Origin of the sequence: Galbitalea soli (genome assembly GCF_010686725.1) — a bacterium.
GTDB lineage: Bacteria > Actinomycetota > Actinomycetes > Actinomycetales > Microbacteriaceae > Galbitalea > Galbitalea soli.
Window position 1 is genome coordinate 1,033,657 of record NZ_JAAGWZ010000001.1, and the last position, 112,109, is coordinate 1,145,765.

A 112,109-nucleotide genomic window follows, 5' to 3' on the forward strand; every position below is an offset into this window, starting at 1 on the left:
GGTGCGCCCAGTGTAATAGTGAAGCCGTTTCGCAATTGACTTTCTTGGCGTGTCTCTACAACGCGACTATACAAATCCCCCGAGCCACAGCCCGAGTGCCCCCGCCGCAACCGCCAGGACGAGCACGCCGAACAGGTTCAGCGCCCCCGCCGCGTACCGCCGCGCCTGAATGAGGCGCACCGACTCCACGCTCGCCGTGCTGAAGGTGGTGTAGCCGCCCATGAGGCCGGTGCCGAGCACGAGCTCCCAGCCGGGCGGCAGGGCGCCGTGGCCGAGGAGTCCGGCGACGAAGCCGAGCACGAGCGATCCGGAGACGTTGATCAGGGCGGTGCCCACGGGAAACCCGGCGGGCCAGCGCGACCGCACCAGACCGTCGACGAAGAAGCGCAGCGCGGCCCCGACGCCGCCGGCGACGGCGATGCCGAGGAAGAGGAGGGGGGTCATCCGCGCTCCCCCGTCGAGCGGGCGGGTTGGTTCGACGGTGCGGCGACCCGGGCGCGCCGATGCCACGCACCACCGATCACGATCCCCAGCGTGGTGGCCAGGGCACCGAGGATGACCGAGCCCAGCGCATAGCCGAGCCCCACCGCCGCGCGCCCCTCCCCGAGCAGCCCGGCGGTCGTCACCGCGAGGGTGCTGTACGTGGTGAACCCGCCGAGCACCCCGGTGCCCACGAAGAGGCGGATCGCGCGGCGGCGCCCCTCGTCGGGCCCGCTCCGCACGAGGGCCTCGAGCAGCACGCCGAGGGCGAGGGCGCCGAGCAGGTTGATGCCCACGATGACGACCGCGACGCCGTCGATCGCCGGCACCAGGAGGCTGAGGAGTTCACGAAGCGCGGTGCCGAGGGCGCCGCCGACGGCCACGAGAGCGAGAAACCGCTTGTGCCGGTGGACCGGCCGACTCACTCTTCTCCCCACGTCAGCTCGGTGTCGACCGGCTTCAGCGGGATCACGACGACGGGACGGTGCTGGCGGTGCGCGAGGTGCAGCGCGGTCGAGCCGTTGAAGAACTCGCGCGCGGATCCACGCAGGCCCGCCTCCCGCGTGCCGACGACGATCATGTGCGCGCCGAGACGGTCGGCGAGGCGACCGAGGGCGTGCGCCGGGTCGCCCGCGAGCTCGCGCGTCGACCAGCGCACGGGCAGCGGGTCGAGGAGTCGCGTGAGCTGGTCGAGCACGCCCTGCGGGATGCCTCGGTCGCTCGTGTCGGAGAAATCCGGGTCGAGTGGGAGTGAGACGACCGAGCCGTCGGGGTTCTCGGAGACGCGGTACCGGCTGCCGTCGACCCAGGCGCAGACGAGCTCGGCGTCGAAGTGCCCGGCGAAGACCGCCGCGCGCTGAACGACCGCGTCGGGCTGGCCCGGTGTCACACCGACGACGATCACGGACGCGTGCGGGCTGGTCATGGGTCTCCTCGACGACAGAGCGCTCCCCTCATTCTGGCACGCGGCTCACGGCGGCGACAGGCGCGCGGGGCGTCACATGCTGTTCACCGATGGTTCACTTCGCTAGAGTTGTCGCGCGTCGCCACTCACTGGAGAGTGGAACCAACGACGAAGGGAGGCCGTACCATGCAGGGATCATCCACGATCACCCGCACCCGCCGGCCCGCCCTCGATGCGCGCGGAAGCCGCAGCTCGGCCGGTGACGGCGACAGCGACCTGCCCATGATCGCCGTGATCCTGTTCGCCATGACCGTGAGCGTGGGCGGACTCATCGTCATCACGCTCTCCCACTCCATCGTCGAGACCGTGCTCGCGAGCGTCATCAGCGTGTGCGCGGGCGCTCTCGCCGTCTTCGGCGTTCGCGACCTCAGCCGCCGGCCGAACGAGCCGCGGCAGCGGCGCCGCTGACCCGGGAGACGGGCGCTCCGCGCGGTCGCCCCGTGCTCGCGGCAGCACCTCACCGCGGGCTTCCGCAGCCGTGAGTTCTTTGTTACTCCCGCGTCGCTGAACGCGCGCCCCCGGGAAACATCGTGGCCCTAGCGTCACTGTCATCCGCATTCCCCTCACGCAAGGAGAAGTTCGATGACCACGACAGAGACCGCTCCGCCCGTCGCCCTCGTCGACGAGGCCCCCGCCCCATCCCTTCACTACCGCGCCCACAACTGGATCGACGGCTGGGACCCCGAGAACGCCGCGCAGTGGCAGCACGAGGGAGCCCGGATCGCGGCGCGCAACCTGCGCTGGTCGATCTTCGCCGAGTTCCTCGGCTTCATCGTCTGGCAGCTGTGGAGCATCGTCGTCGTCTCGCTCCCGAAGGCCGGCTTCACCTTCGACACCGGCCAGATCTTCTGGCTCATCTCGATGCCGAGCCTCATCGGCGCGACCCTGCGCTTCCCCTACACCTTCATGGTGCCCCGCTTCGGCGGGCGCAACTGGACGATCGTGTCGAGCCTGCTGCTGCTCATCCCCGCTGTCGGACTGGGCTTCGCGGTGAGCAACCCGGCGACGCCGTTCGGGGTCATGCTGTTCATCGCGGCGCTCGCCGGATTCGGCGGCGGCAACTTCGCGAGCTCGATGGCCAACATCACCTCGTTCTACCCCCAGTCCCGCAAGGGCTGGGCGCTCGGGCTCAACGCCGCGGGCGGAAACCTGGGCGCCTCGGTGGCCCAGCTGGTGGTGCCCATCGTGATCACGGTGGGGGCGGCGGGCTCGCTGAACCTGCCGCTGGCCGGGTGGATCTGGGTGCCGTTCATCCTGCTCGCCGCCTTCGGCGCGTCGAAGTACATGAACAACCTGTCGAACACGAAGGCCGACGTCGCCAGCTCGCTCGCGGCGCTGCGGGAGCCGCACCTCTGGATCCTCGCCTTCCTGTACGTGGGCACCTTCGGCTCGTTCATCGGCTTCTCGGGCGTGTTCCCCAAGCTCATCGCCGACCAGTTCCCGAGCTTCTCCACCTTCGCGGTCGGCGCCTCCACGCTCTCGCTCGCCTTCCTCGGCTCGCTCGTCGGCTCGGTCGCCCGACCGTTCGGGGGTCGCCTCGCCGACCGCTTCGGCGGCGCGCTCGTGACCATGAGCGCCTTCGTGGTGATGGGGCTCGGCGCCCTCGCGGTCATCGGCACCCTCCCGCTCGGCAACTTCTGGATCTTCCTGGGCTGTTTCCTCGTGCTCTTCGCCGCGGCGGGCATCGGCAACGGCTCGACCTACCGGATGATCCCCACCGTGTTCGCGCTGCGCGCCGGTTCGCACGACCCGCACACGCACGCCGGCGACGTCAGCGCGCGCCGCAAGACCTCGGCCGCGCTCGGCATCATCTCCTCGGTGGGCGCCTACGGCGGATTCGTCATCCCGCAGCTGCTCGGGCTCTCGAAGACCGGCTTCGGCAACTACACGACCGCGCTCGGATGGTTCGTGATGGCCTACGCGGTCATGCTCGCCGTGACCGGAGTGTTCTACCTCCGCCGCACCTCGACCGGCCGTCGCGTCTGAGCCGGCGGGACCGACGCCGAGGATGGACCGCGTGACCACAGCGACCCACTGCCCCTACTGCGCGCTGCAGTGCGGCATGTCGCTGGGCGCGCCGGCCGCCGACCACCCGGGGATCCCGGTGGTCGGTGGCCGCGACTTCCCGACCAATCGCGGCGGGCTGTGCAAGAAGGGCTGGACCTCGGCCGAGGTGCTCGGCACGCCGGGCCGCGTGACGCGACCGCTGCTGCGCGGCGCCGACGGTCGCCTCGCCGAGAGCGACTGGGACACCGTGCTCGACCTGATCGCCGACCGGTTGCGCGCGAGTCGCCGTGAGCACGGGGCCGACTCGGTCGCCGTCTTCGGCGGCGGCGGGCTCACCAACGAGAAGGCCTATCAGCTGGGCAAGTTCGCCCGCCTCGCCCTCGGCACCAGTCGCATCGACTACAACGGCCGGTTCTGCATGTCGTCGGCCGCCGCGGCGGGCAACCGGGCGTTCGGCGTCGACCGCGGACTGCCCTTCCCCGTGACCGACCTCGACGATGCCGACACGGTGCTCATCCTCGGCTCGAACGTCGCGGCGACCATGCCGCCCTTCGTCGCGCATCTCGCAGGCGTCCGCGAACGCGGCGGGCTCATCATCGTCGACCCGCGCCGGTCGGCCACCGCCGCACTCACCGACGACGGCGCGGGAATCCACCTGCAACCCACCCCGGGGAGCGACCTCGTGCTCCTGCTCGGGCTGCTCCACCTCGTCATCGCCGAGGATCTCGTCGACCACGACTATCTGGCGGAGCGCACGAGCGGCTGGGAGGGGGTGCGCCGAAGTACCGCACCGTGGTGGCCGGAGGCGGTGCAGGCGCGGACGGGGGTTCCGGTCGAGCAGCTGCGGGCGGTGGCACGGCGGCTGGCGCGCGGGCGGGGGACGTTCATCCTGACCGGTCGCGGGGTCGAGCAGCACGTCGACGGCACCGACACGGCGACCGCGGCCATCAATCTCGCGCTCGCGCTCGGACTCGTCGGGCGCCCCGGGTCGGGCTATGGCACGATGACCGGCCAGGGCAATGGGCAGGGCGGCCGCGAGCACGGGCAGAAGTGCGATCAGCTGCCCGGGTACCGCTCGATCAGCAACCCGGCCGCGCGCGAGCACGTCGCCGCGGTCTGGGGCGTGGACGCCGCCACGATTCCGGGCCCGGGCGTGCCCGCCATCCGACTGCTGCGGGAGCTCGGGGAACCCGGCGGGGTGCGCTGCCTGCTCGTGCACGGCTCCAACGTCGTGGTCTCGGCTCCCGACGCGGCCGCGGTGCGCACCGCGCTGGAGCGGCTCGACCTCCTGGTGGTGTGCGACTTCGTGCTGTCGGAGACCGCCGCGCTCGCCGACGTCGTGATCCCCGTGCCGCAGTGGGCCGAGGAGGAGGGGACGATGACCTCGCTCGAGGGGAGGGTGCTGCGCCGTCGCCGCGCCCTCGACGCCCCGGACGGGGTGCGCAGCGAACTCTGGATCCTGCGCGAGCTCGCCGCTCGGCTCGACGCGCCCTCGGTCTGGTCGACCGAGCCGTCCGTCGTGTTCGACGAGCTCGCCCGCGCCTCCGCCGGCGGACTCGCCGACTACTCGGGGCTCAGTCACGAGCTCCTCGACACCGGGGTCGCCGCCTACTGGCCCTACCCCACCGGCTCCACCGGCACCCCGCGGCTCTTCCTCGACCGCTTCGCCCACGACGACGGGCGAGCGCGGCTCGTGCCGGTGCGCGCCCGCGCGGCCGACGACCCCGCCCAGCGCGACGGAGTGCTCACCCTCATCACGGGACGGCTGCTGGAGCACTACCAGTCCGGGGCCCAGACCCGTCGCGTGCCCGAGTTGCAGGACGCCCAGCCGATCGCCCGCCTGCAGATCCACCCCGCGACCGCCGACCGTCTCGGCATCGCCGACGAGGCACCGGTCGAGATCAGCACCACGCGGGGCACCGTGCGCTGCGTGAGCCAGCTGAGCGCCGACATACGGCACGACACCGTGTTTCTCCCCTTCCACTACGCGGGTGCGGAGAGCGCCAATCTGCTCACCGAGGGCGCGGTCGACCCGATCTCCGGTATGCCGGAATTCAAGCGAACCACCGTGACGGTGCGACCCGTGGGAGGAGTGAGATGAGGATCGTCCTGATCGGCTACGGGCCCGTCGGTGCCCGCTTCGTCGAGGAAGTGCTTCCGCTCGTGCGGGAGGGGCGCGCGCGGCTGACCGTCGTCGGCGCGGAGGAGCACGAACCCTACAACCGCGTGCTGCTCGCGGAGTACGCCGTGGGGCGGGCCGACCGTGAGCGACTGGAGCTGGGTGACGCGGAAGCCGCGCGGGAGGCGGGGGTGGTGATCCGCCTCGGTCAGCGGGTGCAGGGCATCGACCGCACCCGCCAGCTCGTGCGGCTCGGCGACGGCACGACCGTGCCCTACGACCGGCTCGTGTTCGCGACGGGGGCGCGCGCGAACATTCCGACGCTCGCCGGGCTCGAGCGCCCGCGCATCGGGCGGGCTGCCGCGCGCGCCGATGCCGCCCTCGACGGCCACAGCGCGGGACTGCCCGACGGGGTCGTCGTGCTGCGCGATCTCGCCGACGCCGACACCGTGCGGGCGGCCGTGCGCGAGCGGCGGCGCGTCATCGTGCTCGGCGCCGGGGTGCTCGGAATGGAGTTCGCGCTCGCCGCGCGCGAGCAGGGCGCCGAGGTCGTCACGGTCTACCACGGTGACGCACCCATGGAACGGAACCTCGACGCGGGGGGCGGGCGGATGCTCGCGGCGGCCGCGCGCGCCGCGGGCGTCATCATGACGAGCCACTCGCGCGCCGAGAGCGTCGTCCTGTCGACGAGCGACGACGGACACCGCCACTTCGACGCCCTGCTCTGCGCCGACGGCAAGCAGATCGACGGCGACCTTCTCGTGCTCTCCTGCGGCGTCGCACCGCGGGTGGAGCTGGCCGATCGTGCCGGCCTCGCCGTCTCCACCGGGATCCTCGTCGATGAGGAACTGCGCAGCTGGAGCGACCCAGACGTCTATGCCATCGGCGATTGCGCCCACATCGCGACCCCGGTCGCCGCGACCGACCAGCGCGGCGGGGGCTCGACCGTCGCGCCCGGTCAGCACCCGCGGGTCACCGGCGCCCCGAGCGGCCTCATCGGGCCCGGCTGGCGGCAGGCGGCCTGGCTCGCCGGGGTCTTCGCCGCCGAATTGCGCGCCGGGGAGCGGCCCGCGCTGCTGCCCGCCGAGCGCCGACCCGTCGTGATGCTGAAGGCGGAGGGCGTATCCGTCTGCGCCGCCGGGGAGCTCGGCGCCGACCCGTGGGCGTCAGAGCCCGGCGTCGAGGTCACCCAGTGGGTCGACCCCGCGCGAGGCCGCTACGCGACGATGACGACGCGCGACGGCGTGCTCACGGGCTTCGTCTGCGCCGGGCTCCCGCGCCTCGCCGCCGAACTCACCCTGCTCTTCGAGCGCGGCAGCGAGCTCCCGCCCGACCGCTCTGCCCTGCTCGCCCTCGACGGCAGCGCGCCGGGCCACGGTGCCCTCCGGTCGGCCTCCCCCGACGACGTCGTCTGCAGCTGCAACGGGGTGACCGGTCGCGCCATCAGCCACGCGATCGCCTGCGGCAGCGCGACCGTCCGCGAGGTCGGGTCCGCGACCCGCGCGGGCACGGGGTGCGGCGGATGCCGCGATCGGATCGTGGCCCTCCTGGATCAGGCGGCCGAGTCGGTGGCAGACGTACTGCCGGCACCGGTCGGCTGACCGCCCCTCAGGCGCGTCGAACCACGATGTCGTGCGCGGCCGCGTCCTCGAAGGTGTCGATGTCGGCGCAGAGCAGCTCGCCGAGCGGGACCGCGACCGCGGAGAGCCGCCCGATCAGTGCCCGCATGGGGATCCCGTCGAGGGGTCCCGCGGCGGCGACCGCCGCAGCGAGGCGCGCGGTGCGGTAGAGCGCGGTCAGGGGCTGCAGCTCCCCCGCCTCGTCCCTGGCGATGAGGGCGTCCGCGGCGGGGAAGCGGCGGCGCTCGTCGAGCAGTGTGCTGAGCGCGAGACCGATGTGCGGCTGGTCGGCGGCGATCACGGCGGTCCACACCGAGGCCGGCAGCGGCAGCGACTCGAGCCCGCGCGCGACCGCGCAGCCGGGACCGCCGAACCGCGGGTGCTCGGTGGCGAGAGTGAGGCGTCCGCGCGCCGCGACGCGTTCGAGGCGCGGGCGCAGCTCGAGGGGGCCGATGACGGCCACGGCACGGGCATCCGTCACGGCGGCGAGTGCGTGGTCGAGCAGCGAGTGCCCCCGGTAGACGAGGGCCGTCTTGTCGAAGCCGTCGAGGCGCGTCGAGCGACCCCCGGCGAGAATGATCGCGTCCCAGTCCTGTGCCTCGTCGCGTGCCATGGGGTCAACCCTAGGCACGCGGGATGACAGTCGGGTGACGGTCTCGTGACCGCTCGTAACGAACAGCTCACAGAGTGCTGAGCGCGATGTGAAATCCGGCGCGTCAGCCGCGCTCAGACGTTGAGCCGGTACCCGCGCTTCACGACCGTCGAGACGAGCCCGGGGGCGCCCAGCGAGGCGCGCAGCCGGCTGAGCGCGACCTCCATGGCGTGGTCATCCTGGATGCCCGGCAGGGCCACCGCGAGCTGACTGCGCGACAGCACTGCACCCGGCGTCTCCATCAGCTGGCGGAGGAGGGCGACCGAGGTCGGCGCGAGCGGAACCCGCGTGCCGCCGACCACCGCGACGGAGCCGCGCAGCACGAGTTCACCGCTGTGGGTGGAGACGCGGGCGACCCGCTGCGTCTCCAGGTACTCGCAGACGAGGCGGATGAGGGCGCCCATCCGGAAGCGGTCCGGCTGGATGGGCGTGATGCCGAGCGCGAGCAGGGGGCCCGCCGTGACCGGCCCGACCACGGCGGCGAGCACGTCGCCCTGCAGGGCCGCGACCACCGCATCCAGTTGGCCGAGGGCCTCGGCGGCGATGAGGAAGGCGTCGACGGAGGGGGCGCTCGTGAAGGTGACGGCGTCGAGCTGGCGCGAGCAGGTCGCCTCGATGAGCCGCTGGACGCGGTCGTTCGTCTCGTCGATGCGCGACCAGCGGTAGGGCGCGACGGTGAGCACCTCGTGGTTCACCCGCAATCTCGCGAGCTGCGCCTCGTCGGTGTAGCCGTGCAGCTGCACCGCGATCGTGCGCGCGTCGGGGTACTCGCTCATCGCGAGCGTCACGAGCGATGCCGTCGTCTCCACCTCGCTCATGCCCGAGTCGTTGAGTCCGGCGGCGCGGATGCCCCCGCGCGCCTTCGGGCCGCGCACGAGGATGGTCGCCCCGGAGAGCGCCTCGAGCAGGGCATCCCCGAGGCCCGCGGCGTCGGCCACCTCGAACCAGCGGCGGATCCCGTACCCGGTGCTGGCGAGCAGGATCTCCGGCCGGGCCGCGATCACCGCGCGGGTGTCGTCGAGAATGGGGTCGTCGTGCTGGGCGTGCGCGATCCGCAGGGTGGGCGCGTGCAGCACGGTGGCCCCGCGGCGCTCGAAGGCGTCGATCAGGTCCTCCGAGCGTCGGTCGGAGGTCACGCCGATGCGGAACCCGTCCAGTTGATCGGGTCGGAACGCCGCGACGGTGGGGTCATCCATCGGGGACTACTCGAGGGTTGCGAAGAGTTCGGCGCGGGCCATGAGCTCTTCCGCGCTCGCCTCCCCGTCGTGGGCGAGGCGCACCACCTCACCGAGGACGATCACGGCGGGCGAGTCCACGCCGGCCCGCGCGGCATCGGCGAGAATCGAGCCGAGCGTCGACACCGTCGTCTTGCGCGAATCACTGAAGCCGCGCTCGATGATCGCGACCGGCAGCTCCATCGACACGCCCCACCGCTGCAGCCCGTGCACGGTGTGCGGCAGGGTGCCGATGCCCATGAGGATCACGATCGTGCCGCCCAGCTTCGCCAGGCCCTCCAGCTCCGCCTCCGTGAGCGGCACGTGCCCGGAGACCACGGTGAACAGCCGGCTGACTCCGCGGTGGGTGAGCGGGATACCCGCGCTGGCGGGAACCGCGACCGCACTCGTCACCCCGGGGATGACCGTCACGGGTACCCCGGCGGCGTGGCAGGCCAGCACCTCCTCGCCGCCGCGGCCGAACACGTAGGGGTCGCCGCCCTTGAGTCGGACCACGCGCTCGCCCGCGAGGGCGCGCGCCACGATCGCGGCCTCGATCTCGCGCTGCGAGAGCGCGTGGTAGCCGGGCCGCTTGCCCACATCGACCAGCTCGGCCTTCGGTGCACGCTGGGCGAGGGTGCGGTGCGGGGCGAGACGGTCGAAGAACACGACGTCGGCGGCGGCGAGCGCGTCGGTGGCGGCGACCGTGAGCAGGTCATCCGCCCCCGGGCCGCCGCCCACGAGGGTGACGCTGCCGACCGTCGTCGCCCGGAGTTCGTCGGTCATCGCGCACCTCCTCTCACGGGGATCGTCGGACCTGATACCAGTACCGTAGCGGGATCGGCGAGTTCCTCCGTCGTCGGAGGACGCAATTGGCCACGTTCCTCCACGCGCGGGAAGCCGAGGTCGGGCGATTCGGGCGCGTTCACGAAGCTGCGGAAGCGCCGGAGTCGCTCCGGGTCGCGCAGTGTGGCGGCCCATTCGTCCTCGTAGCCCTCGACATGGGCCGCCATGGAGGCCTCGAGCTCGGCGGCGAGGCCGAGCTCGTCGTCGATGATGACGCTGCGCACGTGGTCGATTCCTCCGGGCAGCTCCTCCATCCAGCGCGCGGTGCGCTGCAGTCGGTCGGCGGTGCGGATGTAGTACATGAGGTAGCGGTCGATGTAGCGCACGAGGGTCTCGTCGTCGAGGTCGGAGGCGAGCAGCTGGGCGTGCGCGGGCTGGAAGCCCCCGTTTCCCCCCACGTACATGTTCCAGCCGAGCTCGGTGGCGATCACCCCGACGTCTTTGCCCCGCGCCTCCGCGCACTCGCGGGCGCACCCCGACACGCCGAACTTGAACTTGTGCGGCGCGCGCAGCCCGCGGTACCGCAGCTCCAGGTTGATGGCCATCGCCACGGAGTCCTGCACGCCGAAGCGGCACCAGGTCGATCCGACGCAGCTCTTCACGTTGCGGAGGGACTTGCCGTAGGCCTGCCCGGACTCGAATCCGGCGTCGACGAGGCGACGCCAGATGTCGGGCAGCTGATCGAGGCGCGCGCCGAACAGGTCGATCCGCTGGCCGCCGGTGATCTTTGTGTACAGACCGTAGTCGGACGCGACCTGCGCGATGACGGCGAGCTTCTGCGGCGTGATCTCGCCGCCGGGGATTCGCGGAACGACCGAGTAGCTGCCGTCTTTCTGCATGTTGGCGAGCGCCCGGTCGTTCGTGTCCTGGAGGCCGCCGAGCCCTCGGTCGAGCACGTAGGCGCTGTGCTGGCTGGCGAGGATGGATGCGACCGCCGGCTTGCAGATGTCGCAGCCGTGCCCGCTGCCCAGTCGCCCGATGATCTCGTCGAAGGAGGTGAGGCCGAGCACCCGGACGGACTCGAACACCTCCTGGCGGCTGATCGGGAAGTGCTCGCACATCGCGCGGGAGACCTCGATCCCCGCCGCGGTGAGCTCCTGGGTGAGGATCTTGCCCACGAGCGAGACACAGGACCCGCACTGGGTGCCCGCCCGGGAGCAACTCTTCAGGCTCGCGAGGTCGGTGCAGGCGTCGCCGTGGTCGCCGCGAACGTATTCGCGGACGGTTCCCACCGACACGTTGTTGCACGAGCAGACGAGCGCGTCGTCGGGCAGGGCGAGGTCGGCGGGGGACGCTCCGGTGGCGGCGGTCAGGTAGGAACTCGGTTCGCCGCTGAGTTCGCGCCCGAGCAGGGGACGCAGCGCGGAGTAGGGCTCGGCGTCGCCCACGAAGATGCCGCCGAGCAGCGTTCGCGCGTCATCCGAGACGACGAGCTTCTGATAGAGCCCTCGCGCGGGGTCGGCGAAGACGATCTCGAGCACGTTCTCGCCCTGCCCCTTGGCGTCACCGAAGCTCGCCACATCGACGCCCGAGAGCTTCAGCTTGGTCGCGTCGTCGACGCTCGTGAACTCGGCGTCGCCGCCCAGCAGACGGTCGGCGACGACCTCCGCCATCGCGTTCGCGGGCGCGACGAGGCCCGTGCAGCTGCCCTCGAAGTTCGCGACCTCGCCGATCGCCCAGACGTGCGGGGCGGATGTCCGGCAGTCGGTCCCGATGACGATGCCGCCGCGCTCCCCTGTCGTGATCCCCGCCGCGACGGCGAGCTCGTCGCGCGCCCGGATGCCGATCGAGAAGACGACGAGATCGCTCGGCAGGGTGCGTGTGTTTCCGAGCCGCACCGCGGTGACGCGCCCCGCGGCGTCGGCGAGGACCTGCTGCGGTCGGGTGCCGAGGTGCAGCGTGATTCCGGTCTGCGCGATGAGGCGACCGAGCGCCTGTCCGGCTCCCTCGTCGAGCTGCGCCGACATGAGCCAGCCGCCCGAGTGCACCAGGTCGACCTCCGCCCCCAGCGTGGCGAGACCCCCGGCCGCTTCGAGCCCGAGCAGGCCCCCGCCCGCGACGGCGACCCGCGCGGGACGCCCGTGCAGCTCGGCGAGGCGGATGACCTCGGCGCGCAGGTAGTCGACGTCCTCGATCGTGCGGTACACCCGGGCGTGCTCGGCGCCGGCGATCTCGGGCACGGGCGCGCTCGACCCGGTCGCGAATACGAGCTCGTCGTAGCCGATGCTGCTGCCGTCCGCGAGCGTCACCCGGCGGGCCTCGGTGTCCACCGCGGTCGCGCGCTGACCCGTGCGCACCTCGATGCGGTCGGAGGCCCAGGGCGAACGGGGCTGAAGGGTGAGATCGTCGTCGCCGGTGAGCCGCCGGCTGAGCGCGACGCGGTCGTACGGTTCGTGCGGCTCCTCCGCGATCACGGTCACGTCGAAGCGCGGCCCGCCGCCCTGAGCTGTGCCGGTGTCGCGCGAGTGGATGGCATCGACGAGGCGGTGCGCCGCCGGTCCTCCACCGATGATGACGAGCTGGCGGCGCGACGGGCCGGCGGCGGACGGGAGGGACGGGTTCATGGGCATGGACGGGTCCTGACGTGTCGGCGGAATCTCGTAGCCGCAGCCTATGCAGTCGCGATTTCTCCTCCATTTCTCCCGTGTAACCCGTGCGTGACCGTCGCCGCACAGGGGAAATATGACGCTGTGAGTCAGGATTCACGCCCCGGAAACACTGTTCCCGAGCATCCGAAACACGACTCGCTTACGGTGGATTCACCGGCCCGAGAGGAGATGACCATGACGCTGACCGCCACCACAGCCGCGCACGCGGACGCGACCTCGACGGTGTGGTTGCGCGCGTGCCCCGTCGACGAACTCGAGCCGGCCTTCGGCGAGGCGGTTCTGCTCCGCGGGCGCCAGATCGCGCTGTTCCTCATCTCGCCGGAGGAGATCTACGCGGTCAGCAACATCGACCCCGTGGCGTCCGCCCCGGTCATGGCCCGCGGCATCGTCGGATCGCGCGGCGATCGCCGCACCATCGCCTCGCCCCTCCACAAAGAGGTCTACGACCTGTCGAGCGGGGAGTGCCTCACCGAGCCGGGCGTGATGCTCGAGACCTTCCCCACCCGCGTGGTCGGCGGCGTCATCGAAGTCGAGGTCACCGGATGACCGAGCCCGCTCCCGCGCTCGCGGCGATCTCGCACGGCACCTCCTCCCCCACCGGTCAGGCCGCCGTCGCCGCGCTCGTCGCCGCCGTGGCGGCCCGGCGCCCGGAGCTCCGGGTCGTGGGCGGCTTCGTCGACGTGCAGCAGCCCGACGTTCCGGCCACGCTCGACAGCATCGGCGATGGCCGGGGCGCCGTCGTCGTTCCGCTGCTCCTCTCCGCCGGGTACCACGTGCACGTCGACCTCAGCGAGGCGGTCGACGGCGCGACCGGTCGCGACGCAGCGCTCGCGAACGCCCTCGGCCCGGATGACCGGCTCGTCGCAATCCTGGCGCGCCGCCTGCGCGAGGCCGGCCTCCGCCGCCGCGACCGGGTCGTGCTCGCCTGCGCCGGCTCGAGCGATGCGCGCGCGGTCGCCGACTGTCACGAGATGGGCAGGCGCCTCCAGCTCGCGCTCGGCCGACCCGTGCGGGTCGGCTTCATCTCGGCGGCCACCCCTCGGCTGGGCGACGCGATCGCCGCCGAGCGCGAGGGCATTCCTGCCGCGCGGGCAGCATTCGGCCGCATCGTCCGCCTCTTCGTTCCCCCTGCACGCGTGGTCGTCGCCAGCTACCTGCTCGCCCCGGGCTACTTCGCCGACCTCGCCCGCGATGCGGGGGGCGATGTGGTGACCGAGCCCCTGCTGCCGCGATCCGCGACCTCCCCGCGCGAGCTCGTCGACCTCGTGCTGGACAGGTACGACGCGGCGGTGCGGGCGGAGGCCGGGCATCCGCGCGAGCTCCAGCTGGGCGTCGCCGCCTCCTGACCCGGGCATACGCACGGGGTGGCCCACCCAAGATGCGCCAGCCACCTACCCCACTTTTCGTCTCATCCTCTGCGCTGTCGACTCAGTGCGGCACCGTGGATTCGACGCAGAATCGCCGGGTCAACCGCCTGGGACACGCGCTGACCCTGTGCCAGTGGGAACAGGCGTCGCCGCTGCTCGAGAATGTCGGAATTGGTGAAGTCCCCGATCGACTTCTGATGCAAGTGAAGCTTGGACTCGAAGGTGAACGAACGCCTCAGCACGCCCAGCTCTCCCGTAACCCAGCTGTAGGGAGAATCCTCAATCAGCTGATAGTCGATCGCCCGGGTGACCGCTGCCGCGACCCAGTCGGCGAACTGAATGTTCGCACTCAAGACGCTGTCGACATGCATGGGCGGCTCGACGATCCGAAGCATTTCCTGGCGCTCGGCCGCGCGCCCGAGGATGTGTCTATACATGTTCGGTAGTCGCTTCGCGCGCTGCGATTCGTTGATTTGGTCGATCAGAACCATCAGGCTGTCATTCTTGGAATCCGCGTGTCGACACAGCCGATTGAGGGTTTCCCGCATGGCCGCGGTCTCCCGCTCCTCGGGGTCGAGCTGCGTCTGTTTTGGAGTTCCCAGAGGTTTTTCGTCCGCGTAGAAGAAGCAGCGCGCGCCCAGCGCGACTGCCTTCCTCACCAGCGCCGTGAAGACTCGAATCTGCTGGGGATAGTTGATGTGAGTGTTCGGTCGAAAGATATCGGCACCCTTGCGCTCCCACTGCCCGGGATTGGAGACTCCCGTCATTTCCGCGGCGAAAAGCGTGCACTTTTCTTTGACGAAGACCGATCCGACGTGTCGGGCCTCCTCGGCGGGAATGATGAAGCCCGCGTAGCCGAAGGCGGGGATGGTGTTGAAGCGGGCATCCCGCTTCGAGACAAACGCCCCGGTTTCGCCGATCTCATCGATGTAGGCCAAGAGCATGATTTATTATCGCTTAACGCAGAAACCCACGCTCAAGGCGTGGGCTTCTCGAATTGGCGCTCTGAGAACTGTTCCATCCCCGCTACCGGTTCGAGAATAGCATCCCGCCACGAGCGGTCAAATGCTCGAGCCAGTCCGGTCGGCCTATTCATCGCACCCCAAGCCTCTGAGACGCCTGGTCGGCGGCGGTGTGCGCGGCGAGCGGTCTGGTGGCTCTCGACGAGGTCGTGGCGTGGTTCGGATGGGACGACGGACGAGCCGCCTCACGGCCACGACATCCACGCGTCGCACCCTCGTACCCCGACAGGGACTCGAACCCTGACTCGGACGATTTTAAGTCGTCTGCCTCTGCCAATTGGGCTACCGGGGCGTAGTGCTCCCACAGCCTAGCGCCGCGGAGTCGCGCCACCGCGGCGGGCGACGACGCCGCGCCATCGCGGGGAAATCCGGCGATGGCGCGGCGAGACGCTACTCAGCGGCGGGAGCCGCTGCCTTCTTGGCCGGCGTGCGGCGGGCCGGCGCCTTCTTCGCGGGTGCCTCCACCGCTGCCGCGGCGGCGGGCGCAGCAGGGGCCGCGGCCACGGCCGCGACGGGGGCTGCAGCGACGGCTGCGGGCTCAGCGGCCGGCTTCGGGCGCGAGGCGAACTCCTCGAACGCAGCGCGCGGGGTGTCGCGGGCGATGATGCCGACCATGTCGCGCTTCCACACGAAGTTGAGCAACCAGTTCGTGAACACGCGCGCCTTGCGCTCCCACATGGGGATCGCGAGTCCGTGGTAGCCACGGTGCGCGAACCACGCGATGAGTCCCTTGATCGCGATGTTTCCCGACTGGAACACGCCGATACCGAGACCGAGGCTGGCCACCGCACCGAGGTTCTTGTGCACGTACTCCTTGGGCACTTCGCCACGGATGACCGCCACCAGGTTCTTCGCCAGACGCTTGCCCTGGCGCACCGCGTGCTGCGCGTTGGGCACGCAGAACCCGCCGACGCCGCCACCGGTGAGGTCGGGTACCGCACTCACGTCGCCGGCGCCCCAGGCGCCGTCGACGACCTCGTCGCCGTTGATCACACGCAGGTCGGCCTGCACGGTGAGGCGGCCGCGTGCCTCGGTGGGGAGGTCGGTGTTGCGCAGCATCGGGCTGGCCATGACGCCGGCCGTCCACACGATCAGGTCGGACTCGAAGGTCTCGCCGGTCGAGAGCTCGATCTTGCCGTCGACGGCGGAGGTGAGCTGGGTCTCGAGGTGCACGATCGCCTCGCGCTGGGCGAGGTTCTTGAGTACCCAGTAGCTGGTCTTGAGCGACACCTCGGGCATGATCCGCCCCATCGCCTCGATGAGGTGGAAGTGGGTGTCGTCAATGGTGAGGTTGGGGTAGTTCTGCAGGAGCGCGCTCGCGAGGCCGCGCATCTCGCCGAACACCTCGATGCCGGCGAAGCCGCCGCCGACCACCACGAAGGTGAGGAGACGGTCGCGCTCGGGGCCCTCGGGGAGGGTGGAGGCGCGCTCGAAGTTGTCGATGATGCGGTCGCGGATCGCGGTCGCCTCTTCGATGGTCTTGAGGCCGATCGCGTTGTCGGCGACGCCGGGGATGGGGAAGGTGCGCGAGACGGATCCCGCGGTGACGACGATGGTGTCGTAGTCCTCTTCCCACGGCTCGCCCTCGGCGGGCGTGATCGTCACGGTCTTGGCGGCGTGGTTGATGCCCGTGACCTTGGCGGTGACGATGCGGGTCTTGCGGAGGTGACGACGGATGCCGACGACCGCGTGGCGCGGCTCGATCGATCCCGCGACGACCTCCGGCAGGAACGGCTGGTAGGTCATGTACGGCAGCGGCTCGACGACGGTGACCTCCGCCTCGCCGGGTCGCAGCCACTTCTCGAGCTTGAGAGCGGTGTAGTAACCGGCGTAACCGCCGCCGACGATGAGAATCTTGGGCACGAGGGAAAGTCTCCTAGAGGTGGGGAAGTCCCCTTTAATCTAGTCCCTCCGCCGAAGTGACCTGAAATTGCGGACGGCCGCCACCATCATGAGGAGCGCGGCCACGCCGAAGACGCTCACCACCCCGAGCGGAAGCCCCACGTCCCTCAGCTGATTGGCCGTCGGGTACAGGATTCCGAGCGGGTTCTGCGGCCCGGTCACCGCGGCTGCGCCGCTCGCGGCGGAGGTGGGCTGCGCGGTGGGCGGAACCGTGGGGGTCGCGGTCGACTGCGCGCGGCGATTGAGGTGAATCCACGCCGCGAGATTGCCCATGGGGTTGGCGGCCACCTTCGGCACGGTCGCCGTCACCGCGGCGTTGGCGTTGACGAGGCCGAAACCGTAGATGGGGTCGACGCCCGGCGCACCCGCGGGAGTGGCGGTCGCGACGATGCGGTTGATCACGTTCGCGGCGTCGAGGGTGGGGTGAGCGGCCATCACGAGTGCGACGATCCCGGAGACGATCGGTGTCGCGCCGCTCGTTCCCGCCCATTCGACGTAGCCGCCGCCCGGCACCGCGCCGAGGAGCTGCTCGCTCGGTGCGGAGACGCCGATCGTGATTCCCTGCGACGAGGCGTCGAGGCTCGCGGTGCGGTTTCGATCGACGCCCGCCACCGTGAGCACCCCGGGCATCGTGGCGGGAGCTCCCACCTCGGTCGTGCCGCTCCCCCGGTTGCCGGCGGCCGCGACGATGACCACGTTGTGCTTCATCGCGTAGAGGAACGCCGTGTCCCAGCTGGTCGGCCAGGAGAGCGTGTTGCGGGTGAGCGACATGTTGATGACCCGCGCGCCGTGGTCCACCGCCCAGGTGACCGCCTCGGCGACCTGGGTGTCCGAGTCACGAGAGCCGGCTCCGAAGCCGATGGAGATCGAGAGGATGCTCGCCTCCGGTGCCGAGCCGATGACCCCGGAGTCCGCTCCCGTGCCGCGCCCCGCGGCGAGCGACGCCACCATGGTCGCGTGGTCGCTGTCGCCGGTTCCCACGGGCAGCTGCCCGTTGCTCGCGCCGAGCCCGGAGAAGTCGACCCCGCCCACGACCGCACCGGTCAGGTCGGGCACACTTCCGTCCACCCCGGTGTCGATGACGGCGATCGTGACGCCCTTGCCGCGGGTGGTCGCCCAGGCCTGTCGGATCCCGTACTGATCGAGCCAGTACTCCCCGTCACGGATGTAGTCGGTACGCAGGACACCCTGACCGACCGCGGCGAGGTGACCGACCGCGACGGGATGCCCGACCGCGGCCTGAGCGGGCGGCGCCGCCAGCACCGGCGCCGCCACGAGCGCGACGATCGCGGCCGCCCGCGACCAGCGGGTCACTCGACCGTCTCCCCGTCCAGCCCGTAGTCGAGACAGTCGCAGACCTCGGGACTCCAGTTCGCCCGGGCGAGTGCGAGGTCTCCGATCGGATTCACCCCGGGCCCCGCGGCGAGCGCGTGCCCGACGAGCGCGTGCAGGCACTTCACCCGGGTCGGCATTCCCCCGGCCGAGATCCCCGCGATCTCGGCAACGACCTCGATACTCTCGCGGTCGGCGAGGTAGGCCTCGTGGGCTGAGCGGTAGGCGGCGGCCGTGTCGCCCTCGAGCAACGCGGCCAGTTGGGGCATGACTCCGTTGGCCTCGAGACTCGACACCGCCGCGGTGGCCGCCGGGTGGCTGAGGTAGTAGAAGGTGGGGAACGGTGTTCCGTCGGCGAGACGCGGGCGGGTGGAGACCACGGTGGGCGCTCCGCACGAGCAGCGGGCGGCGATGCCGACCACATCCCGGGCCGGCCGGCCGAGCTGCGCCGAGACGGTGGCGATATCGCGCGCGCTCGGCGCGGCGAAGGGGGGACGGGTCATTGCGACCCGCTCACCGGCGACTGCAGGGTGGCAGCCGACTTGTCGGAAAGGCCCGCGGTCAGCACCGAGGAGAGCATCGACTTCACCCAGTCCACCTGCGTGGTCTGGATGCTCGTGCTGATGGGTGCCCCGTCCTTCGTCGTCTTCTTCTGGCCCGTGTCCACGACGATGTAGCTGTACTCCCCCGGGTAGACGAACAGCAGGCGCTCCCGCGCCTGCGCCTCGATGTAGGCGGGGTCGTCCCAGCGAGCGACCTCACCCTGCAGATGCTTGACCTGGGCCTGGCGCTGCGCGACGTCCCGCTCGAGGCTCGCGATCTGCGCGCGCTGCTCGATGAGGAGCTTGAGGGAGGGCGCGAGAACGATGATGGCGAGGACGACGATCCCGAGCATCATGACCGTGAAACCCGAGATCCGGATGTTCGCGATCCAGCGCTGCGAGGCCGCCTCCTCCGGCAGCACGACCGGAACTCTCGTCGTGCGCCGCCTCACCATACGAACGATGCTAAGCGCTCAACCCTTGAAGCGCGGGAAGGCGCTGCGGCCCGCGTACACCGCGGCGTCGCCCAGCTCCTCCTCGATGCGCAGCAGCTGGTTGTACTTCGCCACGCGCTCGCTGCGGGCGGGCGCACCCGTCTTGATCTGGCCGGAGTTCGTCGCCACAGCGAGGTCGGCGATCGTGGTGTCCTCGGTCTCGCCGGAACGGTGCGAGAGAACCGCGGTGTACCCGCTGCGCTGCGCGAGCGACACAGCGTCGAGCGTCTCGGTGAGCGTTCCGATCTGGTTGACCTTGACGAGGATGGAGTTCGCGGCTCCGGCCTCGATGCCGCGGGCGAGGCGCGTGGGATTGGTCACGAAGAGGTCGTCGCCCACGATCTGCACCTTGCCCCCCAGCTCGCTCGTGAGGTGGGCCCAGCCCTCCCAGTCGTCCTCGTCGAGCGGGTCCTCGATGGTGACGAGCGGGTAGGCCGCGACGAGCTCGGCGTAGTACGAGGCCATGTCGGCGGCCGACTTGGCGGCACCCTCGAAGGTGTACGAGCCGTCGGAGTAGAACTCGCTCGACGCGACGTCGAGGCCGAGGGCGATGTCCTTGCCGGGCGTGAAGCCGGCGGCGGCGATCGCCTCCATGAGGAGGTCGAGCGCGGCGCGGTTGCTCGACAGGTTAGGCGCGAAGCCGCCCTCGTCGCCCAGTCCGGTGCTCAGACCCTGCTTGTGGATGATGCTCTTGAGCGCGTGGTAGGTCTCCACACCCCAGCGCAGACCCTCGCTGAAGGTCTCGGCGCCGAGCGGCAGGATCATGAACTCCTGGATGTCGACGTTGGAGTCGGCGTGCGAGCCGCCGTTGATCACGTTGAGCATCGGCACCGGCAGCGTGTGCGCGTTCGCGCCGCCCACATAGCGGAACAGGTCGAGGCCCGCGGACTCGGCCGCGGCACGCGCGACCGCGAGGGAGACGCCGAGGATGGCGTTGGCGCCCAGCTTGGACTTGTTGTCGGTGCCGTCGGCCTCGATGAGGGCGGCGTCGATCGAACGCTGGTCGGAGGCCTCGAAGCCCTCGATGACCGGGCCGAGCACGTCCTCGACGGCGGCGACCGCCTTCTGCACTCCCTTGCCGAGGTACCGGCTCTTGTCTCCGTCGCGGAGTTCGTAGGCCTCGAACGCGCCCGTGGAAGCGCCGGACGGCACCGCGGCGCGCGCCACCGTCTCGTCGTCGAGGACGACCTCGACCTCGACCGTCGGGTTGCCCCGGGAGTCCAGGATTTCGCGAGCAATGACGACGTCGATGAGGGCCACGGAAGATCTCCTTCAGGGGGTGGGGCAGGAAGTGTGGTGGTGGATTGTCCGAGGGAATCCTACTGCGGTCAGGCGATCCGCTTCGCGCGGGCCCCCTCGCCGGGCGCCCGGTAGAACATCTCCGGGTCGCCATCGTCGAGGCCGCGCACGGTGCCGACGTTCTCCCACCCCAGCGAGTCCAGCAGCAGGCGCATGGGATAGTTCGACTCGGTCGTCGAGGTGAAGACCTTCACCGTGGATGACCGTTCCGTCAGTGCCCGCACCATCCCGCGCGCGATCCCCCGCCGACGGTGCTCCTCGTGCACCACGATCCACCGGATGAAGGTGTTGTCGAAGAACGAACGGTCGAAGATCGCGAAGGCGATCACCTCATCGGCCTTCTTCGCGACGACGATGCAGCCCGCGTCGTACCAGTTGCGCAGGCGGATCCGCTTGCGGTGGGCGAGCTCCGGGTCCGGCCAGGCGAGTCGGCTGATGCCCTCGAGGTCGGCCTCGATGGGCAGCGTGATCACAACGTCGGGCACTCTCTCACCCTAGGCCGCGATCGCGACGGCCGGAAACCCCGCCACGCTCAGTCGATCGAGCGCAGTTCCAGCTCGCTCGCCTCGGTCGTCGCCGAGGTCACGAAGGCGAATCGCCCGAAGCCCGCGGCGCGGAGCTGATCCAGTTGCGCGCGCTGATTGCGGGTGCGTTTCTCCAGGCGCACACGCGAACCACCAGCGACCAGCGCGGCCTTGAGCCGTGCCAACTGCGAGGGCTGAACGTCGATGTCGTAGATGAGGGCGATCTGGTCCTCGTCGTCTCCGTCGCGCAGCGCGACGAGATCGATGAGTCGCTCGAAGCCGAGCGAGAAGCCGACCGCGGGCACCTCGGTGCCGAGGAAGCGACCGATCATCCCGTCGTAGCGCCCGCCGCCCGCGAGCGAGTATCCGAAGTCCGGGTGCGCCACCTCGAAGATCGTGCCCGTGTAGTAGCCCATGCCGCGCACGAGATAGGGGTCGAACTGGAGGAGCCGACGGTCGACCCCCGCCGCCTCGACGGCGTCGCCGAGACTGACGAGGTGCTCGACCGCCGCCTCGTCGACGCCCGCCGGCAGTTCCCGACGGATCGCGCGCTCGCCGTAGGCGACGAACTCGAGCGTGCGCGGGCGGGTGAGGAACGCCTCCAGCGCGTCGACCGCTCGCGGAACGCCGTCCTCCTCCGCGAACGGGCTCGATCGCAGCTCGGCGACCACGCCCGCCGCCTCGATCTTGTCGAGCTTGTCGAGGGTGATGAGAACGGCGGCGTGCACCGCGGCGGGGAATCCGAACGCCTCGAGCATGCTCGTGAGCAGCCGACGATCGCCCACGCGGATCGTGCAGCCCTCGAGACCGAGGGCTGCGAGCGTGTCGACGGCCGCGACGATGAGCTCGACCTCGGCGAGCTGACCCGGCTCGCCGATGATGTCGATGTCGCACTGCACGAACTGGCGGTAGCGCCCCTTCTGCGGTCGCTCCGCCCGCCACACCGGCGCCATCTGGATGGCGCGGAAGACCGGCGGGAGCTCGGCGCGGTGCGAGGCATAGAACCGCGCGAGCGGCACGGTGAGGTCGAAACGGAGACCCAGATCGGCGAGGTCAAGCGCGTCGGTCGCCCGCGCGAAGTCCTCCTGGGTGAGACCGCGCTTCAGGATGCCGAACGCCAGCTTCTCGTTGTCTCCCCCCAGCCCCGCGTGCAGACGGGCGCTGTCTTCGACCACCGGGGTCTCGATCTCGTCGAAGCCGTGGGCGCGGAAGGTGTGGCGGATCACGCCGAGCACCCGCTCCCGCCGGGCCTTGTCGGCGGGAAGGAAGTCGCGCATCCCGCGCGGGGGGTTCACCTGGCTAGCCACCCGACGATTGTTCCACGAGCGGGCGACCCAGCAGTCTCTCGAGCCGCTCGCGGTGGGCATCCAGCAGGGAGCGGAAGGCCTCGGTGCATCGCCCCGCGTCGCCCGAGACGACGAAGTCGTACTGGATGCCGAAGAAGCAGTCGACCATGAGCCGTCCCTCGGCGCGCGCATCCTGGGGATCGAGACCGAGCGCCTGCAGCGCCTCGATCGCGTAGTGCCGCCAGTTCTCGTGGAGCGCGCGGGAGAAGGTGTATCGCCCCGGCTCGATCGCCTCCAGCATGCCGGCCTCGAATTCGAGGCGTTGGAGCTGACGGTTGCGCGGATCGACGGTCCACTGCCACGACGATTCGAGGTTGCCGAAGTAGACGTCGACCTCGCCCGGGTTCGTGCGCAGGCGGTCGTTGACCTCGACGATGCGCGAGGAGATGGCGGAGACGATCTCGGTGATGAGCTCCGCGCGCGAGCCGAAGTGATAGACGAGCGTGTAGGTGCTCACTCCGAGCGCGCTCGCAATCGTGCGGAACGACAGCGTGGAGAGCGGCTTGTCGAGGAGGTAATCGAGAATCTCCCCGATGAGCTGGGGTTTTCGCGACGGATCGGGTTGGCGCGGCATGGCGTTATCATAACGAGTGTTGTCATAACGATGGTTATTTTGTTACAGTGTCTCCTGCGTGTTGCGCCCGGGCATGAAACAGAGGGTCCGCCGGGCCGCGCGCCGCTCAAATCATGGACGTCCTGCCGGGGGGCAGACTTGTCCGACTAACAGGAACGTCGACGTGGGTAAAGCCGACGTTCCGAGACCGCCGCCGCGAGGCTGAAGCTCGTCTTTCGCGTGCCGGCGCCGGTCTGGTGCCCTTCCCTATTCGGGTTAGGGAAGGGCACCGCCCCACCCCGTGCGGTGCGTCATCCCTGAGGAGGACTCGACTCACCCCGCGAGGATGACGCCCTCCGCCGGTCGCGCCCGCTACGGTGGGCCTCATGAGCCCCTCCCCCTCCCCCGGCGTCGTCGTCGACTCGGTGGCGCGCTCCTTCGGCTCCGTGCACGCCGTCCGCGATGCGTCGCTGGAGGCACCCGCGGGCCAAGTCACCGCGCTCATCGGCCCGAACGGCTCCGGCAAGACCACGCTGTTGCTCATGCTGGCCTCCCTGCTCCGGCCCGACGCCGGCACGATCAGCATCGCGGGCTTCGACCCCGTGACGCAGACGGAGGAGGTCCGCGCCCGCCTCGGCTGGATGCCCGACGTGCTGGGGTCGTGGAACGTTCTCACCGTGCGATCCGCGCTCGAGACCACGGGGCGCCTGTACCGGATGACCGCCGCTCAATCATCGCGCCGGGCATCCGAGTTGATCGAGCTCGTGGGGCTCGGCCCGATCGCCGACCAGCCGGCCCGTGTGCTCTCGCGCGGTCAGAAGCAGAAGCTGAGCCTCGCCCGGGCGCTCGTGCACGACCCGGAGGTGCTGCTGCTGGACGAGCCGGCATCCGGGCTCGACCCCGTCGCACGGAACGATCTGCAGCTGCTCATCCGCGACCTCGCCGCACGCGGAACGACGGTCCTGATCTCCAGCCATGTGCTCGCCGAACTCGATGAGATCGCCGACCGCGCCGTCTACCTGGAGGCGGGCGTGACGGCCTCGGCGGACCGGGTCGCGGCGGCGCAGGGCACCGAGCGACCCTGGCGGATCAGGGCGCGCGACCTTCCGGGGCTCGGCGGTGCGCTCGTCGCCGCCGGGGTCCACCCCGACGACATCCGCACCGACCGGGACGAACTTATCGTCCCCGTCGCCGGCGAGGACGCGGCGGCGGAGCTCCTCACCCGCCTCGTGCGCGCGGGCGTCGCGATCAGCACCTTCGCGCCCGCTCTCGGCGACCTCGAGCACACCTTCCAGGGGCTCGCCCGAGACACCCACCGACCGACCGGGAGCACACGGTGAACGCCTATCTGACCGGAATCGGGGTCATCTTCTCGCTGGAGATGCGGCAGCGCGTGCGCAGCCTCGCCTGGTACATCCTGCTCGGGGTATATGTCGTACTGATCCTGCTGGTCACGGTTATTCTGGCCCTGACTCTGGGTGCCTACCAGTCGCGCGGTTCGAATGAGGCCGGCAACGCGATTTACTCCACCGTCATCTATTTCGTCCTGCTCCTCGGCACCCTCGTCGCGCCCGCGCTCAGCGGCAACTCGATCAACGGCGACCGCGATGCCGGCACCCTGGCGACCACGCAGGTGACTCTCGTCACGACCGGCCAACTCGTGCTCGGCAAGTTCCTCGCCGCGTGGGTGACGGCGCTCGCCTTCCTCGCGGCATCGGTGCCGTTCCTGATCTACGCGGGGTTCGCGGGGCACCTCACGGTGGGTGCGACCGCCGTTTCGCTGCTCGTCCTGGCCGTCGAGCTGGGGGTCGTCGCCGCGATGGGAGTCGGTCTCTCGGGGCTCATCTCGCGGCCGCTGTTCTCGATCGTGACGACCTACCTCGTCGTCGCCGCGCTCACCGTGGGCACGCTCATCGCCTTCGCGCTGGGCGGGCTCGTGGTGCAGTCTCGACAGACGACCATCTACACCGGCGGCACCGATACCGCCCAGTACGACGACCAGGGGCGGGCGTCGGCCTGCAACCCTCCAGTCACCCAGGTTCAGACCATTCCGCGCTACGACCGTGTGTGGGGCCTTCTGGTCGCGAACCCGTACGTGCTGCTGGCGGATGCGGTGCCGACGAGCTACGACACGAGCGGTGAGCAACCCGTCGACCTGTTCGGCCAACTGAAGTTCGCGGAGCGGAGCGCGCAGATCGCCCCTCGGGTGCAGCAGACGATCGACGAATGCTCGGCGGGATACGGCGCCAGCCAGGCGAGCCCGACGCCCCGACACGTCATCGACTCGACCACGCCGGGCTGGGCGGTCGGGATGCTCGCCCAGCTCGTGCTCGCGGCGGAGGCGCTTCTCGGCGCCTGGCGGCGGCTGCGCACCCCCGCGGGACGACTCTCGAAGGGAACGCGGATCGCCTAGTCGGCGACCGATTCGGCGGCGCGGATGTCCTCCTGGAGGCCGCGCAGCGCCCCGCGCAGGGCGCGTTCCGGGTCGAGGCCCGCGAGCCGTGCCCGCGCGACGATCGCCAGGAGCCCCGCCCCCAGCTCCTCCTCGGTCGAGGCGTCGGCGGTCGCGCCGAGCCCCACCGCCGGGGTCGCGGCGGACTCACCCGCGACCGTGACGCCCAGGGCCTTCGCCTTGCCGACGAGCTTGTCGGCGAGCGCGAGGGCGGGCATCCCCTGCGGCACGCCGTCGAGCGTGCTCGTGCGATGCGGCTTCTCGACCCGCTTGAGATCATCCCAGACGGCGGCGACCTCGTCCGCGGTCTTCACCCCGGCGTCGCCGAAGACGTGCGGGTGACGACCGACCATCTTGGCCGTCATATGAGCGGCGACGTCGTCGATCGTGAACGGGTCGACCGGGTCGTGCGCGGCGATGTCGGCGTGGAAGAGCACCTGATACAGCACGTCACCCAGCTCCTCGATGAGCTCGGCGCGCCCGCCCGCCTCGATCGCCTCGATCAGCTCGTGAGTCTCCTCCACGAGGTAGCGCACGAGCGACTCGTGCGTCTGCTCCGCGTCCCACGCACAGCCGCCCGGTGCGCGCAGGCGGGCGAGTACCGCGACCAGTTCCTCGAGCTGCGGGTGCGACGTCGTCATGCGACCATCTTGCCGGGTGCGGCGGGATCCGTCTCGAACTCGGTGACCACGCGGGGCATCGCGACCCCCGCCGCGACGGTCGCCACGAGCACGACCACCACGGCGAGGAACACGGCCGCCGTCGCGGCCTGCAGGCTCGCGGGGTCGGCCAGCGCCGTCGCACCGGCGCCACTGCCGCCGGCGAGGTGGCTGTTGCCGATCGCGCCGAAGATCGCGACACCGACCGCACTTCCCATCGACCGCGCGAAGAGGTTGGTTCCGGTCACGACTCCGCGCTCGCTCCACGAGACGCTCGTCTGCGCGGCGATCAGGGAGGGCGTCGCGACGAGCCCCATGCCGAGCCCGACGACGAAGCAGGAGACGGCCGTGAGCCAGAGCGACGGGGTGTACACGACGACCGCCAGCGCGACCGCGCCCGCGAGCGCGACCACCATGCCGATCAGCACCGTCGAGCGGAAGCCGATCCGCAGATAGAGGCGACCGGACTGCGACGCGGCGATCGGCCAGCCGATCGCGAGGGACGCGAGGGCGAGACCCGAGGCGATGGGGGACACGTGCGACACCCCCTCCAGGAAGGTCGGCACATAGGAGGTGAGGCCGAGGAGGGCCGCGCCGACACCCACCGAGATGAGGGTCGTGGTGAGCAGCAGCCTGCGCGAGAGCACCCAGAGCGGGAGGACGGGCTCCGCGGCCCGGCGCTCGGCCAGCACGAAGGCGAGCAGGAGGAGGGCACCCAGCGCGAAGGCGCAGATGCTCACGGGGGCGGTCCATGGCCAGGCCTGTCCGCCCTCGAGAACGGCCACGATGAAGACGGTCAGCGCCGCCGTGAGGAGAACCGAGCCGACGTAGTCGACGCGGTGGCGGGTGCGCTCGATGTTCTCGTGGAAGGTGCGTGCGATCATCCACGCGGCGATGAGGCACAGCGGGATGTTCACGAAGAAGATCCAGCGCCACGACACGAACTGCGAGAACAGCCCGCCCAGGGTGGGGCCGACCACCGAGGAGATCGCCCAGACGCTGGCGAGGTAGCCCTGCACCTTGGCTCGTTCGGCGAGGGTGTAGATGTCGCCCGCGATCGTGATCGCCATCGGCTGAACCGCGCCCGCACCGAGCCCCTGCAACGCCCGGAAGGCGATGAGCGCGGGCATGCTCCAGGCGAAGCCGCAGAGCACCGAGCCGGCGAAGAACAACGCGATCCCGAACAGGATGATCGGCTTGCGCCCCACGGTATCGGCGAGCTTCGCGTAGATCGGCACCGACACCGCCTGTGCCAGCAGGTAGATGGAGAACAGCCACGGGAAGGAGGTGAGGCCCCCGAGATCCTTCACCACCGAGGGAACGGCGGTCGCCAGGATCGTCGAGTCGATCGCGACGAGCCCCGTCGTGAGCATCAGGGCGATGAGGATGGGACCCCGCTCGGAGCGGAAGCCGACGTCGGCGGTGGTCACGGTCATTACAGGGAGAAGGCTCGCTGGCCCTCGGTTATTCCAGTCGAAGCTCGATCCGACCGTCGGCGGTGAACGTCGCCTCGAGTCCGCGGTAGTCGGGGATGCCCGGCAGCCCGTGCGCGTGCTCCCCCGCCGCGCGCCCTACGACCACGACCTGTGCTCCCGCGGCGAGCCCCGAGGCGATTCCGGCGGGGGCATCCTCGAAGACGAGGAGCTCCGCGGGGTCGATGCCGAGCCGCTCCGCCCCCAGGAGATAGGCGTCGGGAGCCGGCTTGCCGCGCTCGATGTCCTCCGCGAACACCCGGACGGCGGGGGTGTCGAAGCCGGCGGCGCGCATCCGCAGCAGCGCGAGTCCGCGCGGCGCAGAGGTGACGAGACCCACCCGGTCCTGCGGCAGGGAGCGGACGAAGTCCACCCCGCCCGGGATCTCGACGATCCCGGCCAGCCGCTGCTCCTCCTTCGCGACCATGCCCGCGGCGATCGCCCGCGCATCCGCACCCTCGGGCAGGAACTCCCGGATCGTGTCGACCGCCTGCCGCCCGTGCGACACCGCGAGGATGTCGGCGACCCGCAACCCGAACTCCGCCGCGAACTCGCCCCAGACCTGCTCGACCACCGCGCTCGAGTCGACGAGGGTGCCGTCCATGTCGAAGAGGATGCCGCGGGCCGAGAGCAGAACAGTCACCGTGCCATCCTGCCGCAGTGGCACGGGACAATGGGTGCATGAACCTCGCGCTGGTGTCGTTGCTGCTCGTGATCGCCGCCGTCCTCCTCGTGCGGGCGGCACGCCGCGAGAAGCGCGACTACCGCCGCTTCAAGCGGCTCACGAGTACGCGCAAGCGCCAGCGGGTCTTCGCTCGATGGCTGCGAGACGCGTTCTTCCTGTTCGGCGGACTCATCGTGGTGGTGCTGCTCGCCGCCTGGCAGTACGTGCCGCTCGTGCTGAATGACACGCGGGAGTGGGCACCCGTCGCGGGGCTCACCGGGCTGTTCGAGGGAGGCATCGGGGTGGGCTTCGGCATCGGCGCCGGAATCGTCGTCGTCGCGCTACTGCTCGTCCCCGTGATCCTCCTGCGCAGCAGGGTCGACGAGGTGCCCGCCCTCGGCGACATCGGCGCACTCCTGCCGCGCACCCGTGGCGAACTGGTCTACGGGGCCGCGCTCGCCCTGAACGCGGGTGTGCTGGAGGAACTCCTGTTCCGGCTCGCGATGCCCGCCCTGCTCTTCGGAATCACCGGCAACGGGCCGCTCTCCTTCCTGATCGCGGCGCTGCTGTTCGGTCTCCTGCACCTCTACCAGGGTCTGCCGGGGGTGGCGGGCTCGACCGTGCTCGGGCTCCTGTTCACCGTCGTCTACGTGCTATCGGGATCGATCGCCGTGCCGATCGTGCTGCACGCCCTGATCGACCTGCGGTCTCTCGTGCTCATCCCGGTGGTCATCCAGAAAGTGCACCGGGTGGAGGCATGAGAAGTTTCTGAGAGATCGGCGACGGCCTCTCAGACTGCACCGGATTGTCAGGAACGCGGGGAGATACTGACCCCGTGGAACCCGCATCGAAGACCTTCGAGGCCGAGCTGGTCGAGCACCGCCCCGGCGGCGTGCTGCGGCTCGCGCCGCCCATCGCCCCGTTCGAGCTCGTGGTGCGGCGGCGAGCGGATGGCAGCGAACTCATCCGCACCCCCGCCGAGCTCGACGCTCCCGAACTCCTCCTCGACACGGTGCGCCGCGACCTCGATGAGATGACGGTCGACGAGTTCATCGCCGAGTGGAAGATGCCCGACAGCCTCTAGGCTGGCGCCCCAGTTTTCGCCCCAGTTCGCGCCCCAGGGGCGCCCGGTGGATGCCCCAGTTGGGTGAATGCGCTCCGGCACGCTTGCCCGGCCTCCCGGTCTCAGCCCACCATGGGGCCATCGGAGCTCCCCCGGCTCCGAGGTCAGCGTCGACGAAGTACCCGAGCGATGCCGAACGCGTTTCCCGAGCGAGCGCGATCCCGCGGCATCCCGACCCCCGGAGCGCGACATGACCACGACCGAACAGCCACGCGCAGCACTCACCGGGCCCGCCCGGCCGACCCCCTCGGGGGTGCACCCGCACCTGCCGACACCGCCGAGCGATGCCGAGAAGTACAGCTATTTCGGGGTGCAGCGCCGCTGGCCCTTCGTCTGGCTGTTCCTCGCCCAGCTGTTGCTCACCTCCTGCTTCGCCCTCGTCATGGCGCACAACCCGGCCGCCTCACTCGGGCTCATCCTCCTCACCTTCCTCGTGCCGCCGATGGTCGTGAACCTGTGGCTGCGGCTGCGCCGCCGGCGCGTCGGCCTCGAGGACCACGTCGTGCGCATCGAGGACTGGCGTCGCGGCCGCACCTCGTTCCCCAGCGTCGACGTGTTCCTGCCGAGCTGCGGCGAGGATCCGGCCGTGCTCGACAACACCTTCCGCCACGTCAAAGCGCTCGACTGGCCGGGCAGCCTCACCATCCACGTGCTCGATGACGCGGATGATCCGGCCACCCGCGAGCTCGCCGCGAGGTGGGGGCTGCGCTACGTCGTGCGCCCGAACCGCGGCGAATGGAAGAAGGCCGGCAACCTCATCCACGCCTTCGAACACAGCCAGGGTGACTTCATCGCGGTCTTCGACGCGGACTTCGCGCCGCGGCCGGACTTCCTGTGGGAGACCGTGCCCTATATGGCGGAGTCGGAGACGGGCGTGGTGCAGACCGCCCAGTACTTCGACGTGGACGGCCGGGTGAACGAGTTCGCGCGCTTCGCGGGATCGCTGCAGGAACTGTTCTTCCGGTGGATCCAGCCCGCCCGCGACACCTACGAGGCGGCCATCTGCGCGGGAACCAACGTGGTCTATCGGCGCGCGGCGGTCGTCGCGGCGGGCGGCTTCGCGCGGGTGCCGCTGGGCGAGGACGTCCACTCCGGCGTGAAGATCTGGGTCGCCAACTACCGCACCCGCTATCTGCCGCTCGTGCTCGCCAAAGGGCTCGCGCCCGACACCTGGGCGGCCCTGACCAATCAGCAGTACCGCTGGTGCCGGAGCTCCATGCTGCTCATGGTCAGCACGTTCTTCCGGGAGGCGCCCTTCAGCCTGCAGCAGCGCATCTGCTTCTGGGCGGCCTTCCTCTACTACATGTCGTCGGCCGCCATGGTGCTGATCGCCGTGCTGCCCACGCTCGTGATCGTCTGGTTCTACCCCGGTGAGATCCGTCCCGCGCTGTACCTCCCGATGCTCCCCGCGATCGCGGCGACGCTGCTCGTGTTCCCTCTGCTCGCCCGCGGCTGGCGGCCGACGATCTTCCGGGTCTGCATGATCAACACCTTCTGCCACGTGCAGGCCGTCTACGACGCCCTCCGCGACCGGGTGCAGGCGTGGGTGCCGACGGGAGCGGCCGGACTGGCGCCGGTGCGGAAGAAAGGGGATGTGCCGAGGCGGACCGCCCTCATCGCACGGGTCTGGTTCCTGACCACTCAGGCGCTGCTCTGGGCCGGCATCGTGCGGGACTGGTCGCTCGGCGTCGATCCGCTGCGGATGTGGCCGACCATCGCACTCGGCGCGGTGCAGTTCGCCATGCTCGCGCCGACCCTGCTCACCCTCAAGCCCGCGCACGACTGAGCCAGGAGGGGAAACGCCATGACGACCACCACCCTCTCACCGGCACGACCGGCCGCGCCCGCCCTCCCCGCGCGGGATCCGTCGCTCACCCCGCGCGGGGACCGCCGATTCCGGCCCGACATCCAGGGGCTGCGCGCGATCGCGGTGCTTCTCGTCGTGCTCTACCACGCCGGGGTGCCCGGAGTCCCCGGCGGCTACGTGGGCGTCGACGTCTTCTTCGTGATCTCCGGATTCCTCATCACGCGGCAACTGCTGGAGGAGGCACTCGGATCGGGTCGCGTTCGCCTGGCGCGATTCTGGGCGCGCCGCATCCGTCGCCTGCTGCCCTCCGCGCTCCTCGTGGTCGCGGCCACCGTCGTCGCCGCACGCATCTGGGGTCCGCCACTTCAGGCGACCGCCACGGCGCGCGACGGGGTCGCGGCGGCCCTCTACTCTCTCAACTACCTCCTCGCCGGGGAGGGCGTCGACTACCAGCACGCGACCGCCGCTCCGTCACCGCTCCAGCACTTCTGGTCGCTCGCGGTGGAGGAGCAGTTCTACCTCGTCTGGCCCCTGCTCATCGCCATGGTCGCGCTCGTTACGCGCGGCCGGTTGCGGCCGGCGCGCCTTCCCCTGCTTCTCACGGTGATCGCCGCGGGGAGTGCGCTGAGCCTCCAGTCCTCCGTCGCCACCACTGCGGTGAACGCACCGCTCGCCTACTTCGCGCTGCACACCCGCGCCTGGGAACTCGGCGTCGGCGCCCTCATCGCGGTCGGCGTGCCGCTGCTCGTGCGCCTTCCCGCGGCGCTCGCCGCCGCGCTCCCCTGGCTGGGACTCGTGGCGATCGTGGGATCGAGCGTCAGCTACACCGATGCGACTCCCTTCCCGGGGATCGCGGCGCTCGTCCCCGTGCTCGGAGCGGGCGCGGTCATCACGGGCGGGCTCGCGGAGCGACCGCGGGGCGTCGACGCGCTCATCGGCGGACGCGTGACGCGGTTCCTGGGGACGATGTCGTACGGCTGGTATCTGTGGCACTGGCCGGCGATCATCCTGGGGCCGGCCCTGTTCGGGATCGCCTTCGGCTGGCCCGAGAAACTCGAGCTGAGCGTGCTCGCCCTGTGGCTCGCCGTGCTCGGGCACCTCGTGATCGAGCGGCGCACCATGAACCGCCCGCTGCGCACTCGTCGCTGGATCGTCCGCGGCGGGGCTCTGTCGGCCCTCGTCGCCCTGCTCTGCGGGGGGCTCGCCGTTGCCTCCCCCAGCGTCGCGACCGGCGGAGGCACCGTCGCATCGCTCGACCTGCGCGCGGCGCAGAGCTCACTCGCGACACTGCTCTCGGTAGGTGAGCGCACGCGCGTGCTGCCCGCGAATCTCACCCCCTCGCTCGTGCGGGCCGCGCGCGACACCCCGCCCACCACGGCCGACGGCTGCCACCTCGACTTCAGCCAGATCGACGAGCCCGCGTGCGTCTACGGAGACACGACGGCGCGGCGCACGATCGTGCTGTTCGGCGACTCGCACGCGGAGCAGTGGTTCGGCGCGGTCGATGCGCTGGGCATCCACGGGGGCTGGCGCGTGGTTGCGTGGACCAAGGCGGCCTGCCCGGTCGCGGCGGTCGTGCTGCGCAACCCCCAGCTCAAGCGCACGTACACCGAGTGCGGGCGGTGGCGGGAGCGGACCCTGCGCCGCATCGCCGAGCTCCACCCCGAGGTGGTGATCGCGAGTCAGGCCGACACCCTCGCCGGACCGGGGTACGCGAACGCCGAGTGGGGTACGAAGACCGCGGAGACGTTGCACTCGCTGCAGCGCGCGGCCGGCAGCGTCGTCCTCCTCGGCGACACCCCGCACCCCCTCCAGGACGTGCCCGGCTGCCTCGCCGGGCACCCCACCGCCGCGACCGAGTGCGCGGTGCCGATCTACTCCAAGACACCGTACGACTACCTCACCCCCCGACGAGCGGCGGTCGTTCACGCGAGCGCCGCGATCGGAGTGCCCGTCATCGACCCCACGCCGTGGTTCTGCACCTCAAGCGCCTGCCCGGCCGTCGTCGCGAACACGCTCGTCTACCGAGACGACAGCCACATGACCCAGCACTACAGCCGGGCTCTGGAACCCATGCTCAGCTCGGCGCTGGAGGGAATCCTTCCGGCCGCCACCCAGCCATCCGGGGAGAAGAAATGACCCGAGCGGAACGCGCCTGCTACCGCGTGCTCATGACCCTCGGGGGCGCCACCGGGCTCGCGTTCTACGCGTGGTGGCTGCAGCCCGAGCACCTGCCGCACAACGCGAGCGGTCTCGGGCACCTGCTCGACGTCGGGATCTTCGCGGTGCTGACCGCGGTGCTGAGCCACCGGGCGTTCATGGAGCTCTACACCTGGGTGGTCATCCGCCGGATCGAGCCGCGGCGCGCCGCACCCCGGCCCCAGGAGGGGCTTCGGGTGGCGTTCATCACCACCTTCGTGCCGGGCGCGGAAGGGCTCGACCTCCTGGCGCGCACCCTGCCGGGAATGCTCGCGGCCGATTATCCGCACGACACCTGGCTGCTCGACGAGGGCGGCGACGAGGATGCCCGAGCACTGTGCGAGGCGCTCGGCGTGCGGTACTTCAGCCGCCGCGGCATCCGCGCCTACAACCTGGTCGCGGGCCCGTTCACCGCGAAGACGAAGGGCGGCAATCACAACGCCTGGTACGAGGAGGTGGGTCACGAGTACGACGTCGTCGCGCAGATCGACACGGACTTCGTGCCGCGACGCGACTTCCTCACCGCCACGCTCGGGTACTTCCGCGACCCCCGCATCGGCTGGATCGGGACGCCGCAGATCTACGGCAACACCGACTCGTTCATCGCGCGCGGGGCCGCGCAGCAGCAGTTCGGCTTCTACGGTCCGGTGATGCGGGGGCTGAGCGGACGGCGGACGGCCAACATGATCGGCGCGAATCACGTGGTGCGGGTCGCCGCGCTAGCCGACATCCGCTTCTACGCGGGCCACCTCACCGAAGACCTGCTCACGGGGATGCGGCTGCACGCCGCGGGCTGGCGCAGCGTCTACGTGCCGGAGCCGCTCGCCATCGGGGAGGGACCGGAGACGTGGCAGGCCTACTTCAGCCAGCAGATGCGCTGGGCATCCGGCTGCATGGATGTGCTGCGCTGGCACTCGCCCCGGCTCGTGCGCCGAATGCCCCGCGCGCAGGCGCTGCTCTCGCTCGCGCTGCAGCAGGGCTACTTCAGCGGCCTCGCGAGCGCACTCGGCATCGCCCTGCTCGCCGCCTACTTCTTCGGCGGAATCGAGATCTCGCGGGTGCCGCTGCTCGGGCTCATCGAGTGGGGCGGACCCTTCCTCGCGATGCGCGTGCTGATCCTGCTCTGGATGCAGCGCTTCACGGTGCGGCCGACGCTCGAACGCGGACTCCACCTCGCCGGCCACGTGCTCTCACTCGCGGCCTGGCCCATCTACCTCCTCGCCTTCGTGGGCGTGGCCCGCAGCCGACCGCTCGCCTTCCGGGTGACGCCGAAGGGCGGCGTCTCCCAGCGCTCGGTCGGGCTGCTGCGGCTGTTCCGGCCCCACCTCGTGCTCGCGCTCGTGAGTCTCGCGTGCGTCGTCGCGGGCCTGCTGCGGCCCGAGCCCTCAGCGGTGCTCATGGCGTGGGCGATCATCAACACGGTGACCCTCGGCTCCTTCGTCGTGATGGCCACCCTCGCGACGATTCGACGGCGCGGGCGCGGGCGCGCACGCGGGCACGAGCATCCTCCCGCCCTGTCGCGGCCCGACTCCGGCGCGACCGCTCCCGGAATGCCGGTCTCGGCGACGGCGCCCTGATGCCGTCGGCGGGCCGAGGGGCATGGATCGCGCGCGCCGGGCGCCGGCTGCGGCGCGCTCCTCGGGTCGGAGCGATCCCGGCAGCGGGTCTCGTCGTCGTCGCCATCGCCGCCGCCGCTCTCCTCGGCGGAGCGCTCATCCGGGGCGTCCCGCCGCCCACGGGTCCCGCGGCTCCGCATCCCGCGCTCGCGCGCGCGCCGCTGGGAGCGACCGCGCGATGGGGCGCGACCTTCGACCCCGATGCTCCCCTCGCCACTGCGATCACCGAGGCCGAGTCCGCCGTTCATCGGCACATCGACATCGTGGGTCGATTCATCTCCTGGACCTGGCCGACTCCCGTGCAGAAGTCGGTGATCGATCGACTGCGGGCGATCAGCTCACCGACCCGCACGGTGATGATCACCTGGCAGCCGGGCGAACACGCGGGTGTCGGCCCGGGAACGACGCCCGGCACGGGGCTCCTTCAGCGCATCGCGGCCGGGCGCGAGGACGCGGCCGCCATCGGGTTCCTGCGCCAGCTCGCCGACTTCCGCGGGCCGGTGGTGATCCGCTTCGCACACGAGATGAACGGGTCGTGGTACCCGTGGTCGGGCGACCCGGCGCACTACGTGGCCGCCTGGTCGCGCATCCACGGCCTCGTCGCCCGCTTCGCGCCGGCCGCACGCATGGCCTGGAGCGTCAACAACGTGGATCAGCCCGCGGCGAACCGGTTCGAGCGCTACTGGCCGGGGGCCGCTCAGGTCGACATGATCGGGCTGGACGGCTACAACTGTCTCGCCGGCTGGCAGAGCCCCGCCCAGGTGTTCGCGCGCGCCTACGCGCGCCTCCTGGCTCTCGCCCCGACCACTCCCCTGTGGATCACGGAGACCGCGAGTTGCGAGTCCTCGCCCGCGGTGCCGGGATCGGCGGATTCCTCCAAGGCGGCGTGGATCACGGGCCTGCTCGGCAGTCGCGAGCTGCCGCGAGTGACCGCGGTGGTGTGGTTCGACCGCGACAAGGAGTACGACTGGCGGATCTCCTCGACCCCCGCTGCCGCCGCCGCCCTCCGACGGGCGCTCGCCGTTCAGCCGTAGACGCGCACGTAGTCGACGACGAAGCGCTGGGGCGTTCGGGTGGCCGGCGAGACGGGCCCGGGGAAGTCGCCGCCGATCGCGAGGTCGAGGATGAGGAAGACGCGATGGCTGAACACCCAGCGGCCACCGGCACCGACCACCTCGGCGCGGGTCACCGTACCGTAGCGACGGCCGTCGATCGAGAAGCTGACCGAGCCAGGAGACCAGCTCGCGGCGTACACGTGGAATCCACCGGAGAGTGGTGCCGCGGAATCGTGCGTGACCCCGTGCTGATAGGCGGAGCCGTCTGCCGCGGGTCCGTGCAGAGTGCCGAACACGGTCCGCGGCCGGTTGCCGCCGACCTCCATCACGTCGATCTCGCCGGCCGCCGGCCAGTCGACCCGGCGCAGGTCATCCCCGAGCGCCCAGAAAGCGGGCCACACGCCGGGGGTGGTGGGCACCTGCGCGCGCACCTCGAGCCGACCGTAGCCGGCGGTGACCCGGCCCTCCGTGGTGAGCCGCGCCGAGGTGTAGTCGTTCCTCGATCCGTCGGAGCACACGTGACCGGGCTGGTGCAGGGCCGTGATCACCAGATGACCCGCGCCGTCCGTCGCCGCATTGCCCGGCACCCGGGTGTAGCACTCGAGCTCGTGATTGCCCCAGCCGGCGCCCCCCGTCTCGGCGACCCAGCTCGCCCGGTCGGGCGGTGCGCCCGCGGCACCCGAGAAGTCGTCGCTCCACAGCAGGTGCAGCGGCGCGGGCGCGGGCAAGGGAGGGGCGGGGTGACGAGGTGCGCCCGCGCAGCCGGACAGCACGAGCACGAGCACGAGCACGAGGCCCAGCAGGGCGAGAAGTCGGGTGCCCGGCGCGCGCACGGCGGCTCCCGTCAGCCCGCGGGGGCGTCGACGGGCGCCGGGAAGATCGCGCCGAGCAGGGTCGCGGTCCAGTCGACGAGCGCCGCATCGTCGAGGGGCTCGCCCCCGATGCGCGGCATCGGGACGGTGAGCGCCTTCGCCTGAGCGAGGTAGCGCGACCCCGGGTACATGCGCTGCAATCGCACCTGGATCGAGTCGGGGAGGTCGGCGGGGGCGACGCGGAGGTTGGACCCCATCGCGACCACGTCGCTCAGCCCCGCCTTCTGCGCCAGGCGACGCAGCCGGGAGACGGCGATCAGGTTGAGCACGGGAGCGGGCGGCTCGCCGTAGCGATCGGTGAGCTCCTCGAGAACGTTGTCGATCTGCTCGGGCGCCGAGGCGGGGGCGGATGCCGTGGAGAGCTTCTGGTAGGCCTCCAGCCGCAGGCGCTCGCTCTCGACGTATTCCTCGGGAATGTGCGCATCCACCGGGAGTTCGAGACGGAGCTCGGTCTGGCCCTCGGCGACATCACCGCGGAAGGTCGAGACGGCCTCGCCGATCATCCGCAGATAGAGATCGAAGCCGACTCCCGCGATGTGGCCCGACTGCTCACCGCCCAGGAGGTTGCCCGCGCCGCGGATCTCGAGGTCTTTGAGCGCGATCTGCATACCGGAGCCGAGATCGTTGTTGGCCGCGATCGTGGAGAGCCGGTCGTGCGCGGTCTCGGAGAGCGGCTTCAGCTCGTCGTAGAGGAAGTAGGCGTAGGCGCGCTCGCGACCGCGACCGACGCGCCCGCGGAGCTGGTGCAGCTGGGAGAGCCCGTACTTGTCGGCGCGATCGATGATGAGGGTGTTCGCGTTGGCGATGTCGAGGCCGGTCTCGATGATGGTCGTGGAGACGAGCACGTCGAACTTGCGCTCCCAAAAGTCGACCATGACCTGCTCCAGAACGTGCTCTGAGAGCTGACCATGGGCGACCGCGATGCGGGCCTCGGGAACGATCTCGGCGATCTGCGCGGCCACCCGGTTGATCGAGGAGACCCGGTTGTGCACGTAGAACACCTGACCCTCGCGCAGCAGCTCGCGTCGGATCGCGGCACCGATCTGCTTGTCGGAGCGCGGGCCGACGAAGGTGAGGATGGGGTGCCGATCCTCGGGCGGGGTGGCGAGCGTCGACATCTCGCGGATCCCGGTCACCGCCATCTCGAGCGTTCGCGGGATGGGGGTGGCCGACATCGCGAGGATGTCGACGTTGGTCTTGAGCTTCTTGAGCGCGTCCTTGTGCTCCACGCCGAAGCGCTGCTCCTCGTCGATGATCACGAGGCCGAGGTCTTTGAAGGTCACCGACTGCCCGAGAATGCGGTGGGTTCCGATGACCATGTCGACCGAGCCGTCGGCGAGGCCGTCGATCGTCTCCTTCGCCTCCCGATCGGTCTGGAACCGGCTGAGCGCCTTGAGGTGCACGGGGAACCCGGCGAAGCGCTCGACGAAGGTCTCCAGGTGCTGTTTGACGAGCAGCGTGGTGGGCACGATCATCGCGACCTGCTTGCCGTCCTGAATCGCCTTGAACGCGGCGCGCACCGCGACCTCGGTCTTGCCGTAGCCCACGTCGCCGGAGAGCAGCCGGTCCATCGGGATCGGCGACTCCATGTCGCGCTTGACCTCCTCGATGGTCGTGAGCTGGTCGGGCGTCTCGGCGAAGGGGAAGGCCTCCTCCAGCTCGCGCTGCCACGGGGTGTCGGGCGGGAAGGCGTGCCCGCGCGAGGCCATGCGGGCCGAGTAGAGCTTCACGAGCTCGACGGCGATGTCGCGCACCGCCTTGCGCGCCTTGCCCTTGGCGGCGGCCCAGTCGCTGCCGCCCATCTTGCTGAGCGCAGGTGCCTCGCCGCCCACGTAGCGGGTGAGCAGGTCGAGCTGGTCGGTGGGCACAAAGAGTTTGTCACCGGGATACCCGCGCTTGTTGGGCGCGTACTCGACGACGAGGAACTCGCGGGTGGACTTGACCGGGTTGCGCCCGCCGCTCGACACCTCGCGCTGCGTCAGCTCGAGGAACTTGCCGATGCCGTGCGTCTGGTGCACGACGAAGTCGCCGGCCTTGAGCTGCAGCGGGTCGACGACGTTCTTGCGCCGGCTGGCGAGCTTCTTCACCTGCCGCGAGTCGTAGCCCGCGGTGCGCCCGTAGAACTCGCCCTCGCTCAGGAGGGCGAACCGGGCCTCGGGCACTTCGAAGCCCGCCTCGACGGCGCCCTTCACGAGGTAGACGACGCCGTTGTCGGGATGCTCGGGCAGGTCATCCACGATCCGCCCGGCGATCCCGTGCTCGCCCAGCACGTCTGCGGCGCGTTCGACCAGGCCGGTGCCGAGGGCGGCCACCACGACGGTCCATCCCGCGCGGGTGAGCTCGCCGACATGCTCGATCGCCCCGCCCAGCTGCCCCGCGAAGCTGGGAACAGCGGTCGCCTCGATGCGCACGTACTCGCCCGCGCCCTCGATGAGCTGCGCGACCGAGGCCACGTCGTCACTCAGCGCGGCGAGTCCGGAGTCGAAGCCGCTGAAGGTCCACCACGGACGGTCACCCGCGCTCGCCCGCAGACCGCCGAGCGTGAGGAAGTCGCCCGCGTCGAGATCGATCGGTGCCTCCGCACCCGCTGTGGCGGCGCTCCAGGCCGCGGAGAGGAACTCGCGGTTCGTCTCGAGCAGGCTGACCGCCCGGGTCGCGACGCGCTCCGGCGACAGCACGGCGATCGCCGCGCTCGCCGGAAGATACGAGGTGAGGGGCACGAGTCGGTCGACGAGGGCCGGCGCCAGCGACTCCATGCCCTCGACCGGAATGCCCTCCGAGATCTTGGCGAGCATCTGCCCGATGCTCGGGAACTCGTGCTGCATCTCGCGCGCCCGCTGCCGCACCGCCTCGCTGAGCAGCATCTCGCGGCTGGCCGGGAAGCTGGCCTCCGGCAGCGGATCGCCGAGGCTGCGCTGGTCGGCGACCGAGAAAAACCGCAGTTGTTCGACCTCGTCGCCGAAGAACTCGATGCGCACGGGGTGTTCGGCGATCGGCGAGAACACGTCGAGGATGCCGCCGCGAACCGCGAACTCGCCCCGGCGGGTGACCATGTCGACCCGTGAGTAGGCGAGATCGACGAGCCCGTGGGCGATCGCGGTGAGATCGTAACCGCGGCCGCCCGCGGCGAGCCGGATCGGCTCGAGTTCGGTGAGGTTGTCGGCGAGGGGCTGCAGCGCCGCCCGGACCGACGCGACGATGATGATGTCGCCCTGGGGGTCGGCCTCCCAGGCCTTCAGCCGACGCAGCGCGTCGATGCGCTTGCCCACGGTCTCGGCCGAGGGGCTCAGGCGCTCGTGCGGCAGGGTCTCCCAGGCGGGGAACTCGATCACGGCGGCGTGCGGCGCGATGGAGGCGAGGGCGCCGCGCAGGGCCTCCGACTCACGACCCGTCGCGGTGATCGCGAGAAGCGCCTGCGGGGTTCCTCGCCGGTGCAGGAGCGCCGCGAGGAGGGGGGCGCGAAGCCCGTCGACGAGGGAGAAGTCGACACTGCGGCCGCTGTACGAGAGGGCGTTCTCGAAGGACTGGGCGCGCGAAAGCCCCCCGATTATTCGTTCGAGTACCACCCGACAAGTGTAGGCGAGCGCGCCGACACCCGGCCGCGCGGGGCGTCAGCGGGCGGTGTGCCAGCGCAGCTGGGCGGGCGCGAGCCCCTCACGCGTGATCTGCTCCACCGCGTCGGCCGCGTCGGAGATGAGGCTCGGCAATGCCTCGCGCTCGGCACCGGAGAAGTTCTGCAGCACGAAGTCGGCCGCCTGCTGGCGCCCGGGCGGACGGCCGATGCCGACGCGCACCCGGGTGAACTCGGGGGTGCCGGCACGAGCAGCGATGTCGCGGATGCCGTTGTGGCCGCCGTTGCCGCCGCCGACCTTCAGCCGGAGGGTGTCGAAGGGGATGTCGAGCTCGTCATGCACGACGATGAGGCGCGAGGCATCCAGCTTGTAGAAACGCAGGAGCGCCTGCACCGGACCGCCGGAGAGGTTCATGAAGGTGGCCGGCTTGGCGAGGATGAGGCGCGGAGCATCCGGCCCACTTCGCCCCTCGGCCACGAGGGCGTTGCTGCGATGGGTCGTGAAGCGCGAGCCGATGCGCCGTGCGAGCTCGTCGACGACCATGAAGCCGATGTTGTGGCGATTGCCGGCGTAGCCGGGCCCGGGATTGCCGAGCCCGGCTACAAGCCACTGGTTTGTGTCCACTGGCAGTCGCGCGCGAAAGAGCCCGATTATTCGGCGGATTCCTCGGCGGCGGCATCCTCGGCAGCCCCCTCGGTCTCGCCCGCGGACTCTTCTTCCTCACCGAGGTCGGCGGCGACCTCACCCGTGATGCCCACGACGAGCAGCTCGGGGTCGGAGACGAGCGTCGACCCGGAGGGCAGCTCGACCTCGGCCGCGGTGATGTGCGTGCCCTCCTCGAGGCCCTCGATGGAGACGACGACGCGCTCGGGGATGTGGGTGGCCTCGACCTCGATGGAGATCGTCGTCGCGTCCAGGTTCACCGAGGTGCCGGGAGCCGACTCGCCCTCGAGGTGCACGGGGATGTCAACGATGACCTTCTCGCCCTTGCGGACGACGATCAGGTCGAGGTGCTCGATGATCTGGCGCACCGGATCCTTCTGCACATCCTTGACGAGGGCCAGCTGGCTCTTGCCCGAGATGTCGAGGTCGAGGATGGCGTTCGCCTTGCGGATGATGAGCGCGACCTCGTGGCCGGGCAGCGTGACGTGCTGCGGCTCGGTGCCGTGGCCGTAGATGACGGCCGGGATCTTGCCGGCAGCGCGGATCTTGCGGGCCGCGCCCTTGCCGAACTGGGTACGCGCTTCGGCGACCAGCTTGTTGTCGTCAGACATTGTGGATTCTCCTTGTGAGCCGTCTCGCGGCCCAGATCGTTATCTGTTGTTCAACTCGAACGCATGTCAGCGTGAGGACCAGCCGGAAAGCTTCGCTCCACCGCGTCGATCACGGATACCGCGGTCGCAACCGCGTCTCCCTCGCCGAAGTTCGGCCCCTAAAGGACCAGTCGTCGAGCCTATCAGTAGAACTCCCGGGTGTTAACCGGGTTCAGGAGGGGACGTCCGTCGAGCAGGCGCGTCGCGTTCTCGGCGAACAGTTCCGCGATGCGGCGATCCTCGAGGGAGCTGAGCGCCGCCGAGTGCGGGCTGATGAGCACGTTGGGGAGATCCCAGAGCGGGCTCGACGCGTCGAGCGGCTCGGCGTAGACCACGTCGAGGGCGGCGAAACCGATGCGGCCGTCCTGCAGCGCCTCCACGAGCGCCTCCTCGTCGACGGTCGTGCCGCGGCCGACGTTGACGAGAGTGAGGCCGGGCTTCACGGCGGCGAGCACCTCGCGGCTGAGCATCCGGTGGGTCTGCTCGGTGCCGGGGAGGGCGAGCACGACGGCGTCGGCGACCGCCACGACCTCGGCGAGCTGCTCGGGCGAGACGATCCGTGAGACCCCCGGCGCGTCCACCTCCCGGCGATGCACGCCGATCACGGTCGCGCCCAGCAGCGCGAGCGTCTCGGCGACCCGGCGGCCGATGCCGCCGAGGCCCACCACGACGACGGTCTGCTCGGAGACCTGTCCCATCGCCCAGCGGTCATCCCACTGGTGGGCGGCCTGGCGCTCCCGCAGCCGGGGCAGCTCCTTCGCGCCCGCGAGCACGCCAAACACGGCGAACTCGGTGAGCGGCTGGGCGTGGGTGCCGCCCGAGGTGGTGAAGCGGATGCGCGCCAGCTGCTGCTCGCTCAGCCGGGCCACCCGTACCTGCGCTCCCCCGCCCGCCGCCATCGTGTGCACCCAGCGCAACCCCGGGTTCGCCTCCGCCGTGCGCCGCAGGGCCCGTGCCGACTCGTCGGGCAGGCCGTAGAGCGCGTCGGCGGAATCGACGAGCGCGTCGAAGCGCGCCTGCTGCTCGGGCGTGCGCACGAACGCCGGATCGCCGCGGTGGTCGCCCGGGTGGCGCTGCGGCGGGAGCAGCGATTGGTCGCGGACGAGCTCGACGCGGGGCTCGCGCTCCTCGATGAGCCGGCAGAGCTCCTCGCTCAGGGGGCTCGACACGACGACGCGCAGGCTTTCAGACACGGGACGACACTCCAACGGCGGGGACGGGCAGGGACGGTGGCGAGACGGGGCGGGGATCGGCGGACGGCAGGGACGGGGACGGAGCGCACGGCTGACGCCCGGACGGGGGGATTGCGACCCCGCACTCACCCTAACTAGCGTGAGGCCACATCCGTCGATCGGGCGAGGGATGCGCACCACCCCACCGACGACAGGGGGCTCCGTCGGAATGAGCACGACCGACCTCGTCGCGGCGTCCATCGTCGCGCCCCACGGCCGCCAGTACTCGAGTTTCTCGAAGGCGGCGAAGGCCGCGCATCCGGCCCCCTCGATCTTCTCGGCGCGCGACCACCGCGCCCACCTCCTGCGGCGCGCCACCTTCGGCGCGAGCCCCGCTGATGTGAAGTCATTGGCGAAGCTCGGCGTGAACAAGTGGCTCGCGAAGCAGCTGAAGCCCGAGACCCTCGCCGACCCGCAGGGCGACGCGGCCTGGCGGGCGTTCCCCCTGGCGGGCGCCTCCGCGGCGACGATCACGCGGTCCATTCCTCGATACAGCTGGGAGGCGATGTTCCAGACCAGCCAGGCGGCGCTCGCGCGGCAGATGTTCTCCTCGCGCCAGCTGTACGAGGTGGTGGTCGACATCTTCGCGAACCACCTGCACGTCGCGATCCCGGGCGAGCAGTGGAACACCTCGCCGGACTACCTGCGAACGGTCATCCGCGCGCACGCCTTCGGCCGCTACTCCGACATGCTCGTGGCGGCCATGCGCCACCCCGCGATGCTCACCTACCTGGGCAACGACCAGTCGCGCAAGGCGGCGGTGAACGAGAATCTTGGACGGGAACTCCTCGAACTGCACACCGTGGGCGTGACGGCCGGGTACACCGAGGCCGACGTCAAGGCGAGCGCCGCCATCCTCTCCGGCCGCACCTGGAACTGGCAGACCGGCCAGTACGTGTTCGACGCGAGCCAGCACGTGACCGGCCGCGTGCGCGTCATGGGCTTCACCCACTCGAACGCCGTCGCCGCCCAGGGGCACGCGGTCGGCGACGCCTACCTGCACTACCTCGCGATGCATCCGGCGACGGCACGGATGATCGCCCGCATCATCGCGACCCGCTTCGTCTCCGACACCCCCAGCGCCGACCTCGTGAACCGGCTCGCCCGCGTCTACCTGGCCCACGGCTCCGATATCCGCCAGGTCGTGAAGGCGGTGTTCCGGAGCAGCGACTTCTGGGCATCCGTCGGCACCCGCATGCGGCGCCCCCTCGAGGACGCGGTCGGCGCGGTGCGCGCGATCGGGATCAGCTGCGGACCGCACATGGCGGCCGCCGTCGCCAACATCTACTGGTACCTCGACAGCTCCGGCCAGACGCCGTTCGGCTGGAACCCGCCGAACGGCTACCCCGACGTGGCCGACGCCTGGCTGGGGGCGGGTTCGATGATCCAGCGATGGAACCTGCACCGCGTGCTCGTGTACGGCTGGTGGAGCGGCCTCGGGTATCGCGACCCCGCCACGCTCGTGAAGCGCGTGCCCGGGATGACCGCCTCCGCCTGGGCGCGCGCCGCGGCCAAGCGCCTCCTGCACACCACCCCGAGCACGCGTCACCTCAGCGCCGTGCTCGTCGGCGCGGGGCTCCGCGCCTCGGCCCCCGCGCCCACCTCGAGCTGGGAGTGCGGAAAGGTCGCCTCCCTGCTGCTCGACTCCGCCTACTTCCAGCTGCGCTGACCCGCCGAACCGAGGAGCAGACCAGATGAGCGACACCGCAACCGTGACCGTCGCGGACGACGCGATCCTCCGCTCGCTGCACCCCGACTGCCCCGACTGGGAGCGGCTCGGGCCGACCGCGCGCGACGCCGCCCTGCGCGCTGCCGCGACCGCCGCCACCCTCGAGGCCGACCAGCGCGACGAGCAGTGGTCGCGCGGATTCAACCGCCGCACCTTCCTCAAGGGCGGTCTCGGCGTCGGCGTCGCAGCGCTCGGCGCGCAACTCGTCACGAGTCGGGTCTCCTACGCGGCCGCCGACGTGCCCACGACCGGCACGCTCGTCGTCGTCTTCCTGCGGGGCGGGATGGACGGCCTCTCGCTGCTCGTGCCCGCCGCCGACGATGCGGCCCTCGCCGCCGCCCGGCCCGGTGTCGCGGTGCGCGCCGCCTCAGCCCTGCCCTTCGACACGGCCCGCGGGTTCGGGCTGCACCCCGCGCTCGCGCCGCTGCAGCCGCTCATCTCGGCGGGCAAGGTCGCGGCGGTCCCCGCGGTCTCGACCCCCGACCTGTCGCGCAGCCACTTCCAGGCTCAGGACTGCCTCGAGCGCGGATCGAGCTCGCGCCTCACCTCCGGCTGGCTCGACCGCGTGCTCGCCGTCTCCGGGCCGGGCACCACCTTCCGCTCGGTCGCCGTGGGAGGACTGCTGCCGCGATCGATGATGGGCAGCTCCCGTTCGATCGCGATGTACGACCTGCAGTCGATCGCCCTCGACGGGGTGGACGACGTGCCCGCGACGAAGAGCGCGCTGATGGCGCTGTACACGGGGGTCGATCATCCGATCGCGACCCAGACCGGCCTCGCGATCGGCGCCCTGAACACGATGGCGCAGGTGCGTGCCACCCCGCCCGCGGGGCCCGCGACCGTGTACCCGAAGGGCAATCTGGGCGATGCGCTCGCCTCGCTCGCCACCCTGATCAAGGCGCAGGTGGGCGTGCGCGTCGCCTGCATCGACGTGGGCGGCTGGGACACCCACACCGGCATGGGCACGGTCGACGCCGGCGACATGAGGCGCCACCTCGGCGACCTCGCGACCGCGCTCGCCGCGTTCACGAGCGATCTCGGCACCGCGCTCGACTCCACGACGATCGTCGCGATGAGCGAGTTCGGGCGCCGGGTGGAGCAGAACGCGAGCGGCGGCACCGACCATGGTCACGGCGGCGCGGTGCTGGTGCTCGGCGGCGGCGTCAGCGCGGGGGTCCACGGCACGTGGCTGGGGCTCGACCCGACGCTGCTCGACCAGGGCGACGTGCCCGGCTGGAACGACTACCGCGACGTGCTCAGCGACGTCGTGACGAAGCGGCTCGGGCTCAGCACGGGCTCGATGGGCACGGTCTTCCCCGGCTGGACGCCCACGCCCGTCGGCATCATGGCCTGAGCTCGCGGATGATCGTCCCCACGATCTCCTCCAGCGACTGGTCGATCGCCACCACGATGCCCGGCTCGTCCACGGCCAGCGATTCCAGCGTGGCGAGCTGCGAGTCGAGGAGGCTCGTCGGCATGAAGTGGTCGTGGCGGCCGCGCATCCGCTCCTCGAGCAGTGCGCGCGAGCCCTCCAGCTCGACGAAGCGCACACCCGGCGCACCGGCGCTGATGCGCTCACGGTAGACCCGGCGCAGGGCGCTGCAGGCGACCACCATGCCGGTCGAGGCGCCCCCGGCGAGCGTCGCGGCGACGCGGTCGAGCCACGGCCAGCGGTCCTCATCGGTGAGCGGGTGCCCGGCCGCCATCTTCGCGACGTTGGCGGCGGGGTGCAGATCGTCGGCGTCGACGAAGGGCACGCGCAGCCGCGACGCGAGGGCCGCGCCGACGGTCGACTTACCGGAGCCCGAGACCCCCATGACGACGATGAGCTGGGGCACGATCATCCCTCTCGTTCCACCGATGGAACTCCACCCTAGCGAGCGGTTCCCGTCTCACCCCTCCACCCACCTCGGGCCGCTAACGTTGGACCACGTACTTCAACCCCTGGGAGATCTTCCGTGAACGCAACACCCACCGCCGCTACAGCAAATATCGGAGTCGTCGGATTGGCGGTGATGGGATCCAACCTCGCCCGCAACCTCGCCAGCCGCGAGGGCAACACGGTCGCGGTGTACAACCGCACTTGGGCCAAGACCGAGACGCTCATCACCGAGCACCCCGAGGCCGGCTTCGTCGCATCCAAGACGATCGAGGAGTTCGTCGCCTCGCTCGAGAAGCCGCGCGCCGCCCTGATCATGGTGCAGGCGGGTGCCGGAACCGACGCGGTCATCGATGAGCTGTCGGCGCTCTTCGAGGAGGGCGACATCATCATCGACGGCGGCAACGCCCTGTTCACCGACACGATCCGGCGCGAGAAGGCGGCCCGCGAGAAGGGCCTCAACTTCGTCGGCACTGGCATCTCCGGTGGCGAGGAGGGCGCGCTCAACGGTCCGTCGATCATGCCCGGCGGCTCGGCGGAGGCCTACGAGAAGCTCGGCCCGATCTTCGCCTCCATCGCGGCGGTGGCCGAAGGCGAGCCCTGCGTCACGCACGTCGGAACCGATGGCGCCGGGCACTTCGTGAAGATGATCCACAACGGCATCGAGTACGCCGACATGCAGCTCATCGCCGAGGCGTACGACCTCATCCGCCAAGGCACCGGAGCGGCCCCGGCCGAGATCGCCGACATTTTCGCGGAGTGGAACAAGGGCGAGCTCGAGTCGTACCTGATCGAGATCACCGCCGAGGTGCTGCGCCAGACGGACGCGGAGACGGGGAAGCCCCTCGTCGACGTCATCCTCGATCAGGCCGGCTCCAAGGGGACCGGCGTCTGGACCGTGCAGAACGCGCTCGACCTCGGTATCCCGGTCTCCGGCATCGCCGAGGCGGTGTTCGCCCGCGCGCTCTCGTCGAAGCCCGCTCAGCGCGCCGCCGCGAGCAGCCTCCCCGGGCCGGCCGAGCCGTGGACGGTCGACGACAAGGCCACCTTCGTCGAAGACGTGCGACGCGCTCTCTACGCCTCGAAGATCGTCGCGTACTCGCAGGGCTTCGACGCGATCATCGCGGGCGCGGAGAAGTACGGCTGGGACATCAAGAAGGGTGAGATCGCGAAGATCTGGCGCGGTGGCTGCATCATCCGCGCCCAGTTCCTCAACCGCATCACCGACGCCTACAACGACGACCCCGAGCTCGTCGCCCTCCTCACCGCGCCGTACTTCCGGGCCGCGATCGAGGGTGCGCAGGAGTCGTGGCGCCAAGTCGTCGCGCACGCGGCGAAGGCCGGGATCCCCTCCCCCGCGTTCTCCTCCTCGCTCGCCTACTACGACGGGATCCGCGCCCCGCGCCTTCCCGCCGCGCTCGTGCAGGGCCAGCGCGACTTCTTCGGCGCCCACACCTACCAGCGGGTCGACAAGGAGGGCACCTTCCACACGCTGTGGTCGGGCGACCGCACCGAGATCGAGAGCGCCGGCAGCAGCCACTAGCGTGAGCTCAGGGTGAGGGCGGGGTCGTTCGCGGCCCCGCCCTCACGTCGTTACCGATTCGGGATGCGCGGGCGGGGGTGAGACGCCGGGTCCCGCGGGTTTAATGGGCGGGTGAGCATGTACGACGACGAGCCGGAGCTCGCGGGCTACGAACCCGGCGACGGGCGCCCGCTGCGTTCCGCGCGGACCCTGCTCGCGATGCGGCTCGTCGTGATCGTGGGGCTCATCGGGTTCATCCTGCCCGGCATCGTCACGATCGTCAGCGTGAGTGCCGACACCGCCCGTCGAAGCTGCGCCCGCTGGGTCGGCTACGAACGGCCCGACGCACCCGCATCGGATGCCCGGCTCGAGCTCTTCGGCTACGGCGGCCCCGGCTGGCAGTGCTACACGAAGAACGCGTTCGGCGGCGACAAGTGGATCGCGCCGCTCGGGCTGATCCCCGCGATGCCGGTGCTGCCGAACGAGCGGCCCGCCAGCAGCTGAGCCGCAGCGACCGGTGCTTAGGCCGCGCCGTCGAACATCGAGGTGACCGAGCCGTCGTCGAAGACCTCGTAGATCGCGCGCGCGATGAGCGGCGCGATGGGCAGGATCGTGAGGGTCGGGAACCGCTTCGACTCCGGCACCGGGAGGGTGTCGGTGACGACCACCGAGTCGATGAACTCGCTCTGCAGGAGCTCGGTGGCGGGGTCGGAGAACACCGCGTGGGTGGCCGCGACGACGACACCCGTGGCCCCGTTGTCTTTGAGCGCTTGAGCGGCCTTCGCGATCGTGCGGCCGGTGTCGATCAGGTCGTCGACGATGAGGCAGACGCGACCGTCGACCTCGCCGACGATCTCGTGCACCGAGACCTGGTTGGGAACCAGCGGGTCGCGTCGCTTGTGGATGATCGCGAGCGGTGCCCCGAGCTTGTCGCTCCAGATGTCGGCGACGCGAACGCGGCCCATGTCGGGCGAGACGACGGTGAGGGTGGACGGGTCGAGCTGGCGCTGGAAGTGCTCCAACAGCACCGGCATCGCGAAGAGGTGGTCGACCGGGCCGTCGAAGAAGCCCTGGATCTGCGCGGCGTGGAGGTCGACGCTCATGATGCGGTCGGCCCCGGCCGCCTTGTACAGGTCGGCGACGAGACGGGCGCTGATCGGCTCGCGGCCGCGGCCCTTCTTGTCCTGGCGCGCGTAGGGGTAGAAGGGCGAGACGACCGTGATGCGCTTGACCGAGGCACGCTTGAGGGCGTCGATCATGATGAGCTGCTCCATGAGCCACTCGTTGATCGGGAAGGTGTGCGACTGGATGACGAACACATCCGCCCCGCGCACGCTCTCGTCGTAGCGCGCATAGATCTCGCCATTGGCGAAGGTGCGCGCGTCGGTGTGCACGACGCTCGTGCCGAGTTCAGCAGCGACCTGGTCGGCCAGCTCCGGGTAGGCCCGGCCCGACACGATGACCAGTCGTTTCTGTCCGCTGATTTTGATCTCGGACACGTGTCCCGCTTTCTGCCGGCAAACCGACGGTTGTCACTCGGAGTCGGGTGCCGCCTCCGCCGCCGCGGCTGCGTCCGCAGCTGCAGTGCCCGGACGTTTGGCCGCGACCCAGCCAAGCATGTTGCGCTGCGGAGCCACTGATATCGCCAGGGCACCGGCGGGGACATCCTTGCGGATGACGGCTCCGGCGCCTGTGTACGCTCCGTCACCGATTCTAACGGGGGCGACGTACACCGTGTGCGAGCTCCCTCGCACGTGGGAGCCGATGACCGTCTTGTCCTTCTTGACCCCGTCGTAGTTGGAGGTGATCGTGCCCGCGCCGAGGTTGGAGTCCACGCCGATCGTCGTATCGCCGATGTAGCTGAGGTGGGGCACCTTGCTCCCGGCGCCGATCGTGGAGTTCTTGGTCTCGACGAAGGTGCCGATCTTGCCGTCCTCGCCCAGCACGGTGCCCGGCCGCAGGTAGGCGAAGGGCCCGACGGAGGCGCGCGCGCCGATCACGGCGAGCGTCGCGTCCGTGCGCCGCACCACGGCGTCCTCGCCGATCTCGCAGGCGTCGAGACTCGTGTCCGGTCCGATGATGGCACCGCGGGCGATGGTCGTGGGCCCGTGGATGCTCGTGCCCGGAAGCAGCTCGACGTCCTCCGCGATCGTCGCCTGCAGGTCGATCCACGTCGACTGCGGATCGCGGATCGTCACGCCGGCGAGCTGCCACCCGCGCACGATCATGTCGTTGAGGCGCCGCGCGGTCTCAGCGAGCTGCACCCGGTCGTTGACCCCACCGACGATCCAGCTCTCGCGCACCGTCACCGCCGTGACCTCCTGGCCCGCCGCCCGCAACAGCGCGACCACATCGGTCAGGTACTTCTCGCCCTGCGCGTTGTCGGCGCCCACCGCGGCGAGCTGCTCGCGCAGCGGCCTGACGGCGAAGACGTAGCTGCCCGAGTTGATCTCGAGCAGGTCGAGCTCGGCGGGGCTCGCGTCGCGCTGCTCCACGATGCGCTCCACACTGCCGTCTGCCGCGCGGACCACCCGCCCGTAGCCGGTGGCGTCGTCGAGCAGGGCGGAGAGCAGAGTGGCGGCGGCCCCGCCCGCGCGGTGAGCGTCGATCATCCCACTGAGGGTCGCGGCGTCGAGCAGGGGCACGTCGCCGCTCACCACGACCACCTCGCCCTCGAAGTCGGCGGGCAGGGCGTCGAGGGCGACCTCGACCGCGCGACCCGTGCCCGGCACCTCGTCCTGGTCGACGATCGTGGCCTCCGGCAGCAGCGAGCCGACCACCTCGGCGACTCGCTCGCGCTCGTGCCGCACGACCACCACGACGTGCGCCGGGTCGAGTTCGCGGGCGGTCGCGAGCACGTGACCGACGAGCGGCACGCCAGCGAGCGGGTGCAGCACCTTCGGCAGGGCGGACCTCATGCGGGTGCCCTGCCCGGCGGCGAGGATGATCACGGCGAGCTTGCGGTCAGTCATGAGTCCATCATCCCGCGCTTCTCCCCCGGGTGCGGGTCAGCCCCGGCCGTGCGCCGCCCGCGAACGCCGGGAGAGCGCGTCGAGCACGACGGCGAGCACGAGGACTGCCCCCGTGATGATGCTCCGCACCGAGGAGTCGAGACTGAGGAGGGTGAGCCCGCTCGAGATCGACTGGATCACGACGATGCCGAGCAGCGCGGAGAACGCGCTGCCCCGCCCGCCGAACAGGCTCGTGCCGCCGATGACCGCGGCCGCGATGGCGTTGAGGTTGGTGTCGCCGCCGCCGCTGGAGAGCCCCGCGGAGGTGAGCCGGCCCGCCGCGAGCAGGCCGCCGAGCGCGGCGAAGACGGAGCACAGCACGAAGATGCCGACGTAGACCCGGCCGACACGGATGCCCGCGCGGCGGGCGGCCTCGACGCTGCCGCCGACCGCGTAGACGGAGCGCCCCCAGCGCGTGCGGGTGAGCACGTAGTTCATCGCCACGACGAGCGCGAGGAAGAACAGGAAGGAGGCGCCGATACCGCGATCGGTTCCCAGGTACCAGACCACGACGAGCAGCACGACGAGCAGCGCGAGGGGACGCACAATGACCGACAGCGGCGACGGCGCGGAAAGGCCCGCCGCGACGCGCTTGCGCATGGAGAGCCAGCCGGTGAGCGCGATGACCACGGCCGCCGCGACGGCGAGACCGTAGGCGATCGGCGTGGGCAGGAACCACACCTGCGCGAACTGCACGATGAAGGAGTCGTACGGCAGGTTCACCGTGCCGTCCGGGCCGAGCACCTCGCGCTGCAGCCCGGAGATCGCGAGGAGGCCCGCCAGGGTGATGACGAAGCTGGGCACGCCGAACCGCGTGAATAGGAACCCGTAGAGCAGCCCGACGAGCGCGCCGGCGACGAGGGCGCCGAGGATGGCGAGGGGCAGGGGCCAGCCGCCGCTGGTCATCCCGATACCGACGATGGCCGCGGCCAGCCCGCTCGTGGAACCCACAGAGAGGTCGATCTGGCCGACGAGCGCGACGAGCACGATACCGATCGAGATCGTGCCGACGGAGGCGCACTGCAGGGCGAGATTGACGAGGTTGCCGGCCGAGAGGAACGCCGGGTTGAGGATCTCGAAGACGATCCAGATGACGACGAGGCCGACGACGACGGGAACAGAACCGAGCTCGCCGGAGCGCAGCCGGAACAGCGGGAGGCGGGGTGCCAGCTCGGTGGTGGCGGGCGGATGGCTCATCGCGACTCCTCCCCGCGGCGCGAATCCCGCGCGGTGATCGCGGTATCGGTGGCGCCGGTGATCGCCGCGATGATCTCCTCGTAGGAGACGTCGGGCACCGTGAACACCCCGTTGTTGCGACCGAGGCGCAGCACCACGACCCGGTCGGCGACGGCCTGCACGTCGGCCAGGTTGTGACTGATGAGCACGACGCCGAGGCCGCGCTCGCGCAGCCGCTCGACGAGGTTGAGCACCTCCGCGGTCTGCGCGATGCCGAGGGCCGCCGTCGGCTCGTCGAGAATCACTACCGTCGGCTCGCCGATGAGCGAGCGCGCGATCGCCACCGTCTGGCGCTGGCCGCCGGAGAGGGAGGCGACCGGCACCCGCACCGAGGGGATCTTGGCCGAGAGCTGGCGCAGCAGCTCCCACGACCGCTTCTCCATCTCCACCTCGTCGAGTGCGGCCGCGCCGATCTCACGGCCGAGGAAGAGGTTCGAGACGACGTCGAGGTTGTCGCAGAGCGAGAGCTCCTGAAACACGGTCGCGATGCCGAGCTCGCGCGAGGCGGCGGGCGAGGGGATGCTCACGCGCTTCTCATCGAAGGTGATCTCGCCCGAGTCCTGCGCGTGCACCCCGGCGAGGATCTTCACGAGAGTCGACTTGCCCGCGCCGTTGTCGCCGACGAGCGCCACGACCTCCCCGGCGTGGATATCGAGATCGACGTCGGTGAGGGCGCGGACCGCCCCGAAGCTCTTGTTGATGCCACGCATCGTGAGCACGGGTCTGGCACTCTGGTGGCGGTCACCCGACACCTCGGTTACGAGTGTCACGCGGTCTCCTTGCGGTTGTTGTCGGTGCGGTGTGCGGTGTGCGGGGATGCCCGGCCTCAGCCGAGACCGTTCGCCCGGCAGGCCGCGGCGTAGGTGGGCGTGCAGATCTGGGCGGCGGTGTAGAAACCATCCTTCACCACGGTGTCGGCGATGGTGCCCGCCGTCACGGAGACGGGCGAGAGCAGGAACGAGGGTACCCCGTCGACCGTGGTCTGGCCGGCGGGCTTCTGGTGCCGACTCAGGGCGATGGCGAGTTCGGCGGCCTTGTCGGCCTCCGGCTTCAGGTCTTTGAAGACCGTCATGTATTGGTCGCCCACCAGAATGCGTTGGAGGCCGGCGAGTTCGGCATCCTGTCCCGTGACCGGCGGCAGTCGCCTCAGCCCCGCGGCCTTGAGCGCGGCGATCACCCCGCCCGCCACGCTGTCGTTCGCCGCGAGCACGCCCGTGATTCGGTCTCCGTACTTCGTGATCTGGCCGCTGACCCAGTCCTGGGCCTGCGACGGGATCCACCCGGGAGTGTCGAACTCGGCGAGGGTCGTGTATCCGCTCGAGGCGAGCACCCGGTGCGCACCCGCCTTGAACTGGATCGCGTTGGCGTCGGTGGGCGAGCCGTTGACCTCGAGGATGCCGCTGCCGCTCGGCACCCCGGAGGAGTGCAGTTTCTCGATCAGGGCCGTCGCCTGCATCTCGCCGACCCGCTCGTTGTCGAAGGAGATGTAGTACGCGGCCTTGCCGCCCGCGATGAGCCGGTCGTAGGAGATGACGGGGACGCCCCGCGCGAGCGACTCGGTGACGATCGCCTGCGCGGCCTTGCTGTCGAACGGCGAGAGCACGAGCACCTTGGCCCCCGCGGTCAGCATCGACTCGGCCTGCTGCTGCTGGTTGGCGGCGTCGCCATCCGCGTTCGCGTAGAGCACGGTCGCCGAGGGGTCGAGCTCGTGGATCCGCTTCTCGAAGAAGGGCCGGTCGGCCGAGTCGTAGCGGGTGGTCACCGAGTCGGGCAGCAGGAGCCCGATCTTGAGGCCGGTCGACGCGGTTCCGAGCGAGCAGGCGGCGAGCATCCCGGCGACGAGGGCGAACGTCACGGCGGCCAGAACCGCGCGGGTCGTGGCGATCTTCATCGATTGCCTTCCATACGTGTGTGCGAGGGGGTCACGAGAGCGGGATCGAGTAATCGTCGCCGCCGATGGTGGCGCGGTCGATCGCATAGAGCACGGCGCCCATGAGTTCGGCGCGCTCGCCGAGCTGGCCCTGAACGATGTCGGCGACCTTGTCGGTGCTCATGACGACGGAGCGCTCCAGGCTGTGCCGGAGGGGGCCGAGCAGCAGCTCACCGGCGCGGGCGAGCTCACCGCCGACCACGATGCGCTCCGGGGCGATCAGGTTGACCACGTTCGCGGCGGCGATGCCGATGTGTCGGGCGGCGTCGGCGATCGCGCGCGTGCAGAGCGGGTCGCCCGCGATCGCGTGCACGATGACGTCGGAGAGCTTGCCCGGCCCGTTGCCCTCGCGCAGGGAATCGAGAATGGCGGGGCCACCCGCGATCGCCTCGAGACAGCCGCGGTTGCCGCAGCGGCAGAGCGGGCCGTGCTCGTCGATCGTCATGTGACCGAACTCGCCCGCGCCGCTCGAGAACCCGCGGAACACCGCGCCGTTGATGATGAGCCCGGCGCCGATACCCTGGCCGAGGCGCAGATAGGCGACGTTGGTGCGGCCGCGGGCCGCACCCAACCGGAACTCGGCGAGCGCGCCCAGGTTCGCCTCGTTGTCGACGTAGACCGGCCGCTTGATGCGACGGTGCATGAGGTCGGCGATGGAGATGCCATCCCAGCCGCGCATGAGACCGGACCGGGAGATCTCGCCCGTCGCGATGTCGACGGGGGCGGGGACGGCGATCCCGACGGCGAGGATCTCGTCCATCTGGGCATCCACGGAGTCGAGCATGTCGGCGATCAGCCGCGTCGCCTTGTCGAGCTCGTTGTCGGCGCGATGATCCTTCGCGAGCGGCATGTTGTGCTCGGCGACGACCGTGTTCGCCACGTCGGAGAGGGCGACCCGCATGTGACGCTGCGAGAAGTGCACGCCGGCGACGATGCCGAGCGCGCGGGCGAGGGTCACGTGCTGCGCGCGGCGACCCGAGCGGGTGCTCGGGGTGGTGTGCAGCACACCCGAGGCGGTGAGCTCCTTGACGATGTTGGAGACGGTGGCGGGCGAGAGGCCCGTGGCGCCCGCGAGTTCGACCTGGGTGAGTCCGCCGTGGCGCTTGATGGCATCGACGATTCGCGCCCGGTTCGCCTCCCGGAGCGAAGTCTGCGACCCGGGAGTCGCCCTCGTCATGCTCACGTGATCAAGATACCCCGGCGGGTGCGGGGCGGGCGGCGGGGCGGGGGCGGTGCTGCGGCCGGCACGGGGGCCGGGCCGGTGCGCCGGCAGCGGCCGCCGGGTGGGCGCGCTCGCGGGCCGCGGCGGGGCGGCCAGTGTGTCGCGGCGCTGGCGGCGGGTGCGGTGCGGTCGCCGGGTAGACGCGCTCGCGGGCGGCGGGCGGATGCGGCGGCCGGGCCCCGCGCTCCGCCTCCAGGACTCGAACCTGGACCTAACAGCTCCAAAGGCTGTCGTGCTGCCATTACACCAAGGCGGATCGCGACCTTCGTCGCGCCGACAAGTCTGCCAGATGCGTCCGTCGCGGGGTCGCGAGTGGCCGGGGCCGGCCGCGCGACCCGCGGTGAGGTCGGGCCCGGCAGCACCCGCGGTTCACTTTGCAGGGCCCGAAGCAGAGAAGAGACCGCACCCCACGGTGCGGTGCCCATTTTCCGGGCCTCGGCGCGAGCTCCGGCGGGGTGACGGGCGACCGGCCCTGCGTTGTGAACCGCGGGGTGCACGAGCTGCGCGGGTGGCAGCCGGCGTCGGGATGGGCCGGATAATGGGTTCATGCCCGCTCACGACGAAGTCGACCGCGTCGTCGACGCGTGGACGCGCGAGCGTCCCGACCTCGACTTCGCCCCGCTGCAGGTGCTGAGCCGGGTGGGTCGCCTCGCCCGTCACCTGGAGCGTGCGCGCCGTGCGGCCTTCGCCGCCTCCGACCTGGAGCTCTGGGAGTTCGACGTGCTGTCCGCGCTTCGCCGCGCGGGCGCCCCCTACCAGTTGAGCCCCAAGGCGCTGCTTCAGCAGACGCTGGTGAGCAGCGGCACGATGACCAACCGCATCGATCGGCTGGTGGAACGCGAGCTCGTGGAGCGCCGCACCGACCCCAACGACGGGCGGGGCATCCTCGTCGTCATGACACCGCGCGGCCGGGAACGGGTCGATGCCGCCATCAGCGAGCTGCTGCGTGGCGAGTCCGAGCTTCTGGATGCCCTTTCCGGCCCCGACCGCGAGCGGCTCAGCGCGCTCCTGCGCAAGCTCAGCCTCGACTTCGACTGAGCTGTGCGCTCACCGGTTGCGTCGTGCGTTGACCGGCATGCCGCGGCACCGCAGCCCGGCACGACCCGCGCTCACCAGTCGCGCGCGCCGTCCAGTGTGGTCGGCGTCGGGCGGTAGTCGAGCAGCTCGCGGGCGCGCGACAGCTCGAGGGTGCGCTCGAGCCCGAGCTGACTCACCGCGTAGCGCGTGACCGGCGGTCGCAGCCGGGTCAGCCGCGACAGTCGCTCCGCCGCCCCCGCCGCGAGGTAGGCGGTGCGGTACGGCACGCTCTCGATGCGCGCGCCGGTGATTCCGCGCCGCACGAGCAGCTCGCGCAGCACCGGCCCCAGCACGACGGCCGAGTCGTCTCCGACGTTGTAGACCCCCGTGGGCGAGGCGGGGTCGAGGGCGCGGCGCACCGCGTGCACCAGGTTGTCGATGTGCGTGAGCGTGTGCAGCACCTCGCCGCCCGAGGGCAGCCGCAGCACCCCGCCCCGCGCGGCCCTCAGCAGCCGGGGCAGCAGCGTCGTGTCGCCGGGGCCGTAGACGGCGTGCGGGCGCAGGATGACCGCCCGCACCCCTTTCGCCCCCATCCGCCCCATCAGCTCCCGCTCCGCCGCCGCCTTGGACGCCGCGTAGCTCCCCAGGTAGCGCGCGACCGGCGCCTCCTCTTCCCGCGCGCGCACGGTCGGCACGGCCGGGTCGTAGACGCTCGCGGTGGAGAGGTGCACGAGCCGGGCATCCCCCAGCCGGTCGAGCACGGCGCGGGTGCCGCCCAAGTTGGTGGCGAGGGCGCGGGATCGCGGCGCCCAGTCGTCGGCGAGCGCCGCCGCGTGCACGACCGCGTCGACGCCGTCGAAGAGGCCCTCGGGGGGCTTCTCGCTGAGCGCCCAGCGTCGGTAGACGGCGTGCGCGAACTGCACGTCGTCGCGCCGCCCGGTGCCGGTGACGTCGTGACCGTGCTCCGCGAGCGCGCGGGTGACGGCCCCTCCGACGAAGCCGCTGGCCCCGGTGACGACGATCCGCACCAGCGGCTACCCGAGCCGGGCGCGCACCAGTTCGGCGAGCGCGGCACGGTCGAGTTTGCGGGCGCGCCCGCTGCGGGGAAGCTCGGGCTCGACGAGGATGCGGTCGGGCAGCACGGCGGCGTCGATGAGCCCGGGGAGAGCGCGCCGCACCGCGGCGATGAGCGGATGATCGCCCGCCCCCCGCACGTACTGCTCCTCCGGCACGAGCACGAGCACGATCGCGTCGTCGCCGATCGCGTTCGGCACGCCCACGAGCGCGGCCTCGCGCACCCCGGGCAGGCCCGCGATGATCGGCTCGTAGAGGCCCGGGTAGACGTTCGTCTCGCCGCGGATGAACATGTCTTTGCTCCGCCCCGCGAGCACCAGGCGGTCGCCCTCGATGCGCGCGAGGTCGCCCGTGGCGACCTCGCGCTGGGGTTCCTTGCCGAGGTAGCCGAGCATGAGACCGGGGCCGGCGACGACCAGCTCGCCGTCGACGATCCGGGCGTGGACCGTGCTCGCGAGCTGCCCGACATAGTCGCCCTCGCCCGTGTAGGCGAGCTTCTCGTCGCCGTCCGCGAGCGCGACCGGCAGCATCTCCGTCATCCCGTAGATGGCGGTGATGCGGGCCCCGGGCAGCTGCGCGCGCACCCGCTCCAGGAGGGGGCGGAGGACGGGGGCGCCGCCGATGATGACGGTCGAGATGGTCGGGGTGCGCTCGGGGTGGGATTCGAGGAGGGTGAGCAGGGCATCCATCGCCGCGGGGACGGCGAAGAGCACGTCCGCCCCCGGGAGGAGGTCGAGGTAGTTGGTCGGCTGCGCGCCCGGCGCGGTGCCGACCGCGGGCAGCACCCAGTGCGCTCCCGCGATGAGGGCGGGCACCCCGACCATGAGCTGGTCGGTGAGCACGCGCTGGCCGGGCAGGATTCCGGTGTGGCGCACGAAGTCGCCGAGGCCGGTGCCGAGCGAGAGCCGTGAGTGCACGACGGCTTTGGGGTCGTCGGTGGTTCCGCTCGTGAAGATGACGAGCGCCTCGGCGGTGGGGTCGCCCGGCTCGAACTCGGGCGGGATGGTTCCCGGCGCGGAGAGCGTGTGCACGTGCACCGACCCGCGCGGCACCCCCGGCAGCCAGGGTCCCGAGTAGAGGTGGCGGGCGTCGGGCACGACGCGGGCGTAGGGCGGCAGCACGAGTCCGCGCCCGCGCGCGAAGCGACGCAGCGGCGCGGAGCTCGCGAGATACAGCACCGACTCGGCCGCGACCCAGCGTGCCGCGGCGAGCTGGGCCCGCGCCCGGAAGGTGGCCTCCCCCGCCCCGGGGTCGGCGAAGACGACGGAGCCGCCCGCGGCGATGATGCCCAGCACGAGTACGGTCGCGTCGGCGCCCGGCCGGATGGAGAACAGCACGCGGTCGCCGGGCTGCATGCCGAGCAGTCGCAGAGCGGCAGCGGTGCGCAGGATGCTCCCCCGCAGCTCGCGGTAGCTGAGGCTGTGCCGCCCGAAGGTGATCGCGGGCGCGGGCCCGTAGGTCTCGCCCGCCTGCAGCACCGCCGCGAGCAGGTCGGTGCCGGGCTCGGCCGGAGGCGCGTCGGTCGGGTCGCTCATCGTGTGATCACCAGTGAACGGTAGCCCGGAAGCAGAGTGCGCCGGGCCGCCCCGCGCGCAGCGACGCGCAATCCGGCCGGGGCGTCGAGCAGCGCGCCGAGCACGAGCCGCACCTGGGCCATCGCGAGGGGGGCGCCGATGCAGAAGTGCGGCCCGGCCCCGAACCACAGCTGTTTGAGCCCCGCCGCCGGGTTGGCGATCGGGTCGAAGGGCCCGAGGGCGCGGTTCGCCGCGAAGGTCGCGAGGATGACCCGCTCCCCGCGCCGCACCCCGACCCCGCCTATCCTGCCGTCCCTCAGCACCGAGCGCAGCATGACGGGCGTGGGCGTGGTCACGCGCATGCCCTCCGCGATCGCCGCCTCGACGCGCGTGCGGTCGTCGCGCAGCCGATCGAGCCAGCCGGTGTCGAGGAGGAGGGCGACCAGCCGCGGGATGAACGCGACGAGCGTCTCGGTGCCGGTGAGCACGAAGGCACCAGCGGCGCCGAGCGCGTCCCGCTCGCCGAGCCCGAGCTCGCGCATCCGCCCGGGCACGGTGCTGGCGTCGCCCGCCCAAGCGGCCGAGGCGGCGGTGTCGAGCTCGGCGATCACCCGGCGCGCGGCGAGGATCTGCCGGGCGGTGAGGCGCGGGCGGGCGAGGTTGACGTAGGCGCTGATGGCGGAGATGCGCCGGAAGAGTTCGTCACCCACGACGTCGTCGCCGAGCCCCACGAGCTGCGCGATCATGATGCTCGCGTAGTGCCGCACCTCGGTCACCAGATCGACGGGCTCGCCGTCGCGCAATCGCCCGGTGAGGGCGGCGAGCGCGTCGGCGAGGGTGCGTGCGGCGAGGTCATCCACCCAGGCCGGGGTGAACAGGGGGGCGAGCTGGCGACGCAGGGCGGCGTGGTCGGCGCCATCCATGTTGACGAGCACGGTGGGGCCGAGCACGGGCGTCCACAGCTCGCTCGACGCGCCGGGGCCGTTCTTGGTGAAACCGCGACCGTCGAGGAGGACGCTTCGCAGGAGGGCCGCATCGGTGACGACGATGCCGAGGCCGGGGATGCGGCGCACGGGGCTCCGCACGGCGGTCAGCAGCGGGTAGGCGATCGGATGCGCGGCGCGATACAGCCGCTCCTCCCACGCCGCCGCGCTCATCGGATATCCACCCGCTCCGGCCGGTACTCGTGATCCTTGTACCAGAGGAGGGTGTTCTTCAGGCCCCACGCCCGGACGCGCCGGCTCGACCCGTACACCACGATGTCGCGGCGTCGCGCGTAGTCGCCGGTGATGCGCCGCACGGCGTTCACGAGGGCGCGGTCCTCGTGCAGTTCCTCGATGGCGGTGCGCGGGAAGCCGCCCGCGGCGAGATAGGTCTCGGCGCGGATCCCCAGATTGCAGCCCGCCGCCATCATGTAGGGCCCGCGGTAGGCGGGGTCGCGATTGGCGCGTCGCACCCGGCCGTACGCTTCCGCCAGGAACACCGCCCCGCGCAGCAGCGCGCGCGTGGGGAGCGGGAGGCCCTCGTCGCGGCGGGGCACGAGTTCGCCCCCGACCAGCTCGAGGCCGAGCCCGTCGTCGCGGTCGAGGGCGTGACGGATGCGCGCCGTCCAGTCGGCGCGCGGCAGGCAGTCGGCGTCGGTGCGGGCGAGCAGTTCGGCCCCCGCGTCGATCGCGGCGCGCATGCCCGTGTCGGCGGCGGCTCCCGTGCCCTTCACGGGCTCGTGCACGATCCGCCAGCGCGGCCTCCCCCGGAGGAAGTGCTCCAGAATCGCCACGGACTCGTCGGTGCTGCCGTTGTCGACGAAGACGACGTCGATGTCGGCGTCGGTCTGCGCGGCGAGCGCGGCCAGTGTCGTGTGGATGCCCGCCGCCTCGTTGTACACGGGCACGACCACCGCGAGCCGCCCGCTCACACCCGCACCAGCATGAGGCCGAGACTGATGCCGCCGGCCAGCCCGATCAGCAGCACGAGACTGCCCGGCGCGATCATGCCGCGCTCGCGGGCGCGCAGCAGTTGCAGCGGCAGGCTCACCGAGGCGAGGTTGCCGTGCTCGGCGATCGTGATCACGGTGCGGTCGGCGGCCACGCCGAGCCGATCGAAGATCGGCGGGAGGTAGGGCAGGGCGACCTGGTGGATGGCCACGAGATCGACGTCCGCCCACTCGAGCCCCTCCCTCGCGAGGAGGTCGAGCACCGGCTCCGGCCCCAACTCGAGGAAGGCCTGCTGCAGGGCCGCGCCGTCCATGTCGAAGAACACCTTGTCGGGGTCCCGGGGGTTCATGGAACCGCCGGACGGCAGGGTGCCGATCGACCAGTGGCGCGAGACGGCGAGGAAGGTGGAGGCCAGGATGCCCGTGCGCCGGTCATCCGACGCCTCGACGATGACGGCCGCTCCCCCGTCGCTCATGGTGTAGCCGGGGAAGGAGCGGGCGAACTGCTCGGTGTCGGCGAGCCGCCACCGCACGGCATGGGAGGGCTGCTCGCCGCTCGCCACGAGCACCCGGTGATACTGCCCGGAGGCGATGAGCGCGTCGGCGACCTGAATCGCGTTGATCACGCTGTTGCAGGCGTTCTTGATGTCCATGACGGGGCAGTCGAGACCCAGCTTGGCGGCGACGATGTGGCTCGTGGCGGGCTCGATGAGGTCTTGGCTCGCGCTCGCGAAGAGCAGCAGATCGATCTCGCCCGGGGCGTCGGCGAGGGCATCCCGGCTCGCGGCGACCGCCAGATCGGAGGTCTGCCAGCCGTCGGGGCGCACGTGCACCGACTCGACCCCGGTGAGGCGATGGATGAGCCCGGTCGCCAGGTTGAGCCCGGGATTCGCCTCGCGCAGCCGCGCCTCCGTCTCCCGGGTCGAGCGCGTCGACTCGGGCAGAAACACCCCGAGACCGGCGATGCGGGAGGAGGGGACGGCCACGCAGTCACCCTAGCGGTGCGGGCGGTGCCGTGGGGGTGGGGCCGAAGCGGGTGCGGAGGGTCTCCCGCTCACGGGATCGGCAGGGCCCGGCTCGGCGCCCCGCGCCAATCCTCCCTCGCTCTGAAGTCGCGCGAGTTCGTGCATGACGTCGACGGTTTTCGGGTAGAGCGACGTGAACAGCTCGTACAGAGCATCGTAGCTCGCGCGATTCTCCGGGCGCGGTCGCACGATCGACTCCTCGGTCGCCCAGTCGGTGGCGGGGGGAACGCTGCCCGTTCCGATGGCGGCGAGCAATGCATCGCCATAGCTCGCGCCGATCGTGACTCGGGGAATTATCTGTTCCACGCCCGCGATGTCGGACACGATCTGGGTCCAGAGTCCGCCCTGCGTTCCGCCGCCCACGGCCACGACGCGCGCGGCCGGTCCGACGAACTGCGCCACCTGGTCGAGCACCTGTCTGATCGCGTACCCGATGCCCTCGTAAGCCGCACGAAACAGGTGGCCCCGATTGTGGTCGAGGGTCAGACCGATGATCGTGCCGCGTGCGTTCGGGTCGTGGATGGGGGATCGTTCGCCGGCGAAGTACGGCAGCATCAGCAGGCCGTCACTGCCAGGGGTGGTCGCTTCGGCTTCCTCGATCAGCGTCGGGAAGTCAGCACCCGAGGTCAGATCGCGGACCCAGGCGGTGAGGCTCCCCGACGTCGACATCCCGGCGGCGAGAGTGTGCGACTCCCTCTCGACCCCGGAGGTGGTCCAGAGTCCCGGGTGCGACACCGGCGCGGGCAGCACCTGCACCATGAACATCGTCGACCCGTACATCACCATCAGATCGCCCGGGCGACGAACGCCCGCCGAGAACGCTTCCGCCCACGCGTCGACTGTGCCCGCGATGACCGGCAAACCCACCGGCAAGGTCGTCTCTCGTGCGGCACGGACAGTGACCGTGCCCACGATGTCGGCAGGCCACACGAGCCTCGGCAGCCGTGCATCCGGCAGTATTTCGTCGCACCACTCCCGCAACCAGTCCTGCGAGCGGATGTCGTAGAGCGGGTCGAATTGGCTCGCGGTGTGATGATCCAGATACCACTCCCCCGTGAGTCGGAATCCGATCCAGCTGTGACAGCTGAACCACATCGACGTCTGGCGCCAGATCTCGGGGCGCCGATTTCTCAACCAGAGCAGTTTCGCGCCCGCGGCCTGGGAGCCGAGCTCTGTGCCGCAGCGTTCCAGGATCGACCCGCGACCGAGCCGCTCCTCAAGCTCCGCGACTTCGTCGGTTGCTCGCGAGTCGATCCCATACAGAATCGCGGGCGCGAGGGGCGCCCCGGCGGAATCCGTGGGAAGCACGCACGGGCCGATCCCCGACACGGCGACTCCCGCGAGTCGACCCTCCGCTCGTGGCACCACCTCGCGGCACAGCGCAACGACCGGATCCCACCAATCGGTGCCCGCATCCATTTCAGCGAATCCCGGGCGTGGCCTCCGGATGGAACTGGGTCGCGACCCCTGCGCGATGATCCGACCCGCCGATGTCGCCACGACGGCCTTCACGGATCCGGAGCCGATATCGATTCCGAGGAAGAGGGGGGCGCGAGGAGTCATGCGGGTGCGGGCTCCACGGCTCGCCGAAAACGCCGTCGTCGGAACAGCGGCACGACTTGGCCGCCGTAGACGTTCACGGCAAGCATCGCGATCAGGAACGCGCCCTGGGCGATGCTGACCACGTCGGAGCTGACCCCGACTGCGGTCAGGCCGGTCGACAGTGTCTGCAGTGCGATGGCGGCGACGATCACGCCCGTGATGGTGATGTGGCCGCCGTCCGGATTGACGCCCGCCAAGACTGCGACGACGATGCCGAGAAGGATGTACGAACTCCCGTAATTGGTGTCTGCGCTGCTCGCCCGCGAGGAGATGATCAACCCGGCGACTCCCGCGAGGCCGCCAGTCAGCGCGTAGGTGCTGATCGTGACGCGCCTCGCACTGATTCCCGAGTACTCAGCCGCGACCGCGTTTGCACCCAACAACCGGATGCGAACGCCGACCGGGGTTGCGGTCACTACGAACGCCACGAGGCCGGCCAGGAGCAGGGTCAGTAGGAAGATGAGCGGAACCCCCGCGAAAGTGATGTTCGCGAAGTCGGTGAACGCTGTCGGCAGGGCCGACACCGCCGTTCCCCCCGAGAGCACCAGCCCGATACCGCCATACAACTGGGACGTGCCGAGTGTCGCGAGAATCGGCGGGACACGCAGTCCCGCGATGAGAGTGCCGTTGATGACGCCGCAGACGACCGCGACGGCGACTCCGAGCAGAATCGCCAGCGCGAGCCCGCCCCCGGTGGCACCGATTGGCGTCACCATGACGAGACCGGATGCGATGCCCGCAAGGTTCGCGATCGCGACGACCGACAGGTCGATTCCTCCGGCGAGCATCGCCAGCGAGATGCCGAGGCTCAGCAAGGCGACCTCGGGCGTCGCCTGGGCGAGGAATTCGAAGTTGCCGACCGTGAGGAACGAAGTCGGTGCGAGCGCGGAGAACGTGATCACGATGGCGATGCTCACGACCAGCAGACGCACGAGGCTCCCGCGACTTCCCATTGCGCTCAGGATTCGCGCCGTGATGTGGCGCCCCATCCTGGCGCCTTGATTCTGGTCGTTCATACTGTTTCTCCGATGGGTACGGACGACGCCGGCGGGGCGAGGATCGCCCGAATCGGCCTGACCCGGTTGGCGATGGTTTGCAGGCTGACACCGAGGATGAGGAGGAGCCCGATCACCGCTTGTTGCCAGATCGCAGGAATTCCGAGGGGAATGAGGGCCGAGTTGATGATCTGGATCACGATGACGCCGAGGAGCGTTCCCCGGACTCGACCGCGGCCGCCCGTGATCAGCGCCCCACCGAGCACCACTGCGGCAATGACATTCAACTCTCCGCCGATGAAGGTGGTGGGGTCTGCGCGTCCCGACTGCGCCACTTGCACGATCCCGGCCAGGCCGGCGATTCCGCCGGCGATAGCGAACACGAGCACTCGGGTTGCTCGGATCGGGATACCGACTCGTCGCGCGGCCTCCTCGTCACCGCCGACGGCGAACACCCACCGACCCGCGATCGTGCGCCGGAGGAAGAGCGCCACGAGGACGGCGAGGACCACTCCGATGATCACGAGCGCCGACAGCCTTGTGGTCCCGCCGTTGGCAAGCGGGATCCGCACCAGGCTGACCGAGTTCATGCCCACCAGTCCATGGGGGATGTCCGAAATAACGGTGCCTCCGATGAACGCGAACAGCGCTCCGAGGAATATCGCCGAGGTAGCCAGCGTGGCGATCAAGGTCGAGAGTCGGGCACCGAGAACGACGACCGCGTTGACCAATCCCAGGAGTACACCCACCCCGACCGCCACCGCGATGGAGAGAAGGGCACCGGGGGCTCCGTCGGCCTGCGGGAAGAGCCTGCAGGACAGGTACGCGGCGAAGATTCCCACGGTCAGAAACGAGACGTCGATCCCCCCGGCGATCAGCACGAGTGTGACCCCGATTCCAAAAATGAACGGGACGAGGGCGCTCGTAAGGATATTAAAGAGGGTGTCGACCCCGAGGAAGCCCGGATTTCGTACCGACACCGCGCCGACGATCACGAGCGCGATGACGAGCAGGAGGACTTCCTGGTTGCCGATCGCCCGCCTGATTCGCGGGTGCGTGGACAGCAATGACTTCACGCTGAGATCGCCTCCAGAATGGTGGCCTCGCTCAGATTGGCGGAGTCGAGTTCATCGACCAGTCGGCCGCCGCGCATCACGAGAACACGGTGACAGGTCGCCACGAGCTCCGGAAGGTCATCCGAGATGATGAGGATCCCCAGGCCGCGGAGGCTTTCGGCGTTGAGGATGCTCAGGATGTCGAACTTCGAGCCGACATCGACCCCCACCGTTGGACCGTTGAGTACCAGCACAGCGGGCTCGCGCAGGAGCCACTTGCCGATGAGTACTCGCTGCGCGTTACCCCCCGACAGACTTCGCACCGGCGCCGCCAGAGATCGCGTCTTGATCCGGAGTGTGGCGCTCATCGTGCGGCTCGCCTCGCGAAGTGCCCGCGCGCGGATTCGACCGGCTCTCGAGAACTTCGACAGGATGGTGACGCTCAGGTTGTCGCCGATCGGCTGATCGAGAAACAATCCCTGCGTCAGCCGATCCTCCGGAACGTAGGCGATGCCCGCCGACACCGCGCCTTCGACGGAGCGAATGTCGCATTCTTCTCCGAGAACGGAGATGTGCCCGGTATCGGCGGGATGAACGCCGGCGATCGCCTCGGCGACTTCGGTGCGCCCTGAACCGAGGAGCCCGGACAGGCCGACGACCTCGCCCTGCCCCACCGTGAAGGAGATCCCCTCGAACAGCTGGGACCGGCCCAGCCCCGTCACGCGAAGGGCGGCAGGCTTTCCCGCCCAGACAGCGCTCGACCGCGGGAACGACGTACTCTTCCTGCCCGTCATGCCCTGACTCAGCGATTCGTGGGTGTACTGACTGGGCACCCCGGTTTCCACAATTCGTCCGTTGCGCAGCACGGTGACCCGATCCGCTACATCGAACACCTCCTGGAGCTTGTGGCTGATGAAGGCGATGGCGACTCCCTGCTCCCGCAGCCTCCCCACGGCGTCGAAAAGGGAATCCACCTCACGCCACGTCAGCGCCGTCGTGGGTTCGTCCATCGCCAGAAAGGTCGAGTTGTGTGCGAGTGCCCGGGCAATCGCACACAACTGCCGATCCGCGACCGTCAGGTCTCCCACCGGTGTGGAGAGGTCGAGGCGGATGCCCGCTCGACCGATCGCCTCCTCGGCGATCTTCATCGCCCTCTTCCGGCTCGCGACGCGTTTCCCTTCAAGTGTCAGCAATGGCAGAGCGATGTTCTCCGCGGCGTCGAGATTCGGAAGCAACGAAAAGTCCTGATAGATGACTTCCACGCCGAGCCGAATCGCCTGCTGCGGGCGGAGTGACGGATACGCATGCCCGGAGATGCGGATGGACCCCGCGGTCGGCACCTCAGCACCGCTGATGATCTTGATCAGCGTCGACTTCCCGCTTCCGTTCTCCCCGGCGAGGCAGTGCACCTCGCCGGGAAGGAAGCGGACGGTCACGTCGGTGAGGGCGTTCACACCGCCGAAGGTTTTGCTGATGGACTCAGCTTCGACGACGGGTCGGACCGATCCGTGCTCCGGGTCGCTTGTCATTGTGCTCATGGCTCTCTCGCGGAATCGTGGACGGCGCAGCTCTTAGAACGTGTAATTGTCGATATTCGCCTTCGTGATGGAGAGGATTGCGTCGCCGTAGAACTCCAGCGGGTTCGTGGCCGACTGATGCATGGATGTGTATCCCGGAACCTTCAGATCTACACCGGCGGAAAGCTTTTTCCCGCTGGCCAGAATCTTGCCCGCCTGGAGCATCGCCTCGCCCGCGAGTTTTGGATCCCAGAGGAAGATTCCGTCGGCGGAGCCGTCTGCAATGTACTGCTTCGTCTCGGACGGGACTCCCGTGCCGAAAACGCAGATCTTGTCCTGAAGGCCGGCCTCCTGAATCGCGCGGGCGATGCCGGGAACATCCTGCGACGAATCGCCGAAGAAGCCCTTGATCCCGGGATTGGACTGCAGGATCTGCTTGGTCTTCGTGTACGACGTCGCCGCGTTGTCGTTCGACTCGAAGGGCTGAGCAATCCGGTGCATGCCCGGATACTTCTTCTCCTGCATCGCGAGGCCGGCATTCGCCCAGTCCATGTGAGTCTCCGAAGTGAGCGATCCGACGAACTGCGCGTAGTCGCCGGAGCCGTTCATGCACTTCGCAAGCGAGCTCATGATCTGCTCGCCATAGCTGGCATTGTCGAACGCCTCGATGTCGGCATCCGCGTTCGTGATTGTGGGCGCCTCGTGCGTGACGACAGTGATTCCCTTGCTCCGTGCCTGCGCCAGCGCCGTCTCCACCGATGCGGGGTCGATGGGGATGACGGCGAGCACTGTCGGGTTCTGCGTTATCGCTGAGCGAAGCAGATTTGCTTCCAACTCGGGACTCGCCGTGGTCGGGCCGATCTGGCTGGCGTTGATTCCCGTCTTCTTCGCGAAATCGGCAACTCCGGCCTTCATGCGATCGAACCAGGCGATTCCCGAGATCTTCACGACCTGGATGTACTTTCCGGTGCCGGCGGCGGGCTTGCCGCTTGATCCGGCGCTGACCGTAGAGCACCCGGCGAGCGCGAGGGTTGCCATGAGGGCCCCGACGACCGCGATTTTTCTGGACATGTGCATGCTGCTCCCACTCTTCATTGAATGTTCGTCCTCGACTCTGCGCGATATCGAGCAGAGGCTTGCACGAAATCGTGCAGCGCGAGTATTGCAGGGTCTGCCTTCTGAGCGCAAGTGCCAGCCAAACCTCCATTGCGGTCGGGTCGCGCTACAGTTGGGAAAAACCGCAAGAGAGTTGGGCATCATGGATTTATCCCCGCGACAGCAGGGAATACTGGCCGAACTCCGTCGGGGCGACTACGTCGAGGTGAAGGCGCTTGCACGCCGCTTCGGTGTCGACGGATCGACAATTCGACGAGACCTCCAGTCGCTCCGTCGGCTGCACGAAATCGAGCGCTTCCACGGTGGGGTCAGAATTCGACAGCCCAACGCCACCGGACACGCCTCCCGCACCACCCATCTCGCGATCGCTTCAGGCGCTCGCCGACTCCTCGGTCACGGCCAGTCGATCGCTCTCGGCAGTGGCCCCATCACTGAGCTCCTCGTGCCCCTCCTGTTCGACCTCGAGGGGGTGCACGTCGTGACGACCAACGCTCGGGTCGCGGAGCACCTGGACTCGGGCGGGGTGGCGGTGCGACTCACCGGCGGCGATCTGGTGCACGGCACCGGGGAAATGACCGGTGACTCCGTCCTGCACGCGTTCGAGAAAACCCAAGTGGATTGGGCCATGGTCGAGGTGGATGGGGTCCACCCGTTCGCAGGATTCACGGTCGATTCACCGTGGCGTGTTGCCAACCTGCGCGCGGTCATGGGCGCGGGTGAACGCCGATGCGTTCTCGCCGGGAGTTCGGCCTTCGATCGGCGTCGCATCGGCTTCGTCGCCGAGATCAGCGTCGCAGACCTGCTCATCACCGACGAGCTTCTCGACGACGGGAGCCTGCCCGCCTATGAGGGGCGCGTGGTCAGAACCCCCATTGATACGCGAGAGTTTGTGCCAGAAGGGGGCGCCTGAGACGCTGATCGATCACGCGAGCGGCTTCGCGTCACTGGGCTCCATAGACATCTGCTCGGTGGGCAATCCTCATGACAAAGAGCGTGTTGGTCGCTTTGTCGAGCGAAAACAACACGCGGTAGTCACCGCGTCGCGCGGTCCACAGACCGTCTAGCTCACCCCTCAGGGGCTTGCTCATGGGTGCGGGATTGGTCGGCAGGGTTGCGGTGACAAATTCGACCACGGCGACGGCGACGCGGGGCGGCAGTTTCTCAAGCCCGCGGATGGCGCTGGGCGCGAGTTGAACGTCCCAGCTCACGATTCAGGCAGGCCGTACCCGGTGCGGAGATCCTTCGCACTCACTGTCTGCCCGTTTTCGATAGCCCTGCGGCTCTCGGCCACTTCCTCACGGATACCGGGCTGCGAGAGCCAGAACAGTGTCTCGTGGAGCGACTCCAGGTCGTCCTCGCTCATGAGAATCGCCGCCCCATGCCCGTGGCGGGTGATCCGGATGATTTCATGTTCGCGATCGGCTTCGTCGACGAGTGCGGATAACTTGTCATTCGTGGACGCGTAGGCTCTGCACCCACGTTGGAGAGCAGTCGTGCACGAGAGCGCACTCCGACCGGCAGCCTCACCGGGTCGATGCACAGCGCGAGCCATCGGGGACGACTTCCCCGTCGACGCGAATGCCGATCGTTGTGGGTGTCTCCCGCGCGACCCCGTACACGAGCGCCCGGCGGTCTCTGGAGTTCGACTTCGGTGTCGCGCTGAACCCCTCGGCGATGTGCGCGGCCGAGCCGTCTTGAGTCTCGGTCACGGCGCTCGACACGGTGTAGCCGGTGGCGAGGTGCTCGAGGATGTACGCGGTGACCCCGCCCACTGTTCCCCCGTCGACGGTCCAGTATCGTGTGACGTCGACGGCGCCGCTGCAGGTCGCGGGGCCGATCGCCGGTCGATCGAAGTACGGCGAGGCGAGGTCGGGTACCTCGACTGCTCCCGGTGGGAGCACAGGCTGCGAGACCTCGGCCTCGGCGGCGTGAGTGGAGGCTGCGCGACCGGGGGCGCTGAATGCACCCGACGCCACGGCGGCCGTGCCCCACGCAGCTCCGGCGATGAGCACTCCTATACCAATCCCGGCCCCCACGGCCCGCTTCCTCGCGAGACGATGGGGCCTCGAATTCCCGAGTTCGACCAGCTTCTGCCGCAGGCGGCCGTGAAAGTCGTCAGTCACCGAGGCACCTCCATCGCGTCGATGTCGCTGTGCTGATCCGCGCGGACGGCTGCCAGATCACCGCGGAGTTTGCGGCGGGTGCGGTGAAGGCGAACCCGTGCCGAGCCTTCGGACAGCCCGACGGCGAGCGCGGCTTCCCTCACCGAGAACCCCTCCACGACGGTGAGCACGATGAGCCCTGCCTCCACCGGGTTGAGGCGCGCCAGTGCATCCAACACCCGTTCATTTGTTTCGTGAATCGGCTCACCCTGTGCCCGTTCGAGTCCCCCAGCGGCGAGTTCGTCGAGCATCGCCCGATAGCGCCGCGCGGCCCGCTTCTGGTTGCGCGCGACGTTCGTCGTGACGACCAACAACCAGGGGAGGATCGAGCCGTCGACCAGACGAACGCTCGACTGGCGGCGCCACAACTCGAAGAACGCGGTCGCGACCACCTCGTCTGCATCCGCGTTGTTGCCGCACAGGCGCGCAGCGTGGCGAAAAACCCGCGGGGCATGGAGGTCATACAACTCGCCGAACGCCCGCCCATCCTGGTTGAGCGCGCGAGCCCAGAGCTGCTGCTCCTCGCTCCGCGTGTTCGCCATATCTAGGATTGTCCGGCCGCCGCCGATTTGTTACACCACCCCGCGATGGCGACTATGCCGCCGGGCGCTCTTCGGCAGGCGGCGGCGTTCCCGGCGCACCGCGAACGACGGCGGATCCGCCGCCCCTACCCGAGCAGCTCACTCAGCTCCAGCCAGCGGGTCTCCACGGTGGAGAGCTGCTCGTCCAGCTCGCGCAACTGGCCGCTCAGCGCACCCAGCCCGGAGTAGTCCGACTGGTCGTGCTCGGCCATCTCCAGATGCACGGCCTCGACCTGCGCCTGGAGCTTCTCGATCTTCCGGCCGGCGGCCGCGAACTCCTTCTGCGCGTTCCGAAGCTCGGCGCCCTTCAGCCCCGCGCCCGCGGCCGATTGGCCCGAAGAACCCGACTTCGGCGCCTTGGCGGCCGCGGCCAGTTGACCCGAGCGCAGTTCGAGGTACTGCTCCACCCCGCGCGGCAGGTGCACGAAGTTGCCGCCGATCACGGCGTACTGCTGGTCGGTGACGCGCTCGATCAGGTAGCGGTCGTGGCTCACCACGAGCAGGGTGCCCGCGTAGGAGTCGAGCAGGTCCTCGATCGCGGCGAGCATGTCGGTGTCGAGGTCGTTGGTCGGCTCGTCGAGGATGAGCACGTTCGGCTCGTCGAGGATGATCAGCAGCAGTTGCAGCCGACGCTTCTGCCCACCCGAGAGCTCCTTCACCCGCGTCGACAGCTGGGCGCTCTGGAACCCGACCCGCTCCAACAGCTGCGTGGGGGTCATCTCCTTTCCGCCCGCGACGTAGGACGACTTCTGCCGACCGAGCACGTCGCTCACGCGCTCCTCCCAGATGTCCTCCAGCTCGGCGAGCTGCTGGGTGAGCGTGGCGACCTTGATCGTCTTGCCCCGCTTCACGCGGCCGGTCGTGGGGCGCACGGTTCCGGAGACGAGCCCGAGCAGGGTGCTCTTGCCCGCGCCGTTCACCCCGAGGATGCCCGTCCGCTCGCCCGGCGCGACCAGCCAGGTCACGTTCTTGAGCACCGTCTTGTCGCCGCCGTTCTGCGCATCCGGGTAGGTGACGGTGACACCCTCGAGGTCGACGACGTCTTTGCCGAGGCGCTGCATGGCCATGGAGGCGAGGGAGACGGTGTCGCGGGGCGGCGGCTCGTTCTCGATGAGCTCGTAGGCGGCATCCATTCGGAACTTCGGCTTGCTGGTGCGCGCGGGAGCACCGCGGCGCAGCCAGGCGAGCTCCTTGCGCATGAGGTTCTGGCGCTTCGCCTCGGAGGCGGCCGCCATGCGGTCGCGCTCCACCCGCTGCAGGATGTACGCGGCGTAGCCGCCCTCGAACGGCTCGATGAGTCGGTCGTGCACCTCCCAGGTGTCGGTGCAGATCTCATCGAGGAACCACCGGTCGTGGGTGACGACCACGAGCGCGCCCGCGTTCGCCGACCAGCGACGCTTGAGGTGCTGCGCGAGCCAGGCGATGCCCTCCACGTCGAGGTGGTTGGTGGGCTCGTCGAGGAAGATGACGTCCCAGTCCCCCACGAGCAGCGCGGCGAGGGCCACCCGGCGGCGCTGGCCACCGCTGAGGTCGCCGAGCCGGGCCGACCACGGGATGCCCGCCACAAGCCCCTCGATCACATCGCGCACTCGCATGTCACCGGCCCACTCGTGCTCGGGCCGGTCGCCGACGATGGCGTGCGAGACCACGAGGTCGTCGGGCAGTTCGTCGGCCTGATCGAGCATGCCCAGGAGCACTCCGCCGCGCCGCGTGACGCGGCCCGCGTCTGGTTCCATACGCCCGGCGAGCAGCCGCAGGAGAGTCGATTTGCCGTCGCCGTTGCGGCCGACGATGCCGATGCGCTGGCCCTCATCCACCCCGATGGTGACGCTGTCGAAGATGATGCGCGTCGGATATTCGAGGTGAAGAGCTTCTGCTCCCAGGAGATGTGCCACGGGGTTCGAGACTACCGGCTAGCGTTGCGACGTGGATGCGTCGGCCGTGCAGACCCCCTTCCAGCGGGAGGTCGAGATCGTGATGCTGCTCGCCAGCCAGACGCACCGCTACAACGGCCGGCCGGGCGACGGCCCGGATCCGGCCATCGGGCGCGAACTGCACCACGAGATCGAGGTGCGGGCCGGGCTCGGAATCGTCGGCGACCGCTACTTCGCCGAGGCGGCGCACCAGCGATTCTCGGTGACCGTGATGGCCGCCGAGTCGCTGGAGAGACTCGCCGAACAGCTGCAGCTGCCCGAGGTGCCGCACGCGGCGCCCACCCGACGCAACATCATCCTGCGGGGAGCCGACGTCGACTCGCTGCGCGGGGTCACCTTCAGCCTGGACTCCGGCGACGGCCCGGTGCTGCTCCTCGGCACCACGCCCGCGAACCCGTGCGCGTGGATGAACGAGATGATCGCGCCCGGCGCGCACCAGGCGCTGCGCGGCCACGGGGGCATGCGCTGCGAACCGCTCGGCAGTGGCTGGCTGAGGCTCGGCGCGGCGGTGCTGCGGTCATCCGCCCCCATCGGCCCCGCCTGACCGGATGACCGGCGCCCGGCCCCGTCAGCCGAGCGACCCCACCCACTCGCTCGTGCCGTCGGTGAAGCGCTGCTCCTTCCAGATCGGCACGGACTCCTTGACGGCGTCGACGAGGCGACCGCACGCGGCGAAGGCCTCGGCGCGATGGGCGGAGGAGACGGCCGCGGCGAGCGCGACGTCCCCGATCACGAGCGCTCCCACGCGGTGCGAGACGGCGATGGTCACCCCGGGGAACTGCTCGGCGACAGCGGCGGCGACGCTCGCGATGACCTCGCCGGCCTGGGGGTGCCCCTCGTAGTCGAGCGCGAGCACGCCGCGGCCGCCGTCGTGGTCACGCACAACCCCCTCGAAGGTGACGACCGCACCCGCGGCCGCGTTCGCGACGGCGTCGGCGCAGTCGCGAACGGCGATCGGGGTGTCGACGACGGTCGCGAAGACGACCCGGGAGGCGGACGGGTGCTCAGGCATCGTGGCCTCCCCCGGCGAGCTGGTCGAGCACGTGGTCGATGACCTCGCCGAGCAGCTGCAGGCCGTCGCGCACACCGCCCGTCGAGCCCGGCAGGTTCACGATGAAGGTGCGGCCCGCCACGCCCGCGACCCCGCGGCTCATGAGGGCGAAGGGGGTGACGACGGAGCCGCGGCGACGCAGCTCCTCCGAGAACCCGGGCAGCGGGGCGGTCAGAAGCTCGGCCGTCGCGTCGGCGGTCACGTCGCCCGCGCCGACCCCCGTGCCGCCCGTGGTCACGATGAGCTGCACGCCCGCGTCGAGGGCCGCGCGCAGGGCCGCGCCGACGGCCGGACCATCGGCGACCACCACGGGCTCGCCCGGCGCGAAGTCACGCCCGCCGACCGCGACGGCGGCACCCGCGAAGCCGTGGTCGTCGAGCCACTCGGCGATGACGGGGCCGGTGCGGTCGGCGTAGACGCCGGCGGCGGCGCGCGTCGAGGTGACGATGACGACCGCGCGCCGCTCCGCGGCGTCCGGCGTGGGGGCCGCGGCGAGGTGCGCTCCGTGCGCGCCGGGCGCCAGGTGGGTGCCGGTCATGACCGCACCCAGTCGCCCGACTTGCCGCCCTGCTTCTCGAGCACCTTCACCCCGGTGATCTCGGCGAGCTTGTCCACCGCCTTGATCATGTCGTACAGCGTGAGGGCGGCGACGGTGGCGGCGGTCAGTGCTTCCATCTCGACGCCGGTGACGCCGTTGGTGGCGACCGTGGCGAGCACGGTGAGGCGGTCATCCGCCCCCGTAATGTCGACGGCGACCTTCGTGATCGGCAGCGGGTGGCACAGCGGAATGAGGGTGGAGGTCTGCTTCGCGGCCATGATGCCGGCGATGCGCGCGGTGCCCACGGCCTCGCCCTTGGGCAGCTCGCCGGTGAGCACGGCAGCGACGACCTCGGGGCGCGTGACGAGCACCGCCTGCGCCACGGCGCGACGCGCGGTCACCGGCTTGGCCGAAACGTCGACCATGTGCGCGGAGCCGTCGGCGCGCAGGTGCGTGAGCTGCGGGTCGGTCATGGTCTCTCCCTCGCGTCGGGCGTCAGATCGCCCACGCGTCAACGGTAGCGCCGGCCGGCAGCTCGTGGACGCCGACCGGCAGGTGCACGAGCAGATCCGAGGCGGCGTAGCTGTGCAGGAGGTGCGACCCCGGCCCGCCGACGAGTTCGATCGAGCCGTCGGGGCGCAGTCGGCCGCGCCGCACCTGGTGCTTCGCGACGGGCGACTCGACGGCCGCGACGAGCGGGCCGCGGATGACCGGCCGCTGTGCGGGCAACCCGTGCAGCCCGCGCAGCACGGGTCGGAGGAACATCTCGAACGACACGAGGGCGCTCACCGGATTGCCGGGGAACGCGACGACGGGCAGATCGGCCCCGTCGAGGCGCGCGACACCCTGACCCTGCGGCCCGCCCGGCTGCATCGAGACACTCGTGAACGCGACCCCCGCGCTCTCGAACACGTCGCGCACCACCTCGTAGGCTCCGGCACTCACGCCGCCGGTGCTGAGAATGAGGTCGACGGGCGTGCTCGCGAGCACTTCCGCGAGCAGCGCGCGGGCGGCGACCGCGTCGTCGCGCACCACCTCGGCCCGCACGACCTCGGCGCCCGCCTCCTCCAGGGCGGCGGTGAGACTCGCGCCGTTGGCATCGTGAATCGTCGCGGGGTCGAGGGGTGCCTCGGGAGCGCGCAGCTCGTCGCCAGTGGAGATCAGGAGCACGCGTACACGTCGCAGGAGCGGCACGCGCGTCACTCCCGCCGAGGCGAGCACCCCCCAGTGCGCCGGCCCGAGCACAGTGCCCGCTATGAGCAGCATCTGTCCCGCCGCGAGGTCGCTGCTGCGCCTCCGCACGAACGCGCCCGGCTCGACCGGCCCTGCAAAGCGAACCGAGTGACCGGGCTCATCGGGCAGGAAGGAGTTCGGATCGCTCGCCTCGATGGGGATGATCGCGTCGGCGCCCAGCGGAACCGCCGCGCCCGTCATGATCGGGGCCGCCGTGCCCGGCTTCAGCCGGGCGAGGCCGGCACCGGCCGCGATGTGCGGGGCCACCGCGAGGGCGGAGCCGGGGTGCACCTCCGCCGCGCGCACCGCGTAGCCGTCCATCTGCGAGTTGTCGAAGGGCGGCAGGTCGAGCGGGTTCGAGACGTCGGCCGCCAGCACCCTGGGGGCGGGGGCGGCGGGGGGACGGGGATCCGTCCACCACTCGGGCTCGCGGGCCGCGAGCGGGCTGAGGAGGGCCCGAATCGCGCTCTGGTATTCGGAGACCGACGGCATGCCCCCATCTTCGCAGGCCGCCGGTTCAGGCGGCGATGGGAGGATGGGCGCATGACCACTCCGCGCGCCACCGTCGCCGTCATCGGCGGCTCGGGCCTGTACCGCCTGTTCGATCCGGCCGACTCCACTGTCCACACCGTCGACACCCCCTACGGCCCGGTCGCGGTCACCGTCGGCGAGCTCGGCGGCCGGCCGGTCGCGTTCCTCACCCGTCACGGGGCCGATCACTCGGTGCCGCCGCACCTCATCAACTACCGCGCGAACATCTGGGCGCTCGCCTCGATCGGGGTCACCACCATCCTCTCCAGCTCGGCCGTGGGCGGGGTAAGCGCCGACTACCCGCCGGGCACGCTCGTGCTCACCGACCAGTACATCGACCGCACGCACGGCCGGCCCGACACCTTCTACGACCGCGGCCGGGTGCAGCACCTCGCCTCCGCCGACCCCTTCGACCCCGAGCTGCACGAGATCGCCGCACGCGCGCTCGACGCGGCGGGCGAGACCTTCGCGCGCAGCGGCACGGTCGTCGTCGTGCAGGGGCCGCGCTTCTCCACCCGGGCGGAGTCGCTGTGGTTCGCCGCCGCGGGCGCGCACACCGTGAACATGACCATGGTGCCGGAGGTTCCGCTCGCCTCGGAGCTCGGCATCGGCACGGTCAACCTCTCCTTCGTCACCGACAGCGATGCCGGGCTCGCCCCCGCCCACGACCCTGAGAACGCGGTGAGCCATGAGCTGGTTCTGCGACGGCTGCGGGATGCCCAGCCCCGCATCATCGCGGCCCTCGAGGTGATCATCCGCGCGCTGCCCGCCGACTACGCCGGTCTGTCGATCATCCCCGCCGATGCGGTGGCCGAGGTGCTGGCGCGACCCGTGCTCTCCGCGGGGGCCGACGCGTGACCCTGCTGGTCACGGGCGGCGCCGGATTCATCGGCGGCGCGATCGTCGACGCGGCCCTGGCCCGTGGCGAGTCGGTGCGCGTGCTCGACTCGCTGCGAGCCGACGTGCACGGCGGCGAGCCGCGGCTCGACCCGCGGGTGGAGTTCGTGCGCGGCGACGTGCGCGACGCGGCCGTGGTCGGCGAGGCGCTGCGCGGGGTGGAGGCGGTCTGCCACCAGGCCGCGAAGGTGGGCCTCGGCGTCGACTTCTCCGACGCGCCCGACTACGTGTCGTCCAACGAACTGGGCACGGCCGTGCTGCTCGCGGCGATGGCAGCGGCGGGCGTGCACCGGCTGGTGCTCGCGAGCTCGATGGTGGTCTACGGCGAGGGCGCCTATCGCGGCGCGTCCGGCCGCACCCGCCCCGCGCCCCGTCGGCTCGCCGACCTCGACGCCGGCCGCTTCGACCCCGTGGGCGCCAACGGCGAACCCCTCGCGCCCGAGCTCATCGACGAGGATGACCCGCTCGACCCGCGCAACGTCTACGCCATCAGCAAGCTCACGCAGGAGCACCTCGCCACCAGCTGGGCGCGCAGCACCGGCGGCCGCGTGGTCGCCCTCCGCTACCACAACGTCTACGGGCCGGGCATGCCGCAGAACACGCCCTACGCCGGCGTCGCGTCGCTGTTCCGCTCGGCGATCGAGCGCGGTGAGGCGCCGCGGGTGTTCGAAGACGGCCGCCAGCGACGCGACTTCGTGCACGTCGCCGATGTCGCCTCGGCGAATCTGGCGGCGCTCGACGCGACGCGGGCCGAGGGGGGCGAGGCGGGCGTCTCGCGCGCCTACAACGTGGGCAGCGGCGAGGTGCACGCGATCGGCGAGCTCGCCGGCAGCCTGAGCCGGCACGCGGGCGGGCTCGCCCCGATCGTCACCGGCGAGTACCGCCTCGGCGATGTGCGGCACATCACGGCGTCCTCCGCCCGGCTGCGCGCGGAGCTGGGCTGGCGACCGGCGATCGCGTTCGACGACGGCATGCGCGAGTTCGCCTCCGCACCGCTGCGGGCGGCGGTGCGCGCTCAGGCCACCTGAACCGTGATGCTGTGCAGCCCGGTCGACCCGTTGGGCGCCGGGTCGGCGTAGGCGGCGGTCTGCACGAGCCCGTTCGCGTCCGTCGCCCGCACGGTCAGGCGGTGCTGGCCCGCGGTCGCCTGCCAGACGTAGCTCCACTGCAGCCAGGAGTCGACGGTGACGAGCTCGGCGAGCGCAGCGTCCTGCCACGGACCGTCGTCCACGCGCAGCTGCACCCGCGAGATGCCGGTGTGCTGGGCCCATGCGACGCCGGCGACGACGACCCGACCGGCGCTCACCGAGATCCCGTTCGTGGGCGTGTCGATGCGCGAGGAGAGCTTGACCGGGCCGAGCGCCGACCAGCCGCGCGGGGTCCAGTAGCCCTGGTCCTTCGCGAAGGTGGTGACCTTCAGCTCGACGACCCACTTGGTCGCGGAGACGTAGCCGTAGAGCCCGGGGACGACCATCCGCACGGGGAAGCCGTGCTCGAGGGGAAGCGGCTGGCCGTTCATCCCCACCGCAAGCAGTGAGTCGCGGGCCGGATCCTGCAGCACCTGCAGCGGGGTGCCCGCGGTGAAGCCGTCGACGCTCGTGGAGAGCACCATGTCGGCGCCGGCGGTCGGCCGGGCGCGGGCGAGCAGCTCGCGGATGGGATACCCCAGCCAGCGGGCGTTGCCGATCAGGTCGCCGCCGATCTCCTGCGAGACGCAGGTGAGCGTGATGATCCGCTCCTGCAGGGGCAGCGCGAGCAGTTCGGCGAAGGTGATCGTCACCTCGTTCTCCACCATCCCGGTGATCCGCAACGACCACTTCTCGGCGTCGACGGTGGGCACCACGAGGGCGGTGTCGATGCGGTAGAACTGGCCGTTCGGCACGAGATACGGCGTGAGGCCGTCGATGGCGAGGTCGGCAGCGGCGGGCACGGGCGGTGCCGGCGAGGCGGGCGCGGGCAGCTGGATGGCGCGGCGCACCGCGCTCGCGGCGGTGCCGGCACCCGAGACCACGCCGCCGACGACGAGTCCGGCGATCGAGGCGGCGGCGGTCAGGCCCGAGTACTGCAGGAAGCTGCGCCGCGCGAGACCCGCGCGCCCGGCTGGGGCCTCGGGGGCCTGAGTCGCCCGCCAGGTGGTGAGGCGGCGCGCGGCGGCGCGCAGCACGAGGCACCCGACGATCGCACCGGCGACGGGCGGCACGATACTCAGCACGGTCGCCCCGGCGCGCGTGGCCGAGGCGAGGGTGGCGATGAAGGCCACGATCAGCAGCAGGAGAAGCCCGAGCGGTTCGCGTCGCAGCTGCAGGATTCCGACGACGACCGAGAGGGCGAGGATGACCACCCCCAGCAGCACGATCAGAAACAGTTTGTCGCCCGTGCCGAAGAGCGCGATCACCACGGTCTTCACCCCCGGCGGGGCGAGATCGATGAGCAGGGAGCCGACCGCCACGACGGGATTGCTGAGGTGCGTCACCGCGGCGAGGAGGAACGCGGTCGCGAGGGTGGCCGCCCCCGCCAGGACGCCGACGACGGCCTCCTGCAGGGTGCTGCTCGCGCGCGTCGTCACGGCATCACGATACGACCCGCAGCGCGCCCCGCCGCGCGGGCTCCGCAGGATTCACAGCAATCTCGGGTGTTGCGGGCCACCCACGGCGGTCACGGCTCCGAACCAGTGGCATGCGCGACTCCCGGCACCCCGATGGCACCGCCGTCGACGTGATCCTCCCCTGTCTCAACGAGGCGGCCGCCCTGCCCTGGGTGCTCTCCCGACTACCCGAGGGCTACCGCGCGATCGTGGTCGACAACGGCTCGACCGACGACTCCGCCGCGGTGGCGCGCGCCCACGGGGCGCTCGTGGTCGCAGAGAGCCGCCGGGGCTTCGGGGCGGCCGCACACGCGGGACTCGTGGCGGCGACCGCACCCCTCGTCGCCTTCTGCGACGCGGACGCCTCGATGGACCCGCGCGACCTGCCCCTCGTCGTCGACCCGGTACGCGACGGCGTCGCCGAGCTCGCTCTCGGCCGTCGTCGCCCGACGACCGCCGGCGCCTGGCCCGTGCACGCCCGCGTCGCCAACCGCGCACTCGCCCTGCTGCTGCGTCGCGCCACCGGCCTCGCCCTCCACGACCTCGGCCCCATGCGCGCCGCCCGCCGCGAGGGGATGCTCGGCCTCCACCTCAGCGACCGCCGCAGCGGCTACCCGCTCGAGGCGGTGCTCCGCGCGAGTGCCGCCGGCTGGCGCGTCGTCGAGGTGGACACCCCCTACGCCCCGCGCGTCGGTCGCTCCAAGGTGACCGGAACCCTCCGCGGCACGATGACCGCCGTCTCCGACATGTCCCGACTGCTGGCCACCCGATGACGACGCTGATCCTGATCGCAAAGGAGACCGTGCCCGGTCGGGTGAAGACGCGATTGCACCCGCCGCTCAGCCTCGAGCAGGCGGCCGAGCTCGCCGCCGCCGCCCTCGCCGACACGATCGCGACCGTGGCGTCTCTGCCCTTCTCCCGCCGCATCCTGTGCTTCGACGGCTCGCTGCTGCCCCCGGGCGCCGAGGCCTTCGAGGTCGTGCCGCAGGTGTCGGGCGGTCTCGACGAGCGGCTTGCGGCGGTCTTCGACGTGTGCTCCGGCCCGACCGTGCTCATCGGCATGGACACGCCGCAGCTGCGCCCGACGGATCTGGCGCCCGTATTCGGGGCGTGGTCCGACGACGACGGCCCCCTCGACGCCTGGTTCGGGCCGGCGAACGACGGCGGCTTCTGGTCGCTCGCGCTCGCCCGTCCGGACGGCGCACTGCTGCGGGGCATCCCCATGTCGCAGGACGACACGGGAGCCCGTCAGCTGGAGCGTCTGCACGTGGCGGGTCTGCGGGTCGGCGCCCTCCCGATGCTCACCGATGTGGACACGATCGCCGACGCCGAGGAGGTCGCCGAGCTTGCGCCGAGCAGCCGATTCGCCGCCGCCCTCACCGGATTCCTGACGGAGGTCACCCGATGAGTCTTGCCACGACTTTCGGCTCGGGCGGTGCCGAGCCCTACGCCCGGGCACTGCGCGGGCACACCGGCGCCCTCCTCTACCTGCACGAGTTCCGCCCGGGCGCTCGTCGCCGTGGGGCACGCCCCGCCGCGATCGAGATGAACGTCGACCGCTGGAACGCCGACGCCGACCTCGTCGACCGCACGCTCCTCGCCTCGGTGCGCGGACCGGTGCTCGACGTGGGCTGCGGTCCGGCCCGCATGGTGCGCGCCGCGGCCGAGCTCGGTCTCGGGGTGCTCGGCATCGACGTCTCCCCCGCCGCCATCGAGATCGGCCGCGCGGCTCAGCTCCCGGTCGCTCTGTGCTCCGTCTTCGACGCCGAGGTGCCGGGTGCCGGCACCTGGCAGACCGTGCTCCTCGTCGACGGCAACATCGGGATCGGCGGCGACGTGACCGCCCTGCTCGCCCGCTGCGCCGAACTCGCGGTCGCCGACGGCGAGATCGTGGTGGAGGTGCACGCCGACCCGCGGCGCGACCGGACCTTCCTCGGCCAGCTGGCCGACGCGCACGGCGAGCGCAGCGCCTCCTTCCCCTGGGCCGAGATCGGGGCGGAGGGACTGCTGCGGCGCGCCGCGGGCCTCGGGCTCGTCGCGCGTCAGTGCTGGTCGGCCGACGGCCGCACCTTCTGCCGGCTGGCGAAGAGCCGCGCGTAACCGACCGCCACGATCGCGGTCACCGCGGCGAGCACGCCCAGGAAGACCGCGAGGTTCACGCCGTAGTCGAGGGGCAGGATCGACGAACTGAGGGTGCCGATCGATCGCTTGATGATCTCGGGCACCACCACGAGACTGACGATGCCCCCGATAACGAGCGCGCCCTGCACGATGGCGACGACCGCCGCGGGCAGCCGTGCGCCGACGCGGCGGAGCAGCAGCGTGACGAGGAACACGGCGGGCGCGATGAGCGCGTCGTGAACGACGATCGCCCCGGCGAACCAGGCGAGGATTCCCGGCCAGTGCTTCGGGGCCACCCCGGCGACGAGCGCGAGCGCGCCCGTGGCGAGCAGGGCAAGGCCGAGGAGCACGAGCGCCAGGCGCGCGACGGTTCGCCGGGTCGGGGGCACGATCATCCGATGACCTCCACGGTGCTCAGCCACTTGGTCTGCAGCACGCCCGGGCGGGCGGGCGCGATGAGTCGGGCGGGGTAGCCGTGATCGAGGTCGAGCACGTGCCCGTTCAGCCGCAGGGCGATGAGCGTGAGGTCGTCGCGCACGAACTCCGGCTCCAGCTCGGACATCGCGTAGAGCGACCCCTGCTCGAGGCTGCGCACGCGCACCCGCACCGACGCGGGCGACCCGACGAGAGCCAGCAGATCTTTCACCCGCACGCCCTGCCATTCGGCGAGCTGGCTCCAGCCCTCCACGCAGGCGATCGGCAGGCTCACGGTGTGCTGCGGCAGGCTGCGCAAATCGGCGAGGCTGAGGGCTCGGGATGACCCGCCCGCCATCACCGTGAGCGCCCAGTCGCCCGCCCGCGCGGTCTCCGTCACGCGGGCCGCCGCGGCCGTGCGGTTGACGGGCAGGCCACCGGGGCCGACGCCGGGCTTGCGCGGGGCGAAGACGGTGAGCGCGTCGAGCGGGCGGAACGACTGGCCCGCGGTGAGCGCGACGAGCGTCGCGGAGGCGACGCCGATCGTGGTGAGGAAGCCGCGGCGGCTCACGCGGGGCGAGCGCGGGGCGGGGGTGCGGTCGATCCAGGCGAAGACGCGGCCGGTCACGCCGCGCCCGGCGTCGCCGCGGCGCGCGGGCGCCCTGGTCGCCGCCCCCGCGGCCGCCGGCGTCACCGCGCCGACCGCCGCTGCGGGCGCGGGCGCCGCGGCCTCCACGCCCGCCGCCGGGCGTCGCCAGTGCAACGCGATCAGGTCGAGCTTCACCGCGATGTGGATGGCGAGCGACCCGATGATCACGAAGGAGAGCGCGAAGTGGGTCTGCCGGAACGGGAACGGGAACAGCCGGTACCACTGGTAGGTGTTGAGCAGCCCGATCGCGATCTCGACGAGCGACGCCGCGACCAGCAGCGCGATCGAGGCGCGCTCGAGCAGACTGCGCAACCCCGTGATGGGCGGGGTGCGGAAGAGCTCGGGATAGACGGCGTACAGCTTGCCGAGGATCAGCGGCAGGCACACGAGGCCCGCCGTGATGTGCACCCCCTGGGTGAGCTGGTAGAGCCAGGTGGGGCGGGTGGGGAAGGTCATCCACGGCAGCGGGTTCTGCAGGAAGTGGCTGTACAGGCCCGTCGCGAAGCACAGGAGGAAGGCAGCGCCGAGCAGCCGGCCGAGCACCACCGCGGTGCGGGTGGTGCGTGACGGCGACTGGAGCGCCTGTCGAATGCCGTGCAGCAGCCGGTGCATGAGCCTCATCCCGCCGCGGAAGCGCGGCATCCTTCTGCAGAGCGTTCGGAGCGGGAGGCGCGCGCGACGGGTCGGGTGGGTCAGGATGACACCGTGCGCACCGTCCTCACCGCCATCGCCGTCGCGGCGCTCGCCGTGCTGACCGCGCTGGCGGTGACGGTGCTGCCGTTCTACGACTCCTCGCGCGATCGCGTCACGCTCCCGCTCATGATCGGCGGCAGCTGGCTGCTCTTCGCACTCGCGGTGTGGCTCCTGCGGCGCGTGCCCACCCGCGCGGCGGTCACCCTCGTGCTCGTCGGGGCGGTCGCCATCGGGGGCGCGGCGATGGCGGGCCCGCCCAACACCAGCACCGACTCGGCGCGATACGCCTGGGACGGCATCGTGCAGAACGCGGGCATCTCCCCCTACGCCCATGTGCCGACCGACCCCGCGCTCGCCGCGCTGCGTCCCTCCTGGCTGTTCCCCGCGCCCGTCACCCGGGCCGACGGAACGGTGGGATGCCCGGGGCCCGCCGCGCGCATCATGGCGTCGACCGAGCCCGGCGGGGCCACCCTCGTCTGCACCGCCATCAACCGCGCCACGGTCCCGACGATCTACCCACCGACCGCCGAACTGCTCTTCGCGGGGGTGCGCGCCCTCGTGCCGCGCGAGGCGGGGTACTGGCCGATGCAGCTGCTCGGTCTGCTCGCGAGCCTGGGGATCACGGTCATCCTGCTGCTCGCCCTGCGGCGCCGCGGACTCGACCCGCGCTGGGCCGCGCTGTGGGCGTGGTGCCCGCTCGTCGCCGGGGAGGCGGTCACCAACTCGCACATCGACTCCGTGGGCGCGGGCCTCCTGCTCGTCGCGACCCTCGCCGTCGCCACCGGGCAGCGCTGGTCGGGCGGGGTCGCGCTCGGGGCGGCCATCGCGACGAAGCTCATTCCCGTGATCGGAGTGCCCGCCCTGCTGCGACGCCAGCCGTGGAAGCTCGTCATCGCCTCCGTCACCACCTTCCTGCTGCTGTACCTGCCGTACCTGATCTCGAGCGGCCCCGCCGTGCTCGGGTATCTGCCCGGCTACCTGAGCGAGGAAGGCTACGACGACGGCAGTCGGTTCGCACTGATCTCGGTCGTGGCGCGGGGGCGCACGGCGTTCGTGGTCGCGGCCGTGCTGCTGGTGGTCCTCGCGGTTCTCGTCGCGCTGAAGACCGACCCCCGGGCGCCCTGGGTGGGGCAGCTCGTGATGATCGGCGTCACTCTGCTCATCGTGTCGCCGCGCTACCCCTGGTACGGGCTGCTGCTCGTGCCCTTCGTGGCGATGTCGGGCCGGTGGGAGTGGCTCGCCGTGCCGCTCGCCCTGCTCGCGAGACAGCTCGAACCGCACCTCGTGGTGCTTCGCGTGGGCGAACTGCTCGCGATCACGCTCATCGTGCTCGTCGGGCTGGCCCGCAGCGGACCACCGCGTCGCGAATGGTTCCGACTGCGGGGCGGCTTCGGTCGCTAGGCTCGCGCTATGGCCCTCTATCCCGCTGTCACCCACGCCACGATCACCTGGTACGAGCCCGGGGAATCCTGGAACCTCGAGATCTGGGCGGGCGACGACGACACCGCCCTCGCGCTCTGGCCACTCGCTCCCTTCGATGACCTGAACGATGAGGATTACGCCCGAGTCAGCGAACTGCTGTCGGCCGTCGAGATCGACGACGACGGCCGGGAGGGCTGGGCGATCGACGAGGAGCGGGTCTGGCGGTCATCCCTGCGGTCTCGCGTGAGCGCCGAGGAGGCAGGGCAGAAGCGCCTGCTCGTCATCGAGGAGCCGGTCGCCATCGCGCCCGACTCCGCCCCGACGGCGGCCGTGGCGGCCGACGGCGCCTGAGACCGGGGCGTGCGTGGGTGGACTCGCTGCTGCACACCAGCCCCGCGTGTCCTCCTCCCCCGGGGTGGCTTCGTCGGGTCACCCCTGCCGGCCGAGGAGCCATTCGTTGAGGCGGATGAACGAGTTCTCGCGGTCGAGGATCGTCGACTTCCATCGGCCCTTGCTTGACTTCAGCGCGATGGGGCGTGGGTCTGGTGGACCATCCCCGGCGTCGATATACACGTACGTCGGGCGCAGGTTTGCGCGCCAGAAGCGCTTGATCTGAGTCGGCAGGAATGTCACCACCTCGGTGAACCGGTCGCCGTCATCGACCCAGAAGGTGAGCCGCCCGCCGATGATCGCGAAGTAGTACAGGCCACGGCCGAGAACCCTGCCACGCGCCGCCTCCGTGATGGTCCCGTGGTTCGTGAGCTTCCTGGCCTCATACCGAAGCAGCCACGTCGCCCAGAATTCTGCACCCGCTTGGCGCTCCAATTCCGCGAGTGCGACGCGTTGCCGAAATTTTGTCGGTGCGGCGACCGTGATGGGGATCATGGTCATCAGCGCCAGAATGGTGATGGTGACGGGCAGCGCGAGCCACAGGGACCCCGACGGGATCACGGTGAATTGCCACACCAGCGCGGCGACGAGCACAAGGCAGATCGCGACGCCCACGACAACCCGAACGCAGGGAGACGGGCCGACGGCTGCGGATGCGGTCGAGGTCGCCGCGTCATTCTCACTCGTCATCTGACGCTCGGGACGCCGATCGCCGGCGAAGGGGCCTGACCATGTACTTCCGGGCCGATCTCTCGATGACGGTGAGCGTGGAATCGTTCTGACAATGCCTCAACGACCCATTTCGCACACGCTATCGGTCGCGCGAGCCATCACGCCAGTCCCCACTCGGGTGGACAAGGATGCACCGCAGGCGCCACCCGCGGGTGACTGCTGCCGTGATTGCGGGCTCTGCCCGCTTATTTTTCCGCATGTGCGGGAATCGGCTACGCTCGCTCCATGAGCAATCGCATCCGGGTCAGCGAGGCCGCCGCTCTCGTCGGCGTGAGCGACGACACGATCCGGCGGTGGGCGGAGGCCGGGCGGCTCGCGCTGAGCGCTCCGGAGGACGGTCCGCGCACGGTCGACGGTGCCGAGCTCGCGCACCTCATGCAGGAGCTCGCCGCCGACGGTGTGGCGAGCAGCACCCCGGCGCACACCTCGGCGCGCAACCAGCTGCGCGGGATCGTCACGCGCGTGACCAAGGACACGGTGATGGCCCAGGTCGAGCTGCAGGCCGGCCCCTTCCGCATCGTCTCGCTCATCAGCCGCGAGGCGGTCGACGAACTCGGGCTCGAGGTGGGCACCGTCGCCTCCGCGAGCGTGAAGGCCACCTCCGTCTCGGTGTCCCTCGCGTGAGGATGCGCACCCTGCGGTCGAGCGTCGCCGGACTCGTCATCGCGGTCTCCGCCGTCTCGCTGCTGGCAGGGTGCGCGAGCCCGGCCGGCGCGGGCTCCCCCGGCCCGAGCTCCTCTCCCGCCGCCCTGCACGGCACGATCGTCGTCGACGCGGCGGCATCCCTCACCGGCACCTTCACCGAGATCGCGACACAGTTCGAGGCCGCCCACCCGGGCACCACGGTCACCCTCAACTTCGGCGGAAGCTCCGCCCTCGCGACCGCGATCGTCGCGGGTGCACCCGTCGACGTCTTCGCCGCCGCGAGCCCGGCCACCATGACGACGGTGACCGACGCACACCTAGCGAGCGACCCCGCCGTGTTCGTGAGCAACACGCTCGAGATCGCCGTGCCCAGGGGCAACCCGGGCAGGGTGACGGGGCTCGCCGACTTCGCCAAGCCGCAGCTCACCATCGCACTGTGCGCGCCCGAGGTGCCCTGCGGCGCCGCCGCTGCCGCGATCTTCGCGAAGACGGGCATCGCCGACAAGCCCGACACCCTCGAACCCGACGTGAAGTCGGCCCTCGCGAAGGTCGCGCTCGGCGAGGTGGATGCGGCGCTCGTCTACCACACGGACGTGCTCGCCGCCGGGGCCGCGGTCGAGGGCATCCCGTTCCCGGAGGCCGCCCAGGCGGTGAACGACTACCCCATCGCCCGCATCGACACCTCCAAGAATGCGGCGCTCGCGAGCGCCTTCATCGCCTACGTGCGCGGCGCCCACGGGGCGGCGGTGCTGAACCGTGCGGGCTTCACGACGAAGTAGGCGCGGCGACGGCCGCGGCACGCGCATCCCCGGGGTGCTCGTCGTGCCCGCCGCGATCGGACTCGCCTTCCTCGTGCTCCCCCTCGTCGCCCTCCTCGCGCGGGTGCCGTGGGGTCAGCTGGGAGAGATCCTGGCCGCCCCCGAGATCGGATCGGCGCTGGGGCTGTCGCTCGGCTGCGGGCTGGCCGCGACCGCGCTCAGCCTCGTGCTGGGCATCCCACTCGCCTGGGTACTCGCGCGGTCGGGCGGCTGGCACCCCGTGCTACGCCGGCTGCTGCGCGCGCTCGTGACGATTCCGCTCGTGCTGCCGCCCGTCGTCGGTGGGGTCGCCCTCCTGCTCCTGCTCGGCCGGCGCGGCCTGCTCGGCCAGTACCTCGACGCGTGGTTCGGCATTCAGCTGCCGTTCACCACCCCCGCGGTGATCCTCTCCGAGACCTTCGTCGCCCTGCCCTTCCTCGTGCTCGCGGTGGAGGGCGCCCTGCGCGGCGCCGATCTGCGGCTGGAGGACGCCGCCGAGACCTTGGGCGCGTCGCGGTTCTACATCTTCCGACGGGTGACGCTCCCGCTCGTCGCGCCGGGCGTCGTGGCGGGTGCGGTGCTGTGCTTCGCGCGGGCGCTCGGCGAGTTCGGGGCGACCATCACCTTCGCGGGCAACTTCCCGGGGGTCACCCGCACCATGCCGATCGCGGCCTATCTCGCGCTCGAGACCGACCCGCCCGCCGCGTACGTCATCTCCCTCGTGCTGCTCGCCGTCTCCATCGCGGTGCTCGTGAGCCTGCGCGATCGCTGGGTGGGTGGGCTCACCGGATGACCACCCCCGCCCTCGACGCCCACCTCGTCGCCCGGCGCGGCGACTTCCGCCTCGACCTGCGGCTTCGGGTGCCGCGCCACACGATCACGGCGATCGTGGGTCCCAACGGCTCCGGCAAGACCACCGCCCTGCGCACCCTCGCCGGGTTGATCCGACCGGACGCCGGGCACATCCGGGTGGGTGACCGGGTGCTCGATGACGTCGAGGCGGGCATCCACGTGCCCCCGGCCCGGCGCGGCACCGGGGTGGTGTTTCAGGACTACCTGCTCTTCCCACACCTGAGCGCGGCGGAGAACGTCGCCTTCGGCCTGGCCGCGCAGGGACTCCCCCATCGTGAGGCGCTGGAGCGCGCCCGCGCCTGGCTCGACCGGATCGACCTCGGCGCACTCGCGGGGGTGCGACCCGGCCTGCTCTCGGGCGGGCAGGCGCAGCGCGTCGCGCTCGCGCGGGCGCTCATCCTCGACCCGGCGGTGCTGCTGCTCGACGAGCCGATGGCCGCGCTCGACGTGACGACGCGGCAGGAGGTGCGCGCGGAGCTCGGGTCCCGGCTGCGCGCCTTCGGCGGCACGACGGTTATCGTGACGCACGATCCGGCAGACGCTCTCGCACTCGCCGACGAGATCGTCGTGCTCGCAGAGGGCGGTGTCGTGCAGCGCGGGGTGCCCGCGGAGCTCGTCGCCTCCCCCGTGAACGCCTATGTCGAGAGTCTGTTCGCCGCATCGAGGGGCGGGATCGCCTAGCCTCGGAGCATGAGTGTTTCGCTGGGCATCCCCACGCTGCCCGCCTCCGCCGCCGCTGCCGGTGCGGATGCGGTGGCCGGAGCCCCGCGACCTCGGGGCGAATCCGCCCTCCTCGACCGCTTCGGGCGCGTGGCCACCGATCTGCGCATCTCGCTCACCGACAAGTGCAATCTGCGCTGCACCTACTGCATGCCGGCGGAGGGACTGCCCTTCCAGCCCGCCGACCGGCTGATGCAGGCAGACGAGATCGTCCGTCTGGCCGGAATCGCCGTGCGCGACCTCGGCGTGCGTCAGGTGCGCTTCACCGGCGGCGAGCCGCTGCTGCGCAAAGACCTGGTGGAGATCATCGCGGCGGTGGCGGGGCTCGAGCCGCGTCCCGAGATCTCGCTTACGACCAACGCGATCGGCCTGGCCTCCCGCGCCGCCGAGCTCGCGGCCGCGGGGCTCGACCGCATCAACGTCTCCCTCGACACGGTGCACGCCGCGACCTTCCTCGAGGTCACCCGTCGCCCCTTCCTCGACCGCGTCCTCGCCGGCATCGATGCCGCCGCCGCCGCCGGGCTCCGGCCCGTCAAGATCAACGCCGTGCTCCTTCGCGGCGTGAACGACGATCAGGCGGCCGAGCTCCTGGCGTGGTCGATCGAGCGCGGGCACCAGTTGCGCTTCATCGAGCAGATGCCGCTGGATGCCGACCACTCCTGGGAGCGCACGACGATGGTCACCGCGGCCGAGACCCGCGCCCGCCTCGCCGAGCGCTTCACCCTCGTGCCCGACGCCGCGCCCCGCGACGGAGCACCCGCCGAGCTCTACCGGGTGCTCACCCCCGACGGCTCCCGCGAGCTCGGAACGGTGGGAATCATCGCCTCCGTCACCGAGAACTTCTGCGGGGACTGCCGCCGCACCCGCCTCACCTCGGAGGGTGCCGTGCGCAGCTGTCTGTTCTCGCACCAGGAGACGAGCCTGCTCAGCGCACTGCGCGAGGGCGCGAGCGACCACGAGCTCGCCGAGCTGTGGCGCGGGGCGATGTGGGCGAAACCGGCCGGACACGGCCTCGACACCGCGGGGTTCGTGCAGCCGGAGCGCACGATGAGCGCGATCGGCGGCTGATGGCGGGCACGGTAATCGTGAGGCTGTTCGCCTCCGCGCGCGCTGCCCTCGGCACCGCTCGGCTGGAGCTGGCGGTCGCGGAGGGCGACACGATCGACTCTCTGCTGCGCGCCCTGCTCACGGAGCCCACCCTCGCCCCCGACCGCGGAGCGGGTGCGGAGCGGGTGCTCGCGCGGTGCTCGTTCCTGCGCAACGGAATCACGGCCGATCGCGACACCGCGCTCGTGCCCGGCGACACCGTGGATGCCCTGCCCCCCTTCGCCGGCGGCTGAGGGCGCCCGGCTCAGCGCCCCGCGCCCGCCGGTACCGCCGCGAACCCGCCCGCGAGCGACACGGCGTCGAGGCCGACCGCGCGCAGGGCCGACGCGGCACGGGCCGAGCGCACCCCCGTCGCGCAGTAGGCGACGACGAGCGCGGGTGAGTCGCCGAGCGCGCCGCGCGGGTCATCCAGCAGGATTCCCAGCGGCACCAGCTCGTCGCCGTCTAGGTGGCCCGCCTCGTGCTCGTGGGGCTCGCGCACGTCGACGAGCCGCACCGCGCCGGACTGGCGCAGCGACGCCAGCTCCCCCGCGGTCACGGTGGGGGCGGCGGGCTCGACCCCGCAGAACTCCTCGTAGTCGATGAGCTCGGCGACCGGCACGCGGCCCGGCGCGCGGCGGAGCCGGAACTCGGCCCAGCTGCCGGAGAGCGCGTCGAGGGTCTGCACGCGCCCGAGCAGCGGCTCGCCCAGTCCGGTGATGAGTTTGATCGCCTCGGTCGCCATCATCGCCCCGATCGTCGCGCAGGCGGTCGCGAGCACCCCGGCCTCGGCGCAGGAGAGCACCTCGCCGGGGGCGGGCGGCACGGGGTGCAGGTCGCGGTAGTCGAGCGATCGGTCATGCGGTGCGCCCTCCCAGAACACGGTGACCTGCCCGTCGTAGCGCAGCACCGAGCCCCACACGTAGGGCAGGCGGAGGATCGCGGCGGCGTCGTTCGCGAGGTAGCGCGTGCTGAAGTTGTCGGTGCCGTCGACGATCAGGTCGTACTCGGCGAAGAGCGCGAGCGCGTTGCCGCGGTCCAGTCGCACGGCGTGCTGCCGCACGGTGACGTGCGGCGTGAGCGCCGCGATCGCCCGGGCGGCGCTGGCCGTCTTCGCCTCGCCGACACTCGCCGTCTGGTGGATGACCTGCCGCTGCAGATTCGACCGGTCGACCACATCGTCGTCCACGACGCCGATCACGCCCACTCCCGCCGCCGCCAGATACTGCAGCACCGGGGAGCCGAGGCCACCCGCCCCCAGCACGAGGACGCGCGCCGCCGCGAGCCGCGCCTGGCCGATCGCGCCGAAACCGGGCAGCGCGATGGTGCGCGCCGATCGCTCGGCCTGGTCGTCGTCGAGCCGGTCGGCCGGCTGCACGACGGGCGGCAGTGATCCCATGCTGCGTCTCCTCACGAACCGCCAGTTTAACCGCCCGCGAAAACTGGGCGCCGGCTGACCGTTTGGTAACGAACGAGTCACGGCGAGCATCCGGACCAAACCCCCCGGGTGACGGTGGCGAACCCCCTGCACAACCGCACCACTCCAACTCGCAAAGGATCACGACATCATGCGCACCTTCCAGAAGACCGCCATCAGCATCGCCTCCGCGGCGCTCCTCATCGGCGGACTCGCCGCCTGCTCGAGCACCGCGTCGACCTCCGGCGACAGCGCGAGCACGCCGAGCGCCAACACCTCGCCCACGCCGATCGCCCAGATCGACTCGCTCGCCGGTGTCGACACCCAGGTCACGCTCGACCCCGGGTTCCTCGCCGCGCTGACGAGCCTGAAGCTCACGCCCGGCGTCATCGGAACGGCGACGCTGACCGACGGCGCGCTGCACTTCCCGATCACGGGCGGCAACGTCAAGTACTTCGACCCGAAGCAGTCCTACCGCCCGTACGTGCAGGGTGAGATCGACCACAACGGCTCGGGCATCTCGCTCACCGCGGGCAAGACGACCGTGCAGCTCACCAACTTCGTGATCGACCCGGGTACCTCCAAGCTCATGGGCACCGTCTCGGCCAACGGCGTGAAGGTCGCCGACAACGTATACATCTTCAGCCTGCACGGCCAGACCCTCAAGCCGCTCTACAAGGACGCCGACGGCAACGCGGTGCTCGAGGGCACCGAGGTCTACGTCTCGGCTGACGCCGCCGCGCTGCTCGACAAGACCTTCGGCACCACGGCCGTCACCGACAAGCTCCTCGTGGGCGTCGCCAAGATCACCGTCAAGTAGGTCACCGGCACCCCGCCGGCGCAGCTGGCACCCGCACGAACCACCGTGCACCGAACCACCCCGAGTCGCCGCTCCCACCGGAGCGGATGACCTCGAACGAAGCCCGTCACGCGAACCCCGCGTGACGGGCTTCGTCGCGTTCGGAGGGCCGGCGCGCTACTGGGTGACGAGCCGGGCGCCGTGCACCGGGCCGGTGGCGCGCACCACGTTCAGGCGCGCGGCGCTGAGCGCGATCTGCAGTTCGAGCGCGCCGTCGAGATCCGGGGCGAGGAAGGCGACGGTGGGGCCGGAGCCCGAGACGACGCCCGCGAGCGCGCCGTTCGCCTCACCCAGTTCGAGCACGCCGGCGAGCGAGGGCTCGAGGTGCAGGGCCGGGGCCTGCAGATCGTTGTAGAGGGTCTCGGCGAGCATGTGCGGGTCGCCCGCGCGCAGCGCCTGCAGCACGTTGGCGTCGACGCTCGGCTGCGGGTCGGCGGGGAAGATGTCCTGCGCGTGACGCTCCCGGTGCCGGTCGAGTTCGCGGTAGACATCGGGGGTCGAGAGCCCGAAATCGGCGACGACGAGCACCCACTGGAACTGACCCTGCGCGAGCGCCGGGCTCAACTGATCGCCGCGACCCGTGCCGATCGCGGTGCCGCCGGTGAGGGCGAAGGGAACATCCGCGCCCAGCTGGGCGGCGAGCGACAGCATCTCCTCGCGGGGCAGCTCGGTGCCCCAGAGCGCGTCGCAGGCGAGGAGCGTCGCCGCCGCATCCGCCGAACCGCCGCCCATGCCGCCGGTGACGGGAACGTGCTTGCCGATCTCCAGGTGCGCGCCACCGCGGAACCCGGTGCGACGGGCGAGCAGGCGCGCGGCCTTGATCGCGATGTTGGAGCCGTCCGTCGGCACCCGCGACAGTTCGACGGTGCCGGCGACCTCCACCGAGAAGTCGTCGGCCGGGTAGGCGCGCACCTCCTCGTAGAGGGAGACGGCCTGGTAGGCGATGGCCACGTCGTGGTAGCCGTCATCGAGAAGGGCGCCCACCTTCAGGAAGACATTGATCTTGCCGGGCGCCTTCGCGTGCACCATCTTCGGAGCGGCCACGGAGGTCATGCAACCAACCTAGTCGAGCCGCAGAGGGCTCGGTGACACCCTTCGCGGGCCGCCGCACGACCGATCGAACGACCCGTCACCACCGGCTCGCGATCCCCGCTCAGGGCGTGAGGAGGATCTTGCCGGAGTGGGCCCCCGAGGCCATTCGGCGGTGGGCCTCGGCGGCGCTCTCGAACGGGAACACCGAGTCGGTGACGGTGCGGATGCGCCCCTCCGCGTACAGCGGCATCACCCGGTCGCGCACGCCCGCCAGAATCTCCGCGCGCTCGGCGAAGGGTCGCGCCCGCAGGGTGGTGGCCCAGATGCGGCCGCGCCGCCGCATGAGCTCCCCGAGGTCGACGATGCCCGGCGCGCCGCTCTGATTGGCGATGATCATGACCGTTCCACCGGTGCGCAGCACCCGCACGTTGCGGTCGAGATAGTCGCCGCCCACCAGGTCGAGCACGACGTCGACGCCCGGGGCGGAGCCGTCCGCCGGTGCGGCGGCGGCGATCACCTCCGCAAAATCCTCGGCGCGATAGTCGATGCCGATGGCCCCCAGACGCTCGCAGAACGCCACCTTCGCGGGTCCGCCCGCGGTCGCGAACACCGTCGCACCCAGCGCGGCGCCGAGCTGGACGGCGAACGACCCGACGCCGCTCGAGCCGCCGTGCACGAGCATCCGCTGCCCCGGTCGCAGTCCCGCGGCCATGACGACGTTCGCCCACACCGTCGCGGCCGCCTCGGGGATGCCCGCCGCGTCGACGAGGTCGACCGAGTCGGGCACCGGCAGCACGAGCGCGGCGTCGACGGCCAGCCGCTCGGCGTAGCCACCACCGGGGGTGAGCGCGCAGACACGGTCGCCGACCGCGAAGCGGGGGCGCGCGATGCCGTCCGTCGCGGGTGCTCCGACCGACGCGATCACACCCGAGACCTCCATGCCCGGCCACTCCGGGGCACCGGCGGGAGGCGGATAGTGCCCGGCGACCTGGTGCAGATCGGCGCGGTTGACCCCCGCGGCCGCGACACGGATGACCACCTGCCCGGGCCCCGCCACCGGATCGTCGAGCTCCCCCACCGTGAGCACCTCCGGCCCGCCGAAGCACGGGATGACGACCGCGCGCACGCTACGCCGCCCGGGCGATCGCGAGGAAGTCGGCGATCGTGAGCTCCTCGCCGCGACTCGTCGGGGCGAGCCCGGCGGCCTCGATGCGGGCGGAGGCGTGCGCGGAGTCGCCGAGCACCTCGGAGAGCGCCTGGCGCAGCATCTTGCGGCGCTGCTGGAACGCCGCGTCGATGAGGGCGAAGGTCGACCGACGCTCCTCCTCCGTGCCGAGCTGCTCGTGCCGCTCGAAGCCGACGAGGACCGAGTCGACGTTGGGCACGGGCCAGAACACCTGGCGCGACACGGTGCCCGCGAGCCGGAAGTCGCCGTACCAGGCGGCCTTCGCGCTCGGACTGCCGTAGACCTTCGAGCCGGGGGTCGCCGCGAGGCGATGCCCCACCTCCGCCTGCACCATCACGAGGCCGCGGTCGAGGCTCGGGAACGTCTCCAGGAAGTGCAGCAGAACCGGCACCGAGACGTTGTAGGGGAGATTGGCGACGAGGACGGAGGGGGCGGGGTCGAGCGTGCGGACGGTCAGCGCGTCGGCGGTGATGACGGTGAGGCGGGCGTCCGGTTGCAGCGTGCCGACGGTGAGCGGCAGCTGGGCGGCGAGGCGCCGGTCGATCTCGACCGCGATCACCTCGGCCCCCGTTTCGAGCAGGCCGAGCGTCAGCGAGCCGAGCCCGGGACCCACCTCGACGACCGTCTGCCCCGCCGCCACCCCGGCGAGCCGCACGATGCGCCGCACCGTGTTCGCGTCGATCACGAAGTTCTGACCGAGCTTCTTGGTGGGCTGGATGCCGAGCAGTTCGGCGAGGTCGCGAATCTCGGCGGGGCCGAGCAGGGCGGCGGAGTCGGTCGTCATGAGGGGGCTCAAGATTCGGTCTGGGGCGCGGGCGGGTCGGTGACGGGCTCCGAATCCCAGCGCCCGTACACCTCCTCGGTGTTGGAGGCGATGAGGGCCCCGAGCATCGACACCTCCGTGCCGAGGTGGGCGGCCATCGCGCGCACGGTGTGCGGGATGAGGTACGGGGCGTTGGGGCGACCGCGGAACGGCACGGGCGTGAGGTAGGGCGCGTCGGTCTCGACGAGCACGAGCCGCCGCGGAACCACCTCGAGCGCCTCGCGGAGGGCGGGGGCGTTCTTGAAGGTCACGGTGCCGGCGAAGGAGAGGTACCAGCCGTGCTCGGCGCAGACGCGCGCCAGCTCGACGTCTCCGCTGAAGCAGTGGAACACGGTGCGCTCGGGAGCGCCGACGCGCAGGAGCGTCTCGACCACCTGCTGGTGCGCGTCGCGGTCGTGGATCTGCAGGGCGATGCCGTGCCGCTTCGCGATCTCGATGTGCGCCTCGAAGGAGCGCTGCTGGGCGGCGCGGCCCTCCTCGCCCGTGCGGAAGAAGTCGAGACCGGTCTCGCCGACGGCGCGCACGCGCGGTCGGCCCGCGAGGGTGTCGATCTGCTCCAGCGCGTCGTCGAGGGTGCCGGCGGCGTCGAGCAGCGGCGCCTCGTTCGGGTGCAGCGCGACCGCCGCGAGCACGCGCGGCTCGACCGCCGCGATGTCGGCCGACCAGTACGAGGAGGCGAGATCGGTGCCCACCTGCACGACACCGCGGACCCCGACACTGGATGCCCGGTCGAGGTGCTCGCGGTAGTCGAGGGTATTCGCGCCCTGCTCGTACTCCAGGTGCGTGTGGTTGTCGTAGACGCCCACGACGAGTGCCTCGGGAAGCGGCGGATACTCGCGTTCGTCAGCCATGCTGCGAGCGTATCAACCGGCGGTCGCTTCGGCTTCCTGCTCGATGCGGGGGAACAGCGCCTCCAGCGGCGAGACGGCCGAACCGGCGGGGAGCTGACCCCACTCGCCCGCGGCGGGGATGAGCTGATCATCCAGGGTGCCCAGCGTGCCGGCCCCGAGCGCGTCCCACAGCGTGGCCGTCGCCTTGGGGATGACCGGCGAGAGCAGCACCGCGAGTGCCCGCAGCCCCTCCGCCGCCGTGTAGAGCACGGTGCCGAGTCGCGCGCGCGTCTCGTCGTTCTTGGCGAGCACCCACGGCTCCTGAATCGTGATGTAGCCGTTGAGCTCGTCGACGATCGTCCAGATCGCGGCGACCGCCTCGTGGATGGCGAAGAGCTGCATCGCGGCGTCGGCCTTCGCGACGGCGTCGGCGACCACCCGCTGGATGGCGAGATCGGGCTCGCTGTACTCGGCCGGCGCGGGCAGCTCACCGGCGTAGTACCGGGTGACCATCGCCACGACGCGCGAGGCGAGGTTGCCGAAGCCGTTCGCGAGCTCCGACTGGTAGCGCGCGCTCAGATCCTCCCAGTTGAAGGAGCCGTCCTGGCCGAAGCTGACGGCGCGCATGAAGTAGTAGCGGAACGCGTCGCTGCCGAAGGTGTCGGTGATCTCGTTCGGGGCGATGCCGGTGAGCTTCGACTTCGACATCTTCTCGCCGCCCACCAGGAGCCAGCCGTGGCCGAATACGTGCTTGGGCACCTCGAGACCGGCGGCCATGAGCATGGCGGGCCAGATGACGGCGTGGAAGCGCGCGATGTCCTTACCGACGATCTGGATCGCGGGCCAGCGACGACGGAACTCCTCGTCGTCGGTGCCGTAGCCGATCGCGGTGATGTAGTTGAGCAGCGCGTCGAACCACACGTAGAGCACGTGGCTGTGGTCCCAGGGGATCTGGATGCCCCAGTCGAAGCTCGACCGGGAGATCGACAGGTCGTTGAGCCCCTGCTTCACGAAGGAGATGATCTCGTTGCGCACGCTCGCCGGCTGGATGAAGTCGGGCCGGGTCTCGTAGAGGTCGAGCAGCGCCTGCTGGAACTGGCTCATGCGGAAGAAGTAGTTGGTCTCCTTGAGCACCTCGACCGGTCGGCCGTGGATCTTGCAGACCAGCTGACCCGCGAAGTCGCCCTCCGGCGTCTCCATGAGGTCGTCGAGCTGCTTGTACTCCTCGCAGCCGACGCAGTAGTAACCCTCGTACTCACCCTTGTAGATGAAGCCGTCGTCGTGCAGCTTCTGCAGGAAGATGAGGACCGCCTTCTCGTGGCGCTCCTCGGAGGTGCGGATGAAGTCGTCGTTGCGGATGTCGATCGTCTCGAGCAGCGGGAGCCAGGCATCCGTCACGAGCTTGTCGGCCCAGGCCTTGGGGGTGGTGTCGTTGGCGACCGCCGTGCGCAGGATCTTCTGGCCGTGCTCGTCGGTTCCGGTCAGCAGCCAGGTGTCGTCCCCGCTCTGGCGGTGCCAGCGGGTGAGGATGTCGGCCGCGACCTCCGTGTACGCGTGCCCGATGTGGGGCACGTCGTTGACGTAGAAGATGGGCGTACAGAGGTAGAACGACTCGCCGGGCATCCCACGATTCTACTGGGCGGCGCCGCGGTGTTACGCGGGCGGCACCGGGGTGGGATGCCCGGTCGCGCGTCAGGCGAGGCGGGCGAGATCCTCGGCCGTCAGCTCGAGCGTGAACGACTCGACGAGGCTCGTGAGCTGCTGTGGCGTGCGGGCGCTCGCGATGGGCGCACCCACGGTCGGCTGCGCGCGCAGCCAGGCGAGCGCGACAGCCGTGACGCTCACGCCGTGCGCTGCCGCGATGTCGTCGAGGGTCGCGAGAAGGTCGACGTTCGCGGGGGTGTCGAGGTAGGCGGCGACGCCTCCGGCACGCGCCGAGTCGACCGTCACGCCCGGGCGGTACTTGCCGGTGAGGAAGCCGCTGGCGAGCGAGGAGTAGGGAAGCTCGGCGATACCGAGCTGCCCGAGGGTGGGGAGCAGGGTCTCCTCGATGCCCCGGTCGACGAGGTTGTACTTGTCCTGCGCGACGGTGAACGGGGTGAGCTCCAGGTCCTTCGCGAGGGCCACCGCGCTCGCGAGCCGCTCGGCGCCGAAGTTCGAGGCGCCGACCTCGCGGATCTTGCCCTGGGTCACCAGGTCGTGGAAGGCCGCAACATACTCCGACTGCTCGACGGTCTCGTCATCGCGGTGCGCGTAGTAGAGGTCGATGTGGTCGGTCTGCAGGCGGCGGAGCGAGTCCTCCACCGCGGCGTGGATGTTGCCGGAGGTGAGTCCGGGTCGCGCGGCGAGCGCGAACACCTTCGTGTGCACCTCCACCGCGTCGCGGGTGCCCCGCGCCGCGAACCACTCGCCGATGATCGTCTCGGACTCGCCGCCCGAGTTGCCCGGCACCCAGGCGGAGTAGACGTCGGCGGTGTCGATCGAGCGGCCGCCCGCCGCGACGAAGGCGTCGAGCACCGCGAAGCTCTCCTCGCGATCGCTGGTCCACCCGAAGGTGTTGCCGCCGAGGACGAGGGGGCCGAAGTCGAGCTGGGTCATGGGGGAATACCTTTCCGTAGGGACTCTTGCCCCAACGAGGCCGCCCGGCCCGGCATTCCCGCAGGGGTGCCCTCCGTCTGGCCCGGCCTCCCCGCGGAGGCCCGCCGCCCTGTGCGCCGTCCCGCGTCAGCGCGTCCGCGGCTCGCTCACGTCGAGCACGATCTTGCCCAGGCCGTGGCCCTTGGCCAGCCGCTCGTAGGCGGCCCGCACCTCGGTGAGCGGGTAGTGGGCGTACACCGGCACGACGAGCTCGCCGGCGCCGAGCATCCGCGCCAGCTGGATCATGGTCTCTCGTGCCGGCACGGCGGCCATTCCGTTCGCCTTCACGCCGTACTTCTTCACCGCGGCGCGGTCGGGCAGCGTGTTGATTCGCTTGTTCTCGACCCCGAGCGCGCGAGCCAGCTCGACGTTGCCGTCGCCGTGGGTGTCGATGAAGGCGTCAACGCCGTCGGGCACAATCTTTCGGATCCGATCGATGAGACCCTTGCCGTAGGCCACCGGGATCGCGCCCACGCTGCGCAGGAAGGCGTGGTTCTCCTCGCTCGCCGTCGCGATGACCGCCGCCCCCGCGCGCACGGCGAGCTGCGTGGCGATCACGCCGACGCCGCCCGCGGCACCGGCCACGACCACCGTGTCACCCCGGCGCACGTCGACCGCGCTGACGCAGGCGAAGGCGGTGGTCCCGGCGACGTAGAGCGAGGCGGCCGCGTCCCACGCGGCGCCGTGCGGCTTCGGGATGACGCGGTCGGCCGCGATGACCACGTATTCGGCGTGCGCGCTGCGCTCGTCGCTGAACCCGATCACCTCGTCGCCCACCGAGACGAAATCGACCCCGGACCCCACACCCTCGACCACCCCGGCGAAGTCGCTGCCCTCGCCCTCGGGGAAGTGCGCGGGGAACATCGCGTGCATCGCACCGCTGCGGATCCCCGCCTCCCCCGGATTGATCGACGCCGCCACCACGCGCACGCGCACCTGCCCCGCAGCGGGTTCGCGGTCGGCCACCTCCACGACCTGGAGCACCTCGGTGCCCCCGTACATCTCGAACTTCACGGCTTTCGACATGGGTGACCTCCAGTGGGCACGGCTCGGTGCGGCTTCGACCCCCAGTCTGCGCCTCGCCGCCGACTTCGTCATCCCCCGGCGGTCACCGCGCGGCGAGCGCCCCCTCGTAGAGCTCGCGACGGCTCAGACCGGTCGCCTCGGCGACCTCGGCGCTCGCCTCCTTGAGTCGCGCTCCCGCGGCGACGAGCGCGACCACCTGCGCGATGCCGGTCGGCAGGTCCGCGGCGAGCGGCGCGGCTCCCTCGACGACGAGGCAGATCTCGCCGCGGGTGCCGTCGGAGAACGCGGCCGCGAGCTCCGCCGCGGTGCCGCGGCGCACCTCCTCGTGCAGCTTGGTGAGCTCGCGGCACACGACGACACGCCGCGCGGGCCCGAGGGCCTGAGCGAGATCGTTCAGGGTGGCGGCCAGCCGGTTCGGCGACTCGAAGAACACCATCGTGCGCGCCTCGCGCGCGAGGCCGGCGAAATAGGCGACCCGGCCCTTCCGCGGCACGAAACCCTCGAAGCTGAACCGATCCGTGGGCAGTCCTGAGAGGGCCAGGGCGGTGAGTACGGCACTGGGGCCCGGCAGGGCGGTGACGGTCACGCCCGCGGCGGCGGCGGCCGCGACCAGGGTGAATCCGGGATCGCTGATGGCGGGCATCCCCGCGTCGGTCAGCACCAGCACATCGGCGTCGCGGGCGAGGTCGACGATCTCGGCCGCCTTCGCCACCTCGTTGTGCTCGTGAAGGGCCAGCAGTCGGGGCCGGTTCTCGATACCGAGCGCGCGCATGAGGTGGATCGCGGTGCGCGTGTCCTCCGCGGCGATCACCTCGGTGTTCTCGAGCGCCTCGATCAGGCGACGCGACGCATCGCCCAGATTCCCGATCGGGGTCGCGGCGAGGATGATCACCTCCCCAGTCTGACAGCAGAGGCTCGTTACCATTGCCGGATGGAGACCGCCCCCACCGTCACGGTTCCCCCCGACACCACGCTCAGCGACCGGCTCTGGGAGAGGTTCGCGAGCACGCCGCGGCGCGCGCGGATCATCCGCTGGGCGGGACCCGTGCTCGTGGTGCTGCTCGCGGCGGGCACGCGACTGTGGCGGCTCGGCACCCCGTCGACGCTCGTCTTCGACGAGACCTTCTACGTGCGCGACGCGTACACGATGTCGAAGCTGGGCTACGAGGGCAGCTGGCCCGCCGGCGACTTCAAGGGATTCGACACCTTCACGCGCGCCGCCGAGTTCGTGGTGCACCCGCCCCTCGGCAAGTGGCTGATCTCGTTGGGGATGCAGCTGTTCGGCGCGCAGAACACCTTCTCCTGGCGCATCTCGACCGCGGTCGCGGGAATCCTCGCCGTGGTCCTCCTGATGCTCATCACGCAGTACCTGCTCCGCTCCGTGCTCGTCACCACGATCGCCGGGCTGCTCTTCGCGATCGACGGCAACGCGATCGTGCTCAGTCGGGTGGGGCTCCTCGACAACTTCGTGATGCTCTTCGGGCTCCTCGGCTTCGGCGCGATCCTCCTCGACCGCGAGTGGTCGGCGGTGCGTCTGGCGGCGTGGATCGAGCGTCGGGATGCCCGGGGCAGGTCGATCGACTGGGGGCCCGCCCTGTGGTGGCGGCCCTGGCTCCTCGCCGCGGGTCTCGCCTTCGGGCTCACGACCGCGGTCAAGTGGAGCGGCATCTACTTCCTCGCCGGACTCGCCGTCTACACGGTGCTCGTCGATCTCGCCGCGCGGCGGCGCGCGGGAATCCCGCTGTGGCTGGGCGGCACGATCGTGAAGCAGGGCCCGGTGAGCTTCCTGCTCATGGTGCCGATCGCGGTCGCCGCCTACCTCGCGAGCTACACCGGCTGGTTCGTGACGAAGGGCGGCTGGGATCGGGTCTGGGCCGACCAGCCCGGAAACGCCTGGACCGGCGCCCTCGCGTGGGTGCCCCACGTTCTGCAGAGCTTCGTTCACAACGAGTGGGAGCAGTACAACTTCAACATCAACGAGCACCAGTCGCACCCGTATCAGGCGAACCCCTTCAGCTGGCTGCTCATGATCCGCCCCACGAGCATGTACTTCCGCGGGAGTCAGCACCTGCAGAACGGCTGCACCGTCAACTTCTGCGGTGAGTCGATTACCAACATCGCGAATCCGCTCATCTGGTGGGGCGCGGTGGCGGCCGCCGTCTACCTGCTCTACCGACTCGCGATCACGCGCGAGTGGCGCATCGGGCTCATCCTCTCGGGCATCGCGGTGGGGTACCTGCCCTGGTTGCTCTACGCGAACCGCACGGTGTTCCAGTTCTACACGATCGCCTTCGAGCCCTACCTCATCCTGTGTCTCGCCTACGTCGCGTGGCTCGCCATGGGGAGGACGGATGCGCCCGCCTGGCGACGGGCTCGGGGCGAACGATTCGTCGCGGTGTTCCTCGTCGTCGCCATCGGCGTGAGCGTGTTCTTCTGGCCGCTCTGGACCGGGATCCAGGTGGATTTCACCTACATCCGCGCGCACTACTGGCTGTCGACCTGGTTGTAGCCGTGGGGCGGGCGCCGGGCATCCGATTGTTGGCCTAAGTTACGACCGAGCCGGAGCCCGTCGCACGCCTCCGGTAGCGTTTCCCCCATGGCTGAACGCGACAACACCGACCGCGAGTGGGGGTTCCGCACGCGGGCCATTCACGCGGGCAATATCCCCGACACCGTGACGGGCGCACGCGCGCTCCCCATCTACCAGACCAGCGCCTTCGTCTTCGATGACACCGCCGACGCGGCCGCCCGATTCGCGCTGCAGAAGTACGGCAACATCTACTCGCGCCTCGCCAACCCGACCGTCGCCTCCTTCGAGGAGCGGATCGCGAGCCTCGAGGGCGGACTCGGTGCCGTCGCGACCGCAAGCGGCCTGTCGGCGCAGTTCATCACCTTCGCCTCGCTGGCCGGCGCGGGCGACCACATCGTCGCGAGCGCCAGTCTCTACGGCGGGTCGATCACGCAGCTGGATGTCACGCTCCGCCGTTTCGGAGTCGAGACCACCTTCGTGCACAGTTCCGACCCCGCCGACTACGCCGCGGCGATCACCGACAAGACCAAGCTCATCTTCGCCGAGATCGTGGCCAACCCCTCGGGCGAGGTCGCCGACATCGAGGGACTGGCCGACGTCGCGCACGCGCACCACATCCCCCTCATCGTCGACTCGACGATCGCGACCCCCTACCTCAACCGGCCGATCGAGTGGGGTGCCGACGTCGTGATCCACTCGGCCACCAAGTTCCTCGGCGGGCACGGCACCACGCTCGGCGGCGTCGTCGTCGAGTCGGGGCGCTTCCACTGGGCCAACGAGCACTTCCCGCTCTTCGACCAGCCGGTGCCCTCCTACGGCGGCCTCAACTGGCACGGCAACTTCGGCGAGTACGCCTTCCTCACGCGCCTGCGGGCCGAGCAGCTCCGCGACATCGGGCCGACGCTCGCCCCGCACTCCGCGTTCCTGCTCGCTCAGGGCGTCGAGACGCTCCCGTTCCGCATTCAGGCCCACGTCGACAACGCCCGGATCGTCGCCGAGTGGCTCGACGCCGATCCGCGCATCGAGTACGTCAACTGGGCGGGCCTGCCCGCGCACCCGCACTTCGAGCGCGCCAAGAAATACCTGCCGAAGGGGCCGGGCTCGGTGTTCAGCTTCGGCGTCAAGGGCGGTCGCGAGGTCGGTCAGAAGTTCATCGAGTCGGTCGATCTGGCGAGCCACCTCGCCAATATCGGCGACGCGAAGACGCTCATCATCCACCCGGCATCCACCACGCACGCCCAGCTCACCGAGCAGCAGCTGCTCGACGCGGGCGTCGGCCCGGGCCTCGTTCGCCTCAGCGTGGGAATAGAAGACCCCGATGACATCATTTACGACCTTGACCAGGCACTCGCCCGGGCGTTGGAAGGATAGGGCATGAGCATCGTCGAAGAGACCGTCACCTCGCAGCTGGCCAATGGGCTCACCTGCGAGATCCCCGCGAGCTCCCCGCTCGCCAAGCTGCTCCGGTCGCAGCGCACCTGGGTGGGGCCGAGCGCCAAGCAGCGCCTGGGCATCCTGCGGAAGGCGAAGTCGGTCGCCATCGTCGGTGCCTCGCCCAACGCCGCGCGGTCGAGCTACTTCGTCGGCACCTACCTGCAGCAGTCGAGCGACTACCGGGTGTACTTCGTCAATCCGAACGCCGACACCATCCTCGGCCAGAAGGCGTACCCCGACCTGGCCTCACTGCCCGAGGTGCCCGATATCGTCGACGTCTTCCGCAAGGGCAGCGATATCCCCTCGGTCATCGACGACGTCGTCGCCGTCGGCGCGAAGACGATCTGGGTGCAGCTCGGCATCTGGAACCAGGACGCGGCCATCTACGGCGAGTCGAAGGGACTCACCGTCGTCATGGACCGGTGCATCAAGATCGAGCACGCGCGGTTTCACGGCGGACTCCACCTGCTCGGCTTCGACACCGGCCAGATCAGCGGTCGCAAGACCCTTCGGTGAGCGCGTGACCACCACCGACCTCGCCCCCGCCCCCTTGCTCGCCGAGCCCATCGTGTCCACGCAGTGGCTCGCCGACCACCTGGGCAGCGACCGCCTGCTCGTCGTCGACGCCTCCGTCGTTCCCTACGCCCACGAGGGTCGGAGCGGGTACGTGACCGGGCATGAGAACTACATCGTCACGGGCCACATCCCCGGCGCCGTCTTCGCCGACCTCATCGAGGAGTTCTCCGACCCGGAGGGCGCGCATCCCTTCACCCGCCCCGGGCTGGCGCGGTTCCAGGCCGCCGCGACCGCCCTGGGCGTCGACAACTCGACGGCGGTGGTCGTCTACGACTCCGGTGTCGGACAGTGGGCCTCACGCCTGTGGTGGTTGTTCCGCGCCTTCGGCTACGACCGGGTCGCCGTCCTCGACGGCGGGCTGCAGAAATGGACGGCGGAGGAACGCGCGATCGAGCTGGGTCATGTGGAGCCCCGGCCCACGGACGCCGGATTCGTCGCCACCGAGCGGCCCGAGCTCTGGGTGACGACCGCCGAGGTCGAGGCCATCGTCGACGGCTCCGCGCCCGGCTCGCTCGTCTGCGCCGTGCCGCCGAAGGAGTTCAGCGGCGAAGCCGGCTCCCGGCCGCGGCCGGGGCACATCCCCGGCAGCATCAGCGCGCCCGCCGGCCGGCTGGTCGACCGCACGAGCAACGCGCTCCTGCCGGAATCCGCCCTGCGCGACACCTTCGCCCCCGTCCTGGGCGGCGAGCGGGTGGTGGCGTACTGCGGTGCGGGCATCGCCGCCGCCGCTGGGGCGCTCGCGCTCACGCTGCTCGGCGAGCGGTCGGTGGCGCTGTACGACGGCTCGCTCAACGAGTGGACCGCCGACGAGCGGCGCCCCCTCGTGACCAGCGCCTAGCACCCCCGCGAGACCGCCTCAGAGGAGCGCGCGCAGTTCGTCGGCACCGGTCACCGGGAGTCGGCAGACGAAGTCCTCGCAGAGGAACGCCGTCGTCGCGCCCCCGCGGCTGGTCCGGTCGGCGAGCAGCCCGAAGCCGGCATCGGCCCAGCCGACGCGCTGCTCCGCGGTGACGACGACGACCGTGAGCGAGGAATCCGCCGCGCTGCGGCGAGCGAGCAGGGCGAGCGGGTCGTCGCCGGCCCCGCCTTCCGCGCGATCCCCCGTGACGACGACGAGCTGGCGTGGCGCGCGGGCGAGCGACGACATCGCGCGCAGGGCCGCACCGAACGACATCGGCCGCGCGGCCGCGAGCGGTGCGACCAGGCCGAGCGCGTCGGCGGCGGCAGCTCGGTAGCCGCTCTCCCCGGTGAGGTGGTAAAGCCGCAGCGCCGCCGCCGCGAGCGCACTCACGCCGCTGGGGTAGGCGCCCTCGCTGGGATCGACGTCGAGCGCAAGACCCTGCGCCGCCAGAACCGGGTCAGCGCCGCCGGGCACCGCGAAGGGCATCCGTGCGGGCGCATCCGGGGCGGCGTGGCGGGTCGCGTCGACGAGGTCGCGCGCCCGCTCGGCCCAGCGCGGGTCGCCGGTCGCCGCGGCGAGGTCGAGGAGTCCGGTGGCGAGCATCCCGAAGTCCTCGAGGGCGGGCCGTGCGATGGAGACCGCATGGGCGATGCGCGCCCGTACGAGCTCGCCCTCTGCGACCCGCTCGGCGGCGCGGAGGGCCGCCCGCAGCCAGTCCTCCCGGCCCTGAACGGTCGCGGCGAGCGCGAGCGCCCCGATTGCGAGGCCGTTCCAGCCCGTCACCACCTTCTCGTCGAGCGCGGGCGCCGCTTGATCGGCACGCGCGACCGCGTCGAGCGCGTAGTAGTCGCCCTCGACCCGCGCGCCGTCCACGACGCTCTCGCTGTCCTGGGCGGAGGCGAACCCACCACCGGGTTGCTGCATCACCTCCACGAGGTAGTCCGCGAGGCCGGCGGCGATCTCGGCGAAGGGCTCGGGCTCGCGCACCGCCGCGCGCGTGTAGGCCTCCAGCAGTTGCGCGTTGTCGTAGAGCATGCGCTCGTAGTGCGGCTCCGACCAGTCGCGCCGCGTCGCGTAGCGGAAGAACCCGCCGCCGACCCGGTCGCGCAGGGCCGTGAACGGCGCATCGGGCCACCCGGTGCCCGCGATCGCGTGAAGCGTGCGCCGCGCGAGCCCGCCCGCGGTGTCGTCTCCCGCGGCCTCGCGATCGAGGAGGAACAGGAGCGTGGGCGCGACGGGGAACTTCGGTGCGCCGCCGAAGCCGCTGTGGCGGTCATCCTCGTAGGAGGCCAGCTCGGCCACGATCGCGGCGAACTCGGCGTCGCCCGGCAGCGGGCCGCGACTCTCGACGCTCGGGCGCACGATGGCCGCCGCGAGCTGCGCGGCCGACCGCTCGACCTCGTCGCGTCGGGAGGTCCACGCCTCCCACACGGCGTCGAGCACATCGCGAAAGGCCGGGTGATCACCCATCGCGACCGGCGGAAAGTAGCTGCCCGCGAAGAAGGCCCGGCCGCTCGGGGTCGCGAAGACGGTGAGCGGCCAGCCGAGCTGATCGGTGAAGGCCGCCGCGGCCGACAGGTAGCTGGAGTCGACGTCGGGGTGCTCCTCGCGGTCGACCTTGATGCTCACGAAGCGGGCATTCAGCACGGCCGCGAGCTCGGGATCGCTGAAGCTCTCGCGCGCCATCACGTGGCACCAGTGGCAGGTCGAGTAGCCGATCGAGATGAGCACGGGCACATCGCGCCGTGCGGCCTCGGCGAACGCCTCCGCGCCCCAGGGGAACCAGTCCACCGGATTGTCGGCGTGGGATCGGAGGTAGGGGCTCACAGCTTCGGCGAGACGATTGGCCATAGTGTTCAGAGTATGTCGACGACGACCCTCACCTACCTCGGTGGCCCGACCGCCATCCTCGAGTACGCCGGACTTCGGATCCTGCTCGACCCCACCTTCGATCCGCCGGGAAGCTACGACAGTGACGGCGACCTCCTGACGAAGACTGAGGGGCCCGCTCTCGCCCCCGATGAGGTCGGCGCGATCGACCTTGTGCTGCTGTCGCACCACGAGCACGAAGACAACCTCGACCTCGCGGGCCGCGAATTCCTGTCGCGCGCACCGCTCACGCTGAGCACCGCGAAGGCCGGGGCAGATCTGGGGCGGCCCGTCATCGGCCTCGACAACTGGGAGTCGCACGAGGTGGGAACCGTCACCGTCACGGCGGCGCCGGCCCTGCACGGCCCGCCCGGATGCGAGCCGCTGCTCGGCCCGGTGATCGGCTTCGTGCTCGAAGCCGACGGTGAGCCCACGGTCTATGTGAGCGGAGATAACGCCTCCCTCGCGCTCGTGGGGCAGATCGCCGACCGCTTCCCCGGCATCGACATCGCGGTGCTGTTCGCCGGCGCCGCGCGGATCGACGCGATCGATGCGCCGCTCACGTTGACCTCGGCGGACGCCGCGGAGGCGGCACGCATTCTGGGCGTACGACGCGTGGCGGGGCTGCACACCGAGGACTGGGCGCACTTCAGCGAGACGCGCGCGCAACTGGAGGCGGCGTTCGAGGGCTCCGGGCTTCTCGCCGCGACGCCGCGCGGGGAGCGCGTCACGCTGAGCTGACGACGCGCGGATCTGCTCGGCGCGCCACGGCTCAGCGCGGGGCCGTGACCCCGGTCTTCTCCTGCACGAAGTCGAGGAGCCAGCGACCGAGGGCGTCGCTGCGCGAGGCGGGCGTCCGTGCCGCGCGATGCGGGTAACCGCGCGTCTCGAAGAGGCCGCGCGGCCCGAAGTACTGCGACCCGCGGACGCCATCGGCCGTCGCCGCGTACAGCAGCGGCAGCGCCCCCATCGCGACCGACTGTCCGGTGGCGCCGATGATGCGCGTCGTGACGTCTTGCTGCCACGCCGGTCGACCCTCGACGGTCGACGAGATGAGGTTCGTCGACGAGAAGCCGGGGTGCGCGGCCACGCTGATCGCCGCCGACTCCGACCGCAGGAAGTGCCGTTCGAGCTCACGCGAGAGCAGCAGGTCGGCGAGCTTGGTGCGGCCGTAGTACGCGAACGGCACGTAGTCGTCGCCACGGGCATCCTTCTGCAGCCGGCTGGCGTCGAAGGTGGCGCCGAAGTGCGCGATGCTCGAGACGAACACGACGCGCGCCCGCGGGGTCTCCCGGATGGCCGGCAGCAGTTGCCAGGTGAGCGCGGCCGGGCCGAACACGTTGGTGGCCCACTGCGACTCGAAGCCGTCGACACTGAATGCGCGCGGCGGCGCCATGATGCCCGCGTTGTTGACGAGCAGGTCGAGGCGATCGCCGGTGCGGTCGCGCACCGTCGCGGCGGCGAGGCCGACACTCGTGAGGTCGCTGAGGTCGACGCCGATGATCTCGGGCTCCGGGCCCGTGGCCACCGCCGCGACGCGGTCTCGCGCCGCCGCACCGCGCTCGGCATTCCGACTGGTCATGAGCACCCGCGCGCCGCGGCTGGCGAGCACTTCGGCGACGCGCAACCCGAGTCCGCCGGTGGCGCCCGTCACGAGGGCGGTGCGACCGGTCTGGTCGGGGACGTCGGTCTCGTTCCACTTGGTCATCGGGACTCCTTGGCTGGCGCGAGCGGGCTTGCCCACCAACGCTACCCGCCTCAGCCGACAGCGCCCACCACCGGTCGCTCGCGACCGGATCGGGGAGCAGAATGTCGTTGGCGCCCGCCACACTCGGCGCTGCGAGGCCGGTCGCATCTCCCCCACCCGAGGACTTCGCAGACCATGAGACACGACCAGGCCGACGCCGTCGCCGCAGCGCAGCGTGCCGCGGCGACGTATGCCCCCGGCTGGCATCCGATCCTCGCGGCGGTCGAGGCCGAACCCGGCCTGTGGTTCATGATGGCCCAGTACGGCCGGTGCTACGGCGTGATCCGGCAGTTGCAGATCGCCGGGGAACGCGGTTATCGGGCGGTCACGTGGGCCGAGCGGTCGGACGAACGACAGTTGATCGGCTACTTTCGAACCCTGCGCGCCGCGTGCTGGGCGACCCATCAGAAGTTCCTGTCGACCCACGGCCAGCTGGGCGAGCCCAACGGCGGTGGAACGTTCAAAGGGAATCGCCCGCCGAGGTGAGACAATGTGCCGAATCGATTCGGCGAGGAGGACACATGGGTCGGCTGATCTACTCGAATTTCCCGAACCAGGCCATCGAGCTGGATGACCGCACGCTCGCCCACCTCCAGGTCGTGATCGGCGCCAAATTCCGCCGTCGCGAGGCGTTCTACTTCTCCTGGTCGGACGGCGTCGAGAACGGCGGAGGTCGAAGCACGGTCTGGATGCATCCCGGCATCCCCCTCCAGTTCAGCTACCGACACGGCGCAGGGCTCGAACTCAACCGCGCGTGGCTGGCCGCGCTCGCCAACTCCGCCAACTCCGCGCTCGGGCTGCAGCTGCTGCCCGAGCCCGAGCCGGGGGCCGCGGGCGGAACCGCGGCCTGAGCCGCCGAGCCCGTCGCGCCGGAGACCACGGCACTCCGCGGGGTACAGATCACCCCCGAACTGGGGCCGAGATTCTGTCCTCCATTATGCGGACATGGCATAGTCTTATCTCAGTTCACACAGCACTACCCGAACCGTGTGAACCGAACACCGCAATGAGCCACTCGAGGCCTTTACCCCGCCGATCACGAGTGAACTCGGACCGTTGTTCCCCTGCGACCGGTCACCCCCGTCCCTGGTCGCATTCGGATCGCCCGGCGTCGACACAACTCCCCCCGCGTGTCGCGCCGGGCATTTCCCGCTAACCGCCCCGGGCGCCGTCAACCGCACCGGGGTACGTCGATCACGTGGGCGAGCCTTTCGGCTCGCCGAACTCGGGTAAGCCCCGTGAGGCTCCTCGACGGTCGGCCGGGCTCAGAACTTCGCGAGCCGCGCCCGCAGGAAGCAGTACAGCCCGTAGGCGATCCACCCGGCCCCGATGACGATGAGCACGATCATCCCGAACGGCAGGGCGGCGAACGACTTGAGCGCGCCGTCGAGACCGGTCGCCTTGTTCGGGTCAGCGGTGACCGCCGCGACTATGAACAGCACGCCCACCGCGCCCAGGGAAAGGCCCTTGGCACAGTACCCCAGCACGCCGAGGAACACGGTCGCGTGCGCGGTGCCCTCGGGCGGCGAGACGATGTCGGTGAGGAAGGTGCGCCGCGCGCCCTTGATGACGAAGTAGACGCCCACGCCGACGATGGCGAGGCCGATCAGCACGGCGATCACGACGCCGCCGGGCGTGGCCAGCAGACCGGCGCTCGCGCCCTTCGTCGACGCGCTCGAGCTTGAGCTGCCGCCGTTCGCGAAGGTGAGCGCGGTGCCCGCGATGACGAGGTACACGATGCCCTTGGCCAGGTTGTTCGCGATGTGCGCCGCCCGCTTCGTGCGGTCGCCGCGGCCGTCGAGGAAGGCGCTCAGGATCAGCCAGACGCCCAGCGCGGCGAGCCCGATGACGACGACCCAGAGGAGTAGCCGACCGCCGGGCGCCGCGGCGAGTTCGCTCAGTGCACCGGTCTGGTCGGCCGACTTGTCGTTGCTCTGATGCAGCGCGATCGTGATCGCCACCAGGCCGATCAGGATGTGGAGCAGACCGTTCACCGCGAAGCCCGTGCGGGCCAGCAGTTGAAGGGGAGTGCTGTTCTTGGTCTTGCGCGCGACTCGTTTCGCGGATGCGGTGCTCACCTTCTCACAGTAGTGAGTCGGCACCGCCCGCGGACAAGAAAAGACCCCCGGTGCGGCTACCCGAAAGCCGCACGGGGGTCTTCACTCGATAACGGTTTACCCATCCGAGATCGAGGCCCGGCGAACCGGCTGCTCCCTTGAGGAGACGTAGGAAGCGTAGCCTCAGCGCCCGCGTGACGTCGCGCTGCACACGATTCTTTTGCATGAAATTTCTCTAATGGAGCGGCCGGTGCCGTCGGCGATCGGTGGATTGCGCCTACTCGCGGTCGGCGGGACGGCTGAACAGCGAGGGGCGCTCAGGCCTCGGATCGATCCGCGAGCAATTTCTCGACGAGGTGCGCGAGGTCGCGCAGGAAGACGATGTCGCTCTCGCCGAAGTGCCGCGGAGCCGCGTCGGACACGCTGATGGTGCCGATGGGAAGCCCGCCGGGACTGCGGATCGGGTAGCCCGCGTAGGCGCGCAGGCGAGCGCCGTCGATGATGAGCGGCGCGTGCGCGAAGCGCTCGTCGAGGGCCGCGTCGAAGACCACGAGGGCCGCGTCGGTACGGATGGTCCAGTCGCACAGCGAGGCGCCGCGCGGCAGGGCCCCGTGGCCTCCGCCGCGCGTCGACTTGAAACGGTGACCGGCGCCGTCGATGAAGGCGATCGAGGCGTGCGAGGTGGCGAAGCGGCGCTGCGCCATCGCGGCGATGCGGTCGAAGCGGTCATCCCGGTCGGAGTCCAGCACGCCAGTGTCGCTCAGCGCCCGGAGCCGGTGCCGCTCGTCGTGCAGTGCCGGTCCGCGCGGGGCGAGCCGGGGCGGCTGGGCGCTCTCCCCCGCGCCGGCG

109 protein-coding genes and 2 tRNA genes (1 of these 111 running past the window's edge) are annotated in these 112,109 nt (G+C 70.9%); 42 read left to right on the forward strand and 69 right to left on the reverse strand.

Translation table 11 applies throughout. From position 1 onward, the window contains the following. Nucleotides 1-66: 66 nt before the first annotated feature. The 3 genes from crcB to G3T37_RS14795 are packed head-to-tail and all read right to left on the reverse strand — an operon-like array spanning nt 67 to nt 1,405. Nucleotides 67-444, reverse strand: coding sequence for a fluoride efflux transporter CrcB (crcB, locus tag G3T37_RS04860; RefSeq protein WP_163472303.1), 378 nt, complete (start codon nt 442-444; stop codon nt 67-69). Further along, nucleotides 441-905, reverse strand: coding sequence for a CrcB family protein (locus tag G3T37_RS14790; protein WP_163472304.1), 465 nt, complete (start codon nt 903-905; stop codon nt 441-443). The genes crcB and G3T37_RS14790 overlap by 4 nt, the downstream gene beginning before the upstream one ends. Then, on the reverse strand, nt 902-1,405 hold the full coding sequence (locus G3T37_RS14795; RefSeq protein ID WP_163472305.1) for a universal stress protein: 504 nt from the start codon (nt 1,403-1,405) through the stop codon (nt 902-904). The genes G3T37_RS14790 and G3T37_RS14795 overlap by 4 nt, the downstream gene beginning before the upstream one ends. A 165-nt stretch (nt 1,406-1,570) precedes the next feature. Here G3T37_RS14795 and G3T37_RS04875 point away from each other — a divergent pair, with 165 nt between their 5' ends. The 4 genes from G3T37_RS04875 to G3T37_RS04890 all read left to right on the forward strand — a co-directional run bounded on the left by G3T37_RS04875 (nt 1,571) and on the right by G3T37_RS04890 (nt 7,171). Further along, on the forward strand, nt 1,571-1,852 hold the full coding sequence (locus G3T37_RS04875) for a hypothetical protein (protein WP_163472306.1): 282 nt from the start codon (nt 1,571-1,573) through the stop codon (nt 1,850-1,852). A 174-nt stretch (nt 1,853-2,026) separates the two neighbouring features. After that, nucleotides 2,027-3,430, forward strand: a complete 1,404-nt coding sequence (locus G3T37_RS04880; RefSeq protein ID WP_163472307.1) for an MFS transporter — start codon at nt 2,027-2,029, stop codon at nt 3,428-3,430. 22 nt (nt 3,431-3,452) lie between these two features. After that, on the forward strand, nt 3,453-5,552 hold the full coding sequence (locus G3T37_RS04885; protein WP_163472308.1) for a molybdopterin oxidoreductase family protein: 2,100 nt from the start codon (nt 3,453-3,455) through the stop codon (nt 5,550-5,552). Further along, complete coding sequence (locus G3T37_RS04890; protein WP_163472309.1) at nt 5,549-7,171, forward strand: FAD-dependent oxidoreductase; 1,623 nt, start codon at nt 5,549-5,551, stop codon at nt 7,169-7,171. Before G3T37_RS04885 ends, G3T37_RS04890 begins: the two co-directional genes overlap by 4 nt. 7 nt (nt 7,172-7,178) lie before the next feature. On the opposite strand, the gene mobA is transcribed toward G3T37_RS04890, so the two are convergent. From mobA to nirB, 4 genes are all read right to left on the reverse strand, one after another. Continuing rightward, a complete protein-coding gene (gene mobA, locus G3T37_RS04895) occupies nt 7,179-7,802 on the reverse strand; it encodes a molybdenum cofactor guanylyltransferase (protein WP_163472310.1) in 624 nt (207 codons plus the stop codon). A 113-nt stretch (nt 7,803-7,915) separates the two neighbouring features. Beyond that, nucleotides 7,916-9,037, reverse strand: coding sequence for a uroporphyrinogen-III synthase (locus G3T37_RS04900; protein WP_163472311.1), 1,122 nt, complete (start codon nt 9,035-9,037; stop codon nt 7,916-7,918). Nucleotides 9,038-9,043: 6 nt separating this feature from the next. Continuing rightward, nucleotides 9,044-9,841, reverse strand: coding sequence for a uroporphyrinogen-III C-methyltransferase (gene cobA / locus G3T37_RS04905; RefSeq protein WP_163472312.1), 798 nt, complete (start codon nt 9,839-9,841; stop codon nt 9,044-9,046). Beyond that, nucleotides 9,838-12,471 (reverse strand): nitrite reductase large subunit NirB, encoded by a 2,634-nt coding sequence (gene nirB / locus G3T37_RS04910; protein ID WP_241732093.1) that lies wholly within the window; start codon nt 12,469-12,471, stop codon nt 9,838-9,840. The genes cobA and nirB overlap by 4 nt, the downstream gene beginning before the upstream one ends. Before the next feature lie 207 nt (nt 12,472-12,678). Here nirB and nirD point away from each other — a divergent pair, with 207 nt between their 5' ends. Both nirD and G3T37_RS04920 read left to right on the forward strand, forming a co-directional pair. Then, on the forward strand, nt 12,679-13,056 hold the full coding sequence (gene nirD / locus G3T37_RS04915; RefSeq protein ID WP_163472313.1) for a nitrite reductase small subunit NirD: 378 nt from the start codon (nt 12,679-12,681) through the stop codon (nt 13,054-13,056). After that, nucleotides 13,053-13,856 carry a sirohydrochlorin chelatase gene (locus G3T37_RS04920; protein WP_163472314.1) on the forward strand — a complete coding sequence of 268 codons (804 nt, stop codon included), beginning with the start codon at nt 13,053-13,055 and terminating at the stop codon, nt 13,854-13,856. Before nirD ends, G3T37_RS04920 begins: the two co-directional genes overlap by 4 nt. 62 nt (nt 13,857-13,918) lie before the next feature. On the opposite strand, the gene G3T37_RS04925 is transcribed toward G3T37_RS04920, so the two are convergent. From G3T37_RS04925 to G3T37_RS04970, 10 genes are all read right to left on the reverse strand, one after another. Beyond that, nucleotides 13,919-14,821 (reverse strand): DUF3800 domain-containing protein, encoded by a 903-nt coding sequence (locus tag G3T37_RS04925; protein WP_163472315.1) that lies wholly within the window; start codon nt 14,819-14,821, stop codon nt 13,919-13,921. Nucleotides 14,822-15,117: 296 nt separating this feature from the next. Continuing rightward, a tRNA-Leu gene (locus G3T37_RS04930) sits at nt 15,118-15,191 on the reverse strand. Between the two features lie 98 nt (nt 15,192-15,289). After that, on the reverse strand, nt 15,290-16,762 hold the full coding sequence (locus tag G3T37_RS04935) for an FAD-dependent oxidoreductase (protein WP_163472316.1): 1,473 nt from the start codon (nt 16,760-16,762) through the stop codon (nt 15,290-15,292). Between the two features lie 39 nt (nt 16,763-16,801). Further along, nucleotides 16,802-18,115, reverse strand: a complete 1,314-nt coding sequence (locus tag G3T37_RS04940) for a S8 family serine peptidase (RefSeq protein WP_338401184.1) — start codon at nt 18,113-18,115, stop codon at nt 16,802-16,804. Further along, nucleotides 18,112-18,636, reverse strand: coding sequence for a DUF501 domain-containing protein (locus G3T37_RS04945; RefSeq protein WP_163472317.1), 525 nt, complete (start codon nt 18,634-18,636; stop codon nt 18,112-18,114). Before G3T37_RS04945 ends, G3T37_RS04940 begins: the two co-directional genes overlap by 4 nt. Then, nucleotides 18,633-19,130: an FtsB family cell division protein gene (locus G3T37_RS04950; protein ID WP_163472318.1), complete on the reverse strand. Its 498-nt coding sequence runs from the start codon at nt 19,128-19,130 to the stop codon at nt 18,633-18,635. Before G3T37_RS04950 ends, G3T37_RS04945 begins: the two co-directional genes overlap by 4 nt. A gap of 18 nt (nt 19,131-19,148) precedes the next feature. Beyond that, complete coding sequence (gene eno / locus G3T37_RS04955) at nt 19,149-20,429, reverse strand: phosphopyruvate hydratase (RefSeq protein ID WP_163472319.1); 1,281 nt, start codon at nt 20,427-20,429, stop codon at nt 19,149-19,151. Nucleotides 20,430-20,497: 68 nt separating this feature from the next. Further along, a complete protein-coding gene (locus G3T37_RS04960) occupies nt 20,498-20,953 on the reverse strand; it encodes a GNAT family N-acetyltransferase (protein ID WP_163472320.1) in 456 nt (151 codons plus the stop codon). A gap of 47 nt (nt 20,954-21,000) precedes the next feature. Further along, nucleotides 21,001-22,269 (reverse strand): histidine--tRNA ligase, encoded by a 1,269-nt coding sequence (gene hisS, locus G3T37_RS04965; protein ID WP_218886953.1) that lies wholly within the window; start codon nt 22,267-22,269, stop codon nt 21,001-21,003. 22 nt (nt 22,270-22,291) lie between these two features. Continuing rightward, nucleotides 22,292-22,912, reverse strand: coding sequence for a TetR family transcriptional regulator (locus G3T37_RS04970; protein ID WP_163472322.1), 621 nt, complete (start codon nt 22,910-22,912; stop codon nt 22,292-22,294). A 365-nt stretch (nt 22,913-23,277) separates the two neighbouring features. Between G3T37_RS04970 and G3T37_RS04975 the strand changes: the two genes are divergently transcribed. After that, a complete protein-coding gene (locus G3T37_RS04975; protein WP_163472323.1) occupies nt 23,278-24,231 on the forward strand; it encodes an ABC transporter ATP-binding protein in 954 nt (317 codons plus the stop codon). Beyond that, nucleotides 24,228-25,304, forward strand: coding sequence for an ABC transporter permease (locus G3T37_RS04980; protein ID WP_338401185.1), 1,077 nt, complete (start codon nt 24,228-24,230; stop codon nt 25,302-25,304). The genes G3T37_RS04975 and G3T37_RS04980 overlap by 4 nt, the downstream gene beginning before the upstream one ends. Here the strand turns inward: G3T37_RS04980 and G3T37_RS04985 are convergent. From G3T37_RS04985 to G3T37_RS04995, 3 genes are read right to left on the reverse strand one after another with little or no spacing between them, the layout of a single operon-like run. Next, on the reverse strand, nt 25,301-25,984 hold the full coding sequence (locus tag G3T37_RS04985; protein ID WP_163472324.1) for a nucleoside triphosphate pyrophosphohydrolase: 684 nt from the start codon (nt 25,982-25,984) through the stop codon (nt 25,301-25,303). The two genes, G3T37_RS04980 and G3T37_RS04985, sit on opposite strands and share 4 nt — an antisense overlap. Continuing rightward, nucleotides 25,981-27,438 carry an MDR family MFS transporter gene (locus G3T37_RS04990; RefSeq protein ID WP_163472325.1) on the reverse strand — a complete coding sequence of 486 codons (1,458 nt, stop codon included), beginning with the start codon at nt 27,436-27,438 and terminating at the stop codon, nt 25,981-25,983. The genes G3T37_RS04985 and G3T37_RS04990 overlap by 4 nt, the downstream gene beginning before the upstream one ends. Before the next feature lie 28 nt (nt 27,439-27,466). Then, the gene (locus G3T37_RS04995) at nt 27,467-28,117 is read right to left on the reverse strand and encodes an HAD-IA family hydrolase (protein ID WP_338401186.1); all 651 of its coding nucleotides are present in this window, start codon (nt 28,115-28,117) and stop codon (nt 27,467-27,469) included. 38 nt (nt 28,118-28,155) lie between these two features. On the opposite strand from G3T37_RS04995, the gene G3T37_RS05000 reads away from it, so the two are divergent. The 6 genes from G3T37_RS05000 to G3T37_RS05025 all read left to right on the forward strand — a co-directional run bounded on the left by G3T37_RS05000 (nt 28,156) and on the right by G3T37_RS05025 (nt 35,917). Then, nucleotides 28,156-28,899, forward strand: a complete 744-nt coding sequence (locus G3T37_RS05000; RefSeq protein ID WP_163472326.1) for a CPBP family intramembrane glutamic endopeptidase — start codon at nt 28,156-28,158, stop codon at nt 28,897-28,899. Nucleotides 28,900-28,973: 74 nt separating this feature from the next. Further along, on the forward strand, nt 28,974-29,222 hold the full coding sequence (locus G3T37_RS05005) for a hypothetical protein (RefSeq protein ID WP_163472327.1): 249 nt from the start codon (nt 28,974-28,976) through the stop codon (nt 29,220-29,222). A 229-nt stretch (nt 29,223-29,451) separates the two neighbouring features. After that, a complete protein-coding gene (locus G3T37_RS05010) occupies nt 29,452-31,047 on the forward strand; it encodes a glycosyltransferase family 2 protein (protein ID WP_163472328.1) in 1,596 nt (531 codons plus the stop codon). Nucleotides 31,048-31,065: 18 nt separating this feature from the next. Continuing rightward, entirely contained in the window at nt 31,066-33,207 is a 2,142-nt protein-coding gene (locus G3T37_RS05015; RefSeq protein WP_163472329.1) for an acyltransferase family protein, read from the forward strand. Then, nucleotides 33,204-34,844, forward strand: coding sequence for a glycosyltransferase family 2 protein (locus G3T37_RS05020; RefSeq protein WP_163472330.1), 1,641 nt, complete (start codon nt 33,204-33,206; stop codon nt 34,842-34,844). The genes G3T37_RS05015 and G3T37_RS05020 overlap by 4 nt, the downstream gene beginning before the upstream one ends. Then, the gene (locus G3T37_RS05025; RefSeq protein ID WP_163472331.1) at nt 34,844-35,917 is read left to right on the forward strand and encodes a glycoside hydrolase family 26 protein; all 1,074 of its coding nucleotides are present in this window, start codon (nt 34,844-34,846) and stop codon (nt 35,915-35,917) included. Before G3T37_RS05020 ends, G3T37_RS05025 begins: the two co-directional genes overlap by 1 nt. Here G3T37_RS05025 and G3T37_RS05030 read toward each other — a convergent pair. From G3T37_RS05030 to G3T37_RS05050, 5 genes are all read right to left on the reverse strand, one after another. Then, entirely contained in the window at nt 35,908-36,771 is an 864-nt protein-coding gene (locus G3T37_RS05030) for a family 16 glycosylhydrolase (RefSeq protein ID WP_163472332.1), read from the reverse strand. The genes G3T37_RS05025 and G3T37_RS05030 overlap by 10 nt on opposite strands. Before the next feature lie 11 nt (nt 36,772-36,782). Next, a complete protein-coding gene (mfd, locus tag G3T37_RS05035; RefSeq protein ID WP_163472333.1) occupies nt 36,783-40,376 on the reverse strand; it encodes a transcription-repair coupling factor in 3,594 nt (1,197 codons plus the stop codon). A gap of 45 nt (nt 40,377-40,421) precedes the next feature. After that, on the reverse strand, nt 40,422-41,006 hold the full coding sequence (gene pth, locus G3T37_RS05040; protein WP_163472334.1) for an aminoacyl-tRNA hydrolase: 585 nt from the start codon (nt 41,004-41,006) through the stop codon (nt 40,422-40,424). Between the two features lie 26 nt (nt 41,007-41,032). Next, nucleotides 41,033-41,656, reverse strand: coding sequence for a 50S ribosomal protein L25/general stress protein Ctc (locus G3T37_RS05045; RefSeq protein WP_163472335.1), 624 nt, complete (start codon nt 41,654-41,656; stop codon nt 41,033-41,035). A gap of 182 nt (nt 41,657-41,838) precedes the next feature. After that, nucleotides 41,839-42,888 (reverse strand): D-2-hydroxyacid dehydrogenase, encoded by a 1,050-nt coding sequence (locus G3T37_RS05050; protein WP_338401187.1) that lies wholly within the window; start codon nt 42,886-42,888, stop codon nt 41,839-41,841. Nucleotides 42,889-43,096: 208 nt separating this feature from the next. On the opposite strand from G3T37_RS05050, the gene G3T37_RS05055 reads away from it, so the two are divergent. Next, nucleotides 43,097-44,596, forward strand: coding sequence for a DUF1800 domain-containing protein (locus G3T37_RS05055; protein ID WP_163472337.1), 1,500 nt, complete (start codon nt 43,097-43,099; stop codon nt 44,594-44,596). 25 nt (nt 44,597-44,621) lie between these two features. Then, on the forward strand, nt 44,622-46,010 hold the full coding sequence (locus G3T37_RS05060) for a DUF1501 domain-containing protein (protein WP_163472338.1): 1,389 nt from the start codon (nt 44,622-44,624) through the stop codon (nt 46,008-46,010). Here G3T37_RS05060 and G3T37_RS05065 read toward each other — a convergent pair. Further along, nucleotides 46,000-46,500: a gluconokinase gene (locus tag G3T37_RS05065; protein ID WP_163472339.1), complete on the reverse strand. Its 501-nt coding sequence runs from the start codon at nt 46,498-46,500 to the stop codon at nt 46,000-46,002. The two genes, G3T37_RS05060 and G3T37_RS05065, sit on opposite strands and share 11 nt — an antisense overlap. Nucleotides 46,501-46,614: 114 nt before the next feature. Between G3T37_RS05065 and gndA the strand changes: the two genes are divergently transcribed. Then, nucleotides 46,615-48,078 carry an NADP-dependent phosphogluconate dehydrogenase gene (gene gndA, locus G3T37_RS05070; RefSeq protein ID WP_163472340.1) on the forward strand — a complete coding sequence of 488 codons (1,464 nt, stop codon included), beginning with the start codon at nt 46,615-46,617 and terminating at the stop codon, nt 48,076-48,078. 117 nt (nt 48,079-48,195) lie between these two features. Continuing rightward, nucleotides 48,196-48,561, forward strand: coding sequence for a hypothetical protein (locus G3T37_RS05075; protein WP_163472605.1), 366 nt, complete (start codon nt 48,196-48,198; stop codon nt 48,559-48,561). Between the two features lie 17 nt (nt 48,562-48,578). On the opposite strand, the gene G3T37_RS05080 is transcribed toward G3T37_RS05075, so the two are convergent. From G3T37_RS05080 to G3T37_RS05110, 7 genes are all read right to left on the reverse strand, one after another. Next, nucleotides 48,579-49,556 carry a ribose-phosphate diphosphokinase gene (locus tag G3T37_RS05080; protein WP_163472341.1) on the reverse strand — a complete coding sequence of 326 codons (978 nt, stop codon included), beginning with the start codon at nt 49,554-49,556 and terminating at the stop codon, nt 48,579-48,581. A gap of 33 nt (nt 49,557-49,589) precedes the next feature. Further along, complete coding sequence (glmU, locus tag G3T37_RS05085) at nt 49,590-51,029, reverse strand: bifunctional UDP-N-acetylglucosamine diphosphorylase/glucosamine-1-phosphate N-acetyltransferase GlmU (RefSeq protein ID WP_163472342.1); 1,440 nt, start codon at nt 51,027-51,029, stop codon at nt 49,590-49,592. A 36-nt stretch (nt 51,030-51,065) separates the two neighbouring features. Continuing rightward, the gene (locus tag G3T37_RS05090) at nt 51,066-52,265 is read right to left on the reverse strand and encodes a sugar ABC transporter permease (protein WP_163472343.1); all 1,200 of its coding nucleotides are present in this window, start codon (nt 52,263-52,265) and stop codon (nt 51,066-51,068) included. Continuing rightward, nucleotides 52,262-53,014 carry an ATP-binding cassette domain-containing protein gene (locus G3T37_RS05095; RefSeq protein WP_163472606.1) on the reverse strand — a complete coding sequence of 251 codons (753 nt, stop codon included), beginning with the start codon at nt 53,012-53,014 and terminating at the stop codon, nt 52,262-52,264. Before G3T37_RS05095 ends, G3T37_RS05090 begins: the two co-directional genes overlap by 4 nt. A gap of 116 nt (nt 53,015-53,130) precedes the next feature. Next, nucleotides 53,131-54,195, reverse strand: coding sequence for a sugar ABC transporter substrate-binding protein (locus tag G3T37_RS05100; protein ID WP_163472344.1), 1,065 nt, complete (start codon nt 54,193-54,195; stop codon nt 53,131-53,133). Between the two features lie 31 nt (nt 54,196-54,226). Then, nucleotides 54,227-55,411, reverse strand: coding sequence for an ROK family transcriptional regulator (locus tag G3T37_RS05105; protein WP_174247747.1), 1,185 nt, complete (start codon nt 55,409-55,411; stop codon nt 54,227-54,229). A 229-nt stretch (nt 55,412-55,640) separates the two neighbouring features. Then, nucleotides 55,641-55,712: transfer RNA gene (locus G3T37_RS05110), tRNA-Gln, on the reverse strand. Nucleotides 55,713-56,002: 290 nt separating this feature from the next. On the opposite strand from G3T37_RS05110, the gene G3T37_RS05115 reads away from it, so the two are divergent. Continuing rightward, on the forward strand, nt 56,003-56,494 hold the full coding sequence (locus G3T37_RS05115) for a MarR family winged helix-turn-helix transcriptional regulator (RefSeq protein ID WP_163472346.1): 492 nt from the start codon (nt 56,003-56,005) through the stop codon (nt 56,492-56,494). Between the two features lie 71 nt (nt 56,495-56,565). On the opposite strand, the gene G3T37_RS05120 is transcribed toward G3T37_RS05115, so the two are convergent. From G3T37_RS05120 to G3T37_RS05165, 10 genes are read right to left on the reverse strand one after another with little or no spacing between them, the layout of a single operon-like run. Then, nucleotides 56,566-57,501 (reverse strand): NAD-dependent epimerase/dehydratase family protein, encoded by a 936-nt coding sequence (locus G3T37_RS05120; protein WP_163472347.1) that lies wholly within the window; start codon nt 57,499-57,501, stop codon nt 56,566-56,568. Nucleotides 57,502-57,507: 6 nt separating this feature from the next. Then, the gene (locus G3T37_RS05125) at nt 57,508-59,082 is read right to left on the reverse strand and encodes a class I adenylate-forming enzyme family protein (RefSeq protein WP_163472348.1); all 1,575 of its coding nucleotides are present in this window, start codon (nt 59,080-59,082) and stop codon (nt 57,508-57,510) included. After that, nucleotides 59,079-60,218 carry a cytochrome P450 gene (locus G3T37_RS05130; protein ID WP_163472349.1) on the reverse strand — a complete coding sequence of 380 codons (1,140 nt, stop codon included), beginning with the start codon at nt 60,216-60,218 and terminating at the stop codon, nt 59,079-59,081. Before G3T37_RS05130 ends, G3T37_RS05125 begins: the two co-directional genes overlap by 4 nt. Beyond that, nucleotides 60,215-60,976, reverse strand: a complete 762-nt coding sequence (locus tag G3T37_RS05135; protein WP_163472350.1) for a glycosyltransferase — start codon at nt 60,974-60,976, stop codon at nt 60,215-60,217. The genes G3T37_RS05130 and G3T37_RS05135 overlap by 4 nt, the downstream gene beginning before the upstream one ends. Next, nucleotides 60,973-61,980, reverse strand: coding sequence for a 3-oxoacyl-[acyl-carrier-protein] synthase III C-terminal domain-containing protein (locus tag G3T37_RS05140; RefSeq protein ID WP_163472351.1), 1,008 nt, complete (start codon nt 61,978-61,980; stop codon nt 60,973-60,975). The genes G3T37_RS05135 and G3T37_RS05140 overlap by 4 nt, the downstream gene beginning before the upstream one ends. Before the next feature lie 9 nt (nt 61,981-61,989). After that, nucleotides 61,990-63,582 carry an FGGY-family carbohydrate kinase gene (locus G3T37_RS05145; RefSeq protein ID WP_163472352.1) on the reverse strand — a complete coding sequence of 531 codons (1,593 nt, stop codon included), beginning with the start codon at nt 63,580-63,582 and terminating at the stop codon, nt 61,990-61,992. After that, nucleotides 63,579-64,574: an ABC transporter permease gene (locus tag G3T37_RS05150; protein ID WP_163472353.1), complete on the reverse strand. Its 996-nt coding sequence runs from the start codon at nt 64,572-64,574 to the stop codon at nt 63,579-63,581. Before G3T37_RS05150 ends, G3T37_RS05145 begins: the two co-directional genes overlap by 4 nt. A gap of 59 nt (nt 64,575-64,633) precedes the next feature. Next, nucleotides 64,634-65,692, reverse strand: a complete 1,059-nt coding sequence (locus G3T37_RS05155; protein ID WP_163472354.1) for an ABC transporter permease subunit — start codon at nt 65,690-65,692, stop codon at nt 64,634-64,636. Continuing rightward, nucleotides 65,689-67,209, reverse strand: coding sequence for a sugar ABC transporter ATP-binding protein (locus tag G3T37_RS05160; protein WP_338401188.1), 1,521 nt, complete (start codon nt 67,207-67,209; stop codon nt 65,689-65,691). The genes G3T37_RS05155 and G3T37_RS05160 overlap by 4 nt, the downstream gene beginning before the upstream one ends. Nucleotides 67,210-67,242: 33 nt before the next feature. Next, nucleotides 67,243-68,136 (reverse strand): substrate-binding domain-containing protein, encoded by an 894-nt coding sequence (locus G3T37_RS05165; RefSeq protein WP_163472355.1) that lies wholly within the window; start codon nt 68,134-68,136, stop codon nt 67,243-67,245. Here G3T37_RS05165 and G3T37_RS05170 point away from each other — a divergent pair. After that, the gene (locus G3T37_RS05170; RefSeq protein ID WP_163472356.1) at nt 68,102-69,214 is read left to right on the forward strand and encodes a DeoR/GlpR family DNA-binding transcription regulator; all 1,113 of its coding nucleotides are present in this window, start codon (nt 68,102-68,104) and stop codon (nt 69,212-69,214) included. The genes G3T37_RS05165 and G3T37_RS05170 overlap by 35 nt on opposite strands. A 31-nt stretch (nt 69,215-69,245) precedes the next feature. Here G3T37_RS05170 and G3T37_RS05175 read toward each other — a convergent pair whose 3' ends face one another. The 5 genes from G3T37_RS05175 to G3T37_RS05195 form a co-directional block, all read right to left on the reverse strand. Then, nucleotides 69,246-69,512, reverse strand: a complete 267-nt coding sequence (locus G3T37_RS05175; protein ID WP_163472357.1) for a type II toxin-antitoxin system RelE/ParE family toxin — start codon at nt 69,510-69,512, stop codon at nt 69,246-69,248. Continuing rightward, nucleotides 69,509-69,856 (reverse strand): type II toxin-antitoxin system Phd/YefM family antitoxin, encoded by a 348-nt coding sequence (locus G3T37_RS05180; protein WP_163472358.1) that lies wholly within the window; start codon nt 69,854-69,856, stop codon nt 69,509-69,511. The genes G3T37_RS05175 and G3T37_RS05180 overlap by 4 nt, the downstream gene beginning before the upstream one ends. Beyond that, nucleotides 69,828-70,316, reverse strand: a complete 489-nt coding sequence (locus G3T37_RS05185) for a hypothetical protein (protein ID WP_163472359.1) — start codon at nt 70,314-70,316, stop codon at nt 69,828-69,830. The genes G3T37_RS05180 and G3T37_RS05185 overlap by 29 nt, the downstream gene beginning before the upstream one ends. 107 nt (nt 70,317-70,423) lie before the next feature. Next, nucleotides 70,424-71,008 (reverse strand): RNA polymerase sigma factor, encoded by a 585-nt coding sequence (locus G3T37_RS05190; RefSeq protein ID WP_163472360.1) that lies wholly within the window; start codon nt 71,006-71,008, stop codon nt 70,424-70,426. Between the two features lie 125 nt (nt 71,009-71,133). Next, the gene (locus G3T37_RS05195; RefSeq protein ID WP_163472361.1) at nt 71,134-72,942 is read right to left on the reverse strand and encodes an ATP-binding cassette domain-containing protein; all 1,809 of its coding nucleotides are present in this window, start codon (nt 72,940-72,942) and stop codon (nt 71,134-71,136) included. Nucleotides 72,943-72,973: 31 nt separating this feature from the next. Here G3T37_RS05195 and G3T37_RS05200 point away from each other — a divergent pair, with 31 nt between their 5' ends. Next, nucleotides 72,974-73,525, forward strand: a complete 552-nt coding sequence (locus G3T37_RS05200) for a molybdenum cofactor biosysynthesis protein (protein WP_338401189.1) — start codon at nt 72,974-72,976, stop codon at nt 73,523-73,525. A gap of 24 nt (nt 73,526-73,549) precedes the next feature. Here the strand turns inward: G3T37_RS05200 and G3T37_RS05205 are convergent, their stop codons facing one another. Genes G3T37_RS05205 through G3T37_RS05220 form a run of 4 tightly spaced genes read right to left on the reverse strand, consistent with a single transcriptional unit; the run spans nt 73,550 to nt 76,295 of the window. Next, on the reverse strand, nt 73,550-73,993 hold the full coding sequence (locus tag G3T37_RS05205; protein WP_163472362.1) for a molybdenum cofactor biosynthesis protein MoaE: 444 nt from the start codon (nt 73,991-73,993) through the stop codon (nt 73,550-73,552). Beyond that, a complete protein-coding gene (locus tag G3T37_RS05210) occupies nt 73,986-74,570 on the reverse strand; it encodes a MogA/MoaB family molybdenum cofactor biosynthesis protein (protein ID WP_163472363.1) in 585 nt (194 codons plus the stop codon). The genes G3T37_RS05205 and G3T37_RS05210 overlap by 8 nt, the downstream gene beginning before the upstream one ends. Then, a complete protein-coding gene (gene moaC, locus G3T37_RS05215) occupies nt 74,567-75,043 on the reverse strand; it encodes a cyclic pyranopterin monophosphate synthase MoaC (protein ID WP_163472364.1) in 477 nt (158 codons plus the stop codon). Before moaC ends, G3T37_RS05210 begins: the two co-directional genes overlap by 4 nt. Nucleotides 75,044-75,065: 22 nt before the next feature. Continuing rightward, a complete protein-coding gene (locus tag G3T37_RS05220; RefSeq protein ID WP_163472365.1) occupies nt 75,066-76,295 on the reverse strand; it encodes a molybdopterin molybdotransferase MoeA in 1,230 nt (409 codons plus the stop codon). Nucleotides 76,296-76,346: 51 nt separating this feature from the next. Here G3T37_RS05220 and G3T37_RS05225 point away from each other — a divergent pair, with 51 nt between their 5' ends. Both G3T37_RS05225 and G3T37_RS05230 read left to right on the forward strand, forming a co-directional pair. Further along, a complete protein-coding gene (locus tag G3T37_RS05225; RefSeq protein ID WP_163472366.1) occupies nt 76,347-77,192 on the forward strand; it encodes an MTAP family purine nucleoside phosphorylase in 846 nt (281 codons plus the stop codon). Continuing rightward, entirely contained in the window at nt 77,189-78,259 is a 1,071-nt protein-coding gene (locus G3T37_RS05230; RefSeq protein WP_163472367.1) for an NAD-dependent epimerase/dehydratase family protein, read from the forward strand. Before G3T37_RS05225 ends, G3T37_RS05230 begins: the two co-directional genes overlap by 4 nt. On the opposite strand, the gene G3T37_RS05235 is transcribed toward G3T37_RS05230, so the two are convergent. Continuing rightward, the gene (locus G3T37_RS05235) at nt 78,247-79,797 is read right to left on the reverse strand and encodes a molybdopterin-dependent oxidoreductase (RefSeq protein ID WP_338401190.1); all 1,551 of its coding nucleotides are present in this window, start codon (nt 79,795-79,797) and stop codon (nt 78,247-78,249) included. The two genes, G3T37_RS05230 and G3T37_RS05235, sit on opposite strands and share 13 nt — an antisense overlap. A 110-nt stretch (nt 79,798-79,907) precedes the next feature. On the opposite strand from G3T37_RS05235, the gene G3T37_RS05240 reads away from it, so the two are divergent. The 3 genes from G3T37_RS05240 to G3T37_RS05250 are packed head-to-tail and all read left to right on the forward strand — an operon-like array spanning nt 79,908 to nt 81,915. Then, nucleotides 79,908-80,588 (forward strand): glycosyltransferase family 2 protein, encoded by a 681-nt coding sequence (locus G3T37_RS05240; protein WP_163472368.1) that lies wholly within the window; start codon nt 79,908-79,910, stop codon nt 80,586-80,588. Then, entirely contained in the window at nt 80,585-81,223 is a 639-nt protein-coding gene (locus G3T37_RS05245; protein ID WP_163472369.1) for a TIGR04282 family arsenosugar biosynthesis glycosyltransferase, read from the forward strand. The genes G3T37_RS05240 and G3T37_RS05245 overlap by 4 nt, the downstream gene beginning before the upstream one ends. Then, nucleotides 81,220-81,915 (forward strand): class I SAM-dependent methyltransferase, encoded by a 696-nt coding sequence (locus tag G3T37_RS05250; protein WP_163472370.1) that lies wholly within the window; start codon nt 81,220-81,222, stop codon nt 81,913-81,915. The genes G3T37_RS05245 and G3T37_RS05250 overlap by 4 nt, the downstream gene beginning before the upstream one ends. On the opposite strand, the gene G3T37_RS05255 is transcribed toward G3T37_RS05250, so the two are convergent. Next, complete coding sequence (locus tag G3T37_RS05255; RefSeq protein ID WP_163472371.1) at nt 81,858-82,331, reverse strand: hypothetical protein; 474 nt, start codon at nt 82,329-82,331, stop codon at nt 81,858-81,860. The two genes, G3T37_RS05250 and G3T37_RS05255, sit on opposite strands and share 58 nt — an antisense overlap. Beyond that, nucleotides 82,328-83,641: a molybdopterin-dependent oxidoreductase gene (locus G3T37_RS05260; RefSeq protein ID WP_241732096.1), complete on the reverse strand. Its 1,314-nt coding sequence runs from the start codon at nt 83,639-83,641 to the stop codon at nt 82,328-82,330. Before G3T37_RS05260 ends, G3T37_RS05255 begins: the two co-directional genes overlap by 4 nt. Before the next feature lie 63 nt (nt 83,642-83,704). Here G3T37_RS05260 and G3T37_RS05265 point away from each other — a divergent pair, with 63 nt between their 5' ends. Next, the gene (locus G3T37_RS05265) at nt 83,705-85,093 is read left to right on the forward strand and encodes a glycosyltransferase 87 family protein (RefSeq protein ID WP_163472372.1); all 1,389 of its coding nucleotides are present in this window, start codon (nt 83,705-83,707) and stop codon (nt 85,091-85,093) included. A gap of 9 nt (nt 85,094-85,102) precedes the next feature. After that, nucleotides 85,103-85,465 (forward strand): hypothetical protein, encoded by a 363-nt coding sequence (locus G3T37_RS05270; RefSeq protein ID WP_163472373.1) that lies wholly within the window; start codon nt 85,103-85,105, stop codon nt 85,463-85,465. Between the two features lie 78 nt (nt 85,466-85,543). Here G3T37_RS05270 and G3T37_RS05275 read toward each other — a convergent pair whose 3' ends face one another. After that, nucleotides 85,544-86,119, reverse strand: a complete 576-nt coding sequence (locus G3T37_RS05275; protein ID WP_163472374.1) for a hypothetical protein — start codon at nt 86,117-86,119, stop codon at nt 85,544-85,546. 342 nt (nt 86,120-86,461) lie between these two features. On the opposite strand from G3T37_RS05275, the gene G3T37_RS05280 reads away from it, so the two are divergent. The 6 genes from G3T37_RS05280 to G3T37_RS05305 are packed head-to-tail and all read left to right on the forward strand — an operon-like array spanning nt 86,462 to nt 90,590. After that, nucleotides 86,462-86,860 carry a TOBE domain-containing protein gene (locus G3T37_RS05280; protein ID WP_163472375.1) on the forward strand — a complete coding sequence of 133 codons (399 nt, stop codon included), beginning with the start codon at nt 86,462-86,464 and terminating at the stop codon, nt 86,858-86,860. Nucleotides 86,861-86,862: 2 nt separating this feature from the next. After that, nucleotides 86,863-87,660, forward strand: a complete 798-nt coding sequence (gene modA / locus G3T37_RS05285) for a molybdate ABC transporter substrate-binding protein (RefSeq protein ID WP_163472611.1) — start codon at nt 86,863-86,865, stop codon at nt 87,658-87,660. 34 nt (nt 87,661-87,694) lie between these two features. Then, nucleotides 87,695-88,471 (forward strand): molybdate ABC transporter permease subunit, encoded by a 777-nt coding sequence (gene modB, locus G3T37_RS05290; protein WP_338401191.1) that lies wholly within the window; start codon nt 87,695-87,697, stop codon nt 88,469-88,471. Then, nucleotides 88,468-89,211, forward strand: a complete 744-nt coding sequence (locus G3T37_RS05295) for an ABC transporter ATP-binding protein (protein WP_163472377.1) — start codon at nt 88,468-88,470, stop codon at nt 89,209-89,211. The genes modB and G3T37_RS05295 overlap by 4 nt, the downstream gene beginning before the upstream one ends. A 9-nt stretch (nt 89,212-89,220) precedes the next feature. Further along, the gene (moaA, locus tag G3T37_RS05300) at nt 89,221-90,318 is read left to right on the forward strand and encodes a GTP 3',8-cyclase MoaA (RefSeq protein ID WP_163472378.1); all 1,098 of its coding nucleotides are present in this window, start codon (nt 89,221-89,223) and stop codon (nt 90,316-90,318) included. Beyond that, complete coding sequence (locus G3T37_RS05305; protein WP_163472379.1) at nt 90,318-90,590, forward strand: MoaD/ThiS family protein; 273 nt, start codon at nt 90,318-90,320, stop codon at nt 90,588-90,590. The genes moaA and G3T37_RS05305 overlap by 1 nt, the downstream gene beginning before the upstream one ends. An 11-nt stretch (nt 90,591-90,601) precedes the next feature. Here the strand turns inward: G3T37_RS05305 and G3T37_RS05310 are convergent, their stop codons facing one another. Further along, on the reverse strand, nt 90,602-91,735 hold the full coding sequence (locus tag G3T37_RS05310) for a ThiF family adenylyltransferase (RefSeq protein ID WP_163472380.1): 1,134 nt from the start codon (nt 91,733-91,735) through the stop codon (nt 90,602-90,604). A 169-nt stretch (nt 91,736-91,904) separates the two neighbouring features. Between G3T37_RS05310 and G3T37_RS05315 the strand changes: the two genes are divergently transcribed. Beyond that, a complete protein-coding gene (locus G3T37_RS05315) occupies nt 91,905-92,573 on the forward strand; it encodes a hypothetical protein (protein WP_163472381.1) in 669 nt (222 codons plus the stop codon). A gap of 156 nt (nt 92,574-92,729) precedes the next feature. Here G3T37_RS05315 and G3T37_RS05320 read toward each other — a convergent pair whose 3' ends face one another. The 8 genes from G3T37_RS05320 to rsmI all read right to left on the reverse strand — a co-directional run bounded on the left by G3T37_RS05320 (nt 92,730) and on the right by rsmI (nt 101,038). Further along, entirely contained in the window at nt 92,730-93,665 is a 936-nt protein-coding gene (locus G3T37_RS05320) for a 4-(cytidine 5'-diphospho)-2-C-methyl-D-erythritol kinase (RefSeq protein ID WP_163472382.1), read from the reverse strand. A gap of 100 nt (nt 93,666-93,765) precedes the next feature. Continuing rightward, nucleotides 93,766-94,770 carry a zinc-binding dehydrogenase gene (locus G3T37_RS05325; RefSeq protein WP_163472383.1) on the reverse strand — a complete coding sequence of 335 codons (1,005 nt, stop codon included), beginning with the start codon at nt 94,768-94,770 and terminating at the stop codon, nt 93,766-93,768. Nucleotide 94,771: 1 nt separating this feature from the next. After that, nucleotides 94,772-95,614: a 16S rRNA (adenine(1518)-N(6)/adenine(1519)-N(6))-dimethyltransferase RsmA gene (rsmA, locus tag G3T37_RS05330; RefSeq protein ID WP_163472384.1), complete on the reverse strand. Its 843-nt coding sequence runs from the start codon at nt 95,612-95,614 to the stop codon at nt 94,772-94,774. 8 nt (nt 95,615-95,622) lie between these two features. Next, nucleotides 95,623-96,504, reverse strand: a complete 882-nt coding sequence (locus G3T37_RS05335; RefSeq protein ID WP_163472385.1) for a TatD family hydrolase — start codon at nt 96,502-96,504, stop codon at nt 95,623-95,625. Nucleotides 96,505-96,516: 12 nt separating this feature from the next. Next, a complete protein-coding gene (metG, locus tag G3T37_RS05340) occupies nt 96,517-98,106 on the reverse strand; it encodes a methionine--tRNA ligase (protein WP_163472386.1) in 1,590 nt (529 codons plus the stop codon). A gap of 69 nt (nt 98,107-98,175) precedes the next feature. Beyond that, complete coding sequence (locus tag G3T37_RS05345) at nt 98,176-99,081, reverse strand: aldo/keto reductase (RefSeq protein WP_163472387.1); 906 nt, start codon at nt 99,079-99,081, stop codon at nt 98,176-98,178. Between the two features lie 126 nt (nt 99,082-99,207). After that, nucleotides 99,208-100,146 (reverse strand): NADP-dependent oxidoreductase, encoded by a 939-nt coding sequence (locus G3T37_RS05350; RefSeq protein ID WP_163472388.1) that lies wholly within the window; start codon nt 100,144-100,146, stop codon nt 99,208-99,210. A gap of 82 nt (nt 100,147-100,228) precedes the next feature. Then, a complete protein-coding gene (rsmI, locus tag G3T37_RS05355) occupies nt 100,229-101,038 on the reverse strand; it encodes a 16S rRNA (cytidine(1402)-2'-O)-methyltransferase (protein ID WP_163472389.1) in 810 nt (269 codons plus the stop codon). 39 nt (nt 101,039-101,077) lie between these two features. Here rsmI and G3T37_RS05360 point away from each other — a divergent pair, with 39 nt between their 5' ends. From G3T37_RS05360 to G3T37_RS05375, 4 genes are all read left to right on the forward strand, one after another. Then, nucleotides 101,078-102,655 (forward strand): dolichyl-phosphate-mannose--protein mannosyltransferase, encoded by a 1,578-nt coding sequence (locus G3T37_RS05360; RefSeq protein ID WP_163472390.1) that lies wholly within the window; start codon nt 101,078-101,080, stop codon nt 102,653-102,655. 87 nt (nt 102,656-102,742) lie between these two features. Continuing rightward, nucleotides 102,743-104,047: an O-acetylhomoserine aminocarboxypropyltransferase/cysteine synthase family protein gene (locus tag G3T37_RS05365; protein WP_163472391.1), complete on the forward strand. Its 1,305-nt coding sequence runs from the start codon at nt 102,743-102,745 to the stop codon at nt 104,045-104,047. 3 nt (nt 104,048-104,050) lie between these two features. Next, entirely contained in the window at nt 104,051-104,626 is a 576-nt protein-coding gene (locus tag G3T37_RS05370; RefSeq protein ID WP_163472392.1) for a CoA-binding protein, read from the forward strand. A gap of 4 nt (nt 104,627-104,630) precedes the next feature. Next, complete coding sequence (locus tag G3T37_RS05375; protein ID WP_163472393.1) at nt 104,631-105,524, forward strand: rhodanese-like domain-containing protein; 894 nt, start codon at nt 104,631-104,633, stop codon at nt 105,522-105,524. 18 nt (nt 105,525-105,542) lie between these two features. Here the strand turns inward: G3T37_RS05375 and G3T37_RS05380 are convergent, their stop codons facing one another. After that, entirely contained in the window at nt 105,543-107,438 is a 1,896-nt protein-coding gene (locus tag G3T37_RS05380) for a thioredoxin domain-containing protein (protein ID WP_163472394.1), read from the reverse strand. Between the two features lie 12 nt (nt 107,439-107,450). On the opposite strand from G3T37_RS05380, the gene G3T37_RS05385 reads away from it, so the two are divergent. After that, on the forward strand, nt 107,451-108,197 hold the full coding sequence (locus G3T37_RS05385; RefSeq protein ID WP_163472395.1) for an MBL fold metallo-hydrolase: 747 nt from the start codon (nt 107,451-107,453) through the stop codon (nt 108,195-108,197). Between the two features lie 31 nt (nt 108,198-108,228). Here G3T37_RS05385 and G3T37_RS05390 read toward each other — a convergent pair whose 3' ends face one another. After that, nucleotides 108,229-109,164, reverse strand: a complete 936-nt coding sequence (locus G3T37_RS05390) for an oxidoreductase (protein WP_163472396.1) — start codon at nt 109,162-109,164, stop codon at nt 108,229-108,231. 174 nt (nt 109,165-109,338) lie between these two features. On the opposite strand from G3T37_RS05390, the gene G3T37_RS05395 reads away from it, so the two are divergent. Both G3T37_RS05395 and G3T37_RS05400 read left to right on the forward strand, forming a co-directional pair. Next, complete coding sequence (locus G3T37_RS05395) at nt 109,339-109,689, forward strand: hypothetical protein (RefSeq protein WP_163472397.1); 351 nt, start codon at nt 109,339-109,341, stop codon at nt 109,687-109,689. A gap of 35 nt (nt 109,690-109,724) precedes the next feature. Then, nucleotides 109,725-110,054, forward strand: coding sequence for a DUF7882 family protein (locus G3T37_RS05400; protein WP_163472398.1), 330 nt, complete (start codon nt 109,725-109,727; stop codon nt 110,052-110,054). A 414-nt stretch (nt 110,055-110,468) separates the two neighbouring features. Here G3T37_RS05400 and G3T37_RS05405 read toward each other — a convergent pair whose 3' ends face one another. After that, a complete protein-coding gene (locus tag G3T37_RS05405; protein WP_174247733.1) occupies nt 110,469-111,281 on the reverse strand; it encodes a DUF1206 domain-containing protein in 813 nt (270 codons plus the stop codon). Nucleotides 111,282-111,577: 296 nt separating this feature from the next. Then, on the reverse strand, nt 111,578-112,109 hold the 3' portion of the coding sequence (locus tag G3T37_RS05410) for a GAF domain-containing protein (RefSeq protein ID WP_163472399.1). The gene runs 704 nt beyond the window's last position; 532 of the gene's 1,236 nt are visible here — the last part of the coding sequence; its start codon lies beyond the right edge, outside the window; its stop codon occupies nt 111,578-111,580.

What these genes read in the sequence shown, in the direction of transcription:
- crcB (WP_163472303.1), bottom strand. Translation starts at nt 444, where the DNA reads ATGACCCCCCTCCTCTTCCTCGGCATCGCCGTCGCCGGCGGCGTCGGG.
- G3T37_RS14795 (WP_163472305.1), bottom strand. Translation starts at nt 1,405, where the DNA reads ATGACCAGCCCGCACGCGTCCGTGATCGTCGTCGGTGTGACACCGGGC.
- G3T37_RS04875 (WP_163472306.1), top strand. Translation starts at nt 1,571, where the DNA reads ATGCAGGGATCATCCACGATCACCCGCACCCGCCGGCCCGCCCTCGAT.
- G3T37_RS04880 (WP_163472307.1), top strand. Translation starts at nt 2,027, where the DNA reads ATGACCACGACAGAGACCGCTCCGCCCGTCGCCCTCGTCGACGAGGCC.
- G3T37_RS04885 (WP_163472308.1), top strand. Translation starts at nt 3,453, where the DNA reads ATGGACCGCGTGACCACAGCGACCCACTGCCCCTACTGCGCGCTGCAG.
- G3T37_RS04890 (WP_163472309.1), top strand. Translation starts at nt 5,549, where the DNA reads ATGAGGATCGTCCTGATCGGCTACGGGCCCGTCGGTGCCCGCTTCGTC.
- mobA (WP_163472310.1), bottom strand. Translation starts at nt 7,802, where the DNA reads ATGGCACGCGACGAGGCACAGGACTGGGACGCGATCATTCTCGCCGGG.
- G3T37_RS04900 (WP_163472311.1), bottom strand. Translation starts at nt 9,037, where the DNA reads ATGGATGACCCCACCGTCGCGGCGTTCCGACCCGATCAACTGGACGGG.
- cobA (WP_163472312.1), bottom strand. Translation starts at nt 9,841, where the DNA reads ATGACCGACGAACTCCGGGCGACGACGGTCGGCAGCGTCACCCTCGTG.
- nirB (WP_241732093.1), bottom strand. Translation starts at nt 12,471, where the DNA reads ATGCCCATGAACCCGTCCCTCCCGTCCGCCGCCGGCCCGTCGCGCCGC.
- nirD (WP_163472313.1), top strand. Translation starts at nt 12,679, where the DNA reads ATGACCATGACGCTGACCGCCACCACAGCCGCGCACGCGGACGCGACC.
- G3T37_RS04920 (WP_163472314.1), top strand. Translation starts at nt 13,053, where the DNA reads ATGACCGAGCCCGCTCCCGCGCTCGCGGCGATCTCGCACGGCACCTCC.
- G3T37_RS04925 (WP_163472315.1), bottom strand. Translation starts at nt 14,821, where the DNA reads ATGCTCTTGGCCTACATCGATGAGATCGGCGAAACCGGGGCGTTTGTC.
- G3T37_RS04945 (WP_163472317.1), bottom strand. Translation starts at nt 18,636, where the DNA reads ATGACCCGTCCCCCCTTCGCCGCGCCGAGCGCGCGCGATATCGCCACC.
- G3T37_RS04950 (WP_163472318.1), bottom strand. Translation starts at nt 19,130, where the DNA reads ATGGTGAGGCGGCGCACGACGAGAGTTCCGGTCGTGCTGCCGGAGGAG.
- hisS (WP_218886953.1), bottom strand. Translation starts at nt 22,269, where the DNA reads ATGCGCGACTTCCTTCCCGCCGACAAGGCCCGGCGGGAGCGGGTGCTC.
- G3T37_RS04970 (WP_163472322.1), bottom strand. Translation starts at nt 22,912, where the DNA reads ATGCCGCGCCAACCCGATCCGTCGCGAAAACCCCAGCTCATCGGGGAG.
- G3T37_RS04975 (WP_163472323.1), top strand. Translation starts at nt 23,278, where the DNA reads ATGAGCCCCTCCCCCTCCCCCGGCGTCGTCGTCGACTCGGTGGCGCGC.
- G3T37_RS04985 (WP_163472324.1), bottom strand. Translation starts at nt 25,984, where the DNA reads ATGACGACGTCGCACCCGCAGCTCGAGGAACTGGTCGCGGTACTCGCC.
- G3T37_RS04990 (WP_163472325.1), bottom strand. Translation starts at nt 27,438, where the DNA reads ATGACCGTGACCACCGCCGACGTCGGCTTCCGCTCCGAGCGGGGTCCC.
- G3T37_RS05000 (WP_163472326.1), top strand. Translation starts at nt 28,156, where the DNA reads ATGAACCTCGCGCTGGTGTCGTTGCTGCTCGTGATCGCCGCCGTCCTC.
- G3T37_RS05010 (WP_163472328.1), top strand. Translation starts at nt 29,452, where the DNA reads ATGACCACGACCGAACAGCCACGCGCAGCACTCACCGGGCCCGCCCGG.
- G3T37_RS05015 (WP_163472329.1), top strand. Translation starts at nt 31,066, where the DNA reads ATGACGACCACCACCCTCTCACCGGCACGACCGGCCGCGCCCGCCCTC.
- G3T37_RS05020 (WP_163472330.1), top strand. Translation starts at nt 33,204, where the DNA reads ATGACCCGAGCGGAACGCGCCTGCTACCGCGTGCTCATGACCCTCGGG.
- G3T37_RS05025 (WP_163472331.1), top strand. Translation starts at nt 34,844, where the DNA reads ATGCCGTCGGCGGGCCGAGGGGCATGGATCGCGCGCGCCGGGCGCCGG.
- G3T37_RS05045 (WP_163472335.1), bottom strand. Translation starts at nt 41,656, where the DNA reads ATGTCTGACGACAACAAGCTGGTCGCCGAAGCGCGTACCCAGTTCGGC.
- G3T37_RS05055 (WP_163472337.1), top strand. Translation starts at nt 43,097, where the DNA reads ATGAGCACGACCGACCTCGTCGCGGCGTCCATCGTCGCGCCCCACGGC.
- G3T37_RS05060 (WP_163472338.1), top strand. Translation starts at nt 44,622, where the DNA reads ATGAGCGACACCGCAACCGTGACCGTCGCGGACGACGCGATCCTCCGC.
- G3T37_RS05065 (WP_163472339.1), bottom strand. Translation starts at nt 46,500, where the DNA reads ATGATCGTGCCCCAGCTCATCGTCGTCATGGGGGTCTCGGGCTCCGGT.
- G3T37_RS05075 (WP_163472605.1), top strand. Translation starts at nt 48,196, where the DNA reads ATGTACGACGACGAGCCGGAGCTCGCGGGCTACGAACCCGGCGACGGG.
- glmU (WP_163472342.1), bottom strand. Translation starts at nt 51,029, where the DNA reads ATGACTGACCGCAAGCTCGCCGTGATCATCCTCGCCGCCGGGCAGGGC.
- G3T37_RS05090 (WP_163472343.1), bottom strand. Translation starts at nt 52,265, where the DNA reads ATGAGCCATCCGCCCGCCACCACCGAGCTGGCACCCCGCCTCCCGCTG.
- G3T37_RS05095 (WP_163472606.1), bottom strand. Translation starts at nt 53,014, where the DNA reads ATGCGTGGCATCAACAAGAGCTTCGGGGCGGTCCGCGCCCTCACCGAC.
- G3T37_RS05100 (WP_163472344.1), bottom strand. Translation starts at nt 54,195, where the DNA reads ATGAAGATCGCCACGACCCGCGCGGTTCTGGCCGCCGTGACGTTCGCC.
- G3T37_RS05105 (WP_174247747.1), bottom strand. Translation starts at nt 55,411, where the DNA reads ATGACGAGGGCGACTCCCGGGTCGCAGACTTCGCTCCGGGAGGCGAAC.
- G3T37_RS05115 (WP_163472346.1), top strand. Translation starts at nt 56,003, where the DNA reads ATGCCCGCTCACGACGAAGTCGACCGCGTCGTCGACGCGTGGACGCGC.
- G3T37_RS05125 (WP_163472348.1), bottom strand. Translation starts at nt 59,082, where the DNA reads ATGAGCGACCCGACCGACGCGCCTCCGGCCGAGCCCGGCACCGACCTG.
- G3T37_RS05130 (WP_163472349.1), bottom strand. Translation starts at nt 60,218, where the DNA reads ATGAGCGCGGCGGCGTGGGAGGAGCGGCTGTATCGCGCCGCGCATCCG.
- G3T37_RS05145 (WP_163472352.1), bottom strand. Translation starts at nt 63,582, where the DNA reads ATGACTCCTCGCGCCCCCCTCTTCCTCGGAATCGATATCGGCTCCGGA.
- G3T37_RS05150 (WP_163472353.1), bottom strand. Translation starts at nt 64,574, where the DNA reads ATGGGAAGTCGCGGGAGCCTCGTGCGTCTGCTGGTCGTGAGCATCGCC.
- G3T37_RS05160 (WP_338401188.1), bottom strand. Translation starts at nt 67,209, where the DNA reads ATGAGCACAATGACAAGCGACCCGGAGCACGGATCGGTCCGACCCGTC.
- G3T37_RS05170 (WP_163472356.1), top strand. Translation starts at nt 68,102, where the DNA reads ATGCGATCGAACCAGGCGATTCCCGAGATCTTCACGACCTGGATGTAC.
- G3T37_RS05180 (WP_163472358.1), bottom strand. Translation starts at nt 69,856, where the DNA reads ATGGCTCGCGCTGTGCATCGACCCGGTGAGGCTGCCGGTCGGAGTGCG.
- G3T37_RS05190 (WP_163472360.1), bottom strand. Translation starts at nt 71,008, where the DNA reads ATGGCGAACACGCGGAGCGAGGAGCAGCAGCTCTGGGCTCGCGCGCTC.
- G3T37_RS05205 (WP_163472362.1), bottom strand. Translation starts at nt 73,993, where the DNA reads ATGCCTGAGCACCCGTCCGCCTCCCGGGTCGTCTTCGCGACCGTCGTC.
- G3T37_RS05210 (WP_163472363.1), bottom strand. Translation starts at nt 74,570, where the DNA reads ATGACCGGCACCCACCTGGCGCCCGGCGCGCACGGAGCGCACCTCGCC.
- moaC (WP_163472364.1), bottom strand. Translation starts at nt 75,043, where the DNA reads ATGACCGACCCGCAGCTCACGCACCTGCGCGCCGACGGCTCCGCGCAC.
- G3T37_RS05220 (WP_163472365.1), bottom strand. Translation starts at nt 76,295, where the DNA reads ATGCCGTCGGTCTCCGAATACCAGAGCGCGATTCGGGCCCTCCTCAGC.
- G3T37_RS05225 (WP_163472366.1), top strand. Translation starts at nt 76,347, where the DNA reads ATGACCACTCCGCGCGCCACCGTCGCCGTCATCGGCGGCTCGGGCCTG.
- G3T37_RS05240 (WP_163472368.1), top strand. Translation starts at nt 79,908, where the DNA reads ATGCGCGACTCCCGGCACCCCGATGGCACCGCCGTCGACGTGATCCTC.
- G3T37_RS05245 (WP_163472369.1), top strand. Translation starts at nt 80,585, where the DNA reads ATGACGACGCTGATCCTGATCGCAAAGGAGACCGTGCCCGGTCGGGTG.
- G3T37_RS05250 (WP_163472370.1), top strand. Translation starts at nt 81,220, where the DNA reads ATGAGTCTTGCCACGACTTTCGGCTCGGGCGGTGCCGAGCCCTACGCC.
- G3T37_RS05255 (WP_163472371.1), bottom strand. Translation starts at nt 82,331, where the DNA reads ATGATCGTGCCCCCGACCCGGCGAACCGTCGCGCGCCTGGCGCTCGTG.
- G3T37_RS05260 (WP_241732096.1), bottom strand. Translation starts at nt 83,641, where the DNA reads ATGCCGCGCTTCCGCGGCGGGATGAGGCTCATGCACCGGCTGCTGCAC.
- G3T37_RS05270 (WP_163472373.1), top strand. Translation starts at nt 85,103, where the DNA reads ATGGCCCTCTATCCCGCTGTCACCCACGCCACGATCACCTGGTACGAG.
- G3T37_RS05280 (WP_163472375.1), top strand. Translation starts at nt 86,462, where the DNA reads ATGAGCAATCGCATCCGGGTCAGCGAGGCCGCCGCTCTCGTCGGCGTG.
- modA (WP_163472611.1), top strand. Translation starts at nt 86,863, where the DNA reads ATGCGCACCCTGCGGTCGAGCGTCGCCGGACTCGTCATCGCGGTCTCC.
- G3T37_RS05295 (WP_163472377.1), top strand. Translation starts at nt 88,468, where the DNA reads ATGACCACCCCCGCCCTCGACGCCCACCTCGTCGCCCGGCGCGGCGAC.
- moaA (WP_163472378.1), top strand. Translation starts at nt 89,221, where the DNA reads ATGAGTGTTTCGCTGGGCATCCCCACGCTGCCCGCCTCCGCCGCCGCT.
- G3T37_RS05305 (WP_163472379.1), top strand. Translation starts at nt 90,318, where the DNA reads ATGGCGGGCACGGTAATCGTGAGGCTGTTCGCCTCCGCGCGCGCTGCC.
- G3T37_RS05310 (WP_163472380.1), bottom strand. Translation starts at nt 91,735, where the DNA reads ATGGGATCACTGCCGCCCGTCGTGCAGCCGGCCGACCGGCTCGACGAC.
- G3T37_RS05315 (WP_163472381.1), top strand. Translation starts at nt 91,905, where the DNA reads ATGCGCACCTTCCAGAAGACCGCCATCAGCATCGCCTCCGCGGCGCTC.
- G3T37_RS05320 (WP_163472382.1), bottom strand. Translation starts at nt 93,665, where the DNA reads ATGACCTCCGTGGCCGCTCCGAAGATGGTGCACGCGAAGGCGCCCGGC.
- rsmA (WP_163472384.1), bottom strand. Translation starts at nt 95,614, where the DNA reads ATGACGACCGACTCCGCCGCCCTGCTCGGCCCCGCCGAGATTCGCGAC.
- G3T37_RS05335 (WP_163472385.1), bottom strand. Translation starts at nt 96,504, where the DNA reads ATGGCTGACGAACGCGAGTATCCGCCGCTTCCCGAGGCACTCGTCGTG.
- metG (WP_163472386.1), bottom strand. Translation starts at nt 98,106, where the DNA reads ATGCCCGGCGAGTCGTTCTACCTCTGTACGCCCATCTTCTACGTCAAC.
- G3T37_RS05345 (WP_163472387.1), bottom strand. Translation starts at nt 99,081, where the DNA reads ATGACCCAGCTCGACTTCGGCCCCCTCGTCCTCGGCGGCAACACCTTC.
- G3T37_RS05350 (WP_163472388.1), bottom strand. Translation starts at nt 100,146, where the DNA reads ATGTCGAAAGCCGTGAAGTTCGAGATGTACGGGGGCACCGAGGTGCTC.
- G3T37_RS05360 (WP_163472390.1), top strand. Translation starts at nt 101,078, where the DNA reads ATGGAGACCGCCCCCACCGTCACGGTTCCCCCCGACACCACGCTCAGC.
- G3T37_RS05365 (WP_163472391.1), top strand. Translation starts at nt 102,743, where the DNA reads ATGGCTGAACGCGACAACACCGACCGCGAGTGGGGGTTCCGCACGCGG.
- G3T37_RS05370 (WP_163472392.1), top strand. Translation starts at nt 104,051, where the DNA reads ATGAGCATCGTCGAAGAGACCGTCACCTCGCAGCTGGCCAATGGGCTC.
- G3T37_RS05380 (WP_163472394.1), bottom strand. Translation starts at nt 107,438, where the DNA reads ATGGCCAATCGTCTCGCCGAAGCTGTGAGCCCCTACCTCCGATCCCAC.
- G3T37_RS05385 (WP_163472395.1), top strand. Translation starts at nt 107,451, where the DNA reads ATGTCGACGACGACCCTCACCTACCTCGGTGGCCCGACCGCCATCCTC.
- G3T37_RS05390 (WP_163472396.1), bottom strand. Translation starts at nt 109,164, where the DNA reads ATGACCAAGTGGAACGAGACCGACGTCCCCGACCAGACCGGTCGCACC.
- G3T37_RS05395 (WP_163472397.1), top strand. Translation starts at nt 109,339, where the DNA reads ATGAGACACGACCAGGCCGACGCCGTCGCCGCAGCGCAGCGTGCCGCG.
- G3T37_RS05400 (WP_163472398.1), top strand. Translation starts at nt 109,725, where the DNA reads ATGGGTCGGCTGATCTACTCGAATTTCCCGAACCAGGCCATCGAGCTG.